Below are 115,343 nucleotides of genomic sequence, written 5' to 3'. Positions count from 1 at the left end.
GGTCTAGAAGTTACTCTAGAAAACCAAGAGTGGAAAACTTACCTATCTTCTAAAGACCAAGGTGACTTCGAAGTAGCACGCGCTGGTTGGTGTGGTGACTACAACGAAGCAACTTCATTCCTAACTCTAATGGTGAGCTCGAACACTACCGGTGGTCAGCACTGGGGTAGCAAAGAGTACGATGCGTTGATTGAAAAAGCGCTGAAATCTACTTCTGAGGAAGAGCGTACTAAGATCTACCTAGAAGCTGAAAAGATGATGGCGAAAGAAATGCCTATCGCTCCAATCTACCAGTACGTACGTTCTCGTCTACTATCAACTGAAGTTGGTGGTTTCCCAGCGAACAACGCTGAAGAGAAGATCTACTCAAAAGATCTTTACATCAAAGCTCAATAATTCTGAGCAGATAGAACTATAAAAAATTTGGCTCTACATGTGAGAAATCACATGTAGCGCCTTATTTCAGTCCAAATTTATGGAATATGGGCTGATCCTTTTCTTTTTAACCGTCACAGACTGAAAGAGTGAGTTTATGCTTAAATTCATCGCAAAAAGGATATTTGAAGCGATCCCAACTATGTTGGTATTGATCACAGTATCTTTCTTTCTAATGCGTTTCGCACCGGGTAACCCTTTCTCGAGCGAGCGTCCTCTTCCGCCAGAAGTTATGGCAAACATCGAAGCTAAATACGGCCTGGATAAGCCAGTATTTGAGCAATACACCACTTATTTGACCAACGTTCTACAAGGTGATTTCGGACCGTCATTTAAGTACCTAGATTACTCTGTAAATGAGCTAATCTCGGTGGCGCTTCCAGTATCGGCAAAGGTTGGTTTTATCGCCTTTATCTTTACCGTGATTATGGGGGTGACCGTCGGAACCATTGCTGCGCTGAAGCAGAATACTTGGGTCGACTACACCATAATGTCGACTGCAATGCTAGGGGTTGTAATGCCATCGTTTGTACTGGCCCCAGCTCTGATTTATCTATTCTCCCTGCACTGGAATATCTTCCCTGCGGGTGGCTGGCATGATGGTGGCTTTAAGTATCTTGTACTTCCTGTCATTGGTATGTCTTTACTTTACGTAGCGACATTCGCCCGTATTACACGTGGTTCGATGATTGAAACGCTGAACAGTAACTTTATCCGTACTGCTCGTGCAAAAGGTCTAAGTTACCGCTACATCATCGTAAAGCATGCTCTTAAGCCAGCACTTCTCCCTGTTGTGTCTTACATGGGCCCAGCATTCGTAGGTATCATCACAGGTTCGGTAGTTATTGAAACTATCTTCGGCCTGCCAGGTATCGGTAAGCTTTTCGTTAACGCTGCATTTAACCGTGACTACTCGCTAGTAATGGGTGTAACCATTCTGATTGGTTTCCTATTCATTTTATTCAACGCGATTGTAGATATCTTACTTGCAATGATTGACCCGAAAATTCGCTACTAACAGGGAAGTTTGGTTATGTTAACGAAAAAAGAAAACCTTGAAGCGATTGAGAAGTTCTCTGAAAACTTAGAGATCGAAGGTCGCAGTTTATGGCAAGACGCCCGTATCCGCTTTATGCGTAACAAAGCGGCAATGGTGAGCTTGTTTATCCTATTTGTAATGACATTGGCGGTTATTGTTCTGCCAATGATCGCACCTTATACATTTGATGATACAGACTGGTATGCAATGCACGTCGGCCCAAGTGCAGAACACTGGTTTGGTACCGATAGCTTAGGTCGTGACCTATACGTGCGTACACTCATCGGTGGCCGAATCTCATTGATGGTTGGTGTCATGGGCGCGTTGGTTGCGGTACTGATTGGTACGCTTTACGGTGCGGCTTCTGGCTTTATCGGCGGTAAAGTGGACCGTATCATGATGCGTATTCTGGAAATCTTGTACGCTGTTCCATTCATGTTCCTAGTTATCGTACTGGTTACCTTCTTCGGTCGTAATATCATCTTGATCTTCGTTGCTATCGGTGCAATCGCATGGCTGGATATGGCGCGTATCGTACGTGGTCAAACCCTTAGCTTACGTAGCAAAGAGTTCATTGAAGCTGCCCACGTTTGTGGTGTGAGCAAGTGGAAAATCATCACTCGTCATATCGTTCCAAACGTACTGGGTATCGTAGCCGTTTACTCAACGCTACTCATCCCAAGCATGATTCTGACTGAGTCATTCCTATCCTTCCTTGGTCTTGGTGTCCAGGAGCCGATGACAAGCTGGGGCGCACTACTTCAAGAGGGTGCACAAACGATGGAAGTTGCTATTTGGCAGCTAACATTCCCAGCGGCGTTCATGGTTGTAACTTTGTTCTGTTTCAACTATGTCGGTGACGGTCTGCGCGATGCGCTGGATCCAAAAGACAGATAAGTAAAAAGCAATAAATTATAAAATCTATAAAGATTAAGGAAGCAATGATGAGCTTATTAGATGTCAAAGATCTGCGTGTCGAATTTACCACTCAAGATGGTATTGTTACCGCAGTTAACGATCTAAACTTTTCTCTGAACCAAGGCGAAACTCTCGGTATCGTGGGTGAGTCTGGTTCAGGAAAATCGCAAACAGTATTCTCTATCATGGGATTGCTGGCAAAAAACGGCATTATCTCTGGTAGTGCTAAATTTGAAGGTAAGGAAATCCTTAACCTTCCAGAAAAAGAACTGAATAAAGTACGTGCTGAACAGATCGCGATGATCTTTCAGGACCCAATGACGTCTTTGAACCCATACATGAAAGTTAGCGACCAGCTTATGGAAGTACTGATGCTTCACAAAGGTATGGGTAAAGCAGAAGCGTTTGAAGAGTCGGTACGCATGCTTGAAGCCGTGAAAATTCCGGAAGCACGTAAGCGTATCACTATGTACCCGCATGAGTTTTCAGGCGGTATGCGTCAGCGTGTAATGATCGCGATGGCACTACTATGTCGCCCTAAACTACTGATTGCAGATGAACCGACAACGGCACTGGACGTAACCGTTCAAGCGCAGATTATGGAACTTCTTAACGAGCTGAAAGATGAATTCAATACAGCCATCATCATGATCACTCACGATCTGGGTGTGGTTGCTGGATCATGTGACAAAGTGCTTGTTATGTATGCTGGCCGTACAATGGAGTACGGTACTGTCGATGAAATCTTCTACAAACCAAGCCACCCTTATGCTGAAGGCCTACTCAAAGCCATCCCTCGTTTAGATACGGAAGGTGAGATTTTGCCGACGATTCCGGGTAACCCGCCAAACTTGCTACGCCTGCCAACTGGCTGTCCGTATCAAGAGCGTTGTCACCGTGTGATGGATCGTTGTAAGCGTGAAGCGCCAATCCTGACACCATTTGGTGATGGTCGTCAGCGTGCATGTTTTTCAGAATGGGAGGCTTGGGAAAAATGAGTGCAGATAAAAAATTAATTCTGGATGTATCGGATCTAAAAGTTCATTTCAGCATTGCGTCTAAGTCCGCTTGGCCTTGGTCTAAGCCATCGAACCTTAAAGCCGTTGACGGTGTTAATGTTCGCCTTTATGAAGGTGAAACACTAGGTGTAGTAGGTGAATCGGGTTGTGGTAAATCGACGTTTGCACGCGCCATTATCGGTCTGGTTGAAGCGACAGATGGTGAAGTGGTTTGGTTGGGCCAAGACCTGACTAAGATGCAAGACGTCCAGCGCCGCGAAACACGTAAAGAAATTCAGATGATATTCCAAGACCCGCTAGCATCGCTTAACCCGCGCATGACGGTTGGTGACATCATCGCCGAGCCTCTGGAGACTTTCTATCCTGAGTTGTCAAAAGAAGAAGTAAAAGATCGCGTTAAAGAGATGATGGCCAAAGTAGGTCTTCTGCCTAACGTAATCAACCGCTACCCACACGAGTTCTCGGGTGGTCAGTGTCAGCGAATTGGTATCGCTCGTGCACTTATCCTCAAGCCTAAGATGATCATTTGTGATGAGCCGGTTTCTGCTTTGGATGTGTCTATCCAGGCTCAGGTTGTGAACCTTCTGAAAGAGCTGCAAAAAGAGCTAGGGTTATCCCTTGTCTTTATCGCACACGATTTATCAGTAGTTAAACATATCTCTGACCGCGTATTGGTTATGTATTTGGGTAATGCTGTAGAGCTGGGTGAAGCTGAATCGTTATTCGCTGATCCTAAGCACCCTTACACACGCGCTTTGATGTCAGCGGTACCAATTCCTGATCCGCACCTTGAACGCAATAAGCAGATCGAAATGCTGGAAGGTGATCTACCATCTCCAATCAGCCCGCCGTCTGGTTGTGTATTCCGTACTCGTTGCCCTCAGGCAACAGAAGCGTGTGCTAATACGAAACCGTCTATACAGGGCAGTGATGTTCATGCCGTATCTTGCCTGCATGTCAGTGTCTAGCCGATTCAGCCTGTGACGGGCTTAAGCGCGGCGTCCTTCGGGAGTCGCGCTTTTTTTACTTCAAATAATTCGAACAACAAAGCCAACTTATTCTGCTTTAGAGTAAGCTGGCTTTTTTTATACTTAGTCTATAGATATTAATCAGTTGAGAGTGTGATATGGGCAAGTTAGTAGAAGGTAAATGGCAAGACGTTTGGTATGACACTAAAACCAGTGGCGGTAAGTTTGTCCGAGAAGATGCTGGGTTTCGAGAATGGGTGGAAAATAAGCCTAATGCCAAGTTTCAGCCTGAATCAGGTCGCTATCATTTATACGTATCGCTCGCTTGCCCGTGGGCTCATCGTACCCTCATATTCCGAAAACTGAAAAAGCTAGAAGAGCATATTGATGTGACTGTGGTGTGCCCAGATATGATGGGAGAAGGTTGGCAAATGGGCTTGCCTGAGCCTTTATTTGGGCATACTCGAATGCACCAAATCTACACTCAAGCTAAACCAGATTACACGGGGCGCGTTACGGTGCCAGTACTGTGGGATAAAAAGCATAATACGATAGTGAGCAACGAATCTTCAGAGATTATCCGCATGTTTAACTCAGAGTTTAACGAACTCACGGGCAATCAAGATGACTACTACCCGGATGAGTTAAGAACGTTGGTGGATGAGTGGAATGATTACATATATCCCAATGTGAATAATGGTGTATATCGTTGCGGGTTTGCAACGGCTCAGGAAGCCTACGAAGAAGCTTACGACAATTTGTTTGAAGCGCTTGATCGGATCGACACGCATTTAGCAACCCACCGTTATCTTGCTGGTAATGTTATCACTGAAGCGGATTGGCGATTGTTTACGACATTGATTCGGTTTGATGCCGTGTATGTCGGTCACTTCAAATGCAATAAAAAGCGCATTGCCGACTATCCAAACTTGCACGGGTATATGAAAGAGTTGTATCAGGTAGAAGGGATTGCAGACACGACCGACTTTTATCACATCAAGCGTCATTACTACTTTAGCCACACAGGAATCAACCCAACTCAAGTGGTTCCAAAAGGCCCAGAGCTTGACCTAGAATCTGCTCACGGTCGAGAGAGCATTTAAATAGCAATCACCTGATTACGGCCCTGTGCTTTCGCTTGGTACAGGGCAGCATCTGTTATCTTCATTGTTTCGTCAATTCGGACGATACCTTCCTCGACGACCAATTCGCATAATCCTCCACTCAGCGTCACTTGCAGAGTTTGCTCTCCAATCGATATGGGTGTCTGACTTAACTTCTCTCTCAGTGCGTTGGCAATGCTGAACGCGCTTTCTTTGTCGGGCGCTGAAAAAATAGTGCAAAACTCTTCGCCGCCAACTCGATAAAATGCATCTTGGCGTACTTGCTGACCTACGATTTTAGCGACCATTTTTAATACTGTGTCACCTGCGGCATGGCCATAGTTGTCATTGACTCGTTTAAAGTGGTCGAGGTCAAAGTGTACAAGGTAGTGATTGTGAACCAAATCCGGATTGTTGGACGTGTCTGCTTCAAGAGCTAAGCGATTTTTTGCTCCGGTCAATGGATCTAGGAGAGCTGCATCACTGAGCTTGCCTTTGATCTTGGTTTGCATATCCTCATGAACAAAAGAGATCGCCCAAATTAGAAAGTAAGGAATGGTAAAGTTGATTAAGGTATAGGGTGTCGAATTGATTAGTGGTGGATATGAGGCAAGGATAGAAATCGCAACTAAATAGAAGGCGAATGTGATGGCTGAAGCGATATAACGGTTAAAAAATATGTGGTACAAAGCGGGAAAACAAAATGCCCAAAAAACCAGAACAGAGTAGCCATCTGCAACTGCCATGCTGTAGATAAGCAGGGCAGTGAGACCAGAAATCAGTAGCGCCGAATGCCAAGGCCTGTAATGACCAAATTCGATTCTCAAATACACGTAGATACAGATAGCGGTATAGATAGAGTCGATAACACCGAACTTTGGTAAGTCCCAGAAAAAAAAGTTAACAATCGTAAAGCCTGTGCCGGTGATCGCCAGAAAAAAGCTGGTGATTTTCAGAACATTTTGTTCGAGTGAGGCTTGTGAGGAAAATAGCTTTACTGACATTTGAAACCCAAGCATGACGTTTGGGATAAGTGTAGCAATAAAAAAAAGCAGCAGTAAAATACTGCTGCTTTTTCATCAACATAAACCAATAGAGCTTAGTTTTGCTCTTGGTCTGCCTGAATTGCCGTCAGAGCGATTGTGTAAACAATATCGTCTACTAGTGCACCGCGAGACAAGTCGTTTACAGGCTTGCGCATACCTTGCAACATTGGACCGATAGAGACTAGGTCTGCTGAACGTTGTACCGCTTTGTATGTCGTGTTACCCGTGTTTAGGTCTGGGAATACAAATACGGTCGCTTTACCTGCTACTGGAGAGTTTGGCGCTTTAGATGCTGCTACGTTTTCCATGATAGCCGCGTCGTACTGAAGAGGACCATCGATGACAAGATCAGGACGCTTCTCTTGAGCTAGTTTCGTCGCTTCACGTACTTTATCAACGTCTGCACCCTTACCAGATTCACCAGTAGAGTATGAGATCATTGCAACACGTGGGTCGATACCAAATGCCGCTGCAGAATCCGCCGATTGGATAGCGATTTCAGCAAGTTGTTCAGCCGTTGGATCTGGGTTGATAGCACAGTCACCGTAAACTAGTACTTGATCCGGCAGAAGCATGAAGAATACTGAAGATACGATAGACGCATTTGGTGCAGTCTTGATGATCTGGAATGGCGGGACAATCGTGTTTGCTGTTGTATGAACAGCACCAGAAACCAGACCGTCAACTTCGTTGTTCTCAAGCATCATAGTGCCTAGGAATACGGAGTCTTGTAGCTTCTCACGAGCAACAACTTCCGTCATGCCTTTCGCACCACGTAGCTCAACTAAACGAGCAACGTAGTTTTCGCGGATCGCATCAGAATCAATGATCTGAACACCTGCGCCAAGTTCCACACCTTGCTGGGCTGCAACACGCTTAATCTCTTCTGGGTTACCCAGAAGTACACATTCTGCAATGCCACGCTCGGCACAGATAGCTGCCGCTTTTACTGTGCGAGGTTCGTCACCTTCAGGAAGAACGATGCGTTTACCTGCGCGACGAGCGAACTCAGTAAGCTGGTAACGGAATGCTGGTGGGCTTAGACGGCGAGACTTTTGAGTGCCTTCCGTCATAGACTCAATCCAGTTGCCATCGATGTGGCCAGCAACGTGTTCGTTGATGAACTCGATACGCTCTTTATCATCTTCAGGTACTTCAAGGCTGAAGCTCTGTAAGTTCAGAGATGTCTGCCAAGTGTTGCCTTGTGCTTTGAAGATTGGAAGGCCCGTGTCAAACGCTGGCTTACAAAGACCAACGATTTCTTCAGGAATGTCGTAGCCACCCGTTAGAAGAACCGCACCAATATCCACACCATTCATTGCTGCAAGTGCTGCTGCAACGATTACGTCTGGGCGGTCCGCAGAGGTTACCAATAGAGAGCCATGCTTAAAGTGCTCAATCATGTTTGGTAGTGAACGTGCACAGAACGTGATGCTCTTGATACGACGAGTGTTGATATCACCTTCGTTGATGATGTCAGCATTGAGGTGCTTCGCCATATCGATTGCACGAGTAGCGATCAGATCAATGCTCCATGGCACGCAACCAAGAACGCGGATTGGAGATGTGTTAAAGATCTCCATCACTTTCATTTCGTTTTGCTTCGCGCTGTCTGCATCATCAAAGATTTCAGATAGGTCAGGGCGAGTACGACCTGCTTCATCAACTGGAGCGTTAAGCTTGTTGATGATTACGCCGGAGATATTCTTGTTCTTAGTACCGCCGAAGTTCGAACATGCGACTTCGATACGCTCTTTAAGCTGCGCAGGGTTATCTGTGCCTGGCGTCGCAACAAGTACGATCTCTGCGCCAAGTGTTGCTGCGATTTCCGCATTCACTTGGTTCGCAAATGGGTGCTTACGAGTAGGTACAAGACCTTCGATTAACGTAACGTCCGCGTCTTTGTTGATCTGGTTGTAACGCTCTACTACTGTTTCCAGCAGCTCGTCCATGTTGTCGTTACCAATCAGGCTCTCAGCTACAGACATTGCCAAAGGTTCACCGATCTTCATATCGCTGTTATAACCAACGATCGTTGAAGTCAGATCTGGTTGATCACCACCTGAACGTGGCTGACAAATTGGCTTGTAGAAAGAAACCTTAACGCCTTTGCGCTCCATTGCGCGAAGAACACCCATGCTTACACTAGTAAGACCAACACCAGCGCTGGCAGGGATAAGCATAATAGTACGAGACATTCGTAGAGTACCTTTAGCTATTTTAGATAAAAGCCCAACTTCGTATTCCCTGAGATGGAATAGGAGTTACGCCCCTTAGTAAGAAAACCGGCTGACTTAAAAGTCAGCCGGTTGAGTCAATTAAAGACCTGCTAGACGTGCAGTGTCTTCAGCGATAACGAGCTCTTCGTTAGTAGAGATAACCATCGCTGGGATGCGGCTGTCAGCTGTAGTGATAGTACCTTCGCCGCCAAAACGTGCTTTCAGGTTAGCTTCACCGTCAACTTCGATACCGAATACGCCTAGACGGTTAAGTACCATCTCGCGGATTGGACCAGAGTTTTCACCGATACCACCTGTGAATACGATCGCGTCTAGACGACCTTCTAAAGTCGCAGTGTAACCAGCCACGTATTTCGCTAGGCGGTGGCAGAATACGTCCATCGCGCGAGTTGCTTCTTCTTTCTCACCGTAGTTGTCTTCAACGAAACGGCAGTCAGATGTCACTTCAGTCAGACCAGCAAGGCCAGACTCTTTCGTTAGCATAGTGTTGATTTGCTCTACAGAGTAACCAAGTGCATCGTGTAGGTGGAAGATGATCGCAGGATCGATATCACCACAGCGCGTACCCATTACTAGACCTTCAAGTGGAGTTAGACCCATTGAAGTATCTACAGACTTACCGTTCTTGATTGCACAAACAGAAGCGCCGTTACCTAGGTGACAGTTGATGATGTTTAGTTCATCTGCAGGCTTACCTAGACGCTCAGCTGCTTCGCGAGCGATGAATAGGTGAGACGTACCGTGCATACCGTAGCGACGGATGCCGTGCTCTTTGTACAGGTTGTATGGAAGTGCGTATAGGTACGCTTCTTCTGACATAGACTGGTGGAAAGCCGTATCAAATACCGCTGACATTGGCAGGCTAGGGAATGCTTTCTGAGCTGCTTTGATACCGATGATAGCCGCTGGGTTATGAAGAGGCGCTAGTGTTGCACAGTCTTCGATACCTTTAAGAACGTCGTCAGTGATAAGAGCAGATTGAGTGAACTTCTCACCGCCGTGTACAACACGGTGACCAACTGCTTTTAGCTGATCTGCAAGTTCTGGTTTAGAAGCAAGAATAGTTTCTACGATGAAAGAAAGCGCTTCATCGTGTGCTGCACCTTCACCTAGTTGTGCTTCGTGCTTACCATCCAGCTTCCATTTGATACGTGCTTCAGGAAGGTGAAGACATTCAGCAAGACCTGTTAGGTGCTCGTTGCCGTTTTCTGCATCGACAATCGCGAACTTAAGAGAAGAACTACCGCAGTTTAAAACTAAAACTAGCTTAGACATGAGTGACTACCTGTAATAATCAATTAGGATAAAAAATTAATCACAAGAATAGACGAAGCTCAAAAGGCTGCGTACTAATCTTGGTCAAAAAAACTTCGAATTCCGTATAAAAGACAGCAGTGATTCCCGCTCACTGCTCTTGCATCCGCTGCAGAAGGGTCCCGAGAGTTGCTTAAATTGTAAATAACAGCAACAATGAGATTGTGGGCCTGCAAAGGATAACGATAATAGCCAATAATAACAAAAAAATTTGAAAGAATATTAACTTTCATCAATTTTTTACGCTGAAAGTTGAATCTTTCAACTGAATTTTAGTTTTTAAGGCCCGATACTGGAGTGAGAGAGTCCTATGAGTAATAAAGTCGGTTTAGTTCATAACCTACGTGATGGGCAGAAGTACATGGAAACGTGGCCTATGCGCAAAGAACTCAATTTACTGTTTCCAGAGCAGCGCATTATCAAAGCCACTAAATTTGGTGTGAAAGTGATGCCTGCAATCGCTGCTATTAGCGTTTTGACCCAAATGGCCTTTAATAACTACTCAGCAATACCTCAATCGGTGATTATGGCATTGTTTGCTATTAGCTTGCCGATTCAAGGGATGTGGTGGCTTGGCAGCCGAGCGAATACCCAACTTCCTCCGGCATTGGCGGGCTGGTATCGTGAAATTCACCAAAAGATCGTTGAGAGTGGATTTGCGTTAGAACCTATGAAAAGTCGCCCTCGTTATAAAGAGCTGGCTCAAATTCTTAATCGCGCTTTTCGCCAACTAGACAAAAACGCACTGGAACGTTGGTTTTAGAGAACAAACCGGCGATTTCTTGAGAACACCTCATTTTTAATCACAATGGCTTTGCTGAGAAGCCGTGAATAAAGAAAAGGCTTCATCAACTTGTGCAGATCTGGTGAAGCCAAAACATATCCCTAATCCCCATAAAAAACGCCCACTGAAGTGGGCGTTTTTTGCTATGTATTGCGATTCAACATTAGTTGAACATTGCGATAGCATTCGCTGGATCTACGTATTCTAGGTCGAAGCTTTCTGCTACTTCTTTACACGTTACTTTACCGTGAATAACGTTTAGGCCTTCTAGGAAGCCGTTGTCCTCAAGAAGTGCTTCGCGGTAGCCCTTGTTCGCTAGCTTAACAATGTAAGGCAGTGTTGCATTGTTTAGAGCGAAAGTAGAAGTGCGAGCAACAGCGCCAGGCATGTTTGCTACACAGTAGTGAACAACGTCATCAACAATGTAAGTTGGATCTGCGTGAGTTGTCGCGTGTGAAGTCTCGAAACAACCACCTTGGTCGATTGCTACGTCAACAACCGCTGCGCCTGGCTTCATCTTAGCGATGTGCTCTTTAGTCACTAGTTTAGGTGCAGCAGCACCTGGGATTAGAACAGCGCCGATGACTAGGTCTGCTTCTAGAACGTGCTTCTCAATAGCATCTTCTGTAGAGTAAACCACTTTTGCACGACCTTGGAATTCTTCATCTAGACGACGAAGAGTGTCTACATTGCGGTCTAGGATAGTGACGTCAGCTCGTAGGCCTACAGCCATACGTGCCGCGTTTGCGCCTACTACGCCGCCACCAACAACAACAACTTTTGCTGGCTCAACACCTGGTACACCACCAAGAAGAAGACCACGGCCACCGTGAGATTTCTCTAAAGTTTGTGCACCCGCTTGAATAGACATGCGACCTGCTACCTCAGACATTGGAGCAAGTAGTGGCAAGCGACCCATATTATCTGTTACAGTCTCATACGCTATACAGACAGCTTTGCTCTTGATTAGCTCTTCAGTTTGTGGAAAATCTGGTGCTAGGTGCAAATAAGTAAATAATATTTGTCCCTCGCGGAGCATAGCACGCTCAACAGCTTGAGGTTCTTTAACCTTTACAATCATTTCTGCTTGCGCGAAAACGTCAGCAGCGGTAGGAAGAATGGATGCGCCTACAGCGATGTAATCATCGTCTGAAAAGCCGATGCCAGAACCGGCATTGGTTTCTACAAAAACCTGGTGACCTTGAGATACTAGCTCGCGAACGCTCGCTGGGATCATACCAACACGGTACTCGTGGTTTTTGATTTCCTTAGGTACGCCAATGATCATCCTGACTCCTCATTTTATTTTGGTTGTATTAACTATGTGTAGGGTAATTCTGTCGAATTAATATCTAGTATAGATACGATTGAATAAAATTTGATACTGAATATTAAAAAGTTGTAGTATATTTTTTTGCAAGGAAGTAATAAGGTGGAATAAAAAATGGCAGACAACAATAAGAAGCCGTCTAAGGATCTAGACCGTATCGATCGCAACATTCTAAACGAACTGCAGAAAGACGGTCGTATTTCAAACGTTGAACTGTCTAAACGAGTTGGTCTTTCACCAACGCCGTGTTTAGAACGTGTTCGTCGTCTGGAACGTCAAGGGTACATTACGGGCTATACAGCTTTGTTAAACCCGCAGTTCCTTGATGCATCACTATTGGTTTTCGTAGAAATTACGCTAAACCGTGGTGCGCCAGATGTGTTTGAACAATTTAATGCAGCAGTGCAGAAGCTCGATGATATTCAGGAATGTCACCTAGTATCAGGTGATTTCGATTACCTATTGAAGACTCGAGTGTCGGACATGAGTGCATATCGAAAGCTCCTTGGCGATACGCTTCTACGTCTTCCTGGTGTTAACGACACACGTACGTATGTTGTTATGGAAGAAGTTAAGCAGACAAACCAGTTAGTTATCAAAACGCGCTAATCTTTGCAGAGTAGCGTAATACCTTTCGATATTCTGACTTAAGGTAATTGGGTTTTAAGTCCCGATATGGTTAAATCGATAGTCCGAGTGGCATAGCTGCTCGGACTATTTTTTTCCTTACTGATTAGCCGGGTGGATGTTCAAGCAAGGGTGTTGCATTCGGGTCAGTATCACGCAGTTGATAAGTTGGTTATGTTCAAAGAGAACAAAAATAAAGTTGAAACAATAATCAAAACCGGAGAAGAGCCTCAGTCTTCTCGTCTTGATGGCCCTCAACGCCTAAAAGAGTGCAGTTTTATCGTGATTGTGCTGTCTTCTATATTATTGTCGGTCGCCTTACTCACGTTTAATCCTGCTGACCCTTCTTGGTCTCAAACCGCTTGGGGTGGAGACATCAATAACGCAGGTGGTTTGGTCGGTGCTTGGATTGCCGATACATTATTTTTTACTTTTGGCTCGATGGCTTACCCGATTCCAATCATTATCACGATTGCCGCTTGGGTTATGTTGAGAAAGCGAGGTGAAAACGAGCCTATCGACTTGATGCTTTGGGGCACACGCCTTCTTGGTTTAACGATACTTATTCTGACCAGCTGTGGTCTTGCAGATATTAACTTCGATGATATCTGGTACTTCTCTTCTGGCGGTGTAATTGGTGATGTGCTGACCAGTTTATCGTTACCTACGCTCAACATCTTAGGAACTACCCTAGTTTTTCTCTTTTTATGGGGAGCGGGTTTCACGCTACTGACAGGGATTTCATGGTTATCGATAGTAGATTGGCTGGGCGAAGGTGCCATCCACTTACTAACAAACCTGGTGAACAAAGCTCGTGGTGAAAAAGAAGAACTCCTAGAACCTCAATTAACGACACCTCGTGATGATACAAAGCAAGCTCCGGTAGATGATGCAGAAACAGAAGACGCGTTATTTGCAGCGAATGTGGATGAGGAACCTCGCCGTTTCAATATCCACATGCCTGATTCTCGCAAAGAGCCAACAGTGAGTGACCCAGTTGTCGAGAGAATCGACATTGAGCCTCGCTCGTACCAACCTGAACCAGAAGAACTTCCTGAACCTATTGTCGAAGCACCTCCAGTCGTTCAAAGCAACGTATATGACAAAGAACCAAAAGAAGAGCGCACCAGACAGCTTGGGTCGACGATAGAAGAGCTCGAAGCGGCAGCTCAAAGCGAAGGTGATTTTGCGCTTCAAGAGCAAGAGAGTACCACTGAAAATATCGACGTAGCAGAGAAAGAACCTGAAACTTCGGAGCCTCCTGTTAACACCGACCCTATTCAAGGTATGCCGTGGAGCACCGAAGAGGTTCATGAAGAGCAAGAAATAGTTCAGCCTCGAATTGACCCAACAGAACTGGAACAGATCTCGACTGAGGTGGAACCAGACAGTAGCCATCAAGACCCTGTTATCTCCTCATTTGAAGTCGCCGATGAAGACAGTGACATTAACGCCTCCGTAGAAGTCGAAGATGTTGAAGAGGGCGATGAGGATGTCGCAGCGTTCCAGAACATTGTCTCGGATGCTCAGGCAAAAATTGCTGCTCAGCAGAACCCGTTCCTTGTTCAGCAAGAAGCCAACCTCCCTACGCCAAAAGAGCCAATGCCGACACTGGAGCTACTGTATCACCCAGAAAAACGCGAGAACTTTATTGACCGCGCTGCGTTGGAGGAGATTGCTCGCTTGGTTGAAGCTAAGCTTGCCGACTACAAGATTAAGGCTGAAGTCGTCGATATTTTCCCTGGCCCCGTCATTACACGATTTGAACTGGACTTGGCACCAGGGGTTAAGGTAAGCCGTATTTCGGGCCTTTCGATGGACCTAGCTCGTTCATTGTCAGCGATGGCAGTTCGTGTTGTGGAAGTGATACCGGGTAAACCTTACGTAGGACTTGAGTTACCAAACATGAGTCGCCAAACGGTGTACTTCTCAGATGTTGTTGGTAGCCAGCACTTTATCGAAGCCAAATCACCCACAACGGTCGTACTTGGTCAAGATATCGCAGGTGAGGCAGTTGTCGCAGATCTGTCGAAGATGCCACACGTGCTGGTTGCGGGTACCACGGGCTCAGGTAAGTCGGTGGGTGTAAACGTGATGATCTTGAGTATGCTTTACAAAGCGACGCCTGAAGAAGTGCGTTTCATCATGATTGACCCGAAAATGCTCGAGCTATCGGTATACGAAGGCATTCCACATCTTCTATCTGAAGTGGTTACTGATATGAAAGATGCGTCGAATGCGCTGCGTTGGTGTGTGGGTGAGATGGAACGTCGTTACAAGCTAATGTCTGCACTAGGTGTACGTAACATCAAAGGCTTTAACGACAAGCTCAAGATGGCCGCAGAAGCAGGGCATCCGATTCACGATCCACTGTGGCAACCGGGTGACAGCATGGACGAAACGCCACCACTGCTGGAGAAACTGCCTTATATTGTGGTTATTGTCGATGAATTCGCTGACTTGATGATGGTGGTAGGCAAGAAGGTCGAAGAGCTCATAGCCCGTCTTGCTCAAAAAGCGCGTGCCGCTGGTATTCACTTGATTCTCGCGACGCAGCGCCCATCTGTTGACGTCATTACTGGCTTAATCAAAGCCAATATCCCAACCCGTGTTGCGTTCACTGTATCAACTAAAACAGATTCTAGAACCATTCTTGATCAAGGTGGTGCTGAATCACTATTAGGTATGGGTGACATGCTTTACCTTCCTCCGGGTTCCAGCCACACGGTGCGTGTACATGGTGCGTTTGCTTCGGATGACGATGTGCATGCTGTGGTAAACAACTGGAAAGCGCGTGGTAAGCCAAACTACATTGATGAAATCACCAATGGCGATCAAGGACCAGAAGGCCTACTACCGGGTGAGAAACCTGAAGGTGAGGAAGAGATGGACCCGCTGTTTGATCAGGTTGTCGAACACGTCGTGCAGTCACGCCGTGGTTCTGTTTCAGGTGTGCAGAGACGTTTTAAAATTGGCTATAACCGTGCAGCTCGCATCGTTGAGCAATTAGAAGCTCAAGGGATTGTAAGTGCGCCGGGGCATAATGGAAATAGAGAAGTGTTAGCCCCTGCACCTGGCCGTGAGATGAACTAATGCCATTTGAACAATAGATGAGAGACCAAAATAAAAAGGGTTGGCACATATGTGACAACCCTTTTTAATTTCTAGCTTCTAGCTTCTAGCTTCTAGCTTCTAGCTTCTAGCTTCTAGCTTTCGAAAACTGTGCAATAACGATAACAGCTAATGCAGCAAGGTTTGCTGCGAAAATGACGACCAACCACTGAGGCATAGAGAGTGACAGGAACTGCCACACGACTTTGCTGCAGTCACCAAATGCTTCAAACATCCATGGCGCCCATTTGTTGAGAGGTGCCCAGTCGGGGAAGGTAACAAACAAATCGCAGGTTGCAAACGGAGATGGGTTGAATTGGTAATCAACGTGCTCCAGAGCTAGCATTAAGCCTTTATATGAGCTGGCTCCCCACGCCGCGAGCCCCAGCCAGCGTATTGCTGTGTTGTCCGGTGCTATCAAACCGATTATGGCTGCTGCGCCGATGCCAAGCATAGCGACTCGCTCGTAGATACACATAACACAAGGTGCGAGCATCATGACGTGCTGAAAGTATAATGCTGCAACTTCAAAGAAGATGACAAAGGCTAGTAACAGTAACCAAGACAAGCGCGATTGGGAAAAAGACTTAATGGTAGAAAGAATGTTCACAGAGATATCCTGTTTATAAAAAAAGCTCTGACTAATCAGAGCTTTTTATCGTGGAAAAGTTTCGGCTTCAACTAAAACTTTTGGGTTTTCTTGATTAATGTCCGCCAGAGACAGCTGGAGTAAGCTCACCTACATGTGCTGAAATCCAACCTGCATCGTAAAACCACGCTGTCATCGGCTCAACGAGGAACACAATACCTGCAAGACCAACCAGCGCAAGGACGATTGTGTAAGGAAGAGCCATGATAACCATGCGACCATAAGATAAGCGAATCAGAGGCGCAAGAGCTGAGGTCAACAGGAATAAGAAGGCTGCCTGACCATTTGGCGTTGCTACCGAAGGAAGGTTAGTACCTGTATTGATTGCTACTGCGAGTAGGTCGAACTGGTCGCGAGTGATCACTCCCTCAATCAGTGCCGTTTTCACCTCGTTGATGTAAACCGTACCGACGAATACGTTATCTGACACCATCGAAAGTATGCCGTTAGCAATATAGAAGAGTGCCAACTGAGCCCCTTTATCTTCGACGTGTAACACCGCATCGATAACAGGCTTAAATAGCTGTTGGTCGATGATCACAGCAACAACGGCAAAGAATACAGCAAGTAGAGCAGTAAATGGCAACGCTTCTTCAAACGCTTTACCCATTGAGTGTTCTTCGATGACACCAGTAAATGCGGTAGCAAGAATGATGACAGACAGGCCAATCAAGCCAACAGCCGCAAGGTGAAGTGCTAGTCCGACGATAAGCCAGATAGCAATTGCACCTTGAATCCACAGCTTCGCGACATCTTGTTTAGTACGTGTTTTACGTTCTGCGTTGTCAAAGTCGACTAGGATTTGACGAACGTTATCAGGTAAGCGAGCACCGTATCCACAGATTTTAAGCTTTTCAACAAGTACACAAGTAATTAAGCCGCAGACAAAAACTGGTGCCGTAACCGGTAGCATACGAATAATAAATTCGCCGAACTGCCAGCCGGCCTGATCAGCAATGATCAAGTTTTGTGGTTCACCTACCATGGTCATTACACCACCCAGTGCCGTACCGACACCTGCATGCATCAATAAAGAACGCAAAAAGGCACGATAGTTTTCTAAATCATCGCGCGTTAGCTCTGAAAGATGGTCGTCTTGAGTATGGTCGTGTGACGCTGTTGAGCCTTTACCTGAAGCGACTTTGTGGTAGATCGCGTAGAAACCGACCGCCACGCTAATGACAACTGCAATAACGGTTAGTGCGTCAAGGAAAGCGGATAGAAAAGCTGCAGCAAAACAAAAGGCAACAGAGAGCAGGCTTTTTGAGCGAATGCCAAGCAGTATCTTCGTGAAGATAAATAGCAGTAGCTGTTTCATGAAGTAGATGCCCGCTACCATGAAGATCAGGAGCAATAACACTTCGATGTTGGCGACTAGCTCATGTTTGACTTGCTCTGGGCTGGTCATTCCAATCGCAATAGCCTCAATGGCTAATAAGCCACCCGGCTGAAGAGGGTAACACTTGAGGGCCATCGCGAGAGTAAAAATAAACTCGGCGACCAGAAGCCAACCCGCTACGAATGGATCGATAAGGAAAAAGACAATCGGGTTGATGATAAGAAATGAAATGATGGCAACTTTATACCAATCTGGGGCCTTTCCTAAGAAATTCTTAATGAAAGCATTCCCGAGTGACATCGGCATGATACTAATACTCTTAAATGTTGTTATGAATAGACACTGCGTGTGCTTGCATCTATATATCTGTGTCATTGTGGGCTTAGCTCATCACCAAATTAATTGCGGTGAATGACAAGAAAAAACGCTGAAACAGACCTGATTCAACAGTGACTTAGAAAAACAACATAAAGCAAAATGATATGTGGCCTTGCCAAGTCACTCCCTGAGAAAGACAAGCACTCCTTACTTTGGTCGCAACTGTACTCCTCAAGTTAATTTAGTCAATAATAAAGTTTATCTTGATAAATCGCTCAGTGGACTTTTGTTTAAAAACGCGATCAGAGTGGCGTTAAGGCGGGATGAGAGTTGTGAAAAAAAACAATTCATGGCAGCTCGGCCTCGAAAAGGTCGAATAAGATAGATTATGTCATTATATTGAATGGAAATGACAGTTTAATATTGCAAAATTAAAAACTTATGTTTTGCAAACTAAGTCAATACCCATAAGGGTTAGCAAGTGTGAAGTTTTTATTAAATTTATAATAAATTAGCTTTGACTCAAAGACATAATAACGCAATCGCTCAGTATAAGTTAGAGCTGTAACTCTATTGGTGTTTTGCGTCAAGTTTACTTTCGGTTTGTTTCCGATAACTAAGAACTAGTGGTATGATGAGTTCTATTCGACCCTATAAATAAAAATATTGGATAGTTAAATTAATGGTCATCAAGGCAAAGAGCCCTGCAGGTTTCGCAGAAAAATACATCATTGAGAGTATTTGGAAAGGGCGCTTCCCTCCAGGTTCTATTCTTCCCGCTGAACGCGAGCTCTCTGAATTAATAGGGGTTACCCGAACGACACTGCGAGAAGTGCTACAGCGCTTGGCGCGTGACGGCTGGTTAACCATCCAACACGGCAAACCAACCAAGGTTAACCAGTTCATGGAAACATCGGGGCTACATATCCTCGATACTCTAATGACCTTGGATGCAGATAACGCAACTTCGATTGTTGAAGATTTGCTTGCGGCACGAACAAACATCAGCCCTATTTTTATGCGCTACGCGTTTAAAGCGAATAAAGAAAGTGCTGAGCGTACTATTAGTAGTGTTATCGAATCTTGTGAGAGCCTCCTTGCTGCAGACTCTTGGGATACGTTTATGGAGTCCTCGCCTTATGCAGAGAAAATCCAACAACATATCAAAGATGACGGTGAGAAGGACGAAGCTAAGCGTCAGGCAACTTTGATTGCTAAAACCTTTAACTTCTATGACTACATGCTGTTCCAACGTCTGGCGTTCCATTCAGGCAACCAGATTTACGGATTGATTTTCAACGGTCTTAAAAAGCTGTACGACCGCGTAGGAAGTTACTACTTCTCAAGCCCGGAAGCACGTAATCTAGCACTGCAATTTTACCGCGATCTACTGGAAGTTTGCGAAACAGGTGATCGTGAACGAATCATCGTTGTTGTTCGTCACTATGGTATTGAAAGTGGGCAGATTTGGAACGAGATGAAAACCTCGCTGCCAACAAGCTTCACTGAAGATGACAGCTAAGAATGGTAATCGAATAAAAGAAAACCCGCCGATTGGCGGGTTTTTTGTCTTTTAGGTCTGAGTTTATCTAGCAGACATCGCAGTCGTCGTATCCGCCCGCCTCTTTAAACCAGTTAGTTAGGTGCGTTTTCAGGTCTTTTAATTCATCTGGACCAATTAGCGCTAATCCGAGATCTTCAGCTCGTGTAATATCGTTGTAGCGCAATGGTCGGAAGCTGACCAGCATGGCTCGCGCTTGAAGACCCCCCAACAGATCGCGCAAAGACTCGAGCTTGTACAAGGTGTCATCACCATCATCGCGCATACCTTTGGTTTTACACTCAATAATATGCAGCTTGTTATTGGCGACCGAGGCAACATCAAGCTCATTACGCACTTCACGATCACCAAGCTGACGATAAACCTGCACATTGAGTGAATGATCCTGAATGGTTGGCATATCTTTTTGGATCTGACGCACGGTACTGTGAACTAACGTCTCTAGCCATTCACCATTTGAGAAACGACGGGCGTCTTCATCTGCGAAGGTGAGAACACCATGCTCATAAGTTGCAATTTCGGCTTCGACCAAGTCACTGAGCAGCATATTGAGCTCGCGGTAACCTTGTTGTTTCTCGGATAGTGCGACATCGAGCTTTTGCTCTTTACGGCACGTAGTAGCGAGATAGTTAAGTGTCGCAAGGCCAGGTCCAAGTTCAAGTGCATTGCTTGCCCATCGTTCTCCAAGCTCATACAGTTTCTGATCAAGCTGTGGAGGAAGCTGTTGGTCATTAAACTCACCCCTAGCGCCAAATACTGTTAGGTAGTCGTCAATCGTAATTCGATCTTCTACTTGAGTATCTTCTTTACCGTCTGGGTATAGCCAGCAAAGGCGGTCACTATTTGGTTCTACGACAAAAATCGGCCAATGAAAAGTACGAAACACCTCGTAAACAGACAGCAGACGATGACGCAGTCCACAACTGGCGTTTAACTTAACGTCTTCTCCACGTGCACTGAGGTCGTCAGCCAGAATGCCGACAGCACGTTTGATTCGTGAAGTATTCGCGACATTCGGAATCTCAAAAAACTCTGATGTAATGTCTCTTTTTGCCAGAACGCTATGTAATCGATGATACATATCTTTCTGGCTCTTAACGCCAATAAAAACAATGTGATCACTGACGGTCCGGTTATCCAATAATGGAGTGACTAATCGGATTGGGTCCTGATCAATAATGCCAACATGAACTGCCATAAACCTTCCTCATGCTTGGCTTGCGAAAAATGTGAAGTTAGAAGTGGGCAAGCCTTAATAACCATATAACGACAGCGCATATAAAAAACAAGGGCGATTAATGAAATTAACCGCCCTTAGTGAATAATTTGCATTGTCTTTACAAAACTAGAGTTTAAAGCGATGCACCAGTTCACCTTGTTGGTTGGCTAGCTGGGTCAAATCCGTACTAGTTTGTGCGATTTGAGCCATGGCTTGGTAGCTGGTGTCGGCAATCTGATTGATTTCATCAATGTTGCGAGCAATTTCCCCTGTGGTTTCACTTTGTTCGGCAGCTGCTTGGGAGATGTGTCCACTCATTTGGCTGATTTCAATAATCAATGCCTGAATTTCCTCCATTGCGCTGTTTGCATTGGAAGCTTGAGCAACCGACTGATCCATATCATCCATACAGCTCTGAATCACTTTGTTGGCCGATGTAGAGCTGTTCTGTAGGTTACTGATCATGTTTTCAATTTCCGACGTTGATTCCGTCGTTCGTTGAGCTAACACCCTAACTTCATCTGCTACAACGGCAAACCCGCGTCCTTGTTCACCTGCTCGTGCGGCTTCAATTGCAGCATTGAGCGCCAGAAGGTTCGTTTGTTCTGCGATATTGCGGATTACATCCAAAATCGAGCCAATCTGACTGCTCATGCTCTGGAGGTCTTTAACGGCGTCAACTGACTGGGTGAGGCGACTCTCAAGTTGGTTAATGGTGGTGATGTTGTCATTCATGATCTGACGACCTGATTCTGAGGCCGATTCAACCTGTTCAACCATTTGCTGCGAGCTTTGTGCACTTTGCGCGACTTCTTGAACCGAATGCGCCATTTCTGTCATAGCGGTTGCAACGTTAGCGGTTTGCTCACGCTGCTGGCTGAGCTGCGATTGCGCTTTGGAGGAAGTTTGCTGGTTAATGTTAGCAGTGTCAGTAAGATTATCGGATGCGCTGTTGAGCTTTTTCAAAATGTCGTGAAGATTGTCTGCTAGCGAATTGATATGGCTACTTACACGGCTGAACTCATTGTTGTGGCGATTTTCTATGCGCTGGGTCATGTCGCCTTGTGTCAGGCTTTCAAGTGTTGAAAGGATACGAGTGAGTGGCGTGCGCACACTATGGGCGATGTGGTAGCCAATACCGAGTGCTAAGGCAATGACAAGAATGCCCAATGTGACTGAATTGATCACCCCTTGGTCATAGACTTCACTCGCTTCTGCTAGGGAAGCGTGTAGGCCTTGTTGTGCCGCTTCACTGAAGGAGGTGAGCACTGCCATAGTGTTATCCACTTCCAGAGTTAGGTTAGCAATATTGGCATACAACGCAGCTTTGGCTTGTAAGTACGAAGCGTGCTGATCGAGTACGCCGCCTTTTTTACCAATATCTGTGGTGAACTGCTGTACTGATTCATCAAACACCTTCTTAATTTCAGGCATTTGTGTGGTTAGGCCGCGGTATGCGTAATTAAGGTGTGTGACGGCCTTTTTGTTTTTAGCGACCGCTTTATTTACCAGCTCTAAATCGCTGCTTGCGAGAGCGTCGGACGTAATCACTTCTGCGTCCTTCAGTTTAATAAAGTAGCTTTTAGCCATTACTTTGACGGAAATACTGCTCTGGTCATCCACATACTCTTTCATTCCAACTCCGAGCTCAGAATGAAGACGCTGGAAGCGGCGTGATGATTTCTGAACATCAGCTTGAGCTGCAAACATGTTGCGATAATTATTCATAGCTGCATCGGCTTCGGTAAAATAACGCAGCTCCATTTCTTTTAGCTGTTCGATGCTTGCCTGGAGTTCCGAGTTGCCGGTACTGGCCTTAGCCAAATCTTTCAGAGCTTGGTCGTAGCGACTTTTAGCGTCTTCGAACTGACCGCGAATTTCGTCCATTCGATCAGAACTCTGCGTTGTTAAAAAGTCTTTAAAAAGTTTGTCGGCAGAGAGTAGGTAAACACTGGTTTGGTTAGACTGCGATACCAAAGGTAAAGCGGTGTTAGATACACTGCCAAAGTTGGAGTGAATTTGTTGCATCCCTCGCATTGTCATAATGGTTGAAACAACAAACATTATGATGATCAATGCAAACCCAGCGTACATACGCTTGATCACTGAGCCCTTCATAGATCTCTCCCTAAATAATACGTAATGTCTTAAAAAATTAACAAAAAGAGAGTCATTGTATTGATAGCGAGACACGCATTTTATGACGCATAATACAAATTTAGCCATCTGCTACTATCAGTACGGTGTATATGTTAAGTGAACACTGTTTTTTATTGTGATTTGAGCGAGCTTAGCGCATACTCCTTTGCAACGTTCAACGAAAACAACACTTAATGGAGTGCTTCATGGCCGAAGAAACCATTTTCAGTAAAATTATTCGCAAAGAAATCCCTGCCGACGTGGTTTATCAAGATGATCTGGTCACGGCATTTCGTGATATTAATCCACGTGCTCCAAGTCACATTTTGATCATTCCTAATAAGTTGATTCCAACAACAAACGACATTGAAGAAGCAGACGAACTGACAATGGGGCGCATGTTTACTGTTGCTCGCAAATTGGCGAAAGAAGAAGGGATCGATGAGGATGGATACCGATTGATTGTTAACTGCAACTCTCATGGTGGCCAAGAGGTATATCACATTCACATGCATTTGGTCGGTGGACGACCACTTGGCCCAATGTTGATGAGCTAAGGTTACACATTTTTATGAGGACGGCGGTATTCATGCAAACTTTTTATCAATACCGTTGTCCAACCGCGACGATGATGAAATTCTAATAAATAATTCGGAGTACGAAGTGCGTAAACACGTTCGACTCGCATTCGTGATATTCAGCTCTGCTGCTCTTTCTGCATGTGCCAATCTATCGGCTGGAAACTTATTTAGCCACTACAGCGCTCAAAACAACGAAGTCTATCAGGCGGTCAAAACAGGTCAGTATCACAAGGCGGAAGAAGCCTTACCTGAAGAGGTGGCTGGTGACATTCTTGATAACTTCGAAAAAGGGCGAGTGTATCTGCTTAACCAGCAGTATGAAGACAGTAAGTCAGCATTTGAAGCTAGCGATATCGCAGTTCGAGTTCAACAAGACAAAGCTACGATATCTGTGACAGAAACGGCGGCCAGTGTTGGTGCTTTAGCTGTTAACGACAATTTAGATATCTATAAACCTGCCGATTATGAGCTGGGCTTCTTACATCTCTATCTAGGGTTAAACTACCTTAAGAAAAACAGCCTCGAAGGTGCCTTGATTGAAATGCGCAGGGCTAATCAAGTTCAAGAACAAGCGCGTAAAGACCGCGAAAGAGAACTTGAGTCGGCACAAAATGACATGCAGGCGCAGGGGTTAAGTCCTAACCTGGGTAGTGTGCTGTCTAATTATCCTGACGCAGGTAAAACCTTGCAGGCGGTGCAAAATGGTTATCTTCTTTATTTATCAGCGCTTTTGTACGAAGCCGATAATGCACTGAATGATGCCTATGTTGACTATCGACGTGCGTTAGCTGTGATGCCTGATAATGCACAAGTGATTGATGGTGCGAAACGTGTCGCTAAACGCCTTGGTATGAACGAAGACCTGGTTCAGCTAGAGAAACGTTATGGTAAAGCAAGTTTCCTTGATAGCGAAAAAGCAAGAGTCATAGTTTTAGAAGAGCAGGGCGTAGTAGATGCTTTGCAAGGTTGGAGGCAAACTCTGCCACTTTATGACAGTCGTGGGAACGGCGCTTTGTATACCATCGCGCTTCCTTATTACCCTAAACAAGTAAGCCAATCATTTTCGCCTATGCAGCTTAATGGTCAAAAGCTTCAAAGCGACTTACTGACGGATGTTAACTTAATGGCACAGCGCGACTTGTCAGAGCGAATGCCGACCATAATCATCCGTCAGGCACTGCGTGTTTGGGCTAAAGACGAATTACGCAAAAGTGCCGCGAAAGATGATGAATTAGGCAATGCAATATTGAACATCTGGAACACATTGACCGAGCAACCAGATACGCGCAGTTGGTTAACATTACCGGGTGAAATTCGCAGCAGCAGTGCTGTAGTTGAGCCGGGTACTCAAACCATCGTTGTTGGTGAACAGCAACATCAATTTGACGTTGAGGCGGGACGAACCGCTATCGTTTGGATCTCTCGTCAGGGAGGCAATGCTACAATTTGGCATAAACAGTTAGGAAAAATTCGATGAAAAAATGGCTTATTGCAGCAGTGGCTGCGTTAATAATGGTGGGTTGTTCTAGCAACACTGCTGGATTACGTATCGATGGTGAGTCGCAAACCGTTTTGTTTGGAGACAACGTGTTAGCGGGTCGTCTACAAATTGAAGATATCTCTACTACTCAGGTTGATGGTCGTGCTCGAGGTATTGTTCGACTCGCTAGTCAATACAAAGGTGATCAGCATATCCAGTACAGATTTTACTGGTACGACGACAATGGTCTAGAAGTGAATAACAAGCTAGGCCCATGGCGTCAGGCGATCATTCGAGGTATGGAAACGATCGCTATTTCTGAAGTTTCAGTGAATCCGAATGGCACGCAGTTCCGCGTTCAGATTCGCGAAAATGATAACTAAATCGAACTAAAGTCCACTAACTTTAGTCATACACTCATAACACAAGATTCTATAAAGATTTGAGGAACCAAGAATGAAAAAAAGTGTTATCGCATTACTTGGCTTGGCTGTCATCCTGGGCGGTTGTTCGAACAAAGTCAGCTACGGTGATGCACAGGCGGTTGAGACGACAACGATTGATTTTGGCTCAACAGACCTGCAGAAAATTGCGGGTGAAATGGTCGACAGCATGATGATGTCAGGCTCTGTGTCAGCCATTACACGTGACTCTCGTCCGATTGTTTTTGTTGAACGTATCAAGAATAAGACAAGTGAGCATATTGATACTGAGTCGATTACCGATACTATCAGTACTAAGATGTTGAACTCTGGTAAGTTCCGTTTTGTTGATATGGACCGCGTTGAATCAGTTCGCGAGCAACTTAACTTCCAAAACAATGATGAGCTTGTAAACCAAAGCACTGCGATTCAGTTTGGTAAAATGGTTGGTGCGCAGTACATGCTATACGGCAACCTGTCGAGCATTGCTAAAGCCGGTGGTAGTGACAAAGACGTATACTACAAGATGACAATGCGCCTGATGGATTTGGAAACAGGCCTGATTGAATGGGCAGATGAAACTGAAATCCGCAAACAAGAGTCTAAGAGCTTCTTAGGTCTTTAATCTATAGAGGAGTGATTTATGGCAAGGATGTCGTGGCATGAGGCATGTCAGCTAGACGGTTCATTGAAGTCATTAGATCACTTCTTTTCTATCTCACCGGATTATGCTCAGACGCTGACCGGAGGCCTGACTAATCGCTGCTGGAAGGTTGTTACCCAAAGCGGCGATTGCTTTGTCTGGCGTCCCAATACTTCGATAACCAAAGCCTTTTCTATTTCACGCTTTCAGGAATATCAAATCCTGACAGCGATAGAAGATTCCCACCTAGCACCTAAAGCTATTCACATCAACGAACAAGGGTTGTTGGTGGAATGGATTGAAGGAGAATCATTAACTGATGGATTGCCTTTTGATTCTCTGCTTAAAACAATGATCAAAATTCATAGTTTAGATACGGCTCGAATCCCTGTGGCTCCATTTAACTTTACCGCTCGTGTCGATCATTATTGGATGTTGCTGCGAGAGGAGCTGAGGTCTGATGATTACCTGAGCATTTACCAGCAGTGGCGAAGTGCTCCGAGCCTAGCTGACATTGGTAGCACTTTATGTCACTTTGATTTGGCTGGTTATAATATGGTCAAGCAGTCGGAAGGCAATATGGTGATAGATTGGGAGTATGCCTCGATGGCTGACCCAAGGTTGGATCTTACTTTGAGTATTGGGGTGGTGGGGGAAAAGCCGCTTGAGTCGGTTTATCGATATTGCCAACTTAGGGAAATTGAGGGTGTTGATGACTGGGTTGAAGGTGTGATGGCTTGGCAACCTAGAGCAACTATGATGGCCATGTTGTGGTATTTACTTGCCTATCAGCTTTGGGGGGATGAGCAGTACCTTGTCCAAGCGCAAGCTTTGCGTGACACATTTTGTAGTTAAGATCACTGTTTGAATGCCTCATAGATATAATTCTATGTGCTGACTTTAAAACCTTAGTATTCGTGGTAGATTAAACCGATAAGAATTGAGGGTGATAGAATGATTATTTACTTACATGGTTTTGACTCCACCAGTCCGGGAAACCACGAAAAAGTGCTCCAGTTGCAGTTCATTGATGAAGACGTCCGTTTCATTAACTACAGCACTTTGCATCCCAAGCATGATATGCAGCATTTGTTAAAAGAAGTGCATAAAGCGATAGAACAATCTGGTGATCGTAACGCCATTATTTGTGGAGTTGGCTTAGGTGGCTACTGGTCTGAGCGAATCGGCTTCTTATGCGGTATTAAGCAGGTGATATTTAACCCTAACTTGCACCCGGAAAATAACATGCAAGGACGCATAGATCGTCCTGAAGAGTATGAAGATATCGCCACAAAATGTGTTGAAGAATTTCGTAGTAAAAACAAAGACCAGTGTTTGGTGATCCTATCTAAAGATGATGAGGTGCATGACAACCGCCAAACGGCTCAGGCACTCGAGAAACATTACCAAATTATCTGGGATGAAAATGAGACTCATAAGTTTAAGAAAATCTCTCAACATCTGCAGACCATTAAGGCGTTTAAAGCCGACAGCTAAACGTTATTTCTAACCAAATTTCTTCAAAAGCGACGTCAATTGAGCACGTCGCTTTTTTCTTACTCATTCAAATTTAAATTAAGGAAAAATTAAGTGTGATTGGCGTAATCTTTTGTTGCGCGGCACACTCTGCCCTATATAATGAATTCACCATAAATTTTTTGATAAATATCAAAAAAAATTGAGAGCAAACCAATAAGTTTGCCCATTATGAGCTAATGCCCGAGCACGTTAGCCTTGAGTCTTCAGACTGTTATTCCAATTATCGCGTTGTATTTGACGAAAAAACCTCTAATGGCCCTTTGATCGTAAGACTGAAACTGATTCTGCAGATTGGCCAACATTACACAATTTCATCGGGGCGAATTCTTCGACTCGAAACATAGTTTTTATCTTTAGAGGAAAGTTGCTGTGACTCGAATTATCGTAGTAGGCGGCGGTGCAGGCGGATTGGAGCTTGTTACCAAACTAGGTCGTACATTAGGTCGAAAAAGACGGGCAAAAGTGACCCTAGTGGATCGCAAAGCCAGTCATTTATGGAAACCACTTTTACACGAAGTGGCAACAGGTTCTTTGGATGAGGGTGTTGATGCGTTAAGCTATCGCGCCCATGCGAAAAACCACCACTTTGATTTCCAGATGGGTAGCCTTGAAGATATCGACAGAGAGCGCAAAGTTATCACGCTGGGCGAGCTAAGAGATGAACATGATGAGCTTTTAATGCCAGGCCGTGAGCTTGAATATGACATTCTTATCATGGCGTTGGGCTCCACTTCTAATGACTTCAATACTCCAGGCGTAAGAGAGCACTGTATTTTCCTTGATAGTACAGAGCAAGCTTATAAATTCAGAACTGAGATGAACAATGAGTTCCTCAAATTACACGCCAAGCATGGTCATGGCACTGTTGATATTGCAATTGTAGGTGCGGGCGCAACAGGCGTTGAATTATCAGCAGAACTTCATAATGCCGTGAAAGAGCTTCGTACCTATGGCTTTGGTGATCTTGACTCCAGCAAGCTAAACGTCAATCTGATAGAAGCTGGTGAGCGTATCCTACCTGCATTGCCAGCCAGAATTTCCAGCGCTGCACACCACGAGTTAACTAAGCTAGGTGTTAATGTGCGCACAACAACCATGGTGACGGAAGCGGGTGCAGATGGCCTCACTACTAAGGATGGGGAAAAGATTCCTGCTCAGATTATGGTTTGGGCTGCAGGGATTAAAGCACCTGACTTTGTGAAAAATATTGGTGGATTGGAAACTAACCGAATCAATCAACTCATAGTAAAAGACACACTACAAACGACTCTCGATGATGATATTTTCGTAATTGGTGATTTGGCTCAGTGCACTCAAGCTGATGGATCATTTGTACCACCTAGAGCTCAAGCGGCGCACCAAATGGCGAGCTGCGCATTTTCTAATATTGTTGCTAAGCTCAATGGACGCGAACTGAAAGCTTATGTTTATAAAGACAAAGGCTCTTTGGTTTCTTTGAGCCAGTTTTCTACCGTGGGGAGCTTAATGGGTAACTTAACCAAAGGTTCTATGATGGTAGAAGGTCGTATTGCTCGAGTGGTGTACATTTCCTTGTATCGCTTGCATCAGATGGCTTTACATGGCTTGTTCAAAACAGCTCTGATCATTTTGATGGGGCGGATAAACCGAGTACTTCGCCCTAATCTTAAACTGCACTAATCATATCCAAAAGAAAGAGCACCATAGGGTGCTCTTTTTTTCGTTCATTCTAAGGCAGTGAATTAACGAATATTTAAAAATGGAACTCCGCTACATGCGCGAGCGGGCTCTCCTCTTTATTTTTTGTATTGAGAGACAGATTCCCGACAATCTGGTACTCATTACCTAGGCGTTTGACCTTTAGTGATAGTCCGCCAATAAAGTGGAGTTGGTAACTGGTAACGATACTTTGCATACAGCCGTTTACGTCAAACAAATCGGTGACTTCATCAAAACAAGCCAATTTGTGGTTCTCCGAACCATCATTGAAGTAGTAGCTTTTTGATACTTTGGTATCGTCTAAAAGTAGTTTGAGCAGTGAGCCTACTGAGTCTGAGTTGAAGATGATCATATTGTTTTTCTTAGTTTTCTTTTAATTGGACGATCATACTATCTGACATCTTTGAAGAGCGGAGAGTTAAATAACTTTACTAAACGTTAAAATCTCTAAAGTTATTGTTATTCACTTTTTTTGAGATTATTTGTTGTCAGTTGGGATGATGGAATACACGAGCCCTTGCTTGGGCTGTCCATTGAATAGATAGCGGTTTGCGGCGCTTACTTCAAACACTGCACCACATGATTCGGCTAGTTTTTGGCTTGGAATATTGTCGGGATCGCAAACGACTTCAATACGCGTGATTTTAAGTTGCGCGAAGCAAAACTCGACTAATGCATTTAAGGCTTCTTTCGCATAGCCTTGTTTATGATACGAGTCGTTGAGCCAATAGCCTAAACTGGCCATATTAAAGGTGTGGTAAAGCTCATTGATTGCGACCATGCCAATCAGCGCATTATCACTGCGACGATAAAGACCAAAACCGTAGGCTTCTGATTTCACCCAATTCAGTCGAGTGGCAAGCACAAAGCGTTCTGCCTCTTTAATCGTGAACTTATCATGGCACCAATCTATCCAGCGGTGAAGGCTGGGAGATTGAACGACACACTGAGCCAGCTTTTCAGCATCTTCTTGAGGAATCAGTTTCAAAACTAATCTGGGTGTAATGATGTGGTAATCCGGACCCATAATGCTCCTTTATAGAAAAACAGCCCTTGAAAGGGCTGTGAAACGCTATTTAATTCAGGTTATTGTGCGACACGGCGGACCTGAATAATCATCCCTAGCAAAGGGTGATCTAAGAAGTGGGTTTCGGTGCTTCGCATACGGCGTTTTTGGTCCATGCGGTAGCTCTTTAGAAACTCTTCGGTATGTACTGTTGGCGTCACATCTTCCATTAAGCCGACTTGAACCGTGTCTTCGGCAACCATGTCGTCTGTGGGTGTGAATTCAAGAGGTTTTGCTTCGAATGTCACATCTCTTACGCTTGGTGCTTTCAAGTCCAGTTTAACGTCCGCATAAAGGTAGTGCTCGACGTAAACTTGCAACTTGCCGTCCAACTCATAAAGTGGCTTTGCAATGCTTTCTTCGGTGACTCCGTCAATGACCTCTGTACCAATATCCGAACCTTTCTGCGAACCATCAGCATTGAATTGACCAGAAAAATCTCGACCGGCCTGAATATGGAAGGTTGGCGCGACATAGCGATTGCCGTCGCCTTGTCTCCATGCAGTATGCAAGAGTACTTTAAAGCCAGCGTGATTTTTTAGCTTCTGAGCTTGAGGGTTCAACTCATAGGATGAAGCGGGTAGCATTTCAACGCCTTTTTGCTGGCGGTAGCTAGCGTCATTGAAATTGCCGACTCGTTTCATTGAAATTTCAGGTACAGAGTTTGGCCAGGACTCAGCGGTTTGTTCTGGGTTTACCGCACGCTTAAAAATGATCACTTCTATATCAAATTGGCGCTGGGCCCATGAAGGCATCGCGACAACAAGAAGTAGTAGCGGGATCAGCTTTTTCATTACAACTCCATCATAAGGTGAGCGCACCTTGGAAAATAGTTAAGCCTGATCAAATCAGGCTTGTGGTAAAAGGTTCTGCTGGAACTCGCCCAACATATCACCAACAAATTGAATTCTCTTACGTCTGTCGACCAATGGTACCGTAAACTTGAACTTAGTTGGGCCTTCCATCGCGAATTTTTGTGGCTGAGATTGCAATAGTTTAACCAAATACATTGGATTAATGTCAGCGTCCGGATAGAACTCGATGAATCCACCTTTGTCGTGGGCTTCGATTTTCTTCACTTTTAGAGAACCAGCTTCAAGTTTCATTTCTGATACAGAAAGGAGATTCTTGGTTGCATCTGGCAATAGTCCAAAGCGGTCAATCAGTTCAATCTTAAGATCGTCCAGTTCGGCTTTGTCTGATACGCTCGCAATCTGCTTATACATAGATAAGCGCGTGTTGATATCTGGAATATAGTCATCTGGCAGAAGGGCAGGTAGACGCATTTCTACCTCAGTTTGTTCTCTGAGTAATTCGTCTAAAGAAGGCTCTTTCCCTTCTTTCAGCGCTTCAACAGCCTGTTCGAGCATCTCCATATACAGCGTAAAACCGACAGATTGAATTTGCCCGCTTTGTTCATCACCAAGCAGCTCACCCGCACCACGAATTTCAAGGTCGTGAGTGGCGAGTGTAAAGCCTGCCCCTAAGTCTTCCAGTGATGCAATCGCATCTAGACGCTTAATGGCATCTTTAGTCATGGCTTTAGGGTGAGGTGTGAGTAAGTAGGCGTATGCTTGGTGGTGAGAACGACCAACACGACCGCGTAACTGATGCAACTGTGCTAGACCGAGGTTATCGGCTCTATCCATAATGATGGTGTTGGCAGTCGGGACGTCGATGCCAGTTTCAATGATGGTCGTACATACCAACAGATTAAATCGCTGATGGTAGAAGTCATTCATGATGCGCTCAAGCTCACGTTCGCGCATCTGACCGTGAGCCACGGTAATGCGCGCTTCAGGAATGAGCTTCTCTAAATCAGCAGCGACTTTTTCGATGGTTTCAACTTGGTTATGCAAGAAGTATATCTGCCCACCACGCATGATTTCACGCAGCACGGCTTCTCTTACAACGACATCATCGCGTTGACGAACAAAAGTTTTAATCGCCAGTCGTCTTGCTGGTGGTGTTGCGATGATCGATAAATCGCGCATCCCACTCATCGCCATATTTAGCGTTCTTGGAATAGGCGTTGCTGTTAACGTCAGAATATCAACGTCTGCGCGCATCGCTTTCATTTTCTCTTTTTGTCGTACACCAAAGCGGTGTTCTTCATCGACAATCAACAAGCCAAGATCTTTGAATTTGATGTCGTTAGAAAGCAGCTTATGAGTACCGACCACCAAATCGACTTTGCCGTCTTCGATATCTTGCAGTACTTGCTTTTGCTCCTTCGCTGTTTTGAAACGTGACAGTACTTCGACTCGAATCGGTAAGTTAGCAAAGCGGTCTCTGAAGTTTTCAAAGTGTTGCTGGGCAAGCAGTGTGGTAGGAACTAAGACAGCCACTTGCTTACCGTTGTCCGTAGCAAGAAAGGCAGCACGCATCGCCACTTCGGTTTTACCAAAGCCTACATCACCACATACTAGACGATCCATCGCTTTGGCTTGGCACATATCGGACATAACCGCGTTGATCGCCATGGACTGATCATCGGTTTCTTCGAAAGGGAACCCGGCTTTGAAAGTGGCGTACTGGTCACGGTCAAGGGCAAACTTATAACCCGGCTTAAGCTCTCGTTTCGCGTAAACATCAAGTAGCTCTGCTGCCACATCACGCACTTTTTCAGCGGCTCTGCGACGCGCTTTCGCCCAAGCTTCACCACCCAGTTTGTGTAGTGGCGCAGATTCTTCTGCACCACCTGAGTAGCGACTGATCAAGTTTAATGCCGCAACCGGTACGTAAAGCTTAGCGTCATTCTGGTATTCCAGTGTGACGTATTCGGTTGTCATTCCACCTGCTTCCAACGTTTGCAGCCCGATGTAGCGGCCGATACCGTGGTCGATGTGAACGACAGGCTGACCGGGCTTAAGCTCGGCAAGGTTGCGTATGACGGCATCACTGTTTGTAGTTTTGCGATCTTTACGGCGACGCTGGATAACTCGGTCACCGAGTAAGTCACTTTCGCATATCAAAGCAACCTGATTATCGCCAAATAGGAATCCATGCTCAGAGGCGCCCAGTACTAAGGTGAATTTATCGTTGCTTTCTGTCGCGGCAGAGAAACTTTCGTGTTCGACCGGTCGAAGCTTTATGCGTTGCAGCAGTTCAAGGAGTGCTTCGCGGCGGCCTTCAGATTCGACGGAGAAAACGATTTTACCAGTGAAGTTTTCACTAAACTGGCGCAGCGCTGACATCGGTTCCTTGTTTTGGTGCTGAACAGCCAATTCTGGTAATGGTTGAATAGTTGGGTTAGTACGTCCTTGTTTTTCCACAACCGCATCAGCAGAAAGTTGTATTTGAGGCAGCGTTTTAAAGCGACTAAAGAGCTCATCTTTCTTCAGCCACAATTCTTCTGGCGGCAACAGAGGTCTCAGTGGATCCACTTTGCGTTGGTCGTATCTGTAGTCGACATCACTGAGGAAGTGGTCGATGGCTGCTTCTAAATCACCGACCGTGATTAATTGGCTGTCATCGGCAATATAGTCAAACAAGGTTTCGGTGTGCTCAAAAAACAGCGGTTGCCAGTACTCAATACCCGCAGGCCAAGTTCCTTTAGACACCTGCATGTAAACGGACTCGGGCTCACGTCTGGCTTCGAATCTCTGACGCCAGCGGATCCTGAAGTCTTCAATCGCACTCTCTGAAGTCGGGAATTCATGAGCAGGTAGCAGCCTGATCTCTTGAACGTCGTCAATTGAACGTTGGTTTTCTGGGTCAAAAGTACGAATCGTATCAATCTCATCATCGAAGAAATCGATGCGGAATGGGGCACTGGCCCCCATAGGAAAGAGGTCTAAGATGGAACCGCGGCTGGCATATTCACCAGGTCCAAAGACTTGATCTACGTGTCGGTATCCAGATTTCTCTAGCTGAATACGCAGTTTTTCCAGCGAGTAGAGGTCGCCAACTTTGACCATCAAGGTATGCTGCATCAGGAAGTCTCTAGGAGACTGTCTTTGGAGCAATGTGTTGATGGGAACGATGGTAATCCCACTGTTTTGTGTCGGGAGCTGGTACAAACGTGCGATACGATCCGAAATGATCTCCTGGTGAGGAGAAAAGTTATCGTACGGCAAGGTTTCCCAGTCAGGGAAAAGGGAAACTTCCTGCTGAGTAAACTGCTCGATTTCTTGCAACAGTTTTAAGGCTGTCTGTGGGTCAGCAACAGCGAGCAGAGTATGGCTAGAATGTTGATTAGCAAGTTCAGCAATCGCAAGGGCTAAACTTGCCCCTTGTAAATTGCCAACCTGTTTTTTGTCTCCGGCTCCGGATGGGTTAGCCAGATTAAAAAGCGATGTATTAGACATAATGGAATTATTGTTTGTCGCGATTTAGTGAACGCTGACGAAGTAATTTTTGTTGCTGGTAGAGAGCGGCTTTGATCAGGAGGTCTTCATCCTGATCGCGCAATAAATCGTATTTAACCGTAATAATGTATTGAGCATCTTGTTGTTCGCAGCTTTCAACATGGCCATAGCAATAAATAGCGGCTGATGGGTGCTCCATAAACATTTTGACTCGTGTCTTGGTATCGACTGCTAACGCACTGTCTGCAGTATAACTGAACTTACTTGCGCCAAACGACTGAGTGAGGTGTCGATACTGCTCATCATCTTGTTGAGACAGCATAAACGTTAGCAACAAGTTCAGCTTGGCATTTTGAGTATCAAGTAGTTCGATAACATGTCTGAAGTCGTTGTTTTTCAACTCAGTACGAGCATTGTCATTAAGAAGATCAAGATGGCTAAACTCGCTGGCCACCAAAAACGGCGCTGGAATTTCCCCTTCAAACTGATCAAAGCTTGGAAATGCCTGCTCTTGAGTGAGAGGCTCAACATTCACGGTCATTTTGTGGTGTACAGTAAAGTATTCTTGATCAGACATGCGGAAATTCCTTTAAGCTATCCTTTGATTATCGCTATAAGAAGCAACTAATCAAGGTATGTCATTGTTTATCACACATTTTGACGCCTAATTAGCAATTAGGGGCTACAACCGCCTGCTATAAATCGTTACAGTAACGCCTATCAAACGTTATTGGTTTTATATATGTTCCATCCGGTTTCCACCTTTATCGGTTTGCGTTACTTGCGCGGGCGTTCCGGTGACAGGTTCAGTCGTTTTGTTTCCTATATGTCGACCGCAGGTATCACAATTGGTGTGATGTCTCTGGTGACGGTTCTTTCAGTGATGAACGGTTTTGAAGCTCAGCTCAAAGGTCGCATTTTGGGCGTACTGCCTCAGGCTATTGTGTCTGAAGCGGATGGCAAAACGCCTTATACCGAAACAATCCCTGACTTTGCCAAACAATTGTCTACTGCGGCGCATCCTGAGCCTATTGTTCAAAGTGAAGCGGTGATTCAAAGCTCAGACAATCTTTCCGCAGGTCTACTGATTGGCATCAAGCCTAGTGATCATGACCCGATTGAATCCCATTTAATTGCAGGCCGATTGTCTTCTCTTCAGGCTGGCAAGTATCAGGTGTTCATTGGTCACACCCTCGCAAGAGCGATGGACGTGTCGCTTGGTGATAAAGTGCGTCTGATGGTGACCAGTGCGAGTCAGTTTACACCGCTGGGGCGTATTCCTAGCCAGCGTATCTTTACTGTGGCAGGCATTTACAACACAGGCTCAGATGTTGATGGTCAACTTATGCTAACTCATATTGATGATGCCGCGCGCTTATTGCGTTTCAAGAAAGACACCATCACTGGGTGGCGCTTGTTTTTCGATGACCCATTTGTGGTGGGCGAACTGAGTAAGCAGCCATTACCCGAAGGTTGGCAATGGCAAGACTGGAGGGATCAGCGAGGCGAACTGTTTCAAGCCGTCCGTATGGAAAAAAATATGATGGGCTTAATGCTAGGTTTGATTGTGGGTGTTGCTGCATTCAACATTATTTCAGCTCTGATTATGGTCGTGATGGAAAAGCAGTCTGAAGTCGCGATTTTGAAAACGCAGGGAATGACAGATAGACAAGTTTTAGCGATTTTTATGGTTCAAGGTGCAAGCAGTGGAGTCATTGGTGCCATATTTGGTGGCACTTTAGGCGTGCTGCTAGCCAGTAATATTAATGCGCTACTTGAGAGCGCGGGCATTGCTTTGTTTGCCGTAGGAGGCGAACTACCGATTGTGATCAACCCTACTCAAATCAGTATCGTAGTTGCTTTGGCTATTGCACTAAGCCTATTAGCAACACTTTTCCCTTCTTATCGTGCATCTTCCGTTAAACCAGCTGAGGCTTTGAGATATGAGTAACCTGCTTCAATGTCACAATATATGTAAAACATACCGCGAGGGCTCTCTTGATACTCAAGTGCTAAAAGGCGTGAGCTTTGATTTAAAGAAGGGGGAGCTGGTGTCGATCATTGGCTCGTCGGGTTCAGGAAAAAGTACATTACTGCACATCTTGGGTGCCTTGGATGATACTACTCAGGGTGAAGTTACTTTTCTTGGCCAAAACCTTTCCCAGTTGAATTCGAATAAGCAAGCTAAGCTTCGCAACCAGCATCTTGGCTTTGTTTATCAGTTTCATCATCTCTTGGCGGACTTTAGTGCGCTGGAAAATGTTGCCATGCCACTGCTTATTGGCGGAACTAAAACAGCTAAGGCGAAAGAGGCGGCAAAAGCACTGCTGGATAAAGTCGGCTTGAGTCATCGCATGGATCACCGCCCATCTGAGCTGTCTGGTGGTGAACGTCAACGTGTTGCTATCGCACGCGCATTGGTTAACAGCCCAGATTTGGTATTGGCCGATGAGCCGACCGGTAATTTGGATCATAAGACCGCGTTGGCAATCTACGATTTGATGCGTGAGCTTAATGAACAATCTGGGACCGCATTTTTAGTCGTCACGCACGATGGCGAACTGGCGAGTAAGATGGATCGCCAACTGCATATGCAAGATGGCCTGTTACTAAAAGTTGAGGAGGCGTAATTTGTTCTCTTCACTTTCACTGTTTATTGGCGGCCGTTTTAGTCGTGCTAAGCAGCGTAATAAAATGGTGTCATTTATCTCACTGTCTTCCACGATTGGTATCGCGGTGGGTGTGGCGGTGATCATTATCGGTTTGTCAGCGATGAATGGTTTTGAGCGTGAACTCAAAGATCGAGTATTGTCCGTCATTGCTCATGGAGAGTTTGAGGGAGTTCGTGGCCCGATCGAGGAATGGCAGTCGGTTATTGAGCAAGCAGAGAAGCATCCTAAAGTTGAAGCCGCAGCACCTTACGTTAAGATCACTGCATTGGCTGAGAAAGGCCAACAACTTAAAGCGCTTGAAGTCCGAGGGATAGATCCAGATAAAGAATCTGCCGTTTCGAATATGAGCCAGTATATCGATAAAGCGGTCTGGTCTCAGTTTAAAGCGGGCGATAAGCAAGTGATACTAGGGCAAGGTGTGGCTGACTTGCTTGGGGTGTCGCAAGGTGACTACATCACCTTGATGATACCAACTTCGGGTTCAACAACTAAGGTTCAGGCTCCCAAGCGGGTGCGTGTGAGAGTTGCTGGGTTGCTAAAACTCAATGGTCAGATTGACCATAACCTCGCTTTAGTTCCTCTGAAAGATGCTCAGCAATACGCCAAATTGGGTGAGGCCGTTACAGGTGTGTCGTTGAAAGTGTCTGACGTTTTGAATGCGACGCAAATTGTGCGAGAGGCCGGAAACACGCTGAATGTGTATGTCTACTTACGTAGTTGGCAGCAAAACTATGGCTTCTTATATCGAGATATTCAGCTCGTCAGAACAATTATGTATTTGGTCATGGTACTGGTGATTGGTGTTGCTAGCTTCAATATTGTGTCGACACTGATGATGGCAGTCAAAGATCGCGCCTCAGAGATTGCGATATTGAGGACCATGGGCGGTACCGATGGGCTAATCAAGCGGATTTTTGTTTGGCAGGGTGTGTTTTCTGGTGTTTTAGGCAGCGTTGTTGGCAGTATCCTTGGCGTAGCGGTTGCCATGAATCTAACCAAGCTGATTAAAGGGCTGGAAAATTTAATTGGTCACCAGTTCTTGTCAGGTGATATTTATTTTGTCGACTTTCTACCTTCTCAAGTCAACATAGCAGACGTCTGCTTAGTGTCGGGGACGGCGATAGTGTTAAGTTTGCTTGCGACTTGGTACCCCGCATCGCGTGCTAGCAAACTCAATCCGGCGAGCGTGCTTAGTGCGAAATAACACTTCCGCTAAAAACAAAAAAAGGACCTTTATGGTCCTTTTTCATTTTTAAATAACATCGCTATTGCAATTGTTTGATTGCCCCGTCGAACGCTAAACAATTCGATTTTTACTTTTTAAGTAGTCCACCTAATCTGATCTTTCTTTGCTGCCAGCTTCGAACAACGGAATAGCGCCACAGAGCTTTGATACCGAAGTAGCCTGCAATAGCCGATACGATACCGCAAATCATGCAACCAAGTAGGAAAGGAGGTCCAATGGTACTCATTTGGTGCATGATGAACTCCCAAGAAAGCTCAAAGTGAAATGGCTGAGGTGGGATATGCATCACCCAAGCGCCAACTTTATAAGCAAAGTAAAACAGTACAGGCATGGTAATGGGGTTGCTCACCCATACTAAGGCGACGGAGAGCGGAAGGTTTACGCCACAAAGAATGGCTAAACCCGCAGACATAATCATCTGGCTGGGTAGAGGAACGAAAGCCATGAACAGGCCTACGGCAAATGCCCCAGAAGCCGAACGGCGATTGAGACACCAAAGATTTGGGTTGTACAGCACGTTGCCAAAAATTTTGAGTGCTTTCTGACGCTTTATTACTTCGTGGTCAGGCATAAAGCGTTTGATGAATTTTCTTGGCATAGGGAAATATGACTCTCTACTTAAATTACTGGACGCTTATATCGTTCTCTTTCCTTATATCAACCGCTCAGTTCTGGTGGTATATGCCAGCATGGGAGTGGTTGTTTCCCTGTATCTTGACCCTGATACTCAGTATAAGGTCAAAATCGCTAAGGTGGTGTGTTGGTCCTGTGTTCGCATGCCTGATACTAGTGATACACAGTAACCTTTTACGCCATCAGCAAGCAATGCTTTTCCAAGCAGGTCAGGATATTACCATAAATGCGGAGGTTGACAGCTTTTTTAAGCAAATAAGTCATGGCTTTCAAGGGGAAGTAGTGGTGAGATCAATTAATGGTGAAGAATTAAACACGTTTGTTCAGCCGCGAATAAGGCTTGTTTCTCCAATTGTACTTTCTCCCGGTGATGAGATTGGGGCCAGAGTCAGGCTTAAGTCTATTGTAGGTCTACTCAATGATGTTGGCTTTGATGCAGAAAAATATGCATTACAGCAGCGAGTAGTGGGTAGAGCGAGTGTTGTAATCAAAACGCCTTACTGGGCTCGTCATGCTGGCTCTGTACGTTATGAACTGTATCAACAAGTGTTGAACTCGGTAGAGTATCTGCCAAGCAAAGGTTTGATTTTAGCACTGACGTTTGGCGTACGAGAGAGTTTGTCTTTCGAGCTGAAAGAGCAGCTAAAAGCGAGCGGACTGAGTCACCTTATCGCGATATCCGGCTTGCATATTGGCATTGTGTTTTACCTTGGGTGGTGCTTTGGCAAATTACTCCTTAGGCTTTTTCCCAAAGCATTAGCTGCTCCGTTTGCTATAGCAATAATGTGTGCTTATTTTTATGCTTGGCTAGCTGGATTCTCTATCCCCACCCAACGAGCATTGTGGACATGTTGTCTAGCAGTGTTGTTGATTAGCTCTTTTAAGCGCCTCCCAGCAAGTTATAAATGGCTAATTATCCTATCTTGGCTTTTACTGATTGACCCGTTTTCAGCTGCGTCATCAGGTCTTTGGCTATCTATGTGGGCAGTCGCGATAATTTTGGTGTTTGTTTCGTTGCAGAATAGATTGTGGTCACCTTGGGTAAATGCATTTGTGCTGCAATTGGCTTTGCTTATCGGGATGACACCAATAGTGGCAATATCGTTTCAAGGCCTGAGCTTAGCCAGCTTTGCATACAACCTTATCTTCGTTCCGTGGTTCAGCTTCGTTGTCGTGCCGCTAAGTCTATTGGCACTACTGGCTGAAACCGTTTTGAATGTATCAGTGTTTTGGCTGTGGGTTGATATCACTATTGTACCCATCTTCTATGCACTTTCTTTCGCTGACAGCAGCTGGGTTCCATTAAGCCACTCCCTAGTAATCTTGTCCGTCGCGGGGCTGTTGCTGCTGTTATCCTCTACTTTGCTTAGCAATCACGGGAAAGCACTACTTGTATTGTGCGCGTTGGTTTGGGTTATTAAATGGAAAGAAAAGCCAGTATGGCAGACTTTCGTTTTGGATGTTGGTCATGGCTTGGCTATTGTAGTGAAGCAAGGCTCGCGAGCCATTGTCTACGATACCGGAATTGCGTGGGAGGGGAGCAGCATTGCTGCGCAGGTGATTACGCCTTTTCTTCAGTATCACGGTGTGAGTAAGCTGGATATGTTAATTTTATCTCATACCGATGGTGACCATGCTGGTGGCCTAGAGGTGTTGCTACGCGACTGGCAGCCGGAGCTTCTAATGGCTAGCCAACAACTTACCCGAGCTCAAATGTGCTTGAAGGGGAATATACTCGCTTGGGGCGGGTTAACATTAGAGTTTTTGTGGCCGGTTGAATCGGTGCGCCGAGCCTACAACCCTCATTCGTGCGTGGTGAGAGTGTCCTACCCAGAATACAAACAATCGATTCTGTTGCCCGGAGACATCGATGCGATTGTCGAATGGCTTCTCGTCAGACAACCTGATGCGCTTCGTAGCGATGTTTTAGTTGTTCCACATCATGGCAGTAAAACGTCTTCCATACCGCGGTTTATTGAAGCGGTTAACCCCAAGGTGGCCATCGCTTCATCTGCGTTGTATGGAAAGTGGCGACTCCCAGCCTATAATGTGGTCAAACGGTATACAGACAGAGACGTGCAATGGTTTGATACGGGGGCTCACGGTCAAGTTAGTGTCAATTTCTATGCAAACCATTGGAAAATTGACGCGATAAGAGAGTGGAAAGGATTGGCTTGGTATAGGCAGACGCTACGTAAGGGAGTAGAATAGACCGAATATTGTAAGAAAAATAAGCAGTTCTATGTCTCTTAATCAAGATGAAACGACCCTGCAAACTTTTAAGCGTTTATGGACTTACATTCGCTTGTACAAAGCAGGTTTGGCTGTAGCGGTCGTTGCTCTCATTATCAATGCGGTAGCTGACACATATATGGTGTCACTCCTAAAGCCTCTGTTAGATGAAGGTTTTGGTGATACCGAGTCTAATTTTCTTCGCACTTTGCCTTTCATTGTCTTCGGTATGATGGTTATTAGAGGGTTGAGTGGCTTCGTTTCTTCATATTGTTTGAGCTGGGTTTCAGGCAACGTTGTGATGCTGATGCGTCGACGAATTTTTAGCCAGTTCATGCACATGCCAGTGTCTTATTTCGATAAAGAATCGACAGGTGGATTGCTGTCTCGCATTACTTATGACTCAGAGCAAGTTGCGGGTGCGACCAGCCGAGCTTTAGTGAGTATTGTACGTGAAGGTGCAAGTATCATAGGTTTACTGGTTCTGATGTTCTGGAACAGCTGGCAGCTTTCATTGGTGCTCTTCGTTGTGGCGCCTGTCGTTGCTTGGGCTATTGGTATCGTGTCAAAGCGTTTCCGTAAGATCTCTAAGAGTATGCAGGATACGATGGGGCATGTGACGGCCTCCGCTGAGCAAATGCTAAAGGGGCACAAAGTGGTACTAAGCTATGGTGGTCAGAACGTTGAACGTGAGCGTTTTGATACCGTGAGCAACCAGATGCGCCAGCAATCGATGAAGTTGGTTGCGGCTCAGGCGATTGCAAACCCAGTGATTCAGATTATCGCATCGATTGCGCTTGTTGTTGTTTTGTTCCTAGCGAGTGTTGATTCAATCAAAGAGCAGCTAACTCCAGGTACGTTTACCGTGGTTTTCTCTGCGATGTTCGGTCTACTGCGTCCGCTTAAAGCGCTAACCAACGTTACGTCGGAGTTTCAGCGTGGTATGGCAGCAAGCCAGACCTTGTTTGCGCTGATGGACCTGGAAACAGAGCAAGATAACGGTAAGTACGAAGCTAAGGCTGTTCGTGGTGAAGTCGCTGTTAAAGACGTCACATTTACCTATCAAGGCAAAGAAGCACCGGCGCTGCGCAATGTCAGCTTTGATATACCGAAAGGAAAAACGGTCGCGCTTGTTGGTCGTTCAGGTTCTGGTAAAAGTACCATTGCGAACCTTTTTACCCGATTCTATGACGTTGACTCAGGAAACATTGAGCTCGACGGGCATGATGTACGTGATTACAAGCTGACTAACCTACGCAGTCATTTCGCGCTAGTGTCGCAAAATGTTCACTTATTCAACGACACCATTGCCAATAACATCGCCTATGCCGCGACGGATGAATACAGCCGAGAGCAGATTGAAGAAGCTGCTCGCTTGGCTTATGCGATGGACTTTATCGACAATATGGACGATGGGCTTGATACCGTTATCGGTGAAAATGGCACGAGTCTCTCCGGTGGTCAGCGCCAGCGAATCGCTATCGCGCGCGCCTTGTTACGTGACGCGCCAGTGTTGATCTTGGATGAAGCAACATCTGCACTTGATACTGAATCTGAAAAAGCGATTCAATCTGCGTTGGATGAATTGCAGAAAAATAAAACGGTACTTGTTATCGCACACAGGCTGTCAACGATTGAAAGCGCTGACGAGATTTTGGTCGTTGATGAAGGTGAAATCGTTGAGCGCGGTGACCATAGCACTTTGATTGAAAAAGATGGCGCCTACGCACAGCTTCACCGGATACAGTTTGGTGCTTAAACCGTGATTGAAAAAATCTGGTTTGAAAACCATCCTCTACGCTATTTTTTGTGGCCATTGTTATGGCCACTCAGTTTAGTATTTGGAGCTATCAGTCGTTCAAGGCGCCAAGCATTTGTGTCTGGGAATAAAGCCAGTTACAAAGCACCAGTTCCTGTTGTTGTGGTTGGCAACATTACCGCTGGTGGCAACGGCAAGACTCCTGTCGTCATTTGGCTGGTGGAGCAATTACAATCCATGGGTTACAAACCTGGGGTGGTGTCTCGTGGATATGGCGCTAAAGCGCCGAGCTACCCACTCATTGTTGAAGAACAAACACCGACCAAGCATTGTGGTGATGAGCCCAAGTTAATTTTCAAACGAACGACAGCTCCTGTAGCGGTATCTCCGGTACGAAGTGATGCTGTCAAAGCTTTATTGCCTCTTGGTGTTGATATTGTCATTACAGATGACGGCTTGCAGCACTATGCGTTACAAAGAGACATTGAAATCGTAGTGGTAGACGGTAATCGCCGCTTTGGCAGTGAGCAACTGATACCACTTGGGCCCTTACGTGAGACTACCGAACGATTGAGCGAAGTCGATTTCATCATCACTAACGGTGGGTTAGCTTACGAGAACGAAGCCGCCATGGCCCTGACACCGAGTTTGGCCGTGAACCTAAAAACCCGAGAGAAAGCCCCTGTTAGTCAGCTTGAACAGCTGGTGGCGATGGCGGGTATTGGTCATCCACCGAGGTTTTTTAACACATTAGAAAGTCTCGGTGCGAGCCCAGTCGTCACTCAAGGCTTTTCCGATCATAAAGATTTTGAACCATCAGAGTTGCAAACCTTGGCTAGCCGCGGACAACATCTGATCATGACAGAAAAAGATGCAGTAAAATGTGCCAGTTACGCAGAAGAAAACTGGTGGTATCTTCCAGTGACTGCTAGCTTTAGTCCCCAAGATGAAACGCGCATTTTAAGTAAGATTAAAGAGGTTAAAGAAAAGTATGGACCATCGACTGCTTGAGATTGTAGCTTGCCCTGTATGCAAAGGTAAGCTTACGTTCGACAAAGACAAACAAGAGCTGATCTGCAAGTTGGACCGCCTTGCTTACCCGATTAAAGAAGGTATCCCGGTCCTACTGGAGCCTGAAGCGCGCCAAATGAGCATGGAAGAGGGACGATAATGTCATTTACCGTCGTTATACCTGCACGTTATGAATCAACACGTTTACCAGGTAAGCCATTAGCTGACATTGGTGGTAAACCAATGATTCAGTGGGTCTACGAGCAATCACTGCAGGCTGGTGCTGAGAAAGTTGTCGTTGCGACTGACGATGCGCGAGTGGAGAGTGCGGTACAAGCATTCGGTGGTGTGGTTTGCATGACATCCTCTGAACATGAGTCGGGAACTGAGCGTTTAGCTGAAGTTGTGAAAGTCATGAACATTCCGGATGATCATGTGATCGTGAATGTACAGGGCGATGAACCACTGATTCCGCCAGCAGTTATCACGCAAGTTGCGAATAATCTAGCGAGCAGCCAAGCTCCTATGGCAACGTTAGCAGTTGAAATTTCCCATGAAGACGAAGTCTTTAACCCGAATGCCGTGAAAGTTCTGACAGATAAGGATGGTTATGCGATGTACTTTAGTCGTGCGACTATCCCGTGGGATCGAGATAATTTTGCCAATGGTGGCAAGGTGATTGCTCAACCTCTGATGCGTCACATCGGTATCTATGCTTATCGCGCGGGGTTCATCAATACCTATATCAATTGGGAACCGACTGCTCTAGAGAAGATTGAGAGTTTAGAGCAGCTTCGAGTATTGTGGTATGGTGAGAAAATTCATGTCGAAGTGGCTAAGCAAGCGCCACCTGCTGGCGTTGATACTCCAGAAGATTTAGAAGTAGTGAGGAAGCTTATTGCTAATCAATAAAGAAAAGGCCCGTTAGGGCCTTTTTTGTTGCTATATCTTTCCATCATAGTCGTTACGTTTTGGGCATGTACCCAGAATTTCGCGTCGCCCTGACTCTTTAACTTCTTCTAGTATGACGTCAAACCCCCATAGCCGATACATGTGCTTTAATACTTCGTCGTAGCTATCATCGAGTGGAATACGATCATGTGGGACATATTGAAGTGTCAGTGAGCGATCACCTCGTACATCAACGTTAAAGACCTGAATATTCGGTTCTAAACTGCTGAGGTTGTACTGGCCTGCCAGCTTCTCTCTGATTTCTCGGTAACCCAGATCATTGTGAATCGCGGTGACTTCGATGTAGTTCTTTCTATCATCATCAGTAATGGCGAAGAGCTTAAAGTCGCGCATTAGTTTAGGAGATAGATACTGGCTGATGAAGCTTTCATCTTTAAAGTTTTTCATTGCAAAATGAACTGCTTCTAACCAATCGGTCCCCGCCAGCTCTGGGAACCACTCTTTGTCCTCATCCGTAGGCTCTTCACAAATTCTACGAATATCACGGAACATCGCGAACCCGAGAGCATAAGGGTTGATACCGCTGAAATAAGGACTGTTGTACGCTGGTTGCGCGACAACACTCGTGTGACTATGTAGGAACTCAAGAATGAAGCGTTCTGTCACCAATCCTTCATCGTACATATGGTTAAGAATGGTGTAATGCCAGAATGTAGCCCAACCCTCGTTCATTACCTGAGTTTGTTTCTGAGGGTAGAAGTATTGGCTGATTTTGCGAACGATACGTACGATCTCTCGTTGCCATGATTCTAGCAGCGGTGCGTGTTTTTCAATGAAGTATAAGATGTTTTCCTGAGGTTCAGAAGGGAAGCGAATCTTGGACTCTTCCTGTTCGACTTTACCTTTAGGGACGGTTCTCCATAGATCGTTCACTTGGGATTGAAGATACGCTTCGCGCTCCTCCTGACGCATTTTTTCTTCCGCAATAGAGATTTTCTCTGGGCGTTTATATCGGTCTACGCCGAAGTTCATTAAGGCATGACAGGAATCGAGAAGCTCTTCAACTTCTTTCACGCCGTACTTTTGCTCACAATCCGCAATGTACTTTTTCGCAAACAATAGATAGTCGATGATAGAGCTGGCATCAGTCCAAGTTTGGAATAGGTAATTGCCTTTAAAAAATGAATTGTGGCCGTAACAGGCATGCGCCATTACCAATGCTTGCATGGTGACCGTATTTTCTTCCATCAGATACGCGATACAAGGATCGGAATTGATCACGATCTCGTAGGCTAGGCCCATTTGGCCATGCTTATAACCCTGCTCGGTTTGGATAAATTTTTTGCCAAATGACCAGTGATTGTAATTGATTGGCATACCAATGCTTGAATAGGCATCCATCATCTGCTCAGAAGTAATGACTTCGATCTGATTAGGATAAGTATCTAATCGATAATGCTCTGCAACACGCTTTATCTCAACGTGATAGCGTTCGAGAAGATCAAATGTCCAATCTGGGCCATCTGGCAGTGTCTTTTTCTTGGTTGGCTTTTTGGTTTTTGTTGTCATAGTGGCCTCCCTAAGCAGTTTCTTTTCTGAAGAGCTCTCGGAATACTGGGAATATGTCTTCAACGCTGCGAATATTCTTCATTGCAAAGTTGTCGAAGGCACCTTCCAGTTTCTCGTACTCATGCCACAAGGTCTGGTGAGAGCGTCGTGTGATTTCGATGTAGGAGTAGTACTGACAATTTGGTAATAGATTTTTGGTAAGCAACTCACGACAACGTGGAGAGTCGTCGGCCCAGTTGTCGCCGTCAGATGCTTGTGCCGCATAAATGTTCCACTCACCGACAGGATAACGATCTTCAACGATTTCCTTCATCAGTTTTAGGGCGCTGGATACTATTGTGCCACCCGTTTCTTGAGAGTAGAAAAACTCATGCTCATCGACTTCTTTTGCTTGAGTGTGGTGGCGAATGAATACGACATCAACGTTTTCATAAGTACGGGTCAAGAATAAGTAGAGCAATACGTAGAAACGCTTGGCGATATCTTTGGTTGCTTGGTCCATTGAGCCTGATACATCCATCAGACAAAACATTACAGCTTGGCTGGATGGAATTGGGCGTCGTTCGTAGTTTTTAAATCTTAAGTCAAAGGTATCAATGAAAGGGACGGTGTCGATTTTTCGTCTGAGATCTTTAATTTCCTTCTTGAGTCTTTTTTCTTCCAGTAGTTGAGCTGGTTCGCTCATTTTCACTTGATCGAGTTCTTCTTCCAACTCTCTCAACATGCGCTTTTTACCCGCGGTCATAGCCGTTCGGCGCGCAAGAGATTGCTGTAGGGATTTTACAATCGCGATGTTGGCGGGCACACCCGCGGTTTGATAACCCGCACGGTGAGTCTTCCACTCTGTAATCTTGTTGATTTGGTTTTTCTCTAGATTTGGCAGCTCCAAATCTTCGAACAGGATATCCAGATACTCATCTTTTGAAATCTGGAAAACGAATTCATCCTGACCTTCGCCATCTGGGCTTGCATCGCCTTCACCGGAGCCACCGCCCTGACCGCCACCTTTAGGGCGCTCGATTTTATCGCCAGTAATGAACTGATCGTTACCAGGGTGGACACGTTCTTTTACGCCACCTTTGCCTTGGTGAAAGATTGGTTCTTTGATGTCTTTGTGAGGAATCGCGACATCCTCGCCTGTTTCGGTATTCGTGATTGAACGGCGATTGACTGCGTCTGCGACAGATTCTTTGATTTGTTCTTTATGACGACGTAAGAAACGCTGGCGGTTTACCGCGCTCTTATTTTTTCCGTTCAGTCGTCGGTCAATAAATTGCGCCATGAGTCACCCCTCTTTTGGTACATGCACTTATCAAGAGCATGCATCTTGTTCGCATCCAATCTCCTGCCAGAGGTTCACTCTGGCAGGTACTCCATTGGCTTTCCTCTCTCGTTCAGAGGAAGGTTGTCTCAGCTATTAAGATGATTTACGCACGCGTAAATACCATTCCGATAGCAAGCGGACTTGTTTCTCGGTATAGCCTTTCTCCATCATACGAGCGACAAAGTCGTCGTGTTTCTTCTGGTCTTCAGAAGATGTTTTCGCATTGAAGGAGATAACGGGTAATAGTTCTTCCGTATTTGAGAACATTTTCTTCTCAATCACAGTGCGAAGCTTCTCATAGCTAGTCCAAACTGGGTTTTGTCCGTTGTTGTTAGCACGAGCACGAAGAACAAAGTTCACAATCTCATTACGGAAATCTTTAGGGTTACTAATGCCTGCTGTTTTTTCGATTTTCTCAAGTTCGTTATTTAACGCAGAACGGTCGAATAGCTGGCCTGTCTCTGGGTCACGATACTCTTGATCCTGAATCCAGAAATCAGCATAAGTGACGTAACGGTCAAAGATGTTTTGTCCGTATTCAGAGTAAGACTCGAGGTAAGCGGTTTGAATCTCTTTACCAATGAACTCTACGTAGCGCGGAACCAGATAGCCTTTCAAGAATTCCAGATATTTCTCAGCGGTTTCCTGAGGGAACTGCTCACGTTCGATTTGCTGCTCAATAACGTAGAACAGATGAACTGGGTTCGCTGCGACTTCGGTTTGATCGAAGTTGAAGACTCGAGACAGGATCTTAAACGCGAAACGTGTTGATAGGCCTGACATACCTTCATCGACACCAGCGAAATCTCGATACTCTTGGTAACTCTTCGCTTTAGGGTCAGTATCTTTCAGGGTTTCACCATCGTAAACACGCATCTTGGAGAAGATAGATGAGTTTTCAGGCTCTTTTAGTCGAGAAAGAATACTGAACTGCGACAACAACTCTAGCGTACTAGGAGAGCACGGAGCTTTTGCCAGTTCAGAGTGATCCAACAGTTTCTGGTAGATCTTCACTTCTTCCGCAACACGCAGACAGTAAGGCACTTTGACGATGTAAACACGGTCAAGGAATGCTTCGTTGTTCTTGTTATTGCGGAAAGTTTGCCACTCTGACTCATTCGAGTGCGCCAGTATCATGCCGTCGAAAGGCAGAGCTGATAGGCCTTCGGTACCGTTGTAGTTACCTTCCTGAGTTGCAGTTAGTAGAGGGTGAAGCACTTTGATCGGTGCTTTAAACATCTCTACGAATTCCATCAAGCCTTGGTTGGCACGACACAGAGCACCTGAGTAGCTGTATGCATCTGGGTCATCCTGGGAATAATGCTCAAGCTGACGAATATCGACTTTACCGACTAGTGATGAAATATCTTGGTTGTTTTCGTCACCCGGCTCTGTTTTCGCAACTGCGACCTGATCCAAAATAGAAGGACGCACTTTCACAACTTTAAACTTGGTGATATCACCGCCAAACTCATGGAGACGTTTTGCCGCCCATGGCGACATAATTGAACGTAAATAACGTTTTTCGATGCCATACTCACGTTTAAGCAGTTCGCCATCTTCACCGACGTCGAATAAGCAAAACGGATGGTCGTTTACTGGGCTTCGTTCGCCGTCTGCTGAAAGGACATAAATAGGCACTTGTTGCATCAGCGCTTTGAGCTTCTCTGCAAGGGAGGATTTACCGCCACCTACAGGGCCGAGCAAATAAAGAATCTGTTTACGCTCTTCTAAGCCTTGTGCGGCATGTTTTAGGTAAGAAACGATTTGTTCAATCGCTTCTTCCATGCCATAGAAGTCTTTGAAGGTCTCATATCGGGAAATGACCCGATTTGAAAAAATTCGGCTTAAACATGGATCTTGCGCAGTATCGATTAGCTCTGGTTCGCCGATAGCCATCAGTAGACGCTCTGCGGCATTAGCGTAAGCACTTTTATCATCTTTACATAGCGTCAAGAAATCCTGTAAAGATAATTCTTCATCCTTGGCAGCTTCGTAGCGCGCTTGGTAATGGTCGAAAATACTCATAATGAATTCCCCTCTGAACCTGTCTTTATAGACAATCAACCCGCATAGAAAAAACAAATCCTTTCCTATTAAAGACTAGTTGGTTTTTAGAATTTTGCTTAAAAAATATGTGTTTATTTGCAAATTGTGATGTTTGACCACTTGTTGACGATAAGTGGAATTTGAGCCCTGTTAAATGCAAATAAGTTGATATCCTTGGTGTGAATGTATTTTCTTATTGGTATAGTTTTTGCTCATCAAAACAGGTGATTAATCACTCAAGAGGGTGTTGTTTTGCTGTATGCTGTTTTATATAATGCCACCCAGATGTCCCATCCCACCATAAATTAGGTATTAAATTGAAAACTTCCTGGCTTAAACTAGCGACGGTCACTGCTCTTACGATCGCTCCGCTTGCCCATGCAAAAATTTCTCAATGGTCTTTAGGTGTTGCGGCTTCTTATTCCCCTGCGGTGTACAAAGACACGCCGTCTAATGAAACCGTGATCCCTCTAGTGGGTTATGAAGGTGAGCATTTATTCTTACGTGGCTTTAGTGCTGGTTATCGTCTTTTTCCTGCTGGTTCGCCTCAAAACATCATCTTTCGCGCAGCATACGATCCACGAACGTTAAAACCGAGTGATTCTGATAATCGCGCTATCCAACAAATGGATGAACGTAAAGCGACTGTTTTAGGTGGAATTAGTTACCAGTTAATCACTTTGGCAGGTGTACTGGAGGCTACCGCTGGCACGGATTTAGGTGGTACTCATAATGGATTATACGCTGAAGCTGCTTGGCGGTTGCCGTTTCGCCAAAAAGGGTGGGGAATTACTCCGTCGATCGGATATGCGTATAACAGTGACAAGATCAATGACCATTTATACGGTGTAAGCGCAGCAGAAGCGGCAAGAGCACAGGCATACGACCCAACTTTTAGAGCATTTGAAGCAGATTGGGATGGTCAGTATTTTATTAGTGCTTCTGCCTATTTGCATATTACGCCGAGTGTACGAGTAACAGGTGGGGTTCGTTATACCAACTTAGAAGGGTCGATTGAGAGCAGTCCGCTTATTGAAAGTGGAGTGACAACATCAGCCAACATTGGCATCGCTTACGTATTTTAGTGAGTTAATATGCGAATAATAAAAAGGGTTGCTCAAGAGCAACCCTTTTTTTGTATGCGATCTGATTAAGCATTGAATATCTGTTTTAACTCGTTGTTGCACAGATGGTATTGACGAGGGCAGTTACGCCAAGTGGTTAGCATGCGGCGGTACTTCTCCAGCATCGGCATCTGGGCGTTAAAATGGTGGTCGCCTTTATCAAATTGTGAATATAGACCTTCAGAATCGACAAGAAATCGTACGTAATTTACATGCTGGGCTTCTGTTGCAATGTCAAAACCTAAGAACATTAGGCGGCGTTGATCTACGTCGGCTTGCTCCACTTCGGATAACATCTTTGTAGATTCTTGCATTGCGTGGAACATCTCCATGATATCAATGATTTCGCGACATTCTGCCTCTTTCAGACAGCCAAATTCTTTGTCCAGTTCACGCATCTGAAGCCCGTAACCACGCTCAACGATGGTTTGTAAACGACTGTATTTTTCCGCGTTTTCTGGGTCCATTTGAGACATCAAGTAGTACTGGTTAGATAGGATCAAGCGCTGTGCGTTGGTCATTTCCATGGTGGCCTCACTAAAATAATCTAATACATCTTTAATGTGCTTAGGTTATCTTTTCATTACGCACTGAAACATGATCTCAACACATGTTTATTATGAAAAATGTAAAGAAATTTCAGTTTAAATGGCTACTTCTTGTGGTAGTGGTTATAGATGTAATCGCGGTCGGAGAAAACACGTAACCACTCCGGTTTGAATACCGCAAACATTGCCATCGTCATTCCATTGAGCAGACCTTCTGGGAACGCTAGAAGAGGAACAAAAACCATATAATTGTCGAATATGGTTTCCCAGTCGTGAGTGCCTTGAACGACATGATAGACAGAGTTGATAATAAGGTGAGCACTACCTGTGAAGGCTCCATTGAAAAATCCAGCAACGAAGATGAACACAAAGATGTTTCTCGGTAAGTATTGATAACTTACCAGAAAGACTAAGTAGCTGATTGATATTGGGAGTAAGCAAGAAAATAAGATGTATTCAGGTAACTCGCTAAATGCTAATTGTCCAAAGACGGCCAGCAGCAGCGCAACGACGATTGAGATGGCGTAAGCGCTTCGCCAACCATACATTAACGTTAAAGACGTCAGTGCCAGAAAATGGATTGATAAACCTTCCTTCACCCCTGCTTGTGCTGACCACAAAGCGAACAGTGAAAAGATTACGGCAAATGTCAGGTGCTGAAATCCTCTTTCAGCCGAGAGTTTCGGAAGCAATACGCGAAATACATCCTTCCAGATAAAATTCACTGAGAGCAGTATGAAAAACAATGCAAAGAGTTCGGGAAGTAGCAAAATGACCTCTTAAAAAAATACCAACCGCGATCTGGTTGGTATTTTTTATGAAATGTTTAGTAGATGGTATCAATATTTTACGTTTGAGTGATACTGCTCAAGGATTGAAACGATATTGTCCATGGTTTCTTTCGACGGCGGGTTAACGCCTTCTAGTGGATAATCCAACCCTAGTGCTTCCCATTTGTGGGCTCCTAACTTGTGGTATGGCAAAAGTTCGAGCTTTTCAATGTTGTCCATGTCTTTGATGAACTCGCCAAGCATATGTGCGGCTTCTTCATCATCGGTATAACCAGGTACTACGACGTAGCGAATCCATGTTTTTTGGCCAATACGGTGCAAGTAGCGGGCAAAGTCTAAGGTACGTCGATTAGAAACACCAATAAAGTCATGGTGTACTTCGTCTTTCATGTGCTTTAGATCCAGCATGACTAGATCTGTGGCTTCAAGTACTTCATCTATGACTTCAGTATGCTTACGAATATAGCCATTAGTATCGAGGCAGGTGTGGATTCCTTCTGCTTTGGCTGAGCGGAAAAAGTCGCGGACAAATTCAGGCTGTAACATCGCTTCACCACCTGAGCAAGTAACACCACCACCAGATGCATTCATAAAGTGACGATAGCTCTTCGCTTCATTAATGATCTCTTCAACCGTGACTTCCTTACCACCATGAGTGTCCCATGTATCGCGATTGTGGCAATACATGCATCGCATTAAACATCCCTGCATAAAGACAATAAAACGAATTCCTGGGCCATCAACTGTTCCACAGGACTCGAAAGAATGGATACGACCGGTTGCTGACATGTGCTCATCTCTAATTAGTGATTTGTTCGTTATTTTATTACAAAAAGTAGGGTTTAAATAGCATTTCAGGTTTTTATCATCAAGATTTTACTGACTAATAAAAAAAGCGCACATAGACTAAAATGTATGTTATAAAAATGTTGCCAAATGTGGTTTTTATAATAATTAATAAACAAACAGGCTAGGCAAGTTTTAGTTGCATCCGATTGATGTTTAAGGATTTCTTATGGATATGCTTGCGCTATCGCAAAAACAGAAAGTCACACTGTTTTTAATTGTACTGACAATAGGGTTTGTCATACTCGCAGTGTTTACCTCCTCTAGGCTTACTCAAATGAGTGAGCAGTATCATTCCAGTGGTGATATTTCTTCTGGCTCCATTTCAATCTATCAAACCCAAAGTAAAATTCTTACCTTAAGTAGTGAGCTGGATAATCTAGAGGGCGCTCAGGTTGCGAAAGCAAAACAAGATATTAGCGATATTGTTGAAGCCGTTAACAATGATGTCGCTTTCCTCAATGTACTGAACCTAAAGAGCTATGCCAACGAACTGGAACAAAGTATAGGAGACTTCCAAGCTGCAGCTAATCCTTGGTTAGAGCTCAAGCAAGAACTTGGTTTTAATATCGATGAAGGCAAGCTAGGGGAATTGAAAAAGCTTGCCAATATTATCGAGCAGAAAATTGCTGAAACTGGGATGGTAACGCTCAACTCAGATTTCCAAGCGATGGTTAAGTCACAACAAAACTACTTACTACAACCGAACGAAGAAAACCTAAAGCTGTTCAATCGTGCCATGGGTGCATTTGAAAGCATGTCAAATGTTTACGCCATGTTGGATTTGTATGAGAAAGAGATAGAGCAATACAAAGCGACATTCGTCCGAGTGAGTGAGCTTTCCAAACAATTAGGCAGTGTCGAGCAGCAGCTAATTTCAACCAAGATGCAATTGACTCAATTGATTGCAGCCGTCACAAGTGAATTAGGCGGTATCAGTTCACAGTACCAGCTGTCTGCAGAAAAGTCCTCTGAGCAAACATTATGGTCCATCTTAGTCGCTTGCATCATTCTTGCCGTTTTCACCATAGCTATTTTCATCATGCAGAGCACTTCCTTATCTCGATCTCTGACCAAGACTCGTGAGATTTTGCACAATGTCTCGGCAGGTGATTTGTCGAAACGGATGGCTTTGACTAAGAACCCCAATGATGAGTTTAACCAACTGGCAATCAGTATAAATGAAAGCTGTGAAAACTTGGGTGAGCTGGTCTCTGGTGTGCAATCCAGCGGGCAGGCGTTGTCTGGCAATGCAGTTGAACTTAACCAAGGCCTAGATATGCTGGCTCATCACCAGTCTGAAGTACTGGGGCAGACTCAATTATTGGCATCTGCTACAGAAGAAGTCAGTGTGACGACACAAGAGGTGTCTAATTCACTGGAATTTGTATCAGAAATCAGTCGTTCTTCTACTGACTCGGCGGAGAAAGGGGCACAAATCATTGGAGCCGCGATTGGCTCGCTTGAAGAGGTTGGATCGATACTGACATCTGCAGCTGGACATATTCAGCAGTTGGAAGAAGCGTCTTCCAAAGTCGATTCGGTCATGGACATTATCAACGGCATTGCAGAGCAAACCAACCTTCTGGCTTTGAATGCCGCAATAGAAGCGGCGCGAGCAGGTGAGCAGGGGCGTGGGTTTGCTGTCGTGGCAGATGAAGTTCGTAGTTTGGCGGTAAGAACCGTTGATGCGGTCGCCGAAATTTCTGAAACCATAGACACGATGAAAAAAGAAAGTGCTGAAGTTATCCAGTATATTGGTCAATCTGAAACGTCGATGCGAACAGGGCAGGAAAAAGGCCACGAGGCGATGCAAGCACTGCGCACCATTACAGAAAAAGCCGATGAAGCTTCGCACCAGACAGACGTCATCTTTGCGTCCATTAAAGAATTAGCAACGACCAGTCAATCAATGGCAGACAGCATGACTCAAATTTCAAGTGCGATGAAAGAGCTGGAAGAAAACAATGAACAACTGCGCTCTGTCAGTCAGGTAGTGGAGCAGAGAGCTGGCAGCCTTAATAGCGACTGCCAGAGGTTTACGATTTAGAAGAAAGCATACAATGCGAGGCCACCTGTGCCGTACATTGAATCTTTTGCTTCTTTGTAGTCAGGAGTTTTCGCTGTAGCCGTAACGGTTGCACCAAAATGCTCGTTATACCAAGCAAAGCCAGCCACCGCGCTGGCTTGTTTTTCTTCTAGTGTTACATCATAGATACTTGGGTTTTCACCGTTGCGATTGGCGTAGTCGACCACACCCGAGCGGTCGCCTTCAATTGTGATGTCGTTAAAGCGGTAGCGAGCTTCAATACCACCAAATATAAACCAACCACCTTGTGAAGCCCCTAGCATACCTGCGCGGAATGGGTTTTCATTATCAATGTTTGCCGCTCCCATGCTTCCCGCTAAGTCCATTCCCCAACGGAACATGAAGCCTGTTGATACATCACTGCGGAAATTACCAGCGTTCACTTCGGAAACGTTTGAAATCTCCCAGTCTGTATTTGCGATGGCGCGTTCACGCCAAAGATTGAAGTGGCTAAGATAACCAAGGCTACCAACAAACTCGTCATCGACCTGATATGCCCAACCACGAGGTTCATCAGATCCTGTAATTCCGTGAACGATATCTTGTGCTTGATCCGCGAGTGAACTTTCACCTGTTGTACCCAGTGTAAGGTTGAAACGCTGCGCTTGCTGAGGATGAAGGCTGATGTAGTTAAATTCAGCATGGAGGTAACCGGCGTATGGGCGGTCATTTATCATCGGGGTTGTCGATTCAATATCTGAAGGTGTATACATTTTGTGGCCAAGTGTAAATTCGTACTTGTCCAGAGAGGCGCCGCCCCAGAATGATAAGCTCATGGGGTTAGTCAACCAATTGGGTGTAACAGCGCCCGAGGTATAGGTGAGAAACAGTCCGTTGGTATAATCCTGATCGACACCAAATACGCCATCATTATCAATTGAAAACGATACGGTTGAACGCTCGGAAGCTACAGCACTTGAGGCTAACAGTATCAAAGGAAGAGTGCGTAATAGGTTCATTTCAATACATCATTTCTGAATGGAGTCTAGATATTACTCCATATCGTATTCATCAGAGAGGAAAGAAAGAAAATTGAAATATAAATGTGGCTTGAGTCTAACTTTTGATTTGCTTCGCAATAAAAAAGCCCCGCTTAATTAAGCGGGGCTTTAAAGTCAATCAACCAAACTTATAGTGATTCGGTGAAAGTACGTGCGATAACATCTTGCTGCTGTTCTGCAGTCAGAGAGTTAAAGCGTACAGCGTAACCAGAAACACGAATAGTTAGCTGTGGGTATTTTTCAGGGTGCTTAACAGCGTCTTCTAGAGTATCGCGGTTAAGTACGTTCACGTTTAGGTGCTGACCACCTTCGATACCTGCTTCGTGGTGGAAGTAACCGTCCATCAGACCAGCAAGGTTAGCACGCTGTGAAGTCTCTTCTTTACCCAGTGCGTTTGGCACGATAGAGAAGGTGTAAGAAATACCATCTTTCGCGTGAGCAAACGGCAGTTTACCAACAGACGTCAGAGAGGCTACCGCACCTTTTTCATCACGGCCGTGCATTGGGTTTGCACCTGGAGCAAACGGAGCACCTGCGCGACGACCGTCTGGCGTGTTACCTGTTTTCTTACCGTATACAACGTTAGATGTAATAGTAAGGATAGACTGAGTAGGAACAGCATCGCGGTAAGTCTTAAGCTTACGGATCTTGTTCATGAACACTTCTACCAGTTCACAAGCGATGTCATCTACGCGAGCATCGTTGTTACCAAATTTAGGGTAATCGCCCTCGATTTCGAAGTCGACTGCAACACCATCTTCGTCACGGATTGGTTTCACTTTCGCATGCTTAATTGCAGATAGTGAGTCAGCTGCGATAGATAGACCGGCAATGCCACAAGCCATAGTACGGTAAACGTCACGATCATGTAGAGCCATAAGCGCAGACTCGTAAGAGTACTTGTCGTGCATGAAGTGGATGCTGTTTAGGGCAGCCACATACTGCTTCGCTAGCCAATCCATGAAGTGGTCAAGGTTGTTCCACACTTCGTCGAAGTCTAGTACTTCTGAAGTGATCTTAGGCATTTCTGGGCCAACTTGCATCTTCAGCTTCTCATCAACACCACCGTTGATTGCATAAAGCATAGTTTTCGCAAGGTTAGCACGAGCACCGAAGAACTGCATTTGCTTACCAACAACCATTGGAGATACACAACAAGCGATTGCGTAGTCGTCTGACTCCATGTCTGGGCGCATTAGATCGTCATTTTCGTACTGGATTGAAGAAGTATCGATAGATACTTTCGCACAGAACTTCTTGAAGCCTTCAGGTAGCTGCTCAGACCATAGAACAGTGATGTTCGGCTCTGGAGAAGGACCCATAGTGTATAGAGAGTTTAGGAAACGGAAGTTAGTACGAGTAACTAGCGTACGACCGTCAAGACCCATACCACCCATAGATTCTGTTGCCCAAATTGGGTCGCCAGAGAATAGGTCATCGTACTCAGGAGTACGTAGGAAACGAACCATACGTAGTTTCATTACGAAGTGGTCGATCATTTCCTGAGCTTGTTCTTCAGTGATCTTACCTGCAGCGATATCACGCTCGATGAAGATATCTAGGAACGTAGAAGTACGACCTAGAGACATAGCCGCGCCGTTTTGAGACTTAACAGCCGCTAGGTAACCGAAGTAAGTCCACTGGATAGCTTCTTGAGCAGTTTCAGCAGGACGAGAAATGTCACAACCGTATTTCTCAGCCATCACTTTCATTTGGCCAAGTGCACGGTGCTGCTCAGCGATTTCTTCGCGAAGCTGCATAGTCATTTGAAGATCTTCGCCATTCTCAAATTTCTCTTGTAGAGAAGCGAATTGAGCTAGCTTGTCTTTAATTAGGAAGTCGATACCGTATAGAGCTACACGACGGTAGTCACCAATGATACGACCACGACCGTATGCATCTGGAAGACCTGTCAGAACACCAGATTTACGACATTTTAGGATGTCTGGGGTGTAGATATCGAAAACACCCGCGTTGTGTGTTTTACGGTAATCTGTGTAGATTTCTTTGATCTTAGGATCAAGCTCACGACCGTAAACCTTACAAGAACCTTCCACCATACGAATACCACCGTTAGGGATGATAGCGCGTTTTAGTGGGGCGTCAGTTTGAAGACCAACGATCGTTTCCAGATCTTTGTTGATGTAGCCTGCATCGTGAGCAGTGATGGTAGAGATAACTGAAGTATCAAAATCAACAGGTGCGTGAGTCGCGTTTTCCTGTTTAATACCTTCCATTACCTTTTCCCAAAGCTTATTTGTTGCTTCAGTACCTTCAGAAACAAGGAAAGATTCGTCGCCTTCATAAGGTGCATAGTTCTTTTGAATGAAATCACGAACGTTTACTTCGTTTTGCCAGTCACCTTCAGCAAAACCTTCCCAAGCTTTAGCAAATTGCTCTGCCATGACATACCTACCTTTTTAGTAGAAAAAACACGTACCTTTCTAGCCATTGAGCTAGTTAGCTTTCCTTTACAGGAGCGGTACACTCTTTATGAATAACAATATGTATAGTCTCTAAAATCGATCATTGTGCGCGTTTTAAACTATAAATATTGTCACTAGCTTTTACATGGTTTCTTATTAACTTGGTTTCAAGGTTAAACTAAAAAAAAATTGCAAACCTTAAACTAAATCAATAAATCCTCAAAAAAGTCGATAAAAAGAGGGTGGCATAGCTTGCCACCCACAATTTTTTTGAATTTCTATAGCCAGGCTTTAATACCGTATTGGCCTTCAAGCATACCCACTGCCAGCATCGCAATTAGACAGATAACAAGTACGCCTACTGGAATGACGATTTTATCGACGAAAGACAGGCGAGCTGCACGTTCTTTATCACCAATCAAGCCATTGTTATCTAGAAGCATAGTCAATGCCCAAGCCAATACTGGGTTAACGACAGCAGAACCGAAGATACAGATACCTGCGGCTTGGGAGTCTTTCGAGTCTTTAACCATCTGCATACCAGCTTCAAGTAGAGGCAGCGATACACCCACAAGCAATGCTACACGCATCACAGGTGGCCATACAGCGATGTCCATCGGGAAGCCAAGAATTGCAATGATCATCACTAATAGGCCAAGAAGGATTGCACCGCCTGGGATAGGACGTTTCGCAATCGCAGCTGGGATCATGTAAGTGCCCCAAGATGATGTAATATTACCGCCACCCACTGCTGTACCAACCATCTGACGAACAGAACACATGGTCATGGTGTCATCTACATCCATCAGTACTTTTTCTGTCTTTTTAGGGTAGTTCAGTTCTTGGAAGATACGATGACCTAAGAAATCAGGAGACCACATAGCGACAGCCAGAATGGCGAAAGGTAGTGACGCAATGAAGTGCTCCATGTTTGGTAGCCCAAGCATCCAACCTTCTTCGGTACTACCCCACCAGTAAACTGGGTTTAGGTTCGGCAAGCCAGTTTCTGTGACGAACTTGATGTCGAAGCCTGCGCCAAGCACGAGTGCAATCGCTAAGCCTGTAAATGCACAAACGGGAATAGCAAGCCAACGTTTGTTTACTTTTGCCAAGAACGCATAAAGAGCGATGGTTACGGCCAAGACAATCAGACCAACATAGCCCATGCTACCTGCGGCTACTGTGTCTGATTGAAGACCTACAGCCCAAGCTTGGATAGAGTTTATCTGGCTCATAGTGCCGGTAAGGCCTAGGAATATCAGTAATCCACCTGCAGTACCTTCTGACGTGAGGTTAACTAACTTGGATCCACCTTTCAGGAAGCTCAGCAGTAAACCGAAAACACCGATCAGGATAGCCAATGCAAGAGGGTGCGCGCCAGCTAAAGCGATGGTGCCGATAAGAGGGATCATTGGCCCGTGGTTACCTGCGAGGTTTGCTTTCGGGTTGATGAAACCAGATGCCAATACACAGAATAGAAGAGCAGGGATGAGCATTTCTACTCGTGCCACCTCAATAGCGAAGTCCTTGCCTAGGTTGATGTGATCCCAAGCAGCGGTCAGGCCTTCAGCCCAAGACATCATTACCGCTGAGTACATCGCGATAATACCGATAGTGCCTGCTAGAGCGGGTACTAAGTCTTCGAGCTCGAAACGGAAGTCACGACCAGGTAAGTTTAAACCGAAGCGACGAGGCTTCATGATCTGAAGTTCATGATCTAGATAATCTGAACGGCTCTCAAATTCGGAAGCTGGGCGGTGCAGCTCACGATAGCTCTTGTTTTCGATATCCGAATCAGAGTGCGGTTTATTGACTGCGTCTGACATAGATTCCTCATATTCTAAAAAGTTAATGATTCTTCAAAGAGTCGCCCGTAATTATTGTGGGTGGGCGATCTTATAAAAACCTGACTTAGCGTCCTGCATTTGGGTCCTTGAGCTATCGTCTGTGGAGCGCATTTTACGTGCTTAAGCATAGACGATAGAAAAGACAAAAATTCGCTTATTGAGGCTTTTATCTTTGACGCGAGTGTAACGCGCTACCCCTAAGGAGTGATTGATTTAGATCACTTTATGAAAGAATGTGAAAGAAAACTACACAGCGAAGGCCGTATATGCGAGTCGTTGAATTATAAAGTGAAAATTATTTTCACATTGTGAGTTTTATGACTATCGATTGGAGGAAAAAGAGCACTTCAATTTCCATTATTGAGAGAATTGTTGAGATAGATCTGGTTTTTATAAAAATGTTAATTTATCACTTCGGTAGATAATATGTTTATTAAAATGATTTATGCGTATTATGGAGCGAATTACTCTATAAAATGAATGTTTACTCATATAAAGTGGCTATATATCCCTAAAATGAAGGTTAATAATTTGTTGCATGTTGGTCTGGGGAGTGCTAGTTTGTAGCGAAATGTGGGTGGAACCCAGCAATTAGCCGGCGGAAAAGCCGTTTATCGAGTCGGCAATTATAATAAAGACAGGGAGTATTAGCGCATGAATGATGTACCAGCGCTGGACATAAAGGAACTGCACAAAACATTCGGGCAAAATGAAGTCCTTAAAGGTATCTCGCTTGAGGCACACAAAGGGGACGTTATCTCCATTATCGGTTCATCAGGTTCAGGTAAAAGTACCTTCCTAAGATGTATCAACCTTCTTGAAACGCCTACTGAAGGTGAAATTTGGGTTAACGGTGAGTTGATTCAAATGAAAAACAATCGCCAAGGTGAGGCTGTTCCTGCCAATGAAAAACAAGTACAGCGTATCCGCTCCAGACTTGCCATGGTATTCCAAGGTTTTAATCTCTGGTCACATATGACGGTGCTTGAAAATGTCATAGAAGCACCCGTGCATGTGCTGGGCGTACCAAAAGCTCAGGCTTTGGAAAACGCTGAACTTCTGCTCAAGAAAGTAGGTCTTTACGAGCGTAAAGATTACTACCCAGGCCATTTATCTGGCGGCCAGCAACAACGTGCAGCGATTGCGCGTGCATTGGCTGTCGATCCTGAAGTCATGCTATTCGATGAACCTACCTCAGCACTTGACCCAGAATTAGTCGGTGAGGTGTTAGGTGTAATGCGAGATCTGGCTGAAGAAGGTCGAACCATGCTGGTTGTAACGCACGAAATGGCGTTTGCACGCGATGTTTCTAACCACGTCATGTTCTTGCACCAAGGTCTAGTGGAAGAGCAGGGAGACCCTGCTAAGCTCTTCACTAACCCGGACTCAGAACGTCTACAGCAGTTCATCTCATCAATTTACTAAGCTTGCTCTTATAGCAGGCGAAAGACAGACACAATACAAGATAAAAATCACAATCACAGGAGTATGGAAATGAAAAAGTGGTTAGTAGTTGCAGCTTTGGCTGCTACGGCAGCAACAGGTGTAGCTCAAGCGAAAGATTGGAAGACAGTTCGTTTTGGTATTGAAGGTGCATATCCTCCATTTAGCTGGACAGAAGCTGATGGTTCTCTTAAAGGTTTCGACGTAGACATGGCGAATGCTCTATGTAAGGAAATGCAGGTTAAGTGTAAGATTGTTGCACAAGACTGGGATGGCATTATTCCTTCTCTATTAGCTCGTAAATACGATGCCATCATTGCAGCAATGTCTATCACTGAAGAGCGTAAGAAGAAAGTTGATTTCACGGGAAAATACGCTCTGATCCCTAACAAATTCATCGCGAAAAAAGGCGCAGGTCTAGATTTTGACAACCTAGATGGTCAAAAAATCGCGGTTCAACGTGCAACAACTCACGATAAGTACCTAACTGATAACTACGGTGATAAAGTTGAGATCGTACGTTACGGTTCTTTCGACGAAGCATACCTTGACCTAGCAAACGGTCGTGTTGCCGCTGTTCTTGGCGATGCATCTGCACTTGAAGAAGGCGTACTAAATAAAGCTGGTGGTGAAGCTTACGAATTTGTTGGCCCGTCACTAACGGATCCAAAATGGTTCGGTGAAGGTTTTGGTATCGCAGTACGTAAGCAAGATAAAGATCTTACTAAGAAGCTAGATGCTGCAATCCTATCTCTACGTGAGAAAGGTGTTTACCAAGAGATTGCTGCTAAGTACTTCAACTACGACGTTTACGGTCAGTAATCATCGGAAAGCGACCGCTGGTTCTAGTTCCTAGAAGTAGCCAGCGGTCGAATTATATCTATGGCTTGTTGATTGCTCTTAAGTCAGTAAGCAAGCTTTGAGTCTAGGGATCAGGAACTCACCTATGCTGGATTTACAAGGATACGAAGCCTCTATATTTAAAGGGGCCATAGTGACCATAGAAGTAGCGCTACTTTCGCTGCTACTTGCGATGGTTTTAGGCATGCTGGGCGCATTGGCCAAAATGGCGCCATACCGCTGGGCACGCGCAATTGCAACGCTTTACACCACAGTGATTCGTGGTATTCCCGATTTAGTTTTAATGATGCTGATTTTCTTCGGCGGACAAATTCTTCTCAACAACAGCTTGTATGCCATTAATGAATCGTTAAATGAGTGGTTTGCTTCAAGCGACCCAAATCATGAGTGGACGTCTTATCTACCAGATTACATTGATGTGAGCCCATTCGTTGCTGGTGTTTTAACCATTGGCTTCATTTTCGGTGCGTACATGGCGGAAACGTTCCGTGGTGCGATTATGGCAGTAGATAAGGGCGAGCTAGAAGCAGCGAAAGCTTATGGCATGAGCCCAGTACTGGCATTCCGACGCATTTTATTACCGCAGATGATTCGTCATGCACTGCCGGGTTTTGGTAACAACTGGTTGGTGCTGCTTAAGACAACCGCACTGGTTTCCATTATCGGTCTGGAAGATATGGTGCGTATGAGTTCGCTTGCCGCAGGCTCAACGAAAATGCCATTCACTTTCTACATGGCTGTTGCGATCATTTTCCTTTTCTTCACCAGTGTCTCAACCGGCTTACTCAAGCTTGTCGAACGCAAATTCAGTATTCATGCGAGGTAAGAAATGGACTTTTCACTGATTATCGAAAGTTTGCCAATTTATCTTGATGGGTTATGGACGACGGCATGGCTGGTGGGCTTAGCTCTGATTATTGGCCTTTGCGTCGCGATTCCTCTTGGTGTGGCGCGTAATAGCACAAATTACTTAATTAATGGACCGAGCTGGGCATTTATCTACTTTTTCCGTGGTACACCGTTGCTGGTTCAGCTCTACCTGATTTACTACGGTATGGATCAGTTCTTCCCAGTTAAAGATACTTTGTGGGAGAACGCATGGTTCTGTGCGCTTGTGGCGTTTGTGCTTAACACATCAGCGTATACAGCAGAAATCATTCGAGGAGCGATAAACGGCTTACCGAAAGGTGAGGTCGAAGCCGCTAAAGCGTATGGTATGGGAACATTTATGACTTACCGCCGTATCATTTTGCCGAGTGCATTACGCCGTGCATTACCAGCTTACAGTAATGAAGTCATTTTCATGCTTCACGGTAGTGCCGTTGCAGGTATTGTCACGATTGTTGACCTTACCGGTGCAGCACGCTTGGTAAACTCTCGCTATTATGCGCCGTTCGAATCTTTCCTCACTGCAGGACTGTTCTACATGGCACTGACGTTTATGATTCTCTGGTGCTTCAAGTTAGCTGAGAAGCGATTCCTAGCGTACTTGAGACCGCTGAGCTAATCGTGGTTCAAAACCTAAAAAGGCTTCCGATTGGAAGCCTTTTTTGTATCTGGAACTCATCAACTGAGGATAATCAACACTGTTCCCGCGAGTGTCATCAGAATATTTGCGATAGCGTAAGTTCCTGCATAACCCAGTGCTGGAATGGTCGATTTAGCATAATCGTTAACGATATCCATCGCTGGTGCGCAGGTTCTAGCACCGATAATAGCACCAAACAGCAGTGCTCGGTTCATTTTCAAAATATAAGCACCCACAAGGTAAGCAAGTGCGACAGGAACCACACTCACAAGGAATGATAGACCGATGACCTGTGGGCCAACCTGCGCTAAGTGCTCAAACATCTTACCGCCAGCACTTAGGCCAATACCGACCATAAAGAACATCAAGCCGAGATCTTTGACCATATTCAGCGCGCCCTGAGGAACATAGCCGAACGTAGGGTGGTTAGCTCGTAAGAAGCCTAGCGTAATACCAGAGAGTAGAAGGCCAACCGCGTTACCTAAGCCAAACGAAACTTGACCAAAGGTCATGGTGATAAGGCCAAACATGATACCAAGGATGAAGAAGCTGCAGAAAGCCAACAGATCTGCCATCTGACTGTGAATCGAGATGAAGCCGATTTTTTCTGCTAAGCCGTGAACGCGGCTCTTCTCGCCACTCACTTGCAGCACATCACCTTTAGCTAGGACGATGTCTAAATCCATCGGCATTTCTATCTGCGCGCGTACTACCCGGTTAAGAAAACAGCCATATTCGGACAGGTTCAGGTCTGACAGGCGTTTACCCGCGATGGAATCACTTTTTACGACGATCTCTTCTTCGACAATCCGCAAATCCAGTAGATTACGGTCGAACACCTCTTTGCCGTTTCTAAAACTAGGGTCTAGTCGCGCATGACTATCTGGGAAGCCAACCAGTGCAATCTCATCACCTTCTTGGAGAATGGCGTCCCCATCTGGGTGGGCGAGAATGCCGTTTCGACGAATACGCTCAATATAACAGCCAGTTTGTCGGTAAATACCGAGCTCTCGTAGGTTCTTACCGTCAATCCAGTCGATCAATTCCTGACCGACGCGGTAAGCTCTAATGATTGGTAAGTAAACCTTTCGTTGCCCAGTACTGCCTAAACCACGCTCTTGAGCAATTTGCTGAGCAGAATCGGATAGATTTTGCTTTTGAAGTTTTGGTAGCAGCTTGGCGAATGTGATCATACTGATCAAGCCAATCAGATACGCCATAGCGTAACCAACGGACAAGTTTTCAATAACTTGTGAAAAATCCATACCACGTGGAGTTGTGGCTAAACCGGAGTTGAGCGCATCTTGCGCACCTACTAATACAGGGGTCGCTGTTAGCGCGCCTGCCATCATCCCTGCTGACAAGCCAAAATCTAATCCCATGCTGTGGCTAGCGAAATAAGTGATACATAACGCGGTCGTTAGCACCACCATGCTTAGGATGAAGTAGTGTTTACCATCCCTGAAGAAAATACCGAAGAAGTTTGGCCCTGCCTCGATACCGACACAGTAAATGAAGAGCATAAACCCAATGGTTAAAGCATCGGCATTAAACGTAAAGCCAAGGTGTCCCATGATGAGAGAGGTAAGTAAAACACCTATTGAGTTGCCAAGCTGCAGATTTCCAAAACGAATTTTTCCGATAGCTAAGCCAATGGCGAGTACTACAAAGATGAGGAGGATGGGGTTTTGCTCAAGCAAATTTACAACGTCGATGTTCACGGGGCAGCTCTTATGTCAGTGCCAGAGGATAAGTTAAGTGTGCGAATTGTATCTGAATATTGCAAAATGATAAGTGAAAAATTTTATAATTTACTATTAGCTGACTTGGGCTACGAATTCACAATATTGATTTAATTTAAAGTAAAAAAAAGCCGCTTATTACAGCGGCTTTCTTTCAATTTGGAACGATTACTCGTCGAAAAGACCTAGGTGCTCTTTCGCGTAAGCTTCGAAGTCATCGCAGCCACCGATGTGCTCTTGATCTACGAAGATTTGAGGAACAGTTTCAACTGGCTTACCTACGGTTTTTTCAAGGTCAGCTTTTGAGATACCTTCTGCGTGGATATCAACGTAACGGTAGTTGAAGTCGTCACGCTTTGCTTTTAGTGTTTCTGCGTGCTCTTTTGCGCGTACACAGTATGGGCAAGCTGGGCGACCAAAGATAACTACGAACATATTGTCTTTCTCCTTTATTTTGTTACGTGCAACTATGCCCGAATCAAAGTCGGAAATAAAGTCGCAATTACCTCTTGGTTTGATAGGTAAAATCTATTGAATGATTTTTGCCCGTAATCTATACAATTTTGCCAAATAAGCGACATAATTAACTCGTGGAGTTGCTCGCGAAAGTCTTATTATTTATGAGGCTAATCGTCACAAATTGCACTGTGTCAATTTAATTTCTCTCGCTTCAGGGCACTCTATTGAAAGTCATTAGCAAGGAGTGTTCGGCTATGTTTCAGTTCATGACTTATCCTTTCTTCTGCTATACCCCGTGAGACCTGCTATTCCCTTTATTTCCAGAGCTTTAAGAAAACTATCTAATACGATAGCTATCGTATTTTAACGGTGTTTTTCATTGTCTGTCGCCACTTTGTCGCCACTTTTATGTATCGTTGAACTGATTGTACTTTTATACCTTTGGTAGTCATTTATCTTCGGTCGACAGCTGCCATTTAAATGTCGATTAAACATATTCTTGATTAGAGATGAAGGTTAGCAATAGGATTAAGCGAAACAACCGACTTCAAATGATGGGGGGAGAAGTGCGCGTAAACCATCGTTTGCTCTATCTTCGAATGGCCTAGTGCTTCCTTCAAATCTAGGATGTTTCCGCCACTGCGCATAAAGGCAGTAGCAAACGTATGGCGTAGAACATGAGTTGCCTGTCCGTCAGGCAATTCAGGTAGTGCTCTTGATAGCCATTTATGTGCAGTTTGGTAGCTGACGCTGAAAAGCCTTCCCGAGCTTTTAGGGTTTAGTTCTTTATACAAGTCAGGTGAGATTGGGAGTGTTCTATTTCGCTTACCCTTAGTATTAACGTAAGTGATTTTGTTGTCGTAAACATGCTCGCCTTTCAGCAGAATTGCTTCGTTTATACGGGCACCTGTAGAAAGACATATCTTGTAAACAAGCCTTAGCTCATCAGCAAAAGGCGTCCCTTTAATGATTTTGAACAACGTAAAAATCTGCGCTTCTCGCAAGAAAGTCAGCTCGGATTCTGGAGTTTTGGCCGCCTTAATACTTTCGACGGGGTTTGGTAAAGACCATTCGCCCAACTCAATGAGCTTGTTGAACACGGACTTTAAACAAGTCATGTCTCGGTTGCTTGAACTAATGGCTATCTCTTTATTAGCGTGGCTGTGTATGTGGGATAGGGACGTTCTATTAGCTCTATAGTGCGCTAGCTGTTTGGCCGTTAAGTTTGATGCGATAGGGTCATTTAAAGCACTGACGATATGCTGCATTCTTCCTTTTGTGTGGTTCCCAGACTTTAGGTACTTTCCGTGCAGTTGAAACCAAAGACCGATGATCTCAGATAACCTTCTGTGATCAGGTTTATCTCCCGCCCACGGTTTGTCTTCTACCTCTCGCATAACAAAACGTTCGTAAGCTGAAGCTTCACCTTTTGTCGCGAAGCGCTTTCTTACTCGCTTACCTGAGCGACCATTTGGATAGCATTCACATAGCCATGGTTTTTTAGAACCGTCTTTTGTGTTTCTGATTGACATAGGATTTACACATATACTGTTTATAAAAACAGTATATGTGTGGCAAAATGTGAATCAATGTTTTATATCGCAACTATTGAACAGTAACGAAATGACCAAACTAGCATAGAATCTTATGTAAGGGACTTTCATGATGTTGTATCATGGCAAGTTTGGTAAGTATTACTGATAGAAATAGCAATAACAAAGGCGCTCAATTGTCCTCTCCAAACCAACCAATCATATTCTCTTTTTTCTCAGGTAGCGGCTTTTTAGATCTAGGCTTTGAAATGTCTGGGTTTGATGTTCGATTTGTAAATGAATTTCATGAGCCTTTCTTAGAAGCTTACAAGTATTCTCGTGAAAAAATGAGTTTACCGGAGCCAGAATATGGTTATTACCATGGTTCAATAGATGATCTAGTTACAGGTGAAAAAGCTGAACAGCTCACAGCACTAGTATTGAAAGCTAAAAAAGAAGCACTTACGGGGTTCATTGGCGGGCCACCATGTCCAGACTTCTCAGTGGCAGGTAAAAATAAAGGTTCTGCCGGTGACAATGGGGTGCTAACCCGAGTTTACATCGATTCTATTATTAAGAACCAACCAGATTTCTTTTTGTTTGAAAACGTCAAAGGTCTATGGAGAACAGTAAAACATAGAGCTTTTTACGAAGAGATGAAGGTGAAGCTTCAAGAATCTGGTTATGTACTAACTGATAGACTGACTAACTGTATTGAGTTTGGTGTTCCTCAAGACCGAGACCGTATTTTGATGTTTGGGATACACCGAAAGCATGTCGACCCTGAGTTATCAAATGAGCAACTATCGGCGGATTTTCACTGGGAACGTGAAGTGAAGTTCGTTAAAGCGGATGCTCTTGATAAATCTGTTTGGCCTCAAATGTCTGAATATAAAGAGAACTCGAAGTGTCAAATGCCTAAGCATCTTGCTCAGTTTAGTGAGCTAACAGTTGAACATTGGTTTAAGAAAAATGAAGTAAGCAAACACCCAAATAGTAAGCATCATTTCAAACCGTATTCAGACAAGTTCAAAACTATTCAAGAAGGTGACGATAGTAAAAAGTCTTTCAAGAGGTTACACAGGTTTAGATACTCACCGACTGCAGCTTATGGTAACAACGAGGTGCATTTGCACCCTTACAAATCAAGAAGGCTAAGCGCTGCAGAAGCACTGGCTATCCAGTCCTTACCAAAAGACTTTCAATTGCCACCGACTATGACGTTGTCGGATATGTTCAAAACTATTGGCAATGGTGTGCCATACCTAGCTTCAGAAGCTTTGGCTAAAACCATCAGAAATTATCTCGCATCATTGTAAAGAAGGAGCCCTGTTGCTCCTTTTTTATACGTTTCATAACGTTATCTTGCATATAACTACATTTCGATATAAGTCGTGGTAAACTACCATGAACAAATGTAAGTCATATTGGGTATTAGTAAATGCAATTTAATGATGTTCTCTCTGATATCGAGTCTCTAGTCGGTAAGAAACTTCAATCCATAAACCCAAAAACGCCACCTATCTTTGTGACCAAAGTAGATCGCAAGCAAAAAAAATACTTCGTATCTCCAGACCCAGACAAAGTGGGTACGGCACGTTTTTTTTGGGAACTAGAAGACATACTGTCTGAACTGAATTACAAGGGGTTTACCAATGTTGATCAAGCCCTTTTTGGCAGTGGTAGTAGTCGAAATCAGCCAGAAACGGTGTTTGCGAATTTACCGTATGTTAAGCACTTCAAGTATAAGAAACGTAAGCATATTTTATTATGCTCTGAAAAGACTCATGAATTAGGAACACTCCTAGAAGTTTCACAGTCAGACTACAGAGTACTTCGAAAGAAAATAGACAATTACTACAACTTGTCAAATCTAGATTTGCTTCAAGAACAGAAAAATTTACTCGACGAATTAACTACGTCTTTAGACTCAGTTTTTAATAAATATCCTGGTGAGGTTTCTATTCAAGATACAGAGAAAGCACTCGATATGTTGAGTGACCTCACCGAGAGAGTATCAGAGGCTACTGTACAAAATATTCCGGAGTTTGATTCGAATAGGAAAAAGCGTTGTAAGCGAGAAATAGAAATTACAAGCACAGAGCAGTTGGCTCTTTCCTATGATCAGATGCTAGATGCTCCAACTGTAACAGGTATCGATGATGGAGAGGATAGCACTTCTACTGATGAAGTTAGTTTAGAGAAGAAAGATAAAAAAACAGAGACTCCAAGAATACGTCAGCTTACACCTGTTTTATCACTGATTTATGATCGTATTCAGTTTAATGATATTGAACTTCAGCCGGATTTCCAAAGAAAAGACCGGATATGGTCTATTGACCAAAAAGCGAAGCTTATCGAGTCAATACTTATGGAGTTGCCACTTCCAGTATTCTATTTTGCGGTAAAACCTGATGGCACTTGGGTTGTAGTAGATGGTTTGCAGCGGATTACTAGCGTGTATGACTTTATTCGCGGGGACTTTCCACTTCGTAATTTAGAGTTCTTAGGAGAAGATTATAATGAGCTTTATTTTAGAGATCTTGAAAGAACGCTTCAGAGAAAAATAAGAGAGTATGCGATTACTGCTTATTTAATTGACATGGAGGAGGATGACTCTATATTGGTCGAACTATTCCATCGTATAAATACGTATGGAGTAAAATTAAGCCCTCAAGAGATTCGCTCTGCTGTTAATAAGGGAAATAGTGTGAAATTTTTACGCTATTTTTCTGCATCAAATGAGTTTAAAAAATCAACTCATAATAAAGTGAAAGCTGACAGACAACGAGATATGGAACTTTGCTTATCAGCAGTTTCATTCATGGTTTTCGGATACGAACAGTTTGGCACAAAAGGAAAAGAGACATACGATAACTTCCTTTCGTGTGCAATGAAACTATTGAATACTAGAAAGATAATCTTTGATGATAATGAAAACCTAGATTCGGGTAATTCTAGGATTATTGAAGGTACTAGCGAAAGTTATATCGAACTCTCAGAAAGATTTTCTCAAGGCTTAGATTTAGCATATAGAGTTTTTGGTCATGCAACCTTTAGAAAAGACATGGCTAATAGAAATTCACCAATTAGTAAGCAGCTATTTGAACTAGTGGTATGTTATTTCTCTGCTTTGAGTGATAGCCAGATAGAAGTGTTATTGGATAATTCCAACCTTTTAGTTGATGCCTTGTATACAGCCATTAATTCTGATGATAAAACATTGGCAACATGGTCCTCAGAGGTGTACGACGAAGCTAACCGAGGATTTAATTACTCTCTATCTACATCTACAGGAAAGAGAGTAACCGTTTTATATCGCTTTGAAGCTTTCGAAAGAATTCTATACGACACGTTGAAGATAAGAGTTAAATTAAAGCCAATTAAAGGGTTTGGTAATGATAAATAATGTTAGTTTGCTGAACTTTAAAAGTTATCGTGAAGAGAGCATTGAGTTATCGATGCTAACAGTGTTTTGTGGTAATAATTCTGTAGGTAAAAGTACAGCTATACAAGCTATTTCAATACCTTTACAGTCAAAATTTGGTGAAAAGGTAGTCTTGAATGGTGATCTTACGGAAGTCGGAACTATCAAGGATATTCATCATAAAAGTCCAAAAAATGAGTCTCTCAAAATTAACTTAACTATAGACGGTAACAATTATAGTTGGGGGTATGATGACTACGAAACTCATATACGTACATCAAAAATTGAATTGAATGGCTTTAATTCAAATAGCTTAGATGGCGGAGTTGTATTTCAAGAAATTTTAGAGAATTTCCAGTACCTTCAAGCTGAGCGCTATGGGCCAAGAAACAACTACGACTTAACTACTTCAAGTAAATTTCATTCACGATGGCTTGGATCTAAAGGCGAGTTTACAGCAGAGTTTCTCTCTAATGCTGAAAACTTCGACCGTTTTTTTGTGGGAGGTAGGTTCGTTCGTGATGACGTAGCACAAGACCCTAGATTGCATCAATCTGTAAAAAGCCAAGTTCTACATGATCATATCAACGCTTGGATGGCAGAAATTAGTCCTGGAATAGAAGTTTCGACAAAAGTTATTGAGCAGGCAGCTGTTGCGATCAGCTCTTACAGCCAGAATTCTTTTGATTCCCTGAAGCCGCACAACGTTGGTTTCGGTGTAAGTTATGCACTCGGAATAGTTTGTGCGATGTTGATGACTAAGCCGGGAGGACTTGTAATCGTAGAAAACCCCGAAGCACACCTCCACCCGAGGGGGCAAAGCTACTTGGGAAGATTGATTGCATTGACGGCGCAGGCTGGTGTTCAGATCATAGTAGAAACACATAGCGATCACCTAATTAATGGGATGCGTTTAATGCCTCGTTTGGGGAAAGTCGACTGCGAAGCTATGAGAATATACCAAGTTGTAGCGGATTTAGAGGATAGATGCAGTAAAGCACTACCTATAACTGTTAATGCGCAGGGAGAACTGTCAGATTGGCCAGAGAGCTTTTTTGATCAACAGCTGATAGATATGGATATCTTGATGAGTGGGCAAGAACAATGAGAACTCTAATTGGTCTTTCCAACTTTAGTTTTGAAACTCAAAGATTTAGTAGCTTTGCTGAAATAAGAGAGCAGTTGGAGCAACTAAAAGGGCTTAATGGTAAGTTTAGCCAGCACGGTGTTTCACTTGCAGTTGCAAATGATATTTTAAAAGACAACTATTTTGGTCCCTCTTTGGAAGTGCAGTTTCAAAATTTTTCATTTGGACAAGACCGAATGGTGATTGCAGCATTTAAGTCGTTATTAGAGAGACGTTATTTTAGCGGGTTCGATCGGCAATTCACCGGACTTGAGCTCAAAAAGTTAGCTTCATCACCAGACCTAGAAAATGGAATATGCTGCACTATATATGCACCTAAAGTTCTTGTTTCTGGCCTAGCTTGTATTAAATGTGAAGGTGACTTTGCAAGTTACTATGAACAGGTCTTAGGTGAATATCCAATTAGTGAATCAAGCTATTATGAGAGAGCAACTAGTCACTTTACGAATATTATTTATCAGGATGACTGTGAGAGTACGCTGAATCGAGTCACTGATGGCTTTTGTAATTATTCTGTAGCAATTACTAGTTGTCTGAAAGCACTAAATGACAGTAGTCCTACAAATGCTGTTAGTATGCCGGATAAGCTAGGTGAGGTGAAAGCAAAAACGAAGTATAAATGTACATCAGAAGGGAGTTCACACCCGAACTTTAAATTTCCTTTTGAGCATGGTGGAAAGTCTTATCCGACATTAGATTGTCAATTCCATCTAAAACCGTCGGATAGAAACACTTCAGGAAATACTAGCTTTAACCATAAGCGTGTTTATTTTGGATATATACCTAGAGATTGTGGGAAAAAGTGGGATATAGCTGTTGCTGCTATCGGCCCTCACATTTCGACACATGATCGACGAGATCGATATGCGCCTCGTAAGAAGATAAGAAAATAAACCGATTAAATAACACTTTCTTTTTCAATAACTTTCTCTCTAAGCTCCTCAGTTAAAACATCTCGCTGTGAACTGTAATGAAGTTTTCTATGGCAATTAGGGCAGAGCGCTGCGCAGTTGTCTACAGTATCAGGACCGTCATCCTTTAAACGAGTTAAGTGGTGCACCTCTAAAAATGGTGTGCCGTCTTCTTTTTCAAAAGGAGCATCATCACCACATAGTTCACAACGGCCTTTTGCTCTACGAATAACCCAACCTTTAACCTTACCTGACCGCTTGTAAATTTTTGTTGTTGCCTCAACAAAGCCTGGTGTTTCATCACCAATGGGTTTTTCAGGTGTTCTTTTGGCTTTAACTATGGATTGCATCTCTGCATCTGCTAAACCAATACCGAGGTACGGAAGCTTAAGTTTTTCGGAAATTAGGCGTTCGATAATGGGTGATTGCTGTGGACCTACATTTGTTAAGGGAGCCAAGCCTGCAAGGACTGGCAGATCCATTAGCATCATGATGTGCGTGATGTTCGACATTCTTCTGCCGAAAGCTTTTGGTGTGCGACCAAACTTATCTGCAAGGTTTTGATAGCATTTGCTCTTTACATAAGGAATACCGACCTTGTCTTTATGAAGCATTTCCAAATAGGCATCGACCGCTTCAGATAACTCTTGTTCAGACCAATCATTTCTTTTTGCCAATTACTTCTTCTCCATCACCAACGCCACACGCCCAACAACCTTAACTTCATCCTCTTCAACAGTAAGAGTTGAACCATTAAAGCTGATTGCCAGTTTCTTACCTGGTAAACGTTGTATTTCGTTGAGAGAGAGTAGGCCGTCCATATCAACTAGATATGTGCCGCTTACGGCTTGGTGAACTTCTTTGTCGATTATTGATGTTAAGTCGCCCTCACGAATAGCTATAGCGTTCACAACAGAAACATCATCAAGCAAGGATTTGTCAAACGTAAGCGTTTTAGATTCAATTAATTCGCCATTGAGGATTTTAAAGCAGTCGATATCGAACAGGAACTTGGTTTCCACACCCTCAGAGTCATGTTTGTGCGAACTTCTATTCGGAAATGCCTCTCCTTCACCCAGTAAAAGCCACTTAAGTGACACACCTGTATGCAAATGAGCTCTAACGGCGATTTCATGAGGAGTTAAGCCACGCTTCACCCATGTGGAAATAGTTGAAGTAGGTACACCTAGTTTCTCAGAGAGGACTCGTTGACTCTTTGATTCTGTTACTTCGATCAACCTTTGAACAAAGTCTTTACCACTCAAATACTCAAAAGCGGATATTTCTTCTTGATTAGTTGGCATAAGCGATCAATAATATTTGCTAAAGCGTAGTCAGCGAGCTGCAACTTCTGACTACTTATATACACATTCAATAACTTACAAGGATACCACTATGCTTTCATATCAAGTAGTCCTAAACACGCCTTTCATGACCTATGACCAATACTCGCAATTCTCGGGTATGCCCAAACGAACCATTATGGACTGGGTTTCTGACGGTCGCCTGCCTATCAAAGCCAAGTCAAAACCTAAGGAAACACCATTGATCAACATGGTTGCGTTGCTAGAAATGGCGACACGCGAAGCGATGCAAAACTTAGGTTAAACCATGTCTCTGGTTCCAACCAAAGAGTATTGCCCGTTGTGGCTCAATATCGTCGGTTGGGGTTTCATTCTCATCTCCTTGGTATGCAATTGAGTATTGGTTATGAACGAAAGTGACTCAATGTGCGAATTTATTGGCACGAAACAATTGGCATTTAACGAAGCGTGTTGTTCATTTGCGAAGTCAGAGAATATGACCAAGCTGGCCGAGAGCACAGGTATGAGCCCAACGATGCTTCGCAACAAGCTCAATCCGGAGCAACCTCATGTTCTGACTTGTGTTGAGCTTATCGCCATTACCAAAGTGAGCGGTAATCACACCATAGTGAATAGCCTTTTACTTGGGTTAGGGGTTGTAACGGCGCATGTGCCGTTCAATGCGAGTGAAGAAACCTTCATCAAACGAGCTTTAGAGAACTCGATCCACTCGGGTGACTTATCTCAAATGGCTTTGGATCAGGCTGGAAACACACGGCTAAGCCGCACCAACAAACACAACATTATTCAGAAAGCACAGGCCAGTATCGGCAACCTCGTGCTTTTGATTAGTGATCTCGAAGAACGCACTAAAGGCGTGTCTCCCTTCCTTGCTATGGGAGTGGATTTTGTTGCCAACGGTGCACCAGTCCCTGGGCTGAGTTAACTGAAGAAAACAGATAGGAAGTTTCGAAATGATTACGATTGAAATCAACACTCCTGAAGAAGCTTTACACCTCCAGAATGTCGCTGCGCTGAACATTGGCAAATACAAAAGTAACCCTGTGGAAGGGCAACAACACCTCCAAAGCACCCACATTCGTTTGTGGAGAGACATGCACACGCAAGCAGGTGATGTATTGAAGACGCTTATCGCCAAGAAGGAGAACGCTTCATGCAATACGTAGCAATCCGCCTTTTTGGTGATGGTGCGATGAAGCGCCACGAAGAAACTCAAGAGCCCGAAACAACGGCTCTTGGGGAGTTCGATTCCCTAGACGATGCCGTTGGCCAAGCCTGCGAGCAACTGAAATGCAACCACGTTCGTCACGGTGTTCTAAGTGAAGGCGAAGGGCGGGGCGGATTTATCGTAGTAGATACACAGGAGCTAGTTCAAATATGACCATTCCAGTTTATAGCGACCCATGCCATATGCCTTGCCCGGATCTACCGCATCACTCTTTATCGAAGGAAGACAAAGAGCGAGGGCTTGAGAAGCTACAACAAGTTCGAGCGCAAGTGAGAGAGGGCATGCTTTCAAGCCTGCGTAAAGAATATGAACAAGCAGAAAGCTCATATCAACGAGCTCTTATCAATCAACGCGCTAAACGAATCAAACGTAATTGGTCTTAGCACAGGAGGGAATGATGGATAGTCAACTCAATTCAAATCAGACAATACACGAGAACCCATTCACACAAAGCATTACGTTGTTAGGCTTTTTACGTGACCGTTTGGTCGAAGCAGCCGACTGCTTGGAAACAGGTATCGACATTACAAAAAATGCAGGCTTAACAACATTAGACCTAGAGCGTCAAATTGCAGATTGCCGATTCTTTGCGGAAGAGGCGAACACCTTTTTGGCATCTATGAGCGGACAGTCGACCAATGAACCAAGTTGAAGTCGATGAAGCACTCGAGAAGCAACGAGAGTTAGGAGAAGCCGGTGATATTGTTAAATACTCCTCTTTCACTCGTCGTTTCTTTCCCAGACTTCCTCAGTTGATCAGAAATGACATTAAGCGCAAAGTCGTCCAGCGAATGGGACGTAAAAATCCAACCCGCGAAAATCTAGTCAGGGCTGCAGAAGATGCGGTCAATTTTGGCCTCAGACAATCCCACTTCCTCGAAGACAAATTCCCGTTTGTTGATTTCAGAAATGGTGCGAAATCTAGACCTCTTACACACGCCATTTTGATGCGAGATGACGCCGTAAAAAAGCTAGCAAAGGAGTATTCAGACAAAGCGTCGATTGCAATGTCTGACCCAGATTTAGGAGAGCAGTTCGATAGTTTTCTGGAAGCTTTAGAGCATGTTTACGAGCAACAGGCCAAAAACCTGAAAGAGATTTTTGTCAGTTCTCCGCACGTTAACTTTTCTAAGAGAGATAAGAAGCCAGAAGAGCTTGAGCAAGACCTGCAAGTGGCCATTCTAAAAATGCAAAGCGAAGGCTGGATAGTAGGCCGGCTCATTCACTTGCGAGCTCAGTACATAGAGTATGCTCAAATCACTTTGGACCGTGTCGGTGAGTCGAAATACCAAAAGCCGTATGTTAGCGCAGTTTCTTTCTCAAACTGGATGCAAAAGCAAAGAGAAGCCAAGCGATTTGTTGAGTCGATGGCCGTCATGAATGATGAGACCGGAGAAGCGTTCAAGCTGGAAGATGTAGTAAAGCGAACAACGGCCAATCCAGAGAACCGACGTATAGAGATGATGGTTCGCTCGCGTGGGTTCGAAGAGCTTGCACAAGATTTGGGTTACGTCGCTTTGTTCCTGACCTGGACACTCCCAAGTAAGTATCACCGAAATTCAGCTAAGTGGAATGGGGCAACAGTAAAAGAAGGCCACAGGGAGCTCATGAAAAAATGGGCGATTGGGCGCGCGGAATTGGCTAAGTTAGATATTGATTACTTTGGCTTTCGAGTCGCAGAGCCACATCAAGACGCCACAAGTCACGCTCATTACTTTCTTTTCTGTGCTCCTGAGGACAAGGACAAAATCATCTCAATTTTACGAGAACGCGCAATCAGTGAAGATAGAGATGAGTTAGGCTCTAACATCAACATTCGTTTTGATGCAAAAGTTGAAGACCCAACCAAAGGGAGCGCTACAGCTTATATTGCCAAGTATGTTTCCAAGAATATCAACGGTAAACACATGCCTGAAGGCGAAGCAGAAGAGTGGGCATATCGGGCTCGCGCCTGGGCTTCAACTCATCGTATTCGCCAGTTCCAGCAATTCGGTGGAGAACCAGTTTCATTGTGGCGAAATCTTCGACGCGCTCAACCCAATCAAACCTCTATTGATCCCAAACTCGAAGAGCTCAGGCAAGCGGCCGATTCATCAAAATGGTCTTTGTTTTGCCGGTTAGCGGTCGGGGCAAAAATCGAATATGAAGCAAAGCAAAACCAATATGGCGAAAAGACCAAGAAAGTCATCGGCTTTTCTTGGTTTGGTCAGTTAATTGAAACTTGTAGCGAGAGCTACAGCTTAGTTAAGCAGAAAGACGTGAAGCGACTTCAAGAAGCGCGGAGCGATTCCCCTTGGAGCACTGAAAATAACTGTAACTCGCAGCTAATTGAGCAACTCAGGCGTATGACAGGATGGAGTTCACAAGGCGTAAAATGTCTTATTAGACCTCTGCAGCTCGGTGCGAAAGTACCGATAGACAAATACGTGTCCGTTCAACTGAGAAATGGCAGGCTTTTAACCTTTTAGAATTAGGGCTTTGAAGGGATACGTGCTAGCTACCAACTCCTTATTCAGTGACATCGACATCAAAATGCAGGTAGAAACCTGTATAAATATACAGTATATTTTGGGTGTCATTGGTAAGGATATTGATATGTCTAATAAAAAACAGCTTTTCCAGCAAGCACTGGAGCTAATTCTCGACGGGGTCGCATTGAGTACAAACGGTGAAAACCGCGCCCAGGCAGGTGCTTACTTAATGGGATTAGTTGTTGCTGACAATCAAGGCGAGCTTGATAGCGAGAAAGTAGAAGCGATTAAGGCCATTATTGAAATGGCTGACGAAGTCGAAAGCCCGCAATTCAGGCTTTAAGCGCAATTACTGAAAAGGAGTTGCTATGTTAATCACATGTCCAAAATGTGAAAGCAAAGCTCGGATAGCTACCTCCCGGGCGATGAGTAAAGAAACTCGAGAGGCATATTGTCAGTGCCTTAATCTAAACTGCGGTACCGTCTTTGTTACTTATACCTCAGTGCATCGAATTATTGAACCCAGTGGTGATAAACCTGATCCAAAGCTCCAGCCAGAGCTGTGTAAGGGAGATTTGGACCAGATCAGTATGTTTGACATTTAAATAGTAGCTACGGTTGATATTTCAAGAAAGGAAGTACAACACATTACTACTTCTAGAGTGAAAGTTTATCAATGAGATTCCACAAGAAAGGTACTTCCTTGTATATGGTTTGTTGCTCAACTAAACTTTCTTGCTGCAACTGCCACTCTTGTCTGGCACCACTTTAAAATAATTATCATCGATGATTATCTCAACAGGCTTCCCTTGGTCTTTTTCATAAAATGCACAGTCCTTTTTGCCAATACGCACTTTTGAATTTTGCGAATAATCATAATACCAAGTGTCTTTTGTAGCCGCTCCAGAGGTGAAACCTTTTTCGTCGGTTTTGCAGTTGGGGAGCAAATCTACAAATTCAATTCGAGATTCAGCTCTTTCATGGTATGTAACACTTCCAGTAACTGGATATTTAGAGTTGTTTTGAACGTAGAATGTGCCTTTAGTTGTCATGGTATTTCCTCGTGTTTTATAAATAACTTAGTGAAGTTAACATCAATAGATATAATTGGTGTTGCCGACGCTGCTGATAATATAGAGAACTTATATGTGCGCCTGATTTGTTATATTGATTACCAAAGGTAGACTACTACTCTCCTCTGCTCTTCAGTCAACATCAGAGCACTAAAGACTATAGGGAACTGCGACTCCTTCCATCACTTATAGCTCGGCTCAAGCATCATCGAATCTTGTGATTTATTGTGCTAATCATTTCATATAACGCGATTTAAATTTAATATGAGACATTGAGCGTATTAATTCAGTATCACTTTGGTATCAACTTAGCTCCTCAGGATGATAAAACGCACAAACACGATCCTCGACGATCTCTAAATCCTCAATCTAAAACAGCCCTCGATGTAGATATATCGGGGGCTGTGCTTTACTAACCCTACCTAAACACGATCACTTTTAGGATCGCAAAATTACAGTGCGGAATTTTAGCGCGGGGGGAGGGGTGAGTCCGAACAAGGGCTAGAAGCCTACATTCACCACCTAAATAATCTCTGCTCTTTAAACTCCAAATCTCTTCTTCGATTGGTAGGCTATTGATGTGGGAACGACAACACGAGCACGCTAGATGGAATGGGCTGAAGCTCAACATCCTGTCTACCTCTTTTGATGGTGGTAAGCGTCTGCAAGTGAGTGAAATTCCATACGCTGACCTACCACATATAAAAGTCATGGGCACTAAAGCCCGGGCATTTACTATCGAATCTATATTCGTAGGCGCTAGCTCACTAGCTGACGCCAATGCATTTATTGAGAGTCTGGAGCAGCAACCAAAAGGAGAACTCGAGCATCCCTGGTTAGGTGAGTTGGTGCTAGTGTTCGAGGAACACTCCCTCAGTATTAACACCAAGAAAGGTTTAGTGACGCTGAGCCTGAAGTTTGTCCGTGCCGGTACTTCGCCTTCCATCACTGCACCGACAACAGTACGCACCAAAGCACAAGCTGACATAGTAGAAAGCCTATCTAAGAAGTCATTTATTGAAGAGGTTAAAGGGCTGGATGTTTCTCAAATCAACGAGGTACAAAACAACGCAACCAGTGCGCTCAATGTGTTGGTTGATATTACTAACCGCCTGAACCTAGCCGATGATTCGCTGCAAGATATTAGCCTAGCGATCAATGAAGTCTTCTCTGCCGTGAGCAGTTTGAGCACTAACCCTGCCGAGTTCGCTGACCTGTTTTCTAGCGCTGTCGATACGGTGTCTGAAGGTGTTCAATCAGAGCCAGCTTCTGAGAGTGAAGCCGTCGACAATTCACGCAGTGCCCAAGCGTTGATGCTTGGCGAAGTTAAAATCGATAGCCCAGCCAAACACCACAACGTACAGATGGTGACGGGCGCGGTGAAGATGAGTAAAGACGTGACTGACCTGGAAGCCAATGACAGCTTTGAGATCACCTTAGCCCAAAAGCAGCCAGAGATTATTCAAAGTGATCTCTCAACTCTAATTGTCAGCGTTGATGACCGCATCAAGGAAACCACTCAAGTTTCTACGCAAGAAAGCATAGAACTATATGACGCACTCACTTCACTAAAAAGCAATATACAGACTCAGCACGATAAAGTAGCAGAGGGAACCAAAGCTCACAGAACAGTGCAGTCACCTCACTTTAAGTCGGCGCTGACCATAGCCCATAACGAGTACACCAATGAGAACGTCATTACCAAAATGAATTCACTTCAGCACCCTTTATTTATCCGTGGTGATATCGCGGTAAGGGATGCACGATGAATCAACTCACGATGTACATTGACGGAAAGCAGCATACTTTCTACCAAGCCAACTTGAACTACTCGACAGAGCAATTGGCCCACACATTTAACTGCTCGATTGAACCGATGAAGATTGATCGCCCATTGTCGGTTGAGTTCTTTCTCAATGACCAATCCATCTTAATCGGTCAGATAGATGAAGCAGAACGCGAGACAGGCGCAAGCGCTTTAACCATGCCAATAGTCGGACGATCCAAGAGTGCCAATATGATTGACTCGCGCATCACTATGGATGCGCTATACAACCTCAATGTTGAAGAACTGCTTAGAAAACTGGCTAAGCCATTTGGTTTAGGAGTAAAGAGCCTCGTTAAAGGCATGCCGAAGATTGAAGAGTTTCAGATTAACGCCGAGTCTCCGGTTGAAAATGTTGCTCAGCTCATCCGTGAACAGGGCTACATGCTCATCGAGCGAAACGGTGTGCTGACTATAGAGAGCACGGCGCATGCAACGATTAACAATGTTGGCCTCGAAACAGGCAACAACATAGACAGCTTAAAGATAAAACGCGCCTTCAATAAGCAGTTTCATACTATTGATGTGCAAGGCCAGTGGGATGAAGCCAGCGCCCAAGTCACCAACCCAAACATTGATAGCTCACGCACGATGGTCATTACCTGTGACCAACTGCAAAGCAGTGCGGCGTGTGTATCTCGCGCCAAATATGAAAGCAACTTAGCCACAGCGGAAAGCCTAACCGCTTCAACGTCTGTCGCCGACATCTTTCCTCAGCTTGCGATTGATGGGTTAAACCGAGTGATTCGAGTGATCGACAAAGAGCAGAGTTTTAGTGAAATGCTGGTGATTAAGTCACTTGGCCTATCGGTGTCCGAAAGCGCCGCGAGCACTTCCGTTAAGTTGGGCAGACCGTTTAAGGAGCAAAGTCATGTCTAGTGCTCAACGTCAGCAACAACAGCGATTAATGGCTCGCATCAAGAACGTGATCGGAACAGGTACGGTGACAGGCGCAACTACGGGCATGTTGCAAATCAGAACCGCAACGGGCCGTACCAATGACCGAATTAAGCGCGTCCACAACTATGGCTTCATGAGCCGACCACTACCAGAGGCCAAAGCTTACAACCTGTTTATCGGCGGTGTTACTGCGCGTGGGCTTACCGTCAATGTGGAAGATGAGCGTTACCAAATCGACTTAAAGCCCGGAGAGGTCGCCATGCTCGATGACAAGGGAAATTTAATCCATCAAACCGAAGAAGGCATCAAGGTCTACGCCACCAAAGGTAAGGTCGATGTCGTAGCTGCGAATGAAGTCTCTATTAAGGCGCCACAGGTAAACGTTATTGCTGACAAAACCACGTTTTCTAATGATGTAGAGATAGGCGGCAATCTGAGTGTGGCGAAGAATGCAGAAGTTGCGGGCTCTGTCGGTGGTCAGTCTGGTACGTTCGGCGGCGTTAAAGTCGAGACGCACGGCCACGACTATGAAGACGACAGCGCAATCAAAACAACACGGGAGCCCAACAAAGCATGAGCCATTTTAAACTGAACGCGCTTACCGAGTCGGTGGATTCCAAAGACGGCATGACTCATGCGGTGCTGCAAAGCGTCTACAACTACGCCGAGTCAACCAAGAATGACCGCGCCAGAATGGACAACAATGAACGCGGCGGTACTTGGAGTAATGAACTGATAGAGATTGTCGGCTCTCGGGATTGGACACTCAAACGAGCCAAATTAACCGATGAAACCGTAAGGCTTGCCAAACGTTTTTATGAAGAAGCCCTAGCCTGGTTAATTCAACAAGGTCACGCGAAAACCATTGAAGTCACTGTTTGGAGAGAGAAACCAAACCAAATGGGCCGTAATGTCATGATAACCCTGACGGACGGCTCCACATTTGATGTTCCACTATCGAAGGTAGATAAATGAGTACACAAGTGAGCCTTGAGAGCTTAATTGCTCGTGCGGAAGCTAACCTGACATCAGCCACAGGGCAAAGCAACCCAGCGACCAAAGCGATAGCCTCTGCCATTGCTGGCGTCAGCTATGGGCAATATGGCTATCAAGATTTGCTTTTCAGACAACTGCACCCCGAAACCTGCTCAGAAGCGTGGTTATATCTACATGCCAATCGCCACAATACACCACGCTTGTTACCGACCTTTGCGAAAGGCTTAGTACAGTTTACTGAGCTAGGCGGAACCGTGGTGATCGCCAAAGGTACTCGCCTAATCTACGGTGATAAAGAGTATGAAACCACTAAGGAGCAGTACAGCAATGTGCCTGTAGACGTCATTGCACTGGAATCAGGGACAGCCAGCAATTTACCAAACGGCGCTAAACTCACCCTAACCGAAGGGCTAAGCGGTATCGACCCTAATAACATCCTGTCGCTGGGTATTGAAGGTGGTGCAGATATCGAAGAGTTAGAGCACTGGCGAGCGCGAGTAATTGTGGCATTCGAGAAGAACGAGCTGATCGGCAAGTCAGAAGATTACGAAGTGTGGGCAGTGTCGGCTCACTCTGATGTTGATTTTGCATGGGCACTCGATAACACGCCAGAGCGCGGCATGGTAGAGGTCTACATTGGCGCACGTGAAAACGACCCAACGTTAAGCGGTGAAGTGGTCAACCTTGTTCAAGAGACCTTCGAAACTAACCGACTCGCGGGTTGCCATCCGTTTGCTCATCTCCCAGAAAAAACGCCGCTCGCTATAGAGATTCAAGGCATTGAAGACCTAGCGATTCGTGATGATGTGGTCACGGCCCTTGAAAACTTTGTCAAAGGGAAAATGGGCAAGATAGACCCAAACACCCAAAAGCCTGAATCCATCACCAACACCGAAATTGTGTTAGTCATTTCAACCGTCACCAACAACTTTATTGTCAAAGCACCTGTGGGCGAAGTGGCTATCGACAATAACCAGATTCATGTATTAGGAGCCGTCACATGGACATCTCCGACTTAATCATTGAATACAACGAAGGGGACTTTGCTGACGCTTACCGTGGGTTACTGCCTCAAGGTGAATACTGGCAAGACACCGAGAACGAAGAGCTGACCAATACCATTAACGGTATAGCCAAAGACTTTAAGAAAACCCATGACGACATTGAATTATCGCTTTTAACAGAGTTTGAAGAGCAAGGGTTTGGTTGGAAGATTCGCGATTATCAAAGCCTGCTTGGGACGATGGGCTCAAACGGTTTGGTGTATGACGATGTGAAAAGGCCCAATCTGATTTTGATTGACCTCTTCAGCTATGACAATGGCGCAGCCATTAACGCATTTGAAAAAGTCCGACTACCTCATACCGAGTTTCACTGGCTTTACCCATTGGAAGCCGAAACCCAATTTGAACAGGCTACTGCCTTGACAATAAAGCCAGAATTGAGCTCGCAGTTAGAAATAGACGCTGAAGCTCAAATCTTGTGCCGCACTGCCATTACTTGGCAACTTGAAATAGGAGACACCGAATGAGCACACTGCAAGCTATTCCGACTCAGCACGGGATAGACATTTTAAACAGTGAGCAGAAAAATACTGTAACCAAGTATCGGCTCATTGGCGCGTTAACCCATGACGCCCCAAGTGAATCACTGTATTCATTCTACGAAAACACCATTGAAACCAGTTACTACGATGACAATGGCGTTTTAACCTTTATCTTGAATCTGCCCATTGAGCAGCACTTTGATGAGTACCTACACCAAATCCACGTGCTTGATAGCAGCAATCAATCCGTCATCGAGTGCTCGACACCAAAAGTTGCGCTGCCGAAGGGCATTGGCGGCATGGTCACACTCAAAGCGGCGATTTCAGGTGAAGTTGGACAAGTTATTTTTAAGCACAGTGAGTTTGTGACAGGAGAGGAACTCAACGACATTTACTTACCCATGCTTACACCTAAAGGAAGGAATTTTTCGTATAACGAACCATCAATGCCGAGTGAGGGTGGGTGGTACACCATCATAGAAGGGCTAACTGAATATTCTAACTGCCCACTTATGGGAGTAATCAACACAGTAGGTCACCGAAGCGTTTCGTTTATTGTCCAGAGAGTTAACGTGCATGGTTCATTGCAAATCCTTCAAAGCCAAGGCAGTACAAAAAACGCTAGCAATTGCCATTTAGATGGCATTCGTCTCGCTGATCGTGCTACCAAACTTCAAGTGAAATTGCGCGATGTGAGTAAACCCTTGATCATGAATGTATCTTTGGTTAGCACCAATCCAGCATTTGCGGTGAAGGAGACTCCAACGTTAGAAACGGGTAATCCAGACGTCAATTGCTGGTTTTCCCCATTGCCAACGGTTGGGAATGACCAAAGTGCTTCGGTTTTTACCAATCTGTTTGTCGGAGATTCGACTGATAACTTGTTTCAAGTGATTAGCTCTAAGGAGCTTGCAGGCATACCGTTGCCATTCCCATTAGGCGCAGTACCGTCAGGCTGGTTAGAATGCCGAGGACAGTCTTTTAATAAGTCCGCGTATCCAAAACTTGCGGAGCGTTACCCGTCCGGAGTGCTGTCCGATCTACGTGCTGAGTTTATTCGTGGTCACGATAATGGTCGTGGTATTGATGTTGACCGAGAACTATTGAGCTTACAGCTTGATGCATTTCAAGATCACCAGCATACGTATCACACCTTCCGACGTACAGGTAATGAAGAAGAGCTGCTGACCCCAGAGAAAAACTTTTCCGTTATTCCTCAAACCACTACGGGGGCGATTAATGGTCGAACCGCCGATGAAACGCGCCCTAGAAACATTGCATACATGTACATAGTGAGAGCCGCATAATGACATTTGAGTTCAGCACAGAAGACCAAACGTTGACAGTTCATCATTTTGATGCCGATGGGGTATATACCTCTAGTGTTGAAATGTTGATTGAAGCTAATACAGGCTTACCTGCTCAGAGTACGCTGCAATCTCCTATTTCAGAGCTAAGTAATGATGAAAAGCCAGTATTCATCAATGATGCATGGGAAGTTAGAAAAGACCATCGTGGAGAAGTGGCCTATTGTAAGTCTCGGCAAAATGACTATCAGATTAATCACCTTGGAGACTTACCTGAGACACACACGTTGCTAAAACCAAGTGAGTTTGACTCTTGGAGAGAATCGGATTCGTCTTGGCAATATGATCAAGAATTGGAAAGACCAATCAAGGTTATCAAAGAGCGTGAATGGCGTGATTTACAGCTTGATAACGTTTTGAGTCGAATAGACCAATACGAAAAAGACCAAAACTATCCAGAAAAATTAAGAACCTCTCCGATAAAATCGAATGAAGATTTCTTAAAGCTTTTAGAGGATAGAAAAATGTTAAGTGATTACCCAAACAATGAAAGCTTTCCCTTTGGTGAGCGCCCACAACTATCTGGCTTAGCCAACTAACCACCAAACCCAGCCCAGCCGCTGGGTTTGTTCTTTTTACCTTCCCAAACTTCTATATCTCCGCACTAGAAATGCCATCAGTACCCTTTAAACCTCAGCTATATACACTGGTTTTGTGGGGCACTAATCACTAGTTACGAGAGAAAAATCAATGAATCAAACAGAGGTAAAAGCGTTAGTGGTTTCTTTGCTAGATATTGCCGGGCTAAAGAAAATTCTAACGTCTGTTAGTGCAACCCTAATCAGCTTCGGTGTGAACGATATTGCCCAGCTTATCGCAATCTCCGTGGGTATCGTTTCAGGTGTTATGGCTATTCGCCACTATGCCGTTGCCACCAAACTCAACCAAGCCAAACTCGACAAACTGAACTCTCAAGAGGACGGCGCAATATGAGCCTAAAAACCAAAGCAATACAGGCGGTGGTGTGCTCTGTCACTTCGGTTCTTGCCATTGTCTTCACTATTGACTCAGAACTAAACGTTAGTGAAAACGGTTTACGCCATATCGCTAACGAGGAAGGTTGCCGCCTTAAGTCCTACCAATGCAGTGCGAACGTTTGGACTGTCGGTCTAGGTCATACCAAAGGCGTGACCAAGGATACACATATTACCGAACAGCAAGCCGCTGAAAGCTTTGTTGAAAGCGTATCTGCCGCTGAACGTGTCGTTAACAAGCGTATCACCCAAACACCAAACCAAGGCGAGTACGACATGATGGTGAGCTTTGTTTATAACCTTGGCACAGGTAACTTCGCTCGCTCTACATTGCTGAAAAAATTCAATCGAGGTGATCGCACTGGTGCTTGTAATGAGTATCCGCGGTGGGTGTTTGTGAATGGTAAAGATTGCCGACAAGAAACAAGCAACTGTGCCGGTATTCCTAAACGCCGAAGTAAAGAGCAAGACGTATGCCTAAACGGTTGGCAAGGAGAGTGACCATGTTAAGTAAGTATCTAACCTTGTTTAAAGCCGTTGCCTTTACTGCCGTTCTTGGTGGTGTTGCTTACGTTTCCTACGACTACGGCGTAACGACTACAGAAGTTAAGGCCCTAAAAGCGCAAAACGCCTTATGGGACAAAGTGGAACATAAACAAGACGAGGCTTTTCAATTAGCCGTAAAACTGGCTAACCAAAAGCCTGATATTCGAATTGAGTTTCGAGAGATAGAAAAAGAGGTGATCAAGTATGCTCAAAAGAACAGTGATAAGCAGTGTGTTGTTAATGACTCTGACTGGTTGCGCATCCGATCCAACGCAGTGCGAGCGCATAATAGAGCGCTCAGTATTGAGCAATCCGCCTCCATTTTTGATGACGCCACCCAAACTCCTAGAGCCCCAACGGTTTACGAGCGAGACTCAGAAGTTTTAGATCAAGACATTCACAATCTAAGCATTTGTGCAGAAAACGCTAAAAAGCTCCAGTTGCTGCAGAGTTGGATAAAAAGTGCACAGTAAGACGTTGATAGATAATCGATAATGGTTATAAATACTCTAAATGAGATTTGATTTATTTATAGAAAGGTAATTAAATAGCTGCTCAGAATAAATAAAAGGTAATTTTATGAAACGTAGTTGGATTTTAAGTTTAACACTTGCTGTTGCCACGTTGGGTTTGTCAGGGTGTGGAAGTACATCAAATAAATCAGATATAGATCTCACGTCAAAGTTTAGAGTGACAGAAATCAGTGTGGACGTAACCCAGTACCATGAACCAGAGCTTGAATACCATAGTAAAGAGGAGCTCTCCCAAATGGTTTCGAGCTTAATTAAAACAAAGCTAGCGGAAAAAGGCTTACTTTCCGATAAACCTGAAATGGATGCTATAGCGATAAATGTTGACTATTACAGGAGATTTGTAGGTGATGCTACGCCAATCCCTTCGGACTCTCTAGCTCCACCAAAATTTGATTACGATGTTCAGCTTTCTGGAAACGAGAAACCTGTCACCCTAATAGATCAAAAGAAGTTAACTTATAACGGTGGTTTTGCATTCAACTTGCAGGTACTTTCTGGAACCATTCGAGACAAGTCCGCAGAAAATGATTTTGCTGAAGCAATTGCTAATCACATCGTTGAAGATATTGAAAAGTTGAACTAATCATAATTAAGGCTTCTAAATAGAAGCCTTAATTCAATCAAGTAACACTGCTTTCTCATAGCTTTTCACATTGAGCAACTCGAACCCCACAAAATCATTCAACTCTTGCATCATATCAATCAGTGGCAAAAGCTCATTCTTGTGAAACAACCAATCAACCTTACTGAGATCGAGTGACGTAATACTCTCGCGGCGAACGCTCATCAACTCGATAGGGACACGGTGGAGAGCCAGCACATCATTCATAGTTTGGTTCTTCACTTCCTTAAATGAATCCTTTGCTTCTACTTGGCCAATCGGTTTAAGTTCCGGCGCTTTAGTGTCTTTACCTCGCGCATTTACAAACATGTTCTTAAACGCCATGCCTTCTTTTGCCTGTAGCTTGGTTTTAATTTCGTCTTCCTGTTTTTTCGTCATGCTGGGCTCATTCATATAAAGCAGGTAACCCGCGTGCTGGCCGTTGCGGTAGTACTGGCGGCGGAACAAAGTGGCATCGTCATTAAGCCAGATGGAGGTGAGTCCACTTACGTGACCGGGTAACCCATAGATCTCCTGAGCAACGTCGTATTCGGAGAGATGGAAGATTTGTCCCTCCTTAAAATCAACTCTGCCATCATCCTCGTAAGTTTTCGGCTTGTAGGTATAACCCAAGTCCTCTCGGCGACGCATATACAAAGCTGGAATGTGTTTAACCTGAACGATAGGACCTTTGCCTGCGTGTGAGCGAACAATTTGGAAATAGCCGTTGCCAAAGGTGAGATAGTCTTGGATAAATCGCTTAAGGTCGCGACGGGATAATACTGATGACACGTTCACAGCATAGGCGAGGGTATTGCGCTTAAACTCAATCGCGCTCGAGTGCATCGGGTTAACTCGCAGCGCTTTGGCCAAAGTATCGAACGGAATAGGTGGCTCATACAAACCATCAACCAAAGCCGTTTCAAGGTAACTTAGTATGTCGCTGTTCATCACGCTGACAGGGCTAGAAAATTCAATCTCAATCACTTCGTTTCTCCGCTCTTTGGCTTAGAAAATTTCAACGGTGGTATCGTCGTCATTGTTAATATCAATTGGCTCCCAGCACATCACGTGCATTGAAGCCCAGGCAAGGTCAGCATGCGAACCTATCTTGCTGCGGTTAGAGACAAACGTAACCTGGTTACTGATGTTGGTGGTCTGCTGGCGAATCATCAGGAAGGAATGCACCAGGTCATCCCATTCGGCATCAAACTGCAGTCGACCATTGCCGATGATCTCCCGAGCTTTGTAGGCCATCATCCGCTTGACCTCTGGTGAGTAGTTGAGCTCGAGCAAAGACGGATAGAACTTTCTAACCAATTCAGCCACGGCAGAACCTACGCCACTGGTATCGATGGCGAGGTGCACTACATTATATTTTTCGGTGATCCCGCGAATGGCTTCAGCTTGCTGCTCATAGCTCGAACCTTTGAGTCTTAAGCGCTCGATGAAGCGGAAAACGCTGCCCTTCATATTTGGCTTAAGTGAAACCACTAAACCTGCATCATCTGAGCCTTCTCCTTGACCACCACCTCTTGGGTCATAGCCGACTAACACTTCCGCATCACCGACGGGGCGTGGCTTGTTGTGGTCAACTTCCTTCCATAGAGAGGAATCCGCTTTGCAGGCGAGAAGAGCTTTTAGTGAAAAGAACGAAGCACTGTCATCCAAGAATTTGCATCGCAGTAGGTTGTCGAAGATTTCCTTAACTGGATATTTACGCTTAAGCTTCTCCATGTTGAAGAAGGTCGCGCCTTTCTTCATCGCGTCATCAACGGTGATCATCTGCCTAAAGATAAAATCAGGACCTAACGCCCCACCTTTAAGCGCGGTGTGGCTGATATCAATACTGTGCTCTTTCTTACCTTCCCATTTCGGGTAAGCTTCATGAGCCATCGTGGAAGGCGTCGAAATATACGTGGTGCGGAACTTCGCTTGTATCGACATGCCGCCTGCATAGTCATCCAGCTCAGCGAAGCGGGGTATCCAAAACACTTCATCCCAATACATGTGGCCGTTGAAACCCTGAGACGTAGAAACGTTGGTCGACATAAAGCCCAGCTTGGCGCCATTACTTAATTCAATATCATCTTTGCCTTTGAGGTCGACTTCACCAATCTCGAGAGCAAACTTACGGATGTAGTTCTTGAAGATATAAGCCTGCTTTTTCGACGCAGAGATAAAAACCTGGTTATCACCATTAAGCACAGCGTCTTCGAAAGCTTCATAAGCAAAATAGAAGGTGAGACCAATCTGGCGCGACTTCAGATAGAAACGCGTTTCGTTGATGTCATCATCGAGCTTGTGAGCATGTATCTCTTTCTGGTACTCAAAGAAAGTACGCTCGCGGTATTCATCAAGCATCTCTTTGGTGATCTGCGAAACGTCATTCTTAACTTTGTTAGGTTTGCGACCTCTAGGGCTTTTGCCTTCGACGGATGTGCCTGGTCTGCTTCGCTTATTCTCTGCTTCAACACGTTTGTAGTGCTGATCGAGTAGCATCTTCAGCTCGCGTTCCTGACACTCAAGCTTTTGGTCAACCCACATCAGATACGTGATCCTCTGACGCAGCATGAGCTCTACGGGCAAATCATCCCGCATTTCCTTCCAGCCAAATTTTGATACCCATTGCTGAACCGTTCGGGTGGCAACACCGATTTTATCCGCGATTTCTGCCGGCTTTTGCTGGCGTAAGAACAACCCAAACGCTTGAGTTTGCGTTGGCGTGTATAGCGGCTGGTTCAGATTGGTTACTGCATTCGTCTCCATGCCTGCATAGTGCTACAGAGCCCGCCATTACTCAGCTTGCGAGAGTTCTATATCGGGTATCTAGAATCAGGATGAATACAAAAAGAGGAAGGCTTTCGTTAGATTGAAATCATCGAATTCAGGAGAGTTTAGACATGTTTCAGTCAGAGCCGATTTGTATTTTGCAGGCAGGGACAACTGTTGATGGTCGCGTTATTGAACAGAAAATCATTGATGAAATCGCAGAGACCTACAACCCAGAGGTGTACACCGCGCGCATTAATGAAGAGCACTATGACTGGAGCTACAAATTCGGTTCGGTGTTGTCGGTAGAGAAGCGTGAAGACAAGCTGTTCGCAGTCATTAAACCTAACTCCCACTTGCTACGCATGACGGAACAAGGCCAGTTGCTTCATACATCCTGTGAGTTCATTGAGAAGTTTTCTAACACTGAGAAAGCCTATTTAACCGGACTGGCTCTGACCGACAAACCCGCATCACTGGGTACAACTCAAATCCATCTCTCTAGCAAGGACGATGGCAAGGTTCACGTACTTTCAAAGTTTACGATCGAACCCCAAACGCTGTCGCAAGAAGAACCGGAAAGTGATGCCTCCTTATTCCAGAAATTCAAAAGCTGGCTCAGCGGTGAAAAGTCTCCTGAGCAGTTCTCGCAACAAGAGGAAGAAAGCGAAATGAGTAAAGAAACTGAAGAGCTGCTCAAACAAAGCATAGAGCAGAACAAGGTACTCAGTACCAACTTAGGCCTGTTGGTCGAAAGCCTTTCCGCACAGAAAAAACCAGAGGTTGATCAAGAGGAGCCTGAAAGCAATCAGCTCGATGAACTCAAAGGTCAGGTGGAGCAGTTGTCGACTCAGATGTCGGAGATGACGACAACGCTTAGCCAAATCACTGACGAAACACCGCGCAAGCTAGCAGGTCAGGACAGCGAAGAAGAGCAGTACCTATAACGCCAGTCTGACGAAGAGATACAGGTAAAACTATGCAGAAACAAACGCAAATCAAGCTCAATGCTTACGTGAAGAAAGTCGCTGAGCAAAATGAAGTGGATGACGCGACCCAGAAGTTTAACGTCACGCCAAACGGCACGCAGAAAATCATTGGCCAGATGCGAGAGAGCAACTGGTTCCTGAAGAAGATCAATATCATTCCGGTGAAGAACCAGAAAGGCGAATCCATCGGTCTGGGCGTAACGGGCATGATTGCTAGTCGCACCGATACTTCCGGTGAAGGTCGCCGTGTACCGAAAGACTACTCAGGCATGGGCGCGATGCCGTACATGTGTGAGCAGACTAACTTTGATACCGCAATTCGTTACGACAAACTTGATGCTTGGGCGCATGACAAGCGCTTCAACTCAATCATCTCAGCTCATACGCGTGAGCAGATTGATGCCAACAAAATCACCATCGGTTGGTACGGTGAACGCGTAGAGAAGAACACCAATGCGAGCTCGAATCCAAACGGTGAAGACGTCAACAAAGGTTGGTTTCAGGCGATGCGTGACCACAACGCCGAGCGCTACATCACCGAAATTGTGCCTAATTCCGGTGAGATCCGAATCGGTGAAGGTGGTGACTTCATTAATCTCGATTTAGCGGTGCTCAACACCAAGAACCTGCTTCACGATGCGTGCGAAAACGATTCAAACCTGATTGCGATTATCGGCTCTGACTTGCTGGCTTACGACAAAGCGAAGTTCTACGAAGCGCATGGCAATACACCAAGCGAGAAGAGCAAGATTCAGGAAGTGCAGGTCATTGGAACCTACGGTGGCCTGCCTGCGGTGAAGGTTCCGGGTTTCCCATCAACCGGCATTATGGTGACCAGCTACGACAACCTGTCTATCTACATTCAGGAAGGCTCGATTCGTCGCTCAATGGGTAAGAAGAACGACGAGAAAGACCAGATCGAAAACTTCGAGTCGATGAACATGGCTTACGTCATTGAAGAAATCGGCAAAGCAGCCGCGATGGAATTCAAGAACGTCAAACTGAAGATTGGCGAAAACTGGGTATAGCCCTTAAACGACCACCCCCCTCAATGCGGGCTCTAACACTCAATCTGTGAAGCCTTGGCAGAAGCAGAGTTCAGTGTTTGTCTGCCCGCATTTCTCTCGAGGAACCATGATGGAATTTGTCGGTGATAAAAGCGAAACCTACGACTCAGAGTTGCCAGCCACGGCAAAGTATCCGGCGTTGAAGCTGGCAGAGTTTCAGTCTCTGTTTCATTTCATGAGCAATGAAACAGAGGCAGGCATTCTGCATCAAGCGAGCGTGTCGCGTATCAAAGTACATAAAGAGTTGGAGTGCGTTATGGCGCTTTACGATGACCTAAACGCACTTTCTAAGGATCAGTTTGAAGATGAAGAAGCAGGCGCAACGCTCTACAAGCAGGCGGTATTTGCTTTAACAGCCGGTGAGTTGATCGGTATTCAGTTAAGTGGGGATGCGACAGCGGAAGCTGCGCAGCGACAAGAGGCGCTAACGGACAAGAAACAGCATTGCGAAGTCCAGTATCGCCAAGCCATAGACCTGCTTATTCATAGTCACGAAACCTACTGCTTTGAGGTGGTGTGATGAAAGCCCTGCAAAGCCTCACGGAGTTGTTTATAAGCCTCATTACAGATTCGAAGAGCTTAGATATCTGGGTAGAAGATGGTGCTCTGTTTTGTGGTCAAGGACCATTGGTCGACGGCTATGAGTTGGAATACACCGTCATTGTTTTTGTTCAGAACGCGAGATTAAAACCGCACATTCTGTTTATGCATTTGGTGAACTGGCTTAACAAGCATGATCCGGAACGAACAGAGAAAGGCTTACCAGCACCGACGTTTGCGACTCAGGTGCTCGATGATGGCAAATGTGACATCAAGATAAAAATTGACCTCAGAGAAAGCTACTCACTGGCAGAGAATGAGCAAGGAAGCTGGAAGCAGCAAGGGACCCTATATGAGTGTATCAGCGAGTTTGAAGCGACCGCGCAACCGGATGAACTGAATGAGCTGGTTTACTTCGTTGGCCATACCAAGGACTTGCCATGAAGATCTTAGAAAGCCCAGAACAGCTGACCCAGTTGGTAGATGTTTTAGTTATGAAAGCGTCTGAAAAGCATGACTTAAACCGCCGGATGGCAAACCGAGCACGGCAGTTCTTTAGGCAGCAAATCAGAGCGCAGCGAGACATTAATAACAACCCATATCAAAGCCGAAGGCCAAAGACTCAGCTTGATGATGGAGCCAACAACAAAGATATGCTGCTGGGTTTTGCTCAGGCACTACGAACACGAACCAGTGACAAAGGGTTTGAGGTTGGACTAAAGGGCTCTGCGGGTGTTATTGGCCGTGAGCACAATGAAGGTGCACAGCTCTCTTTCACCACAAGGGTAAACGGCTTCTTCGATTCGAATGTGGGACAGTGGCAGGGTGGAATACTCACTAAACGAAGTTATCACATGCCCAAACGTACGTTTATCAGCTGGACACCACAGCTCGAAAAAGAGTTGTTGGCGATGGCTGCAGAACACTTTGCACTAGAGGATGCAACCTAATGCGAACATTTAAGGTTAAGCCGATCAGCAAAGGCTTACTGGTTCGAGACCCTGAAACCAGACAACCGCTGAAAGCTGCGGGAGAAGTGAAACCGCGCAATACCTACTGGCTACGCCGAATCAAGGATAAATCCGTTGTTGAGGTTAAGGCGAAACAACAAAAACAGGAGACTGAAGAATGAGTATGAGCTTCTCAGAAGTGCCGAGCAATGCTCGTGTTCCGGGCATGTATGTCGAGATTGATAACAGCCTGGCTAACAGTGCTGAAGACCAGCAACTTTGCCTTGTGATCGGCAATGCCGCCGATGGTGCCGCGGTAGGGGCAAACACAGTAAAGCTTTGCATGGATGATGCAAAAGCCGCTGAGCACTTTGGCAGCTCAGATATCGTTAAGATGGTGAAGTTCTTCCGCAAGCAGGATGAAACTATGCCCGTGTATGCGGTGAGTGTGACCAGCAATGACACCATGTCTGCGCTTGCTGCATTGGGCGATAAGCAGTATCACCATATCATTTGTTCATTGAATGACGAGACCACTATCCGTGACTTGGGCGAGTTCTTGGAAAAGCGCTACGACGCGCTCAATCAAATCCCTGGTCTGGCGTATTTACCAAAGAAAGGCACACACTCTGAGCTGGTGACCTTTGGTTCGAAAAGCAATTGTCCCCTGATCAGCTTTATGTCGATTGATAGCTTGGGTGATTCATCGAATCAGGTGTTGTCGGATGCAGAAGCTGTTGCTGCTTGGGCAGGGCAAATTGCCCCTTCATTGGCCAACGACCCATGCCGACCCCTACAAACCCTCAAACTGAGTGGCGTGTACTCAACGGCGGAAACGGAATTTGACTGGGCAGAACGTAACTTACTGCTTCATGAAGGAATGGGAACTTACACAGTCACGCCAAGCAAAGAAGTGCAGATTGAGCGCCCAGTAACTGCGTATACCGAGAATGCGTCAGGTATCGCCGATAACAGTTACCTCGACATCATGACACCGGCAACCGCAATGTATTTCCGCCAGAAGCAACGTTCACGCATCCTAAGCAAATACGCGCGCCACAAAGTCGCAAAGGACGGTACCAAGTTTGCACCCGGTCAGGTCATTGTTACGCCAAGCATGTTCAAAAGTGAGCTGCTCGCTTTGTATCGGGAGCTGGAATATCAGGGCATCGTGCAAGATTTCGATGGCTACAAAAAGTCTTTGATTGTCGAGCTCGACCAAACCAACAAGCAACGCATCAACTATCAGGATTCACCGCAGTTCGTGAATGGATTGATCATCGTTGCAGGTAAGATTCAATTCAGGAAGTAAGCCATGGGAACAACAATTACTAGCCGCGCAGTACTTAATGCCGGTTCATTGGGGCGCTTACCAATCAAAGAAGGCGCGGAAATCAACTTTGGCAACCTCAAGCGTGAACCGGTTATGGGTGACGATGGTGTGCTTGGCCACAGCGAGTCTTATGAAGAGGCGCCATCCATTAAGTGCGTCATCGCCCACGCTAGCAATACCGATGAAGATGCCATTAAAAAGTTCGTCGATGAAAACATTACACTCGAGACGAACAGTGGTAAAACCTACACCTTAACCGATGCGTGGGTAGGTGACCCGCTCACGTTGGCCGTGAAGGAAGGGCAGCTGGAAGTCATGTTCTATGGCTACGAGCTAATCCCACAATAAGGAGCGGGCCATGTATTCAATACTCATGAAACGTCAGGCGCTCACCAACAAGCCTAAAGTCGCGCAGGTTGAACAATCGAATCGACCATCGGCGTTGAGTAAGCCCTGGGAAGAAGTCCAGTTGATGCTCAAACAAGATTTATCTTACGTTCGAACTTTGGCGGGCTCAAAGGAGAAGGACCCATTCAAAGAGTCTTTGATCGAGAAGTACCGCTCAATCGTCGAAACCCTGCTTGAAACGCATCAGGGCAATTACGCCAATCTAGATGTATTGTGGTGGTTCTTCATGTGGCATGTCGATTTGGGACTGCTGGCAACCATTCACGATGATTTTCGCAATGCCATTGGTGCAGGGCTGGAAACACCACACAACTGGAAAATGAACGGCCAGACAGCCTATTGCGGTTATGTATTCAATTACTCGCTGGAAGCCCACAAAGCCAACAAAGAGTATGAACGTAGTTACTTGCTCAATGCTGTGCAAGATTTGCAATCTGGTGAGCTCGCAACCAATGCACCACTGAAAGTGAAAATGTATCGCTTGGTCGGTGACTGGCATTACGAAGAAGGCGAACGCGAACTGGCGTACCAACTCTATGAACAGGTGATGAAGCTAGACCCGGACAAAGGCGGCTGCAAAACCAAACTCAAAGAACTGAAGGAAGAACTGGGCTATGGCGACACCAATTAAACACAGCAGTGAAGTGAAAAAGGTCAAGTTGGCAGTACCGCATGAGAAAGATGGCGAGATGATTGAAGAACTTGAAATCACCAAACCTCACTCGGGCAACTTGCGGGGTTTAAACCTCATCAAAGTGTGTGAGATGGATTTCGAAACAGGGCAGATTCTGGTGCCAAGAATCACCTGCTTGAATGAGCGAGATATGCTCAACTTAGCGCCAGAGAACTGGGCGCCAGTACTGACTGAAATCGCCTCTTTTTTCGTCAACACGAAACAGTAATCGAATACGTTGAAGACTACTACGCAGACATAGCAGTAGTGCTGGGCTGGCAGCCAAGCGAATTGGATAGGCTTAGCTACGAAGACTTATTGCTGTTTCGTGAAAAAGCCAGAGTTAGACACGAACGGAAAGAGAGCGAATAAGCTCTCTTTTTTGCATCACCAATAAGGGATATCACCATGAAAATGAATCTGTCAGTTGTGATGGGGATGAAAGACAAGATATCCGCACCGCTCAAGGGCATTTCCAGCGAATCTGATCACTACGCAAAGGTCATCAAGAAGGTGCAAAAAGCGCAGGCAGATGACACAGCTGCACTAGGTATGATCGCGTCATTCAAAAACTCGCAGAAAGAGTTAAGTAAGAACGCCCTCGCAATTGCAGCCACTAACGAAAAGCTCACCGAACTCAAAGCCAAAGCGGCATCCGCGACGCGCCCAAGTGCTGCACTGACAGAGAAGATCAGCAAACAGCAGGATAAGTTAGACAAGCTTAACTCAGAACAAACGAGCTACAAGAACAACCTGGCTCGGCTGGGTAAACAGCTTAGCCAGACAGGCGTGAAAATGTATGACTTGGAAGGCGAAAGCGATCGGCTAAACCGAAGCTACAAAAAGCACGGCAAAGAGATTGCGCGCCTTAGCAAGAAGTACTCGATTCTACAGGGGGCAATGAAGCCCATTCAAAAGCTCAATGGCGCAATACGTTTACCAAATGTTGCTTCTGCCACGGTAGGTAAGGGCGCCGCTTTATTGGGTGGCGTGAGCTTGGCTGGGTTGGTCTCTGAGGTAAATAGTACTGCAGACGAGATGGACAAACTGGCGAAAGTTGCCGGTAACCTGAACCTGCCGATTGAAGAGCTGCAAGCCATGCAATCCCAAGCCAATCATGCAGGCGTTGAAAGCGATGCTTTATCTGGCTCTATGCTCAGGTTTACTAAACGCTTAGGCGTATTGCAGGAGACAGGAACAGGCGCGCTGGGTTCATTCCTCAAGAAAAGCGGTAACTCACTCCACAAAGACTTACAGGGGGCAGAAGATACCCAGCAAGCCTACGAAATGCTGCTTGATGCATTTTCAAAGCTAGAGTCACCTCAAGAGCAGATGGCATTTGCCGATGCTGCGTTTGGGCAGGATGGACGCAAAATGTTAATCATGCTCCGCGAAGGTACGCAGGGGCTAACCGCTGCACGTAAAGAGCTTAACGCTCTTGGCGGAGGTGCAACCGCTGAAGACGCTGCAAAGGCAGAAGCATACAACGACGCACTGCAGAGAATTCAGGAAAGTGTTCGTTCAATGAAGTTTGCCGCACTCGCACCAGTGATGGAGAAAGTCACTAAAGTCTTTACTCGATTCTCGGACAAGTTTAAGAACGCGCAGTGGCGCACCGAGTTTATTGAAAAGCTCATCCAAACCGTCGACGGCCTGTATCGAGGCTTTGCGTTACTCGGTAAAGGGCTTATCTGGGTAACTCAACATTTCAAAGGCATTGTGGCGGCACTCGCCATTTTTAAAGTAGCGATGATTGGCCTTAACGCCGTCATCATGGCTAACCCGATCGGGATGATAGTGGCAGCGGTAGGTGCAGCGATTATCGCCATAACTTACTTAGTCGATAAGTTTGTTGGCTTAGATAAAGTCATCAAGTGGGTAGGGGAAAAAGTAGGCTGGTTATGGAATAAGTTCAAAGCCCTTATCAACAAACTGCCAGATTCACTGATTCCAGAAGGTTGGAAAATAGAAACTGAACAGGCAGGCAAACAAGTCGACAATCTTGCCAGCAAGCTCGATGGCATTAAAAACAAAAACGCCAAACTCGGCATTACCACTGAAGAAAAAACAAACCGCCGTGAAACAACCAGTTCACAATACCATGTTTATCAGTCAGGAAATCTGACTACGCCAAAGCAATATCAAGCCTACCAACCACTTACTAGCCAGACCTTAAAGAGCAAATCCGAAGTCGAACTTCGGATTAAGTCAGATAAGCCTGTGACAGTAGACAAAGCCAAGATTGAAAAGGGCACTGAGCTGAATTTGGATGTGGGAGCCTTGGGGAATAGTTACTAGAACTAACTAAGGATATACGTTGGCAGGAGTCGGTATTTCTATATCGTATAGATTAAAAATGATATTGGGGATATTATTCTTTAACAATCAAGTGTCTAATTGAAAAAAGTTTAATGAACGTCCAAGATGAAGGGCTCCTGTATAGGTATCGCCCCTACAATGAAAATACACTCAGTGAAATTGTAAATAATCAGCTTTGGCACTCCCATGTCCGCTTACTAAACGACCCCTTTGAGCTTCCTTTTCAGTTTGACTGGGAAGAGATAAATGAAAAAAACCTGATTAAAATCAGTCGTAAAATAAACCTATTAAGTGAACAGAAACTTCAAGAATGCTATGCCAAAAATCTGCAAGGTAACACTTTGGAGCTTGTAAAACGACTTTATCAAGATCAGACTACTGAATTAGAAACTTATACAACTAAGGCGTTTGTATGCTGCTTCAGTAAATCTGATGATCAACCGTTGATGTGGTCTCATTATGCGCAGGGTATGACAGGCCTTTGTATAGCTTATAAAAAGGACAATCTTGTAAATAATGATGTTGAGCCTTTGGTGTTAAAGGACGTTAAATACAATTCTAAAGTAGAGAAACTCTCGTACAAAGACATCGATTCATATGTTGTTGAACGACAAGATGGGCGTGATATGAAAGGTCAATTGGGGCTTTCAGTTCGTATGAAAATGTCACTTTCCGCTATAACTCATGTTTATCAAAAACATACTCGCTGGGAGTATGAAGGAGAAGTCCGCAGTGTTCTTTTTGCTCAGAGTGATGTGGAAAACGAAAAATCTGGACTGATCGAAACTGTTGCTGACAATGCAATAAACCATATTGTTATAGGTTCCAAAATGTCTTCCACAAATAAAGAAGTCATTTTAGCTTTGTGCCGTGGACGTGGCATACCTGTTTATGTCGCAACACCAAACAGAGATACCTATTCGGTTGAAATTGATAACGAGCAACTGTAGTTCATGGTTAGAAAAAATGCATCAATATTTGAACTCATCAAAGACAACTGGGGTATCGTAACTGCTCTAGGGGTAGTCGTTTCTCAAATATTGGCAGTGAGCATCGAAGTACAGACTCTAGGGTTCTTTGGAGTTGAGTACCTTGCCATTGCTCAGCTATCGGACATACCCCTGATACTGCTGAGATACCCAGAAATGATTCTTTTCACCATTTATGCGGGGTTGGCGATTTATGGTTTACACAATATATGTGAGGCTTGGCGAACCGGAAGCCGAACAAAAAGATATTTTAGAACTCCAGACTTTTTAAGCAATATGCTTCTTATTGTCTTAGGGGCGATTTTTGTGTTGTCATTTTGGGAATATTCTAAGTCAGCGCAAAGGTTGCAATGGCTAAACCATAGAGCTTTCCCCAATGCTGTGATGATTACTGCTACTAATAAAGAGAAGAGTAAATGTTATGGCTATATAAGTGCGACAACAACACATCTAGTACTTTATGACTTTGCTATAAAAGAGGCTAAAACAATACTTAAATCCAGTGTTGAGGATATAAGATGGCCATATGGGAAAGTGCTAGAAAGTGAGGGTGAGCACTGCATCACATACGATTCTTTAGAGGACTTTAAAAGCAAAGAATAATTTAGGTAGTTTGGCTTTTGACATGTTAGTACTTAACTCAAGCCTAAAGCACGATGCTTTTCGTTTGACACCGATCTTCCACATCGTTAACCTGTAACGGCACTGGCAAAATCCAGTGCCGGGCGTAGGAACCCGTTTTATCTTTCTCTAGGCGCATAGACGCCAGCTTTTAGCTGGTTTTTTTATGTGCGGCTTAGGCACACCTAAACATGGTGGCTTTGCTTATCTATTAGGCAAAATGCATCTGAATTATGGTGGGCTGGGCAGGGCAGCTTCGGCTGGCCGTTTCCTAGAGAGCGGTATTCCTACCCCTGTTCAGTTCACCACCCGAAGCGTAGGAACTCCGAGTGGTGATTTAGCAGACTAAATCTCTAGGAGGTCATCATGCCTAATACAACTTCCCTTACCCTGACTGTATCCGATCTTGTCTTTAACCAAGGCGAGAAAGTTCGCACCACTTTTCTTAAAGTCGCAGAAGCATTTAACAAGCAACACAAAGACGTAATTCGTAAGCTCAAAGGACTGGAATGTTCAGATGAGTTCACTGAGCGCAATTTTACGCTCAGTGAATATACAGATAATTCAGGCCGCAATTTGTCGATGTTTGAGATGACTAAAGATGGTTTTATGTTCTTGGTCATGGGCTTTACGGGTAGGAAAGCAGCGCAGATAAAAGAAGCCTATATAAACGCATTCAACCAGATGGCCAATCAACTTCGCAGCGCCATGCCGACACTTCCTCCCGCTCAATACCAACTCCCTGAAACCTGTTTACCTAACTTCTATGACTCCGGCTGGTTACCCGCACTCTACAAACGTTGCCCAGCAGAAAGCCATTGGACATATCACATTAAGTTTCAGATAAGACCAAAAAGTGGGAAGTTCTGCGCGAAGTTTGAATTAGGAATAGGGGGCAAAGGTGAAGACAAGCCGTGGTTTGAATCCAGCGGCTCCGAGTTCATCGACAGCGGTTTCTACCTAGAGTATCGAGACCTAAATGAGCTATGGGAGAACGTTCGTAAAGTGTTGGCCAAGTATCAGGCTAACAGCCCGTTCTAACTTAGAAAAAGAGCCTCGAAAGAGGCTCAAATTAAAGATTATTCGACGACAAGTGAGTATATCTTTAACCAATCGCCTTCACACCCGTTGGTAACGATCGTTATATCTTGATTAGAAGATTTAGCCGCAACTAACAGCTCTTTGATTGTCGGATCAGGAGAGTGCAGACCAGCCCAGCCAGAGTGGTTAGAACATGTATTTAGCTCATCTGCTTTCGGAAACCCGCGATTTAGCTGAATCGCAATGTGTCCCTGATTGTTTGTATAAAGTTTGGAAATTTCGCCGTAGTCAGTTGCTGTTGCAAACGCGAATGAACTTACAGAAGCCAGAAGAGATGCTAGCAGAATCTTTTTCATTATCAATCCTTTATAGAAGTTATGAGATTAGCACTCGAGTGCTGAGCTATTCATACATAGAATTATTAAAATTATCAATGTAATCATTGCTTTATATATTATTTTGTGATTTAAAGCGCGTAATTAGAAAGCTAAGACTAGGTTGTGTGATTGCGAAGTGAGCATTTGTATTGAAGTGGGAGAGCAGCATGATTGCACTGATGAGATATGAGGTGAGTAGTCTGTCCTAAAGAAAACGCCGAGCTTAGGCTCGGCGTGTTTGATTTGAAGTCAAAAAGTTATCTATTTAATGGACAAAGCCGTAACTTGGCATACAGTTTCATTTGGACCCCATGGGATACTTGTATCATCAACTTCGATTATGATTTTTTTTCCTGTGGTCCATGCCATCAATAGAATAGATAGTAAATGTGTGTCTTCTTTTAGTAGATCTGCAGCATCCTGACGACATGTTGTATCCCCCCAAGCACCTGGATTGACGTAAATTCGTGTTGAATTTTCACTATTTGGGCTGACGGGGCGTTTGGTTGAAATCGGATGGAGTTGAGTTACCGTCACTTCACGACTCGCGTGTTTGGCATAAACCACGTTTGGAGCAACCATTAGCAGCAATACTAATAGTGTTTTTAGTTTGGATATCATTTTTATTAAACCTTGTTTGCTATTTCTAGTTCTTGGCATTTAGTGATAAGTTGGTTAATTGATGGTTATATAAGTAAGTACACAATCGTTACCGCTTCCCTTTACGCCTACTCGTGCTGTGGTTTTTGATTTGTATGCTTCCATAGCGGCTGAAAACTTTAATCCTGCAGCAATCGCGTTTGAATAACCATCTATGTTTAGCCAACCGTTTGTACAAGACCACTGAGAACTTGAAGGGTTAGGCTGGCTTGCGCCAAGTGTCTGAATTTTTACCGTTTCGTCATTTACATGGACTTTTGAAATTGTGACAGTCCAATGAGTAACATCCTCAGATGCAATCGATGGGATAGTGAACAGAGTTGTGGCCAATAGAGCTAACAGTTTTTTCACTGATCTCTTTCTCAATTTAATCATTGTCGGTATTTTTGGAATCGTCTTTGTTAGTTACTGAAATACTAATATGCGTTTTCGAGAGCGGTATTTTACGCTATCGAATTGCGTGGATATCCCCAACAGTTTCAAGATCATGAGGACTTCCGCATTTAGATGTACCTATCACTGTGACTTTACCTTGAGTATGGAAAATGGATAGTGCATGACTGTACTGTATTTGGCCTATTTTAGTCGCTAGGTCGATAGTGAAGTAATCATTAGAGCTCGCTCCCTGACAGGGTGAAACTCTGGATTGCTCAAGTTTAATGTATGCGAAGCCGTTTGAGTTTACATGTATCCTTTCAATGGTCGAGTTTTCAACCTTGGATGCCCAAGACATCGTGCTTAAGAAGGTTAGCGCAATAAAAGTGACAAAGTGGCGCATTATATATTCCTTTTTGTGATTAAGTTTTTTGCACTACACATATAAGCACTTGGAAATGTGCATTCTGTGGAGTGCTTGTTATTCTCTTGCACTAATATATTTAGCCTCGCAGCTTTGACCGCTGCCAGTAACACCAATACGAACACTTTTCTGTGTAGAATATAATGTTAATGCAGTAGACAGCATTGCTTTAGGGCTAGGTTTGTCTTTGGAACTAAGCCAGACAATGTTATTTGAACAAGTCCACGTTGCTGACGAAGGGTTTGGACTTTCGAGGTTTTTTAAACCAACCCACGCGCTTTCATTTTCCTTCGCAGTTACCATGCTGACAGTTGCTGTCCAGTGAACTTCGTCATCTGCAGCTAAAGAAGGTGTTGCTAACAGTAATGTTGCCAGTAATATCGCGAGGTTTTTCATATTATCTCTACTTTTGTTGATGTGGTGGATTGCAGTTAGCCTAATGGCTACCATTAACCTGATTTACTTTACGCAGATTAAAATGAGACGAGATTTTAATATATTGATGCGTTATATAAAACGTAATAATTCATTGATTCTTTTATTGATATTGCTTCGCATCACAAGTTTCAACAAATAGGTGAGGCTGAACAGCTAGAAAGTGGCGACAAAAATGGCGGCACTCATTGAAAAACTACGTTAAATAGGGCGTCATATCGCCATTTTTAACTGTTTTTATATACATAATAAATTATTTAAGTTTTTGAAATATAATGATTTTGTGCTTTTTCTTTGAAGTTCTACGGCAGAACTTCTGAGTGATTTTTTTGCAATACACAAATGAAGACCTTGGCATAGTAGTATGCGTTACAAGTCGTACTTTTAATAAGTGACCTTCTAAGAAAACTGACGTGATGACATAAGACAATAAAACTAAACTAAAATCATGTTGTTCTATGAAGCGTGATGAACATAGTTAGAAATCCGTCGCCACTTTGTCGCCATTTTTAATTTTTGTATTTTGGGTTTCTATCTAAGTTTCTGAAAATTAATAATTAATTTTAAGAAAGGAGTCTTAGGTATGTTCCAGTTCATGACCTCCACCCGTATTGTCTTTGGTGAAGGCGCCTTACAGTCATCTCTTTCAATTCTTAACCAATACGGTTACAGCGTGTTGCTTGTTTCGGGTCAGAGCCTAGAAAGAGTCGAGATGGTTGTCGACTACATCAAGTTACAAGGAATGCGCTATCAGCACGTTTCCGTTTCTGGAGAACCTAACATCGTTATGATTGAAGAAACCGCTTTAGTGGGGCGGAAGTTCAAACCAGATATGGTTGTTGCCATGGGAGGCGGAAGTGTTTTAGACATGGGAAAAGCCTTAGCGGCGATCATTCCCAACCAAGGCGACGTTTATGACTATGTGGAAGTCGTCGGTCGCAATGTGCCGTTAAAGGCTAAACCTATCCCTTTTATCGCAATTCCAACGACAGCAAGTACGGGCTCTGAGGTAACCCGTAATGCAGTGCTACGTTCAGGGCAGGACAAAGTTAAAGTGAGTTTACGTAGTCCGGAGATGCTGGCGGATGTGGCCATTGTTGACCCGACATTGACCTATGGGACCGACTCTTACAAATCGGGCCGTGGAGCAATGGAGACTTTTACTCGTTTAATGGAAGCCTATGTTTGTGGTGACCCAAACCCACTAACCGATATGATATGTGAAGAAGGACTTCGCAGGCTGAGTACTTCGATTCTGTCCGGGTGCCTTGAAGATAAACCGCAAGCTCGCTCTGACCTCTCTTTTGTTGCTATGCTGGGGGGGATGGCTAGCACTAATGCCAAACTTGGCGCAGCGCATGGGTTGGCTTCCGCTTTGGGTGGCAAGCTGGAAGCGCCCCATAGCGTGATTGCGGCGAGGCTTGCACCCCATGTGATGATGGAAAATATAAAAGCAGCACAGGATGCAGAAAGGCACGACGTTTTAGCTCGTTACAAGAAGATGGCGATTTTGCTTACGGGTAGAGTGAATGCTAAACGGGAAGATGGGGTACTATGGGCTAACATGATGCTTGATAAACTCTCCTTACCTACGTTGAGTCAGTTTGGCGTGTGTAGTACGTCTTTTGATGTTGTTGCGGAAGATGCACTTAAGTCTGTGGCGATCAAAGGAAATCCATTGCCACTTACTAAGCAGAGATTAACTTATATTCTTCAACAGGTATGCAATTGTAATGATGATTGTCTTATAGAAGAGTCGAGTGAGCAGTCAAGCGCTCAGGTTGTGAAGAGTGGCTTGGCTGACGTAGAAGTTCGATTACAGAACTCTTAAACATTGAAACAAAAAGGAGCGCTAATGCGCTCCTTTTTAAAACTGGGACAGCTTATCGTACCGAGAGTCTTTCAACGCATCTTTGACGCGTTTGAGGTTTTCTCTAAAGCCAGAGCCTCGGCGAAGGGTAAAGCCGGTTGCCAACACGTCAATCACGGTCATTTGTACAACACGACTCGCCATCGGCATGTAAACGTCTGTGTCTTCAGGCACGTCAAGTGAAATCGACAATGAGCTCGCTTTGTCCAAAGGTGAATCTTTTGCTGTGATCGCAATGACCGTTGCACCATTTTCGCGTGCTAAGTTGGCAATCTCGACCTGGCTTTTAGTACGGCCAGTGTGAGAAATCAGTACAATCACGTCATTATCTGTACAGTTAATACAGCTCATGCGTTGCATGACAATATCTTCAAAACAGGTAATCGGGATATTAAAACGAATAAACTTGTTTTGCGCATCACGAGCAACGGCAGAAGAAGCACCAAGGCCAAAAAACGAAATGCGTTTTGCTTGAGTTAGCAAGTCAACGGCACGGTTGATTTGCATTGAATCGAGGCTATTCTTGGCTACATCGAGACAAGCCATGGTTGATTCGAAAATCTTATGTGTGTAGGCGTCTGGGCCATCATCTTCCTCAACGTTGCGGTTCACATAGGGTGTACCATTTGCGAGGCTCTGTGCCAGATGAAGTTTAAAGTCGGGGAAACCTTTGGTATCCAAACGGCGGCAAAAACGGTTAACAGTTGGCTCACTCACATCAGCCATTTTGGCCAGTGTAGCGATACTAGAGTGAATCGCAGTCTGAGGAGATGCCATGATGACTTCGGCAACCTTACGTTCAGACTTGCTGAAATTCTCTAGGTTTTTCTGAATTTTTTCTAATGTATTCATAGTGTTCACGAGGGTATAGAGAACAACTCACTGGATATACCTGTTGGTAAAAGAGGTCACAAGTCGTCACCTAAAGGCAATAACTATCCAGCGCCATGCGTCCAGTATAAACCTAAGCAAAAGGTTTACAGTAATTTTTATACGGTTCAATTAGTGAGAATATGACAAGCCTCAAACTAAATTTTGCCAAAACTACATAAATGCGTGTTATATGCAAAGGTTTTCGCGGTTTGAGGCTGTCGATGTTCGGCAAGTTACAGCTTTTTCGAAAGAAATTTTCAGTTTTCTTTGATTTTTTGAGCGGCGGATTGGATCCTCGCCATCAATTTTGGTGCTTGTTTTGCAATCTCTCGCTGCTCTTCGAGAACCGTGCTCAGGATGTCTCGTCCAGTAAGAGGATTAGCTAGTACAACTCTGAATACAATGGTATTCATTCTGTCCCACTGCTCGGGGTTGAGGCGAGTTCGAGAAACAAAAGACTTACCTGTTTCGCGTTGTCGTTTCTGAATGAACTTTGTCAGCTCATTGAGCAACTCATTTATTTCCGACTTCTGCTGAGGACCGGCTTTTTCAAGAGCACTGCGGATCTCAGCTGGAATGTATCTATAGGTCAGTAGACACAGTTCCGGCTCTGAGACGAGTTCGAAATCGTTCTGCTGTTTGATCAACTCGGCGAAGTACTTGGCTTTTTCAATACTTTGATCGATCAGTAGCTCGTAACCAGGGCGACTGATGATATGCATCGCGGCATAAACCAGCATGGCCATACCAGAACGAGAGCCTTCTAGCGTGTGACTGCCTAGGTCTTTCGAACCTTTACGCAAGATATATTGCGCGTGGTGCTCGATAGATTTCATCGCTTCTGGATCTTTAAACAGCACCATGCCCGCACCCATAGGAATGTAGAGCTGCTTGTGAGCATCAATGGTTATCGAGTCAGCAAGCTCTACGCCGTCTAAGAGGTGGCGGTAATTGTTAGACATCAGCGTAGCACCGCCCCATGCCGCATCAATATGGAAATGGCAATGTTCACGCTGGCAAATAGTAGCGATATCGGCGATTGGGTCGATCGAGCCAGTCTCTGTTGTACCGGCAACACCAATCACTGCAAAGGGCTTAATGTTTTGCTGTTTTAGCTGAGTTATTTTTTCCTGCAGCGCTTGAGGACAAATACGGTTATTAGTATCTGTTTTAATGGCAACCAAACCTTCTTGTCCAATACCAAGAACGTCTGCCGCTTTTTTCAATGAATAGTGCCCGCGCTCAGAAACTAATACAGCAAGACCTTCATAGCCATAATATTTCATGGCTTTGAATAGTCCTTCCTTTTCTACACCTTTGAAATCACCTGTCGCTTTTAACGCGTTGTTTCTAGCAACCCAAAGTGCCGTAATGTTGGCGATAGTGCCGCCAGAGCAAAAAGCGCCCAAAGAATGATTAGCACTGTGCATCCATTTAGCGTAAAACTCATCGTTCTGGTTGTATACCAGTCGGTGAAGCATACCAAGTACTTGGCGCTCTAAAGGTGTAAAAGCTTTGGATGTTTCGATTTTGACCAAGTTTTGATTGAGCGCGATCATGATCTTAGACAGTGGCATCAAAAAGTAGGGCAGTGCCGAAGTCATGTGGCCGATAAAGCTCGGTGCAGAAGTATGAACTGAATGTGATACTAAGGTATCAAGCAAATGTTGAGTATGCTCGGAAACGAATTCGGGTTGCTCTGGAAGTGACGCATTGGAGAAGTCTTTTTCGATTTCTCTAAGTGGCTTTTCTTCCGCGACGATATGTTCGCGCAAAAACTGGTTCAGGTTTTGCGATAACTTTTCTTCGATTTTTGTCAGTGTTGAGTCTGGCCCTTCAGGGACGGTAAAGATTCGGAGTAAACTCTCGAAACTCGCGTCAGCCGTTTTATGTTCCGATACCATACAGCTACATTGCTCTTATCTTTTTTGTTGCAGCGGGACAATCTAAACGAAAACGGGCGCAAAGTCCCGTCTTAATTGTTTGATCTTAGATACTGTGATTTGAACGTTGCCGCTGAAGAAAAGGTCCAGCGGCAATATCCATTATGTATCACATGAAATGGTTTCTAGGTCTTTAATCGCTTCATTGTAGCGCTTTAACGCATCATCAATTTTTGTTGGATGGCTCAGCAAATCTGCGAAAGCCGAGCGAAGATCGTAGTTCTTCTCATGCGGCTTTGATTGACGATCACTGAAGGTGACCTGCGCCAGTCGACCGAGTTCATCGCTACGCGAGGACAAGGTTTTAATGTCCTTCTGCTCAAGCTGAAGCCAAGCTTCAACGGGCTGACTGGTAGCAATCTTAGATGGGTCGTTTTCAAGGTAGTAGTGAACAGCAGCGCGGTTCAACTCAAAATGGTTTTTTCGACCTTCCAGAAACCACTCACTGACTTCTTTTAAGTCAGGGTATTGTTCAGAAGTTAGCTTTGCGAGATCTTCGTACCAGTGTAGAGAAGCATCAACATAGGCGTCGTATTTCTTGGACAAACATGCATTGTCAGCTGCGGCAACCATAGTAGAGGTTGCGCCCAGCAGCAAAGCAATAAGTAGACGTGTCATAATGATTCCTTTTGAAGAATAGTTATTATAAACCCACTAAATTAGCAAGCGCTAAATTATAACGTGTGGTTGAGCCCTAATATAGTGAATCTGAACATAAAATCATGCGATCTAGCCTACAAGAGAGACAAAGAAAAGCATCAATACGGGCACTAATAGGCTTAATATAAATCCACTCACTATCGCAATTGGTACACAACGTACCCCACCAGTGGTTTGTATAACGGGTAACGTAAAGTCCATCGCCGTTGCACCAGCATAGCCAATCGCTGTACAGGGCTTAGTGCGTATAGCGAGGGGAATCAATACTAAGGCAACCAGTTCTCGGAGGAGTTCAATCATAAATGAGGCTCCACCGTAGACAGGGCCAAAAGCATCACCCATCAGAATGCCAGCTAAAGAATACCAGCCAAATCCAGATGCCATTGCCAAGCCACGGTAAAGATCGATGTCTAAAATCATGGCTGCAATCGCACCGCCTATCATCGACGTGGCAATGATCACTAGGGCGATGATCATGCCATGCTTGTTTAGCAGTATTTGGCGAAGAGTCAGGCCACTATTGCGCAACTGAATGCCAATGAAAAAGAGTAGGACAAACAAAATCCATTCGCTGGCAGTATCGACCCAACTCAAATTGATAGGAAGCATCAAGCCTGCGACTAACCCACCACCAACAACAACGATCAGCTTGGCCGATTCCATAGCCATACCGGATAAAGGGAGTTTGGTTTGCTTGGCATCTGTTTCAATTGGTAGAAGTTTGTCGATAAAGGGGAGTGCAGCTAAGTTACTCAAACTCAGGCAAACGAAGAAGACTGCGACATATTGCAGGATCAGTTGTAGATTTTGGCCCAGATTATCGAGCGCCGCGAGGCTCAGCCCCATTAATGCCAAAATGACATAGATAAGGTTGGAGGTCGTGGCGTTGATTTTATCGAGAATTGATGGTTTGGAAATCGATATCAGATACCCCACAACGAGTGGGGCAAAGATGAATATCATCCCTGAAAACATGTGGCTTCCTGTGTACTGGTACGTTTAGCGCTAGAGTCCGCTAGCGCTAATTAACTCATTGATTTGTGTATTGAACTCAATATCACTTAAATTACTGAGTTTGTACAGTATATCTGCACCAGTCAGGTCAAATTCAACGGTGTGTTCATCGATCTTGTCATCTTGACGACGAAACATCAGGATATGATTGGCGATACGGGCGATGTCTAGGTAACTGACATCCACACTTTGCCTTTGCGTGGTTTGATTGGTGGCGACTTCGAGGAAATCGCTATCAAAACCCCAATGTTCTAGAACAAGGCGACTTGCATTGGAGCACTGGTTATTAAATATCTGGAACGCAATGTCTTCTGCGAGGTAATTACCTTGCTCCAAGTACATATGGTATTCGTTCACGATGCAAAATAAGCCAATATCAGCTAATAAACCTGTCAATAAAGCCTTATCTGTTTCCAGATTGCTATATCTTGGGTCGTTTGACTCTTTGAAACCTTTCACCACCATCACCATGGTAGCTGCCAATTCTCTAGAGTTATGAGCACTGTTAATCAGAACTTCATTGCAGCTACGGCTTAAATTCACGGAGTGCTTAAGCTGTTCGATGGCTTGTGCGGTCACAATATCACGCACTCGTAAAATGCCGAGACGTGATACCGCCGTGACCAAGTCGGTACACGTAATATTGCGGCGGTTGAAGATGACCGAATTAGCGACTCGGATAACAATGGCCGCAAGGCCTGGGTCTTCTAGCAAGCTATCCGCAACGTCCAATACTGTAGTTGCGTCTTGGGTACATAATTTTTGTATTTTTAAAACAACATCTGATATCGGTGGCAGGGTAATCTTGCCCGAGTTGATGGCGTGTTCAACTAATGTTGAAAATTCAGACTCGATGCCTTTAACCAGAAGTTCATTGTTTTCAGGAAGCCAATAAAAAGATAGGTGGTTCATGCTTGATCAGCTAAAGATTCTACTAGTTACAGTTTAACTTCCCAGACCATTATTATGCAAATTATTGATAAGTTAATTGAGAGTTTTTGTCCGATGTATTTTTTGCAGTGAAGTATGGAAACGACACTAGTGTGATGTCAGTCCCGAATTTATATGAATTTAGTTTTATTGGTGTGAGCTGTGCACAGACTTATTTTGTAACGTTAACTATCATTTATAGTACTTGCAGTCGGTATGCTAATAAAAACATAAACCATAGCTTCGCTGGCTGATTTACATTTTTCGCTTAAAGCTGCTGCTATCTGGTGATCATAAATAATCGGGGTTTCTAGATTAGAAGGATCAATGGATATGACAGAGCAACAATTTATTAATTACGTTAACAAGTTTGGTAGTTTCCAAAAACGTTCAATGTTTGGTGGAACGGGTTTATTCAAACAAGACGCAATGTTTGCCCTAATGAGTGCTGACAAAGTGTTTATTCGAGGTGGTGACTATTTAGATGACAAATTGACGGATTTGGGCTGTATCAAGTACCGTCATGTTAAAAAACAAACGACTGCGACGGTGAATTACTACGATATTACTCATCTATTTAATAATAAAAATGAGCTTTTAGATGAGATTGTTGAGAATTCGATTAAGTTTTCGGTGTCTCAGCGTCACTATAAGAAGTCGTCAGCGAGTCGTCGTTTAAGAGATCTGCCGAACATGCAGCTCACACTAGAGCGCATGGTGAAAAAAGCGGGTGTTGTTGATGTTGACACCTTCTTGGAGCTCGGTGCACCTGAAGTGTTCTCTAAAGTGAAAGCGACATACGGCAATGATGTCGATGTTAAGCTACTTTGGAAATTTGCTGGTGCCATTGATGGTGTACATTGGAAGCTTATCCAAGAACCGCGTAAACGTCAGCTTCTAGCGAGTTGTGCGTAATACACTTGCTGAGTAACAGACATAAAAAAGCCGAGGTCAATGACCTCGGCTTTTTAGTATTTGGTTATCTCATTCTGAAATGTGTTATCAGAACTTGAATCGCGTTGTGAACATTAGCTGGTCACCGTAGAAATCATTGATGCGCGCTTCAGCACCAATTGAGAAAAGCTCTGTTGAGTGGAAGCGTACGTACGCTGAACCAATCCAGTCATCGTTATCTTCGATGGAGACGTAGCCTGCTTTACCGCCTACTTCTAGTTGTGGACCTAGCCATTGACGAACCCCTAGGTTCAATTCCATACCCGTGTCAGTGCCTTTACCTTCTTTGCCACCAAAATCGACAAGGCGGAATAGCATTTCACCAGTAAAATCAGCCCAGTTGTTGATTGGTGCGTGGAAGCCAAAGCCTGCTGCCGCGTCATAATCACCTTCAAACTCTGAATCAACACGGCCAATCACATGAGCGTTTGGGTGGATAGATTTACTTGCAGCCGCGCCGAACGTTACAGGACTTGCGCCAATGCGAGCTTCCAGGTAATCGTAGCTGAAGTTACTCATTACGGTTGGGCTGTTTGGGTCGGTCTCTGCAAAAGCTTGACCAGATGCTAGCACAAGGGCTGCAGCTAAGATTGTTTTACGCATACGAAAGAAAAACCTATTCTTGTTAATTTCCTTGGTTTGGTGCGACGGAGCGCTGCCATATCGAGACATCATAATGCATTGTTGTAGTCCTACACTACAAAAATGTCATTGTTTTGTCGTTATTTACATGTTGAAGCAATCAATATGCCAAAATACGCACAATTTGGTGATCTATTCTCCAAAATTGATTCGGTTTTTTGCGACAGCATCTAATATCTGTTCTGTATCGAGAATGGCAGCCCAGGGCATCAAGTCAGCATTGTTCTCTATCATATATTGGGTAAGTTGTTTTTTGATGACATCGCGTAAGTTGTCCCCTCGCCAAGGTTTGGCAATGTAAAAATGCAGGCTGGAGTGATTCACAGCTTCTACTGTGTCTTCCAATCCGGCTTGGCCAGTTAGCAATACTTTGCGTGCCGTTTGAGTGGATGCGTTGTCATTAAGTTCAATGAGAAAGCTAATGCCAGTTTGCTCAGGCATTATGTGGTCGCAAAGAATGAGCGCTAGCTTCCCTCCCTCCTGCTCAGTTTCTTCTATGATAGATTTAGCTTCCGCGACAGATTCTGCGGCTTCAAGGTCGAAGTGTTCTTCAAAGCAGTCCAGATCCTGAATCACACTGTCTAGCACTTCGCGCTCATCATCGACACATAAGATTAGGTATTTAGTCATGTTGAGTCCTCAAATTGTGTCGTGTGTCTGCAAGGGGAGCCACACTGACATTTTGGTGAATCGATTAGGTTCAGACTGAACTTCAATCCGCCCCCCATGTTGATGAACAATTTGCTGGCAAACTGATAGGCCAATGCCTAATCCAAAGTTGCCTTCCTTTTTAGTGGTAAAGTTGAGGGCAAAAATTTGACGCTGTAGCTTTTTGGAAATACCACAACCATTGTCTTCAATTGAAATAACGGCCCATTGTTGGTCGTTATAGCTGCGAGTCTCAGATTGAATCAAAAGTGTCCCTCTTTCAGGAAGAGCGTCAATGGCGTTGGATATGAGGTTAGTCCAGACTTGCTGCAAAGCCATTGGCATACACTGTATCAGTGGTAAATCACCGTACACTTTTTCTACGCTGTGCATTTTGAGTTTATTTTCAAAGATGACCAGAGTA

General features: G+C 44.7%; 118 protein-coding genes (2 of these 118 only partly in view). 74 read left to right on the top strand and 44 right to left on the bottom strand.

Annotated features, from left to right (window positions below; genetic code table 11):
- From QMA41_RS04915 to QMA41_RS04890, 6 genes are all read left to right on the top strand, one after another.
- Nucleotides 1-396 carry the 3' end of an ABC transporter substrate-binding protein gene (locus QMA41_RS04915; protein WP_006959116.1) on the top strand. Its footprint begins 1,236 nt before the window's first position, so 396 of the gene's 1,632 nt are visible here — the last part of the coding sequence; its start codon lies beyond the left edge, outside the window; it ends in the stop codon at nt 394-396.
- Between the two features lie 136 nt (nt 397-532).
- Nucleotides 533-1,453, top strand: coding sequence for an oligopeptide ABC transporter permease OppB (gene oppB / locus QMA41_RS04910; protein ID WP_006959114.1), 921 nt, complete (start codon nt 533-535; stop codon nt 1,451-1,453).
- Between the two features lie 15 nt (nt 1,454-1,468).
- Nucleotides 1,469-2,371, top strand: coding sequence for an oligopeptide ABC transporter permease OppC (gene oppC, locus QMA41_RS04905; protein ID WP_095666181.1), 903 nt, complete (start codon nt 1,469-1,471; stop codon nt 2,369-2,371).
- A gap of 47 nt (nt 2,372-2,418) precedes the next feature.
- Nucleotides 2,419-3,390 (top strand): ABC transporter ATP-binding protein, encoded by a 972-nt coding sequence (locus QMA41_RS04900; protein WP_242456879.1) that lies wholly within the window; start codon nt 2,419-2,421, stop codon nt 3,388-3,390.
- Nucleotides 3,387-4,379: a murein tripeptide/oligopeptide ABC transporter ATP binding protein OppF gene (oppF, locus tag QMA41_RS04895; protein ID WP_006959108.1), complete on the top strand. Its 993-nt coding sequence runs from the start codon at nt 3,387-3,389 to the stop codon at nt 4,377-4,379. Before QMA41_RS04900 ends, oppF begins: the two co-directional genes overlap by 4 nt.
- A 158-nt stretch (nt 4,380-4,537) precedes the next feature.
- Nucleotides 4,538-5,482 (top strand): glutathione S-transferase family protein, encoded by a 945-nt coding sequence (locus QMA41_RS04890; protein WP_281629012.1) that lies wholly within the window; start codon nt 4,538-4,540, stop codon nt 5,480-5,482.
- Here QMA41_RS04890 and QMA41_RS04885 read toward each other — a convergent pair.
- The 3 genes from QMA41_RS04885 to QMA41_RS04875 form a co-directional block, all read right to left on the bottom strand.
- The gene (locus tag QMA41_RS04885) at nt 5,479-6,486 is read right to left on the bottom strand and encodes a GGDEF domain-containing protein (protein WP_172846317.1); all 1,008 of its coding nucleotides are present in this window, start codon (nt 6,484-6,486) and stop codon (nt 5,479-5,481) included. The genes QMA41_RS04890 and QMA41_RS04885 overlap by 4 nt on opposite strands.
- Before the next feature lie 95 nt (nt 6,487-6,581).
- Nucleotides 6,582-8,726, bottom strand: coding sequence for a phosphate acetyltransferase (gene pta / locus QMA41_RS04880; protein WP_019278000.1), 2,145 nt, complete (start codon nt 8,724-8,726; stop codon nt 6,582-6,584).
- A 120-nt stretch (nt 8,727-8,846) separates the two neighbouring features.
- Nucleotides 8,847-10,043: an acetate kinase gene (locus tag QMA41_RS04875; RefSeq protein WP_281629011.1), complete on the bottom strand. Its 1,197-nt coding sequence runs from the start codon at nt 10,041-10,043 to the stop codon at nt 8,847-8,849.
- A 349-nt stretch (nt 10,044-10,392) separates the two neighbouring features.
- On the opposite strand from QMA41_RS04875, the gene yfbV reads away from it, so the two are divergent.
- On the top strand, nt 10,393-10,845 hold the full coding sequence (yfbV, locus tag QMA41_RS04870; protein ID WP_019278002.1) for a terminus macrodomain insulation protein YfbV: 453 nt from the start codon (nt 10,393-10,395) through the stop codon (nt 10,843-10,845).
- Nucleotides 10,846-11,029: 184 nt separating this feature from the next.
- Here yfbV and ald read toward each other — a convergent pair whose 3' ends face one another.
- Nucleotides 11,030-12,154: an alanine dehydrogenase gene (gene ald, locus QMA41_RS04865; RefSeq protein ID WP_006959097.1), complete on the bottom strand. Its 1,125-nt coding sequence runs from the start codon at nt 12,152-12,154 to the stop codon at nt 11,030-11,032.
- Nucleotides 12,155-12,310: 156 nt separating this feature from the next.
- On the opposite strand from ald, the gene lrp reads away from it, so the two are divergent.
- The gene (lrp, locus tag QMA41_RS04860) at nt 12,311-12,805 is read left to right on the top strand and encodes a leucine-responsive transcriptional regulator Lrp (RefSeq protein WP_006959094.1); all 495 of its coding nucleotides are present in this window, start codon (nt 12,311-12,313) and stop codon (nt 12,803-12,805) included.
- A 192-nt stretch (nt 12,806-12,997) separates the two neighbouring features.
- Nucleotides 12,998-15,916: a DNA translocase FtsK 4TM domain-containing protein gene (locus QMA41_RS04855; protein ID WP_281629165.1), complete on the top strand. Its 2,919-nt coding sequence runs from the start codon at nt 12,998-13,000 to the stop codon at nt 15,914-15,916.
- A gap of 106 nt (nt 15,917-16,022) precedes the next feature.
- Here QMA41_RS04855 and dsbB read toward each other — a convergent pair whose 3' ends face one another.
- Entirely contained in the window at nt 16,023-16,544 is a 522-nt protein-coding gene (gene dsbB, locus QMA41_RS04850) for a disulfide bond formation protein DsbB (protein ID WP_281629010.1), read from the bottom strand.
- A gap of 94 nt (nt 16,545-16,638) precedes the next feature.
- The gene (gene nhaB / locus QMA41_RS04845; RefSeq protein WP_006959088.1) at nt 16,639-18,228 is read right to left on the bottom strand and encodes a Na(+)/H(+) antiporter NhaB; all 1,590 of its coding nucleotides are present in this window, start codon (nt 18,226-18,228) and stop codon (nt 16,639-16,641) included.
- Nucleotides 18,229-18,922: 694 nt separating this feature from the next.
- On the opposite strand from nhaB, the gene fadR reads away from it, so the two are divergent.
- Complete coding sequence (gene fadR / locus QMA41_RS04840; protein ID WP_281629009.1) at nt 18,923-19,762, top strand: fatty acid metabolism transcriptional regulator FadR; 840 nt, start codon at nt 18,923-18,925, stop codon at nt 19,760-19,762.
- Nucleotides 19,763-19,829: 67 nt separating this feature from the next.
- Here fadR and QMA41_RS04835 read toward each other — a convergent pair whose 3' ends face one another.
- Nucleotides 19,830-20,999 carry a DUF1887 family protein gene (locus QMA41_RS04835; protein ID WP_006959084.1) on the bottom strand — a complete coding sequence of 390 codons (1,170 nt, stop codon included), beginning with the start codon at nt 20,997-20,999 and terminating at the stop codon, nt 19,830-19,832.
- Between the two features lie 147 nt (nt 21,000-21,146).
- The gene (locus tag QMA41_RS04830; protein WP_198560668.1) at nt 21,147-23,138 is read right to left on the bottom strand and encodes a methyl-accepting chemotaxis protein; all 1,992 of its coding nucleotides are present in this window, start codon (nt 23,136-23,138) and stop codon (nt 21,147-21,149) included.
- A gap of 227 nt (nt 23,139-23,365) precedes the next feature.
- Between QMA41_RS04830 and hinT the strand changes: the two genes are divergently transcribed.
- The 7 genes from hinT to QMA41_RS04795 all read left to right on the top strand — a co-directional run bounded on the left by hinT (nt 23,366) and on the right by QMA41_RS04795 (nt 29,483).
- On the top strand, nt 23,366-23,716 hold the full coding sequence (hinT, locus tag QMA41_RS04825; RefSeq protein ID WP_006959079.1) for a purine nucleoside phosphoramidase: 351 nt from the start codon (nt 23,366-23,368) through the stop codon (nt 23,714-23,716).
- Nucleotides 23,717-23,822: 106 nt separating this feature from the next.
- Nucleotides 23,823-25,217, top strand: a complete 1,395-nt coding sequence (locus QMA41_RS04820; protein ID WP_281629008.1) for a hypothetical protein — start codon at nt 23,823-23,825, stop codon at nt 25,215-25,217.
- The gene (locus QMA41_RS04815) at nt 25,214-25,603 is read left to right on the top strand and encodes a YcfL family protein (protein WP_006959074.1); all 390 of its coding nucleotides are present in this window, start codon (nt 25,214-25,216) and stop codon (nt 25,601-25,603) included. Before QMA41_RS04820 ends, QMA41_RS04815 begins: the two co-directional genes overlap by 4 nt.
- A 73-nt stretch (nt 25,604-25,676) precedes the next feature.
- Complete coding sequence (gene lpoB, locus QMA41_RS04810) at nt 25,677-26,267, top strand: penicillin-binding protein activator LpoB (RefSeq protein ID WP_006959073.1); 591 nt, start codon at nt 25,677-25,679, stop codon at nt 26,265-26,267.
- A gap of 18 nt (nt 26,268-26,285) precedes the next feature.
- Complete coding sequence (locus QMA41_RS04805) at nt 26,286-27,140, top strand: phosphotransferase (protein WP_281629007.1); 855 nt, start codon at nt 26,286-26,288, stop codon at nt 27,138-27,140.
- A 99-nt stretch (nt 27,141-27,239) separates the two neighbouring features.
- Nucleotides 27,240-27,782 carry an alpha/beta hydrolase YcfP gene (gene ycfP / locus QMA41_RS04800; protein ID WP_021455149.1) on the top strand — a complete coding sequence of 181 codons (543 nt, stop codon included), beginning with the start codon at nt 27,240-27,242 and terminating at the stop codon, nt 27,780-27,782.
- A gap of 411 nt (nt 27,783-28,193) precedes the next feature.
- Nucleotides 28,194-29,483, top strand: a complete 1,290-nt coding sequence (locus QMA41_RS04795; protein ID WP_019278010.1) for an NAD(P)/FAD-dependent oxidoreductase — start codon at nt 28,194-28,196, stop codon at nt 29,481-29,483.
- Between the two features lie 73 nt (nt 29,484-29,556).
- Here QMA41_RS04795 and QMA41_RS04790 read toward each other — a convergent pair whose 3' ends face one another.
- From QMA41_RS04790 to QMA41_RS04770, 5 genes are all read right to left on the bottom strand, one after another.
- Nucleotides 29,557-29,874, bottom strand: coding sequence for a hypothetical protein (locus QMA41_RS04790; protein WP_021455151.1), 318 nt, complete (start codon nt 29,872-29,874; stop codon nt 29,557-29,559).
- Between the two features lie 126 nt (nt 29,875-30,000).
- Nucleotides 30,001-30,549: a GNAT family N-acetyltransferase gene (locus QMA41_RS04785; protein ID WP_095665586.1), complete on the bottom strand. Its 549-nt coding sequence runs from the start codon at nt 30,547-30,549 to the stop codon at nt 30,001-30,003.
- A gap of 59 nt (nt 30,550-30,608) precedes the next feature.
- Nucleotides 30,609-31,382 carry a peptidoglycan binding protein CsiV gene (locus QMA41_RS04780; RefSeq protein ID WP_006959066.1) on the bottom strand — a complete coding sequence of 258 codons (774 nt, stop codon included), beginning with the start codon at nt 31,380-31,382 and terminating at the stop codon, nt 30,609-30,611.
- Between the two features lie 54 nt (nt 31,383-31,436).
- The gene (gene mfd / locus QMA41_RS04775; protein WP_281629006.1) at nt 31,437-34,898 is read right to left on the bottom strand and encodes a transcription-repair coupling factor; all 3,462 of its coding nucleotides are present in this window, start codon (nt 34,896-34,898) and stop codon (nt 31,437-31,439) included.
- Nucleotides 34,899-34,905: 7 nt separating this feature from the next.
- Complete coding sequence (locus tag QMA41_RS04770) at nt 34,906-35,475, bottom strand: PilZ domain-containing protein (protein ID WP_171340284.1); 570 nt, start codon at nt 35,473-35,475, stop codon at nt 34,906-34,908.
- A 165-nt stretch (nt 35,476-35,640) separates the two neighbouring features.
- Here QMA41_RS04770 and lolC point away from each other — a divergent pair, with 165 nt between their 5' ends.
- From lolC to lolE, 3 genes are read left to right on the top strand one after another with little or no spacing between them, the layout of a single operon-like run.
- Nucleotides 35,641-36,849, top strand: coding sequence for a lipoprotein-releasing ABC transporter permease subunit LolC (gene lolC / locus QMA41_RS04765; RefSeq protein WP_171375641.1), 1,209 nt, complete (start codon nt 35,641-35,643; stop codon nt 36,847-36,849).
- Entirely contained in the window at nt 36,842-37,528 is a 687-nt protein-coding gene (gene lolD, locus QMA41_RS04760) for a lipoprotein-releasing ABC transporter ATP-binding protein LolD (protein ID WP_281629005.1), read from the top strand. Before lolC ends, lolD begins: the two co-directional genes overlap by 8 nt.
- Before the next feature lies 1 nt (nt 37,529).
- On the top strand, nt 37,530-38,774 hold the full coding sequence (gene lolE, locus QMA41_RS04755) for a lipoprotein-releasing ABC transporter permease subunit LolE (RefSeq protein ID WP_281629004.1): 1,245 nt from the start codon (nt 37,530-37,532) through the stop codon (nt 38,772-38,774).
- Nucleotides 38,775-38,883: 109 nt separating this feature from the next.
- On the opposite strand, the gene QMA41_RS04750 is transcribed toward lolE, so the two are convergent.
- Complete coding sequence (locus tag QMA41_RS04750) at nt 38,884-39,414, bottom strand: DUF2062 domain-containing protein (protein ID WP_006959060.1); 531 nt, start codon at nt 39,412-39,414, stop codon at nt 38,884-38,886.
- A gap of 8 nt (nt 39,415-39,422) precedes the next feature.
- On the opposite strand from QMA41_RS04750, the gene QMA41_RS04745 reads away from it, so the two are divergent.
- Genes QMA41_RS04745 through kdsB form a run of 5 tightly spaced genes read left to right on the top strand, consistent with a single transcriptional unit; the run spans nt 39,423 to nt 45,363 of the window.
- Nucleotides 39,423-41,660: a DNA internalization-related competence protein ComEC/Rec2 gene (locus QMA41_RS04745; protein ID WP_348650160.1), complete on the top strand. Its 2,238-nt coding sequence runs from the start codon at nt 39,423-39,425 to the stop codon at nt 41,658-41,660.
- Nucleotides 41,661-41,691: 31 nt separating this feature from the next.
- On the top strand, nt 41,692-43,440 hold the full coding sequence (msbA, locus tag QMA41_RS04740; RefSeq protein WP_065740399.1) for a lipid A ABC transporter ATP-binding protein/permease MsbA: 1,749 nt from the start codon (nt 41,692-41,694) through the stop codon (nt 43,438-43,440).
- Between the two features lie 3 nt (nt 43,441-43,443).
- Entirely contained in the window at nt 43,444-44,451 is a 1,008-nt protein-coding gene (gene lpxK, locus QMA41_RS04735) for a tetraacyldisaccharide 4'-kinase (protein WP_281629002.1), read from the top strand.
- Nucleotides 44,432-44,611 carry a Trm112 family protein gene (locus tag QMA41_RS04730; protein WP_006075338.1) on the top strand — a complete coding sequence of 60 codons (180 nt, stop codon included), beginning with the start codon at nt 44,432-44,434 and terminating at the stop codon, nt 44,609-44,611. Before lpxK ends, QMA41_RS04730 begins: the two co-directional genes overlap by 20 nt.
- Nucleotides 44,611-45,363, top strand: a complete 753-nt coding sequence (gene kdsB, locus QMA41_RS04725; RefSeq protein ID WP_281629001.1) for a 3-deoxy-manno-octulosonate cytidylyltransferase — start codon at nt 44,611-44,613, stop codon at nt 45,361-45,363. Before QMA41_RS04730 ends, kdsB begins: the two co-directional genes overlap by 1 nt.
- 30 nt (nt 45,364-45,393) lie before the next feature.
- On the opposite strand, the gene QMA41_RS04720 is transcribed toward kdsB, so the two are convergent.
- The 3 genes from QMA41_RS04720 to QMA41_RS04710 form a co-directional block, all read right to left on the bottom strand.
- Nucleotides 45,394-46,932, bottom strand: a complete 1,539-nt coding sequence (locus QMA41_RS04720; protein ID WP_006959055.1) for a SpoVR family protein — start codon at nt 46,930-46,932, stop codon at nt 45,394-45,396.
- A 10-nt stretch (nt 46,933-46,942) separates the two neighbouring features.
- Nucleotides 46,943-48,214: a YeaH/YhbH family protein gene (locus QMA41_RS04715; protein WP_006959054.1), complete on the bottom strand. Its 1,272-nt coding sequence runs from the start codon at nt 48,212-48,214 to the stop codon at nt 46,943-46,945.
- A gap of 135 nt (nt 48,215-48,349) precedes the next feature.
- A complete protein-coding gene (locus QMA41_RS04710; protein WP_281629000.1) occupies nt 48,350-50,284 on the bottom strand; it encodes a PrkA family serine protein kinase in 1,935 nt (644 codons plus the stop codon).
- Nucleotides 50,285-50,622: 338 nt separating this feature from the next.
- Between QMA41_RS04710 and QMA41_RS04705 the strand changes: the two genes are divergently transcribed.
- The gene (locus tag QMA41_RS04705) at nt 50,623-51,390 is read left to right on the top strand and encodes a MipA/OmpV family protein (RefSeq protein WP_281628999.1); all 768 of its coding nucleotides are present in this window, start codon (nt 50,623-50,625) and stop codon (nt 51,388-51,390) included.
- Nucleotides 51,391-51,455: 65 nt separating this feature from the next.
- Here QMA41_RS04705 and QMA41_RS04700 read toward each other — a convergent pair whose 3' ends face one another.
- From QMA41_RS04700 to pflA, 3 genes are all read right to left on the bottom strand, one after another.
- Nucleotides 51,456-51,956, bottom strand: coding sequence for a YfbU family protein (locus tag QMA41_RS04700; protein ID WP_019276053.1), 501 nt, complete (start codon nt 51,954-51,956; stop codon nt 51,456-51,458).
- A 125-nt stretch (nt 51,957-52,081) separates the two neighbouring features.
- Nucleotides 52,082-52,702, bottom strand: a complete 621-nt coding sequence (locus tag QMA41_RS04695; protein ID WP_281629164.1) for an energy-coupling factor ABC transporter permease — start codon at nt 52,700-52,702, stop codon at nt 52,082-52,084.
- 114 nt (nt 52,703-52,816) lie between these two features.
- Nucleotides 52,817-53,557 (bottom strand): pyruvate formate lyase 1-activating protein, encoded by a 741-nt coding sequence (pflA, locus tag QMA41_RS04690; protein ID WP_029236135.1) that lies wholly within the window; start codon nt 53,555-53,557, stop codon nt 52,817-52,819.
- A gap of 226 nt (nt 53,558-53,783) precedes the next feature.
- Here pflA and QMA41_RS04685 point away from each other — a divergent pair, with 226 nt between their 5' ends.
- A complete protein-coding gene (locus tag QMA41_RS04685; protein WP_006959048.1) occupies nt 53,784-55,664 on the top strand; it encodes a methyl-accepting chemotaxis protein in 1,881 nt (626 codons plus the stop codon).
- Here QMA41_RS04685 and QMA41_RS04680 read toward each other — a convergent pair.
- The 3 genes from QMA41_RS04680 to QMA41_RS04670 form a co-directional block, all read right to left on the bottom strand.
- Entirely contained in the window at nt 55,661-56,662 is a 1,002-nt protein-coding gene (locus QMA41_RS04680) for a lipid A deacylase LpxR family protein (protein WP_281628998.1), read from the bottom strand. The genes QMA41_RS04685 and QMA41_RS04680 overlap by 4 nt on opposite strands.
- Nucleotides 56,663-56,832: 170 nt before the next feature.
- Nucleotides 56,833-59,109 carry a formate C-acetyltransferase gene (gene pflB, locus QMA41_RS04675; protein WP_006959046.1) on the bottom strand — a complete coding sequence of 759 codons (2,277 nt, stop codon included), beginning with the start codon at nt 59,107-59,109 and terminating at the stop codon, nt 56,833-56,835.
- A gap of 299 nt (nt 59,110-59,408) precedes the next feature.
- Nucleotides 59,409-60,956, bottom strand: coding sequence for a DUF3360 family protein (locus tag QMA41_RS04670; RefSeq protein ID WP_006959045.1), 1,548 nt, complete (start codon nt 60,954-60,956; stop codon nt 59,409-59,411).
- Between the two features lie 675 nt (nt 60,957-61,631).
- On the opposite strand from QMA41_RS04670, the gene QMA41_RS04665 reads away from it, so the two are divergent.
- From QMA41_RS04665 to QMA41_RS04650, 4 genes are all read left to right on the top strand, one after another.
- Complete coding sequence (locus tag QMA41_RS04665) at nt 61,632-62,402, top strand: ABC transporter ATP-binding protein (RefSeq protein ID WP_006959044.1); 771 nt, start codon at nt 61,632-61,634, stop codon at nt 62,400-62,402.
- 69 nt (nt 62,403-62,471) lie between these two features.
- Entirely contained in the window at nt 62,472-63,242 is a 771-nt protein-coding gene (locus QMA41_RS04660; RefSeq protein WP_006959043.1) for an ABC transporter substrate-binding protein, read from the top strand.
- Between the two features lie 124 nt (nt 63,243-63,366).
- Entirely contained in the window at nt 63,367-64,107 is a 741-nt protein-coding gene (locus QMA41_RS04655) for an ABC transporter permease (protein WP_019276060.1), read from the top strand.
- Nucleotides 64,108-64,110: 3 nt separating this feature from the next.
- Nucleotides 64,111-64,788 carry an ABC transporter permease gene (locus tag QMA41_RS04650; RefSeq protein ID WP_019276061.1) on the top strand — a complete coding sequence of 226 codons (678 nt, stop codon included), beginning with the start codon at nt 64,111-64,113 and terminating at the stop codon, nt 64,786-64,788.
- Between the two features lie 59 nt (nt 64,789-64,847).
- On the opposite strand, the gene QMA41_RS04645 is transcribed toward QMA41_RS04650, so the two are convergent.
- The 3 genes from QMA41_RS04645 to QMA41_RS04635 all read right to left on the bottom strand — a co-directional run bounded on the left by QMA41_RS04645 (nt 64,848) and on the right by QMA41_RS04635 (nt 68,542).
- Nucleotides 64,848-66,530, bottom strand: a complete 1,683-nt coding sequence (locus tag QMA41_RS04645; RefSeq protein ID WP_281628997.1) for an aspartate:alanine antiporter — start codon at nt 66,528-66,530, stop codon at nt 64,848-64,850.
- Nucleotides 66,531-66,719: 189 nt separating this feature from the next.
- Nucleotides 66,720-66,986, bottom strand: a complete 267-nt coding sequence (locus QMA41_RS04640) for a GrxA family glutaredoxin (protein ID WP_006959039.1) — start codon at nt 66,984-66,986, stop codon at nt 66,720-66,722.
- Nucleotides 66,987-67,513: 527 nt separating this feature from the next.
- Nucleotides 67,514-68,542 carry a tyrosine-type recombinase/integrase gene (locus QMA41_RS04635; protein ID WP_281628996.1) on the bottom strand — a complete coding sequence of 343 codons (1,029 nt, stop codon included), beginning with the start codon at nt 68,540-68,542 and terminating at the stop codon, nt 67,514-67,516.
- Nucleotides 68,543-68,685: 143 nt separating this feature from the next.
- Here QMA41_RS04635 and QMA41_RS04630 point away from each other — a divergent pair, with 143 nt between their 5' ends.
- The 4 genes from QMA41_RS04630 to QMA41_RS04615 all read left to right on the top strand — a co-directional run bounded on the left by QMA41_RS04630 (nt 68,686) and on the right by QMA41_RS04615 (nt 74,009).
- A complete protein-coding gene (locus tag QMA41_RS04630) occupies nt 68,686-69,861 on the top strand; it encodes a DNA cytosine methyltransferase (RefSeq protein WP_281628995.1) in 1,176 nt (391 codons plus the stop codon).
- 122 nt (nt 69,862-69,983) lie between these two features.
- A complete protein-coding gene (locus QMA41_RS04625; protein WP_281628994.1) occupies nt 69,984-71,951 on the top strand; it encodes a DUF262 domain-containing protein in 1,968 nt (655 codons plus the stop codon).
- Entirely contained in the window at nt 71,941-73,077 is a 1,137-nt protein-coding gene (locus QMA41_RS04620; protein WP_281628993.1) for a DUF3696 domain-containing protein, read from the top strand. Before QMA41_RS04625 ends, QMA41_RS04620 begins: the two co-directional genes overlap by 11 nt.
- Nucleotides 73,074-74,009 carry a hypothetical protein gene (locus QMA41_RS04615; protein ID WP_281628992.1) on the top strand — a complete coding sequence of 312 codons (936 nt, stop codon included), beginning with the start codon at nt 73,074-73,076 and terminating at the stop codon, nt 74,007-74,009. Before QMA41_RS04620 ends, QMA41_RS04615 begins: the two co-directional genes overlap by 4 nt.
- Before the next feature lie 5 nt (nt 74,010-74,014).
- On the opposite strand, the gene QMA41_RS04610 is transcribed toward QMA41_RS04615, so the two are convergent.
- On the bottom strand, nt 74,015-74,704 hold the full coding sequence (locus QMA41_RS04610; protein WP_281628991.1) for an HNH endonuclease signature motif containing protein: 690 nt from the start codon (nt 74,702-74,704) through the stop codon (nt 74,015-74,017).
- Nucleotides 74,705-75,331, bottom strand: a complete 627-nt coding sequence (locus QMA41_RS04605; RefSeq protein WP_281628990.1) for a phage repressor protein CI — start codon at nt 75,329-75,331, stop codon at nt 74,705-74,707. It lies immediately after the preceding gene.
- A gap of 91 nt (nt 75,332-75,422) precedes the next feature.
- Here QMA41_RS04605 and QMA41_RS04600 point away from each other — a divergent pair, with 91 nt between their 5' ends.
- From QMA41_RS04600 to QMA41_RS04560, 9 genes are all read left to right on the top strand, one after another.
- A complete protein-coding gene (locus tag QMA41_RS04600; protein ID WP_019275486.1) occupies nt 75,423-75,635 on the top strand; it encodes a hypothetical protein in 213 nt (70 codons plus the stop codon).
- 102 nt (nt 75,636-75,737) lie between these two features.
- Nucleotides 75,738-76,277 carry a phage regulatory CII family protein gene (locus QMA41_RS04595; RefSeq protein ID WP_281628989.1) on the top strand — a complete coding sequence of 180 codons (540 nt, stop codon included), beginning with the start codon at nt 75,738-75,740 and terminating at the stop codon, nt 76,275-76,277.
- A gap of 28 nt (nt 76,278-76,305) precedes the next feature.
- Entirely contained in the window at nt 76,306-76,518 is a 213-nt protein-coding gene (locus QMA41_RS04590; RefSeq protein ID WP_281628988.1) for a hypothetical protein, read from the top strand.
- Nucleotides 76,506-76,733 carry a hypothetical protein gene (locus QMA41_RS04585; RefSeq protein WP_019275357.1) on the top strand — a complete coding sequence of 76 codons (228 nt, stop codon included), beginning with the start codon at nt 76,506-76,508 and terminating at the stop codon, nt 76,731-76,733. The genes QMA41_RS04590 and QMA41_RS04585 overlap by 13 nt, the downstream gene beginning before the upstream one ends.
- On the top strand, nt 76,730-76,963 hold the full coding sequence (locus QMA41_RS04580) for a hypothetical protein (RefSeq protein WP_019275356.1): 234 nt from the start codon (nt 76,730-76,732) through the stop codon (nt 76,961-76,963). Before QMA41_RS04585 ends, QMA41_RS04580 begins: the two co-directional genes overlap by 4 nt.
- 11 nt (nt 76,964-76,974) lie before the next feature.
- Complete coding sequence (locus QMA41_RS04575) at nt 76,975-77,232, top strand: hypothetical protein (protein WP_281628987.1); 258 nt, start codon at nt 76,975-76,977, stop codon at nt 77,230-77,232.
- Nucleotides 77,219-79,048 (top strand): replication endonuclease, encoded by a 1,830-nt coding sequence (locus QMA41_RS04570; protein WP_281628986.1) that lies wholly within the window; start codon nt 77,219-77,221, stop codon nt 79,046-79,048. Before QMA41_RS04575 ends, QMA41_RS04570 begins: the two co-directional genes overlap by 14 nt.
- Before the next feature lie 127 nt (nt 79,049-79,175).
- Nucleotides 79,176-79,394, top strand: a complete 219-nt coding sequence (locus QMA41_RS04565; RefSeq protein WP_031342464.1) for a hypothetical protein — start codon at nt 79,176-79,178, stop codon at nt 79,392-79,394.
- A gap of 25 nt (nt 79,395-79,419) precedes the next feature.
- Nucleotides 79,420-79,656, top strand: a complete 237-nt coding sequence (locus tag QMA41_RS04560; RefSeq protein WP_251768507.1) for an ogr/Delta-like zinc finger family protein — start codon at nt 79,420-79,422, stop codon at nt 79,654-79,656.
- Between the two features lie 120 nt (nt 79,657-79,776).
- Here the strand turns inward: QMA41_RS04560 and QMA41_RS04555 are convergent, their stop codons facing one another.
- A complete protein-coding gene (locus QMA41_RS04555; protein ID WP_281628985.1) occupies nt 79,777-80,103 on the bottom strand; it encodes a hypothetical protein in 327 nt (108 codons plus the stop codon).
- A 599-nt stretch (nt 80,104-80,702) separates the two neighbouring features.
- Here QMA41_RS04555 and QMA41_RS04550 point away from each other — a divergent pair.
- The 12 genes from QMA41_RS04550 to QMA41_RS04495 all read left to right on the top strand — a co-directional run bounded on the left by QMA41_RS04550 (nt 80,703) and on the right by QMA41_RS04495 (nt 89,394).
- Nucleotides 80,703-81,893 carry a DNA circularization N-terminal domain-containing protein gene (locus QMA41_RS04550; protein ID WP_281628984.1) on the top strand — a complete coding sequence of 397 codons (1,191 nt, stop codon included), beginning with the start codon at nt 80,703-80,705 and terminating at the stop codon, nt 81,891-81,893.
- The gene (locus QMA41_RS04545; RefSeq protein ID WP_281628983.1) at nt 81,890-82,828 is read left to right on the top strand and encodes a phage tail protein; all 939 of its coding nucleotides are present in this window, start codon (nt 81,890-81,892) and stop codon (nt 82,826-82,828) included. The genes QMA41_RS04550 and QMA41_RS04545 overlap by 4 nt, the downstream gene beginning before the upstream one ends.
- Complete coding sequence (locus tag QMA41_RS04540) at nt 82,821-83,426, top strand: phage baseplate assembly protein (RefSeq protein ID WP_281628982.1); 606 nt, start codon at nt 82,821-82,823, stop codon at nt 83,424-83,426. Before QMA41_RS04545 ends, QMA41_RS04540 begins: the two co-directional genes overlap by 8 nt.
- A complete protein-coding gene (locus QMA41_RS04535; RefSeq protein ID WP_281628981.1) occupies nt 83,423-83,824 on the top strand; it encodes a phage GP46 family protein in 402 nt (133 codons plus the stop codon). Before QMA41_RS04540 ends, QMA41_RS04535 begins: the two co-directional genes overlap by 4 nt.
- A complete protein-coding gene (locus tag QMA41_RS04530; RefSeq protein WP_281628980.1) occupies nt 83,821-84,864 on the top strand; it encodes a baseplate J/gp47 family protein in 1,044 nt (347 codons plus the stop codon). Before QMA41_RS04535 ends, QMA41_RS04530 begins: the two co-directional genes overlap by 4 nt.
- On the top strand, nt 84,846-85,376 hold the full coding sequence (locus QMA41_RS04525) for a hypothetical protein (RefSeq protein WP_281628979.1): 531 nt from the start codon (nt 84,846-84,848) through the stop codon (nt 85,374-85,376). The genes QMA41_RS04530 and QMA41_RS04525 overlap by 19 nt, the downstream gene beginning before the upstream one ends.
- Nucleotides 85,373-86,698, top strand: a complete 1,326-nt coding sequence (locus QMA41_RS04520; protein WP_281628978.1) for a phage tail protein — start codon at nt 85,373-85,375, stop codon at nt 86,696-86,698. Before QMA41_RS04525 ends, QMA41_RS04520 begins: the two co-directional genes overlap by 4 nt.
- Nucleotides 86,698-87,297, top strand: coding sequence for a hypothetical protein (locus tag QMA41_RS04515; RefSeq protein ID WP_281628977.1), 600 nt, complete (start codon nt 86,698-86,700; stop codon nt 87,295-87,297). The genes QMA41_RS04520 and QMA41_RS04515 overlap by 1 nt, the downstream gene beginning before the upstream one ends.
- 151 nt (nt 87,298-87,448) lie before the next feature.
- A complete protein-coding gene (locus QMA41_RS04510; protein WP_281628976.1) occupies nt 87,449-87,691 on the top strand; it encodes a hypothetical protein in 243 nt (80 codons plus the stop codon).
- Nucleotides 87,688-88,233 (top strand): lysozyme, encoded by a 546-nt coding sequence (locus QMA41_RS04505; RefSeq protein ID WP_281628975.1) that lies wholly within the window; start codon nt 87,688-87,690, stop codon nt 88,231-88,233. Before QMA41_RS04510 ends, QMA41_RS04505 begins: the two co-directional genes overlap by 4 nt.
- Before the next feature lie 2 nt (nt 88,234-88,235).
- On the top strand, nt 88,236-88,751 hold the full coding sequence (locus QMA41_RS04500) for a hypothetical protein (RefSeq protein WP_281628974.1): 516 nt from the start codon (nt 88,236-88,238) through the stop codon (nt 88,749-88,751).
- Between the two features lie 106 nt (nt 88,752-88,857).
- Nucleotides 88,858-89,394 (top strand): hypothetical protein, encoded by a 537-nt coding sequence (locus QMA41_RS04495; RefSeq protein WP_281628973.1) that lies wholly within the window; start codon nt 88,858-88,860, stop codon nt 89,392-89,394.
- Nucleotides 89,395-89,427: 33 nt separating this feature from the next.
- On the opposite strand, the gene QMA41_RS04490 is transcribed toward QMA41_RS04495, so the two are convergent.
- Nucleotides 89,428-90,399, bottom strand: coding sequence for a phage portal protein (locus tag QMA41_RS04490; RefSeq protein ID WP_281628972.1), 972 nt, complete (start codon nt 90,397-90,399; stop codon nt 89,428-89,430).
- A gap of 21 nt (nt 90,400-90,420) precedes the next feature.
- Complete coding sequence (locus tag QMA41_RS04485; protein WP_281628971.1) at nt 90,421-92,181, bottom strand: terminase family protein; 1,761 nt, start codon at nt 92,179-92,181, stop codon at nt 90,421-90,423.
- Nucleotides 92,182-92,315: 134 nt separating this feature from the next.
- Here QMA41_RS04485 and QMA41_RS04480 point away from each other — a divergent pair, with 134 nt between their 5' ends.
- From QMA41_RS04480 to QMA41_RS04405, 16 genes are all read left to right on the top strand, one after another.
- Entirely contained in the window at nt 92,316-93,131 is an 816-nt protein-coding gene (locus QMA41_RS04480; protein ID WP_281628970.1) for a GPO family capsid scaffolding protein, read from the top strand.
- Between the two features lie 32 nt (nt 93,132-93,163).
- A complete protein-coding gene (locus QMA41_RS04475) occupies nt 93,164-94,201 on the top strand; it encodes a phage major capsid protein, P2 family (protein WP_019274348.1) in 1,038 nt (345 codons plus the stop codon).
- Between the two features lie 109 nt (nt 94,202-94,310).
- Nucleotides 94,311-94,760, top strand: a complete 450-nt coding sequence (locus QMA41_RS04470) for a head completion/stabilization protein (protein ID WP_281629163.1) — start codon at nt 94,311-94,313, stop codon at nt 94,758-94,760.
- Nucleotides 94,760-95,224 (top strand): phage tail protein, encoded by a 465-nt coding sequence (locus QMA41_RS04465; RefSeq protein WP_281628969.1) that lies wholly within the window; start codon nt 94,760-94,762, stop codon nt 95,222-95,224. Before QMA41_RS04470 ends, QMA41_RS04465 begins: the two co-directional genes overlap by 1 nt.
- Nucleotides 95,221-95,730, top strand: coding sequence for a phage virion morphogenesis protein (locus tag QMA41_RS04460; RefSeq protein ID WP_281628968.1), 510 nt, complete (start codon nt 95,221-95,223; stop codon nt 95,728-95,730). Before QMA41_RS04465 ends, QMA41_RS04460 begins: the two co-directional genes overlap by 4 nt.
- Complete coding sequence (locus tag QMA41_RS04455) at nt 95,730-95,912, top strand: DUF2635 domain-containing protein (RefSeq protein WP_281628967.1); 183 nt, start codon at nt 95,730-95,732, stop codon at nt 95,910-95,912. Before QMA41_RS04460 ends, QMA41_RS04455 begins: the two co-directional genes overlap by 1 nt.
- Nucleotides 95,909-97,042 carry a phage tail sheath subtilisin-like domain-containing protein gene (locus tag QMA41_RS04450; RefSeq protein WP_281628966.1) on the top strand — a complete coding sequence of 378 codons (1,134 nt, stop codon included), beginning with the start codon at nt 95,909-95,911 and terminating at the stop codon, nt 97,040-97,042. Before QMA41_RS04455 ends, QMA41_RS04450 begins: the two co-directional genes overlap by 4 nt.
- 3 nt (nt 97,043-97,045) lie before the next feature.
- The gene (locus tag QMA41_RS04445; protein ID WP_019274354.1) at nt 97,046-97,411 is read left to right on the top strand and encodes a phage tail tube protein; all 366 of its coding nucleotides are present in this window, start codon (nt 97,046-97,048) and stop codon (nt 97,409-97,411) included.
- Nucleotides 97,412-97,421: 10 nt separating this feature from the next.
- Nucleotides 97,422-98,102, top strand: a complete 681-nt coding sequence (gene gpM / locus QMA41_RS04440) for a phage terminase small subunit (RefSeq protein WP_281628965.1) — start codon at nt 97,422-97,424, stop codon at nt 98,100-98,102.
- Nucleotides 98,086-98,373 (top strand): phage tail assembly protein, encoded by a 288-nt coding sequence (locus tag QMA41_RS04435; RefSeq protein WP_021455669.1) that lies wholly within the window; start codon nt 98,086-98,088, stop codon nt 98,371-98,373. The genes gpM and QMA41_RS04435 overlap by 17 nt, the downstream gene beginning before the upstream one ends.
- The gene (locus QMA41_RS04430) at nt 98,373-98,516 is read left to right on the top strand and encodes a GpE family phage tail protein (RefSeq protein ID WP_080927273.1); all 144 of its coding nucleotides are present in this window, start codon (nt 98,373-98,375) and stop codon (nt 98,514-98,516) included. The genes QMA41_RS04435 and QMA41_RS04430 overlap by 1 nt, the downstream gene beginning before the upstream one ends.
- Before the next feature lie 36 nt (nt 98,517-98,552).
- On the top strand, nt 98,553-100,442 hold the full coding sequence (locus QMA41_RS04425) for a hypothetical protein (RefSeq protein WP_281628964.1): 1,890 nt from the start codon (nt 98,553-98,555) through the stop codon (nt 100,440-100,442).
- Nucleotides 100,443-100,555: 113 nt separating this feature from the next.
- Nucleotides 100,556-101,413, top strand: a complete 858-nt coding sequence (locus QMA41_RS04420) for a DUF2971 domain-containing protein (RefSeq protein ID WP_281628963.1) — start codon at nt 100,556-100,558, stop codon at nt 101,411-101,413.
- Nucleotides 101,414-101,416: 3 nt separating this feature from the next.
- Nucleotides 101,417-102,055 (top strand): hypothetical protein, encoded by a 639-nt coding sequence (locus tag QMA41_RS04415; RefSeq protein WP_281628962.1) that lies wholly within the window; start codon nt 101,417-101,419, stop codon nt 102,053-102,055.
- A 184-nt stretch (nt 102,056-102,239) separates the two neighbouring features.
- A complete protein-coding gene (locus QMA41_RS04410; protein WP_171352083.1) occupies nt 102,240-102,422 on the top strand; it encodes a hypothetical protein in 183 nt (60 codons plus the stop codon).
- A gap of 17 nt (nt 102,423-102,439) precedes the next feature.
- A complete protein-coding gene (locus QMA41_RS04405) occupies nt 102,440-103,114 on the top strand; it encodes a Rha family transcriptional regulator (protein ID WP_281628961.1) in 675 nt (224 codons plus the stop codon).
- A gap of 38 nt (nt 103,115-103,152) precedes the next feature.
- Here QMA41_RS04405 and QMA41_RS04400 read toward each other — a convergent pair whose 3' ends face one another.
- The 5 genes from QMA41_RS04400 to QMA41_RS04380 all read right to left on the bottom strand — a co-directional run bounded on the left by QMA41_RS04400 (nt 103,153) and on the right by QMA41_RS04380 (nt 105,346).
- A complete protein-coding gene (locus tag QMA41_RS04400; RefSeq protein WP_038512473.1) occupies nt 103,153-103,470 on the bottom strand; it encodes a hypothetical protein in 318 nt (105 codons plus the stop codon).
- A gap of 282 nt (nt 103,471-103,752) precedes the next feature.
- Complete coding sequence (locus tag QMA41_RS04395) at nt 103,753-104,073, bottom strand: hypothetical protein (RefSeq protein WP_281628960.1); 321 nt, start codon at nt 104,071-104,073, stop codon at nt 103,753-103,755.
- Between the two features lie 93 nt (nt 104,074-104,166).
- Nucleotides 104,167-104,502 carry a hypothetical protein gene (locus tag QMA41_RS04390; protein ID WP_281628959.1) on the bottom strand — a complete coding sequence of 112 codons (336 nt, stop codon included), beginning with the start codon at nt 104,500-104,502 and terminating at the stop codon, nt 104,167-104,169.
- 97 nt (nt 104,503-104,599) lie between these two features.
- A complete protein-coding gene (locus QMA41_RS04385; RefSeq protein WP_281628958.1) occupies nt 104,600-104,929 on the bottom strand; it encodes a hypothetical protein in 330 nt (109 codons plus the stop codon).
- A 78-nt stretch (nt 104,930-105,007) separates the two neighbouring features.
- A complete protein-coding gene (locus tag QMA41_RS04380) occupies nt 105,008-105,346 on the bottom strand; it encodes a hypothetical protein (RefSeq protein ID WP_281628957.1) in 339 nt (112 codons plus the stop codon).
- Between the two features lie 622 nt (nt 105,347-105,968).
- On the opposite strand from QMA41_RS04380, the gene QMA41_RS04375 reads away from it, so the two are divergent.
- Nucleotides 105,969-107,216: an iron-containing alcohol dehydrogenase gene (locus tag QMA41_RS04375; RefSeq protein WP_281628956.1), complete on the top strand. Its 1,248-nt coding sequence runs from the start codon at nt 105,969-105,971 to the stop codon at nt 107,214-107,216.
- A 36-nt stretch (nt 107,217-107,252) separates the two neighbouring features.
- On the opposite strand, the gene QMA41_RS04370 is transcribed toward QMA41_RS04375, so the two are convergent.
- From QMA41_RS04370 to QMA41_RS04350, 5 genes are all read right to left on the bottom strand, one after another.
- Entirely contained in the window at nt 107,253-108,107 is an 855-nt protein-coding gene (locus tag QMA41_RS04370; RefSeq protein WP_019276064.1) for a MurR/RpiR family transcriptional regulator, read from the bottom strand.
- Between the two features lie 278 nt (nt 108,108-108,385).
- On the bottom strand, nt 108,386-110,032 hold the full coding sequence (gene panP / locus QMA41_RS04365; RefSeq protein ID WP_281628955.1) for a pyridoxal-dependent aspartate 1-decarboxylase PanP: 1,647 nt from the start codon (nt 110,030-110,032) through the stop codon (nt 108,386-108,388).
- Nucleotides 110,033-110,173: 141 nt separating this feature from the next.
- Nucleotides 110,174-110,689, bottom strand: a complete 516-nt coding sequence (locus QMA41_RS04360; RefSeq protein WP_006959035.1) for a hypothetical protein — start codon at nt 110,687-110,689, stop codon at nt 110,174-110,176.
- Nucleotides 110,690-110,800: 111 nt separating this feature from the next.
- The gene (locus tag QMA41_RS04355) at nt 110,801-111,706 is read right to left on the bottom strand and encodes a lysine exporter LysO family protein (RefSeq protein ID WP_281628954.1); all 906 of its coding nucleotides are present in this window, start codon (nt 111,704-111,706) and stop codon (nt 110,801-110,803) included.
- 30 nt (nt 111,707-111,736) lie between these two features.
- Nucleotides 111,737-112,657 (bottom strand): HDOD domain-containing protein, encoded by a 921-nt coding sequence (locus QMA41_RS04350; RefSeq protein ID WP_006959033.1) that lies wholly within the window; start codon nt 112,655-112,657, stop codon nt 111,737-111,739.
- A gap of 345 nt (nt 112,658-113,002) precedes the next feature.
- Here QMA41_RS04350 and QMA41_RS04345 point away from each other — a divergent pair, with 345 nt between their 5' ends.
- On the top strand, nt 113,003-113,590 hold the full coding sequence (locus tag QMA41_RS04345) for a TfoX/Sxy family DNA transformation protein (protein ID WP_029236136.1): 588 nt from the start codon (nt 113,003-113,005) through the stop codon (nt 113,588-113,590).
- Between the two features lie 87 nt (nt 113,591-113,677).
- On the opposite strand, the gene QMA41_RS04340 is transcribed toward QMA41_RS04345, so the two are convergent.
- From QMA41_RS04340 to QMA41_RS04330, 3 genes are all read right to left on the bottom strand, one after another.
- Entirely contained in the window at nt 113,678-114,232 is a 555-nt protein-coding gene (locus tag QMA41_RS04340) for a hypothetical protein (protein WP_006959030.1), read from the bottom strand.
- Nucleotides 114,233-114,403: 171 nt separating this feature from the next.
- Nucleotides 114,404-114,901 (bottom strand): response regulator, encoded by a 498-nt coding sequence (locus QMA41_RS04335; RefSeq protein WP_006959028.1) that lies wholly within the window; start codon nt 114,899-114,901, stop codon nt 114,404-114,406.
- 9 nt (nt 114,902-114,910) lie between these two features.
- Nucleotides 114,911-115,343, bottom strand: the 3' portion of a protein-coding gene (locus tag QMA41_RS04330) for an ATP-binding protein (RefSeq protein ID WP_281628953.1). It continues 1,508 nt past the right edge of the window; 433 of the gene's 1,941 nt are visible here — the last part of the coding sequence; its start codon lies beyond the right edge, outside the window; its stop codon occupies nt 114,911-114,913.

Origin of the sequence: Vibrio sp. St2 (genome assembly GCF_947311885.1) — a bacterium.
GTDB lineage: Bacteria > Pseudomonadota > Gammaproteobacteria > Enterobacterales > Vibrionaceae > Vibrio > Vibrio coralliilyticus.
Note: the sequence above shows the minus strand (reverse complement) of the source record. Positions and strands in the feature narration are given on the sequence as shown.

Bases quoted from the DNA above. Each gene is read 5' to 3' on its own strand.
- QMA41_RS04370 (WP_019276064.1), bottom strand. From the start codon at position 108,107: ATGAATACATTAGAAAAAATTCAGAAAAACCTAGAGAATTTCAGCAAG.
- QMA41_RS04515 (WP_281628977.1), top strand. From the start codon at position 86,698: ATGACATTTGAGTTCAGCACAGAAGACCAAACGTTGACAGTTCATCAT.
- QMA41_RS04475 (WP_019274348.1), top strand. From the start codon at position 93,164: ATGCAGAAACAAACGCAAATCAAGCTCAATGCTTACGTGAAGAAAGTC.
- QMA41_RS04550 (WP_281628984.1), top strand. From the start codon at position 80,703: ATGTGGGAACGACAACACGAGCACGCTAGATGGAATGGGCTGAAGCTC.
- QMA41_RS04520 (WP_281628978.1), top strand. From the start codon at position 85,373: ATGAGCACACTGCAAGCTATTCCGACTCAGCACGGGATAGACATTTTA.
- hinT (WP_006959079.1), top strand. From the start codon at position 23,366: ATGGCCGAAGAAACCATTTTCAGTAAAATTATTCGCAAAGAAATCCCT.
- QMA41_RS04900 (WP_242456879.1), top strand. From the start codon at position 2,419: ATGAGCTTATTAGATGTCAAAGATCTGCGTGTCGAATTTACCACTCAA.
- QMA41_RS04660 (WP_006959043.1), top strand. From the start codon at position 62,472: ATGAAAAAGTGGTTAGTAGTTGCAGCTTTGGCTGCTACGGCAGCAACA.
- QMA41_RS04565 (WP_031342464.1), top strand. From the start codon at position 79,176: ATGTCTAATAAAAAACAGCTTTTCCAGCAAGCACTGGAGCTAATTCTC.
- QMA41_RS04575 (WP_281628987.1), top strand. From the start codon at position 76,975: ATGATGGATAGTCAACTCAATTCAAATCAGACAATACACGAGAACCCA.
- QMA41_RS04685 (WP_006959048.1), top strand. From the start codon at position 53,784: ATGGATATGCTTGCGCTATCGCAAAAACAGAAAGTCACACTGTTTTTA.
- pflA (WP_029236135.1), bottom strand. From the start codon at position 53,557: ATGTCAGCAACCGGTCGTATCCATTCTTTCGAGTCCTGTGGAACAGTT.
- QMA41_RS04590 (WP_281628988.1), top strand. From the start codon at position 76,306: ATGATTACGATTGAAATCAACACTCCTGAAGAAGCTTTACACCTCCAG.
- QMA41_RS04615 (WP_281628992.1), top strand. From the start codon at position 73,074: ATGAGAACTCTAATTGGTCTTTCCAACTTTAGTTTTGAAACTCAAAGA.
- QMA41_RS04510 (WP_281628976.1), top strand. From the start codon at position 87,449: ATGAATCAAACAGAGGTAAAAGCGTTAGTGGTTTCTTTGCTAGATATT.
- QMA41_RS04425 (WP_281628964.1), top strand. From the start codon at position 98,553: ATGAAAATGAATCTGTCAGTTGTGATGGGGATGAAAGACAAGATATCC.
- QMA41_RS04785 (WP_095665586.1), bottom strand. From the start codon at position 30,549: ATGGGTCCGGATTACCACATCATTACACCCAGATTAGTTTTGAAACTG.
- QMA41_RS04655 (WP_019276060.1), top strand. From the start codon at position 63,367: ATGCTGGATTTACAAGGATACGAAGCCTCTATATTTAAAGGGGCCATA.
- QMA41_RS04435 (WP_021455669.1), top strand. From the start codon at position 98,086: ATGGCGACACCAATTAAACACAGCAGTGAAGTGAAAAAGGTCAAGTTG.
- oppF (WP_006959108.1), top strand. From the start codon at position 3,387: ATGAGTGCAGATAAAAAATTAATTCTGGATGTATCGGATCTAAAAGTT.
- panP (WP_281628955.1), bottom strand. From the start codon at position 110,032: ATGGTATCGGAACATAAAACGGCTGACGCGAGTTTCGAGAGTTTACTC.
- QMA41_RS04405 (WP_281628961.1), top strand. From the start codon at position 102,440: ATGCCTAATACAACTTCCCTTACCCTGACTGTATCCGATCTTGTCTTT.
- QMA41_RS04665 (WP_006959044.1), top strand. From the start codon at position 61,632: ATGAATGATGTACCAGCGCTGGACATAAAGGAACTGCACAAAACATTC.
- QMA41_RS04730 (WP_006075338.1), top strand. From the start codon at position 44,432: ATGGACCATCGACTGCTTGAGATTGTAGCTTGCCCTGTATGCAAAGGT.
- QMA41_RS04640 (WP_006959039.1), bottom strand. From the start codon at position 66,986: ATGTTCGTAGTTATCTTTGGTCGCCCAGCTTGCCCATACTGTGTACGC.
- QMA41_RS04835 (WP_006959084.1), bottom strand. From the start codon at position 20,999: ATGGCAGTTCATGTTGGCATTATTGATCAGGACCCAATCCGATTAGTC.
- QMA41_RS04600 (WP_019275486.1), top strand. From the start codon at position 75,423: ATGCTTTCATATCAAGTAGTCCTAAACACGCCTTTCATGACCTATGAC.
- oppB (WP_006959114.1), top strand. From the start codon at position 533: ATGCTTAAATTCATCGCAAAAAGGATATTTGAAGCGATCCCAACTATG.
- mfd (WP_281629006.1), bottom strand. From the start codon at position 34,898: ATGTCTAATACATCGCTTTTTAATCTGGCTAACCCATCCGGAGCCGGA.
- QMA41_RS04585 (WP_019275357.1), top strand. From the start codon at position 76,506: ATGCAATACGTAGCAATCCGCCTTTTTGGTGATGGTGCGATGAAGCGC.
- QMA41_RS04830 (WP_198560668.1), bottom strand. From the start codon at position 23,138: ATGAAGGGCTCAGTGATCAAGCGTATGTACGCTGGGTTTGCATTGATC.
- QMA41_RS04350 (WP_006959033.1), bottom strand. From the start codon at position 112,657: ATGAACCACCTATCTTTTTATTGGCTTCCTGAAAACAATGAACTTCTG.
- msbA (WP_065740399.1), top strand. From the start codon at position 41,692: ATGTCTCTTAATCAAGATGAAACGACCCTGCAAACTTTTAAGCGTTTA.
- QMA41_RS04805 (WP_281629007.1), top strand. From the start codon at position 26,286: ATGGCAAGGATGTCGTGGCATGAGGCATGTCAGCTAGACGGTTCATTG.
- QMA41_RS04485 (WP_281628971.1), bottom strand. From the start codon at position 92,181: ATGGAGACGAATGCAGTAACCAATCTGAACCAGCCGCTATACACGCCA.
- QMA41_RS04375 (WP_281628956.1), top strand. From the start codon at position 105,969: ATGTTCCAGTTCATGACCTCCACCCGTATTGTCTTTGGTGAAGGCGCC.
- QMA41_RS04555 (WP_281628985.1), bottom strand. From the start codon at position 80,103: ATGACAACTAAAGGCACATTCTACGTTCAAAACAACTCTAAATATCCA.
- QMA41_RS04420 (WP_281628963.1), top strand. From the start codon at position 100,556: ATGAACGTCCAAGATGAAGGGCTCCTGTATAGGTATCGCCCCTACAAT.
- QMA41_RS04360 (WP_006959035.1), bottom strand. From the start codon at position 110,689: ATGACACGTCTACTTATTGCTTTGCTGCTGGGCGCAACCTCTACTATG.
- QMA41_RS04890 (WP_281629012.1), top strand. From the start codon at position 4,538: ATGGGCAAGTTAGTAGAAGGTAAATGGCAAGACGTTTGGTATGACACT.
- QMA41_RS04480 (WP_281628970.1), top strand. From the start codon at position 92,316: ATGTTTCAGTCAGAGCCGATTTGTATTTTGCAGGCAGGGACAACTGTT.
- QMA41_RS04790 (WP_021455151.1), bottom strand. From the start codon at position 29,874: ATGATCATCTTCAACTCAGACTCAGTAGGCTCACTGCTCAAACTACTT.
- kdsB (WP_281629001.1), top strand. From the start codon at position 44,611: ATGTCATTTACCGTCGTTATACCTGCACGTTATGAATCAACACGTTTA.
- ald (WP_006959097.1), bottom strand. From the start codon at position 12,154: ATGATCATTGGCGTACCTAAGGAAATCAAAAACCACGAGTACCGTGTT.
- lolD (WP_281629005.1), top strand. From the start codon at position 36,842: ATGAGTAACCTGCTTCAATGTCACAATATATGTAAAACATACCGCGAG.
- QMA41_RS04470 (WP_281629163.1), top strand. From the start codon at position 94,311: ATGGAATTTGTCGGTGATAAAAGCGAAACCTACGACTCAGAGTTGCCA.
- QMA41_RS04545 (WP_281628983.1), top strand. From the start codon at position 81,890: ATGAATCAACTCACGATGTACATTGACGGAAAGCAGCATACTTTCTAC.
- QMA41_RS04355 (WP_281628954.1), bottom strand. From the start codon at position 111,706: ATGTTTTCAGGGATGATATTCATCTTTGCCCCACTCGTTGTGGGGTAT.
- QMA41_RS04650 (WP_019276061.1), top strand. From the start codon at position 64,111: ATGGACTTTTCACTGATTATCGAAAGTTTGCCAATTTATCTTGATGGG.
- QMA41_RS04535 (WP_281628981.1), top strand. From the start codon at position 83,423: ATGAGCCATTTTAAACTGAACGCGCTTACCGAGTCGGTGGATTCCAAA.
- QMA41_RS04710 (WP_281629000.1), bottom strand. From the start codon at position 50,284: ATGAGTATTTTCGACCATTACCAAGCGCGCTACGAAGCTGCCAAGGAT.
- QMA41_RS04630 (WP_281628995.1), top strand. From the start codon at position 68,686: ATGGCAAGTTTGGTAAGTATTACTGATAGAAATAGCAATAACAAAGGC.
- pta (WP_019278000.1), bottom strand. From the start codon at position 8,726: ATGTCTCGTACTATTATGCTTATCCCTGCCAGCGCTGGTGTTGGTCTT.
- lrp (WP_006959094.1), top strand. From the start codon at position 12,311: ATGGCAGACAACAATAAGAAGCCGTCTAAGGATCTAGACCGTATCGAT.
- QMA41_RS04445 (WP_019274354.1), top strand. From the start codon at position 97,046: ATGGGAACAACAATTACTAGCCGCGCAGTACTTAATGCCGGTTCATTG.
- QMA41_RS04540 (WP_281628982.1), top strand. From the start codon at position 82,821: ATGTCTAGTGCTCAACGTCAGCAACAACAGCGATTAATGGCTCGCATC.
- QMA41_RS04530 (WP_281628980.1), top strand. From the start codon at position 83,821: ATGAGTACACAAGTGAGCCTTGAGAGCTTAATTGCTCGTGCGGAAGCT.
- QMA41_RS04750 (WP_006959060.1), bottom strand. From the start codon at position 39,414: ATGCCAAGAAAATTCATCAAACGCTTTATGCCTGACCACGAAGTAATA.
- QMA41_RS04855 (WP_281629165.1), top strand. From the start codon at position 12,998: ATGTTCAAAGAGAACAAAAATAAAGTTGAAACAATAATCAAAACCGGA.
- yfbV (WP_019278002.1), top strand. From the start codon at position 10,393: ATGAGTAATAAAGTCGGTTTAGTTCATAACCTACGTGATGGGCAGAAG.
- QMA41_RS04620 (WP_281628993.1), top strand. From the start codon at position 71,941: ATGATAAATAATGTTAGTTTGCTGAACTTTAAAAGTTATCGTGAAGAG.
- lpoB (WP_006959073.1), top strand. From the start codon at position 25,677: ATGAAAAAAAGTGTTATCGCATTACTTGGCTTGGCTGTCATCCTGGGC.
- lolC (WP_171375641.1), top strand. From the start codon at position 35,641: ATGTTCCATCCGGTTTCCACCTTTATCGGTTTGCGTTACTTGCGCGGG.
- QMA41_RS04450 (WP_281628966.1), top strand. From the start codon at position 95,909: ATGAGTATGAGCTTCTCAGAAGTGCCGAGCAATGCTCGTGTTCCGGGC.
- QMA41_RS04605 (WP_281628990.1), bottom strand. From the start codon at position 75,331: ATGCCAACTAATCAAGAAGAAATATCCGCTTTTGAGTATTTGAGTGGT.
- QMA41_RS04415 (WP_281628962.1), top strand. From the start codon at position 101,417: ATGGTTAGAAAAAATGCATCAATATTTGAACTCATCAAAGACAACTGG.
- QMA41_RS04680 (WP_281628998.1), bottom strand. From the start codon at position 56,662: ATGAACCTATTACGCACTCTTCCTTTGATACTGTTAGCCTCAAGTGCT.
- QMA41_RS04525 (WP_281628979.1), top strand. From the start codon at position 84,846: ATGGACATCTCCGACTTAATCATTGAATACAACGAAGGGGACTTTGCT.
- QMA41_RS04780 (WP_006959066.1), bottom strand. From the start codon at position 31,382: ATGAAAAAGCTGATCCCGCTACTACTTCTTGTTGTCGCGATGCCTTCA.
- fadR (WP_281629009.1), top strand. From the start codon at position 18,923: ATGGTCATCAAGGCAAAGAGCCCTGCAGGTTTCGCAGAAAAATACATC.
- QMA41_RS04885 (WP_172846317.1), bottom strand. From the start codon at position 6,486: ATGTCAGTAAAGCTATTTTCCTCACAAGCCTCACTCGAACAAAATGTT.
- QMA41_RS04465 (WP_281628969.1), top strand. From the start codon at position 94,760: ATGAAAGCCCTGCAAAGCCTCACGGAGTTGTTTATAAGCCTCATTACA.
- QMA41_RS04560 (WP_251768507.1), top strand. From the start codon at position 79,420: ATGTTAATCACATGTCCAAAATGTGAAAGCAAAGCTCGGATAGCTACC.
- QMA41_RS04770 (WP_171340284.1), bottom strand. From the start codon at position 35,475: ATGTCTGATCAAGAATACTTTACTGTACACCACAAAATGACCGTGAAT.
- QMA41_RS04400 (WP_038512473.1), bottom strand. From the start codon at position 103,470: ATGAAAAAGATTCTGCTAGCATCTCTTCTGGCTTCTGTAAGTTCATTC.
- QMA41_RS04670 (WP_006959045.1), bottom strand. From the start codon at position 60,956: ATGTCAGACGCAGTCAATAAACCGCACTCTGATTCGGATATCGAAAAC.
- gpM (WP_281628965.1), top strand. From the start codon at position 97,422: ATGTATTCAATACTCATGAAACGTCAGGCGCTCACCAACAAGCCTAAA.
- QMA41_RS04395 (WP_281628960.1), bottom strand. From the start codon at position 104,073: ATGGTTGCTCCAAACGTGGTTTATGCCAAACACGCGAGTCGTGAAGTG.
- QMA41_RS04385 (WP_281628958.1), bottom strand. From the start codon at position 104,929: ATGCGCCACTTTGTCACTTTTATTGCGCTAACCTTCTTAAGCACGATG.
- QMA41_RS04380 (WP_281628957.1), bottom strand. From the start codon at position 105,346: ATGAAAAACCTCGCGATATTACTGGCAACATTACTGTTAGCAACACCT.
- QMA41_RS04500 (WP_281628974.1), top strand. From the start codon at position 88,236: ATGTTAAGTAAGTATCTAACCTTGTTTAAAGCCGTTGCCTTTACTGCC.
- QMA41_RS04410 (WP_171352083.1), top strand. From the start codon at position 102,240: ATGTGCGGCTTAGGCACACCTAAACATGGTGGCTTTGCTTATCTATTA.
- QMA41_RS04505 (WP_281628975.1), top strand. From the start codon at position 87,688: ATGAGCCTAAAAACCAAAGCAATACAGGCGGTGGTGTGCTCTGTCACT.
- QMA41_RS04570 (WP_281628986.1), top strand. From the start codon at position 77,219: ATGAACCAAGTTGAAGTCGATGAAGCACTCGAGAAGCAACGAGAGTTA.
- QMA41_RS04580 (WP_019275356.1), top strand. From the start codon at position 76,730: ATGACCATTCCAGTTTATAGCGACCCATGCCATATGCCTTGCCCGGAT.
- ycfP (WP_021455149.1), top strand. From the start codon at position 27,240: ATGATTATTTACTTACATGGTTTTGACTCCACCAGTCCGGGAAACCAC.
- oppC (WP_095666181.1), top strand. From the start codon at position 1,469: ATGTTAACGAAAAAAGAAAACCTTGAAGCGATTGAGAAGTTCTCTGAA.
- QMA41_RS04745 (WP_348650160.1), top strand. From the start codon at position 39,423: ATGACTCTCTACTTAAATTACTGGACGCTTATATCGTTCTCTTTCCTT.
- QMA41_RS04460 (WP_281628968.1), top strand. From the start codon at position 95,221: ATGAAGATCTTAGAAAGCCCAGAACAGCTGACCCAGTTGGTAGATGTT.
- QMA41_RS04815 (WP_006959074.1), top strand. From the start codon at position 25,214: ATGAAAAAATGGCTTATTGCAGCAGTGGCTGCGTTAATAATGGTGGGT.
- QMA41_RS04335 (WP_006959028.1), bottom strand. From the start codon at position 114,901: ATGACTAAATACCTAATCTTATGTGTCGATGATGAGCGCGAAGTGCTA.
- pflB (WP_006959046.1), bottom strand. From the start codon at position 59,109: ATGGCAGAGCAATTTGCTAAAGCTTGGGAAGGTTTTGCTGAAGGTGAC.
- QMA41_RS04455 (WP_281628967.1), top strand. From the start codon at position 95,730: ATGCGAACATTTAAGGTTAAGCCGATCAGCAAAGGCTTACTGGTTCGA.
- QMA41_RS04720 (WP_006959055.1), bottom strand. From the start codon at position 46,932: ATGACAACAAAAACCAAAAAGCCAACCAAGAAAAAGACACTGCCAGAT.
- QMA41_RS04625 (WP_281628994.1), top strand. From the start codon at position 69,984: ATGCAATTTAATGATGTTCTCTCTGATATCGAGTCTCTAGTCGGTAAG.
- QMA41_RS04595 (WP_281628989.1), top strand. From the start codon at position 75,738: ATGAACGAAAGTGACTCAATGTGCGAATTTATTGGCACGAAACAATTG.
- QMA41_RS04715 (WP_006959054.1), bottom strand. From the start codon at position 48,214: ATGGCGCAATTTATTGACCGACGACTGAACGGAAAAAATAAGAGCGCG.
- QMA41_RS04340 (WP_006959030.1), bottom strand. From the start codon at position 114,232: ATGCGTAAAACAATCTTAGCTGCAGCCCTTGTGCTAGCATCTGGTCAA.
- QMA41_RS04635 (WP_281628996.1), bottom strand. From the start codon at position 68,542: ATGTCAATCAGAAACACAAAAGACGGTTCTAAAAAACCATGGCTATGT.
- QMA41_RS04700 (WP_019276053.1), bottom strand. From the start codon at position 51,956: ATGGAAATGACCAACGCACAGCGCTTGATCCTATCTAACCAGTACTAC.
- QMA41_RS04495 (WP_281628973.1), top strand. From the start codon at position 88,858: ATGAAACGTAGTTGGATTTTAAGTTTAACACTTGCTGTTGCCACGTTG.
- QMA41_RS04345 (WP_029236136.1), top strand. From the start codon at position 113,003: ATGGATATGACAGAGCAACAATTTATTAATTACGTTAACAAGTTTGGT.
- QMA41_RS04875 (WP_281629011.1), bottom strand. From the start codon at position 10,043: ATGTCTAAGCTAGTTTTAGTTTTAAACTGCGGTAGTTCTTCTCTTAAG.
- nhaB (WP_006959088.1), bottom strand. From the start codon at position 18,228: ATGCCGATGTCACTCGGGAATGCTTTCATTAAGAATTTCTTAGGAAAG.